The 115,063-nt window shown below is 70.6% G+C and carries 94 protein-coding genes (1 of these 94 cut by a window edge); 43 read left to right on the top strand and 51 right to left on the bottom strand.

The window, feature by feature from the left end; translation table 11 throughout:
• Positions 1-1,424, top strand: the 3' portion of a protein-coding gene (locus tag ACWDOP_RS19415) for a nitroreductase family deazaflavin-dependent oxidoreductase (RefSeq protein ID WP_456346211.1). 337 nt of this gene lie to the left of the window's left edge; the window shows 1,424 of its 1,761 coding nt (coding positions 338-1,761); the start codon falls outside the window, past its left edge; the stop codon is at positions 1,422-1,424.
• 60 nt (positions 1,425-1,484) lie between these two features.
• Here the strand turns inward: ACWDOP_RS19415 and ACWDOP_RS19410 are convergent, their stop codons facing one another.
• The 6 genes from ACWDOP_RS19410 to ACWDOP_RS19385 all read right to left on the bottom strand — a co-directional run bounded on the left by ACWDOP_RS19410 (position 1,485) and on the right by ACWDOP_RS19385 (position 6,737).
• Positions 1,485-2,516, bottom strand: a complete 1,032-nt coding sequence (locus ACWDOP_RS19410; protein ID WP_456346210.1) for a zinc-binding dehydrogenase — start codon at positions 2,514-2,516, stop codon at positions 1,485-1,487.
• A gap of 33 nt (positions 2,517-2,549) precedes the next feature.
• Positions 2,550-3,428: a VOC family protein gene (locus ACWDOP_RS19405; RefSeq protein WP_454203230.1), complete on the bottom strand. Its 879-nt coding sequence runs from the start codon at positions 3,426-3,428 to the stop codon at positions 2,550-2,552.
• 18 nt (positions 3,429-3,446) lie between these two features.
• Entirely contained in the window at positions 3,447-4,559 is a 1,113-nt protein-coding gene (locus ACWDOP_RS19400) for a 2Fe-2S iron-sulfur cluster-binding protein (protein WP_456346209.1), read from the bottom strand.
• A gap of 161 nt (positions 4,560-4,720) precedes the next feature.
• Positions 4,721-4,966 (bottom strand): hypothetical protein, encoded by a 246-nt coding sequence (locus tag ACWDOP_RS19395; protein WP_454203228.1) that lies wholly within the window; start codon positions 4,964-4,966, stop codon positions 4,721-4,723.
• A gap of 11 nt (positions 4,967-4,977) precedes the next feature.
• Positions 4,978-6,138 carry a Rieske 2Fe-2S domain-containing protein gene (locus ACWDOP_RS19390; protein WP_454203227.1) on the bottom strand — a complete coding sequence of 387 codons (1,161 nt, stop codon included), beginning with the start codon at positions 6,136-6,138 and terminating at the stop codon, positions 4,978-4,980.
• Positions 6,139-6,224: 86 nt separating this feature from the next.
• Positions 6,225-6,737 carry a flavin reductase family protein gene (locus tag ACWDOP_RS19385; protein WP_456346208.1) on the bottom strand — a complete coding sequence of 171 codons (513 nt, stop codon included), beginning with the start codon at positions 6,735-6,737 and terminating at the stop codon, positions 6,225-6,227.
• Positions 6,738-6,983: 246 nt separating this feature from the next.
• Here ACWDOP_RS19385 and ACWDOP_RS19380 point away from each other — a divergent pair, with 246 nt between their 5' ends.
• The 5 genes from ACWDOP_RS19380 (at position 6,984) to ACWDOP_RS19360 (ending at position 12,875) form a co-directional block, all read left to right on the top strand.
• Positions 6,984-7,820, top strand: a complete 837-nt coding sequence (locus ACWDOP_RS19380; RefSeq protein WP_454203225.1) for an IclR family transcriptional regulator — start codon at positions 6,984-6,986, stop codon at positions 7,818-7,820.
• A gap of 63 nt (positions 7,821-7,883) precedes the next feature.
• On the top strand, positions 7,884-8,558 hold the full coding sequence (locus ACWDOP_RS19375; RefSeq protein ID WP_456346207.1) for a PadR family transcriptional regulator: 675 nt from the start codon (positions 7,884-7,886) through the stop codon (positions 8,556-8,558).
• Between the two features lie 81 nt (positions 8,559-8,639).
• Complete coding sequence (locus tag ACWDOP_RS19370; RefSeq protein WP_456346206.1) at positions 8,640-10,355, top strand: MFS transporter; 1,716 nt, start codon at positions 8,640-8,642, stop codon at positions 10,353-10,355.
• Positions 10,356-10,548: 193 nt separating this feature from the next.
• Positions 10,549-11,778 carry a bifunctional 3,4-dihydroxy-2-butanone-4-phosphate synthase/GTP cyclohydrolase II gene (locus tag ACWDOP_RS19365; protein WP_456346205.1) on the top strand — a complete coding sequence of 410 codons (1,230 nt, stop codon included), beginning with the start codon at positions 10,549-10,551 and terminating at the stop codon, positions 11,776-11,778.
• 155 nt (positions 11,779-11,933) lie between these two features.
• Entirely contained in the window at positions 11,934-12,875 is a 942-nt protein-coding gene (locus ACWDOP_RS19360; protein ID WP_456346204.1) for an alpha/beta hydrolase fold domain-containing protein, read from the top strand.
• A 19-nt stretch (positions 12,876-12,894) separates the two neighbouring features.
• On the opposite strand, the gene ACWDOP_RS19355 is transcribed toward ACWDOP_RS19360, so the two are convergent.
• The gene (locus ACWDOP_RS19355) at positions 12,895-13,266 is read right to left on the bottom strand and encodes a hypothetical protein (protein WP_454203407.1); all 372 of its coding nucleotides are present in this window, start codon (positions 13,264-13,266) and stop codon (positions 12,895-12,897) included.
• Between the two features lie 270 nt (positions 13,267-13,536).
• Between ACWDOP_RS19355 and ACWDOP_RS19350 the strand changes: the two genes are divergently transcribed.
• On the top strand, positions 13,537-15,855 hold the full coding sequence (locus tag ACWDOP_RS19350) for a LuxR C-terminal-related transcriptional regulator (protein WP_456346203.1): 2,319 nt from the start codon (positions 13,537-13,539) through the stop codon (positions 15,853-15,855).
• A gap of 39 nt (positions 15,856-15,894) precedes the next feature.
• On the opposite strand, the gene ACWDOP_RS19345 is transcribed toward ACWDOP_RS19350, so the two are convergent.
• The 4 genes from ACWDOP_RS19345 to ACWDOP_RS19330 form a co-directional block, all read right to left on the bottom strand.
• The gene (locus ACWDOP_RS19345; RefSeq protein WP_456346202.1) at positions 15,895-16,749 is read right to left on the bottom strand and encodes an alpha/beta fold hydrolase; all 855 of its coding nucleotides are present in this window, start codon (positions 16,747-16,749) and stop codon (positions 15,895-15,897) included.
• Positions 16,750-17,910 carry a 3-hydroxy-9,10-secoandrosta-1,3,5(10)-triene-9,17-dione monooxygenase oxygenase subunit gene (hsaA, locus tag ACWDOP_RS19340; protein WP_454203218.1) on the bottom strand — a complete coding sequence of 387 codons (1,161 nt, stop codon included), beginning with the start codon at positions 17,908-17,910 and terminating at the stop codon, positions 16,750-16,752.
• 129 nt (positions 17,911-18,039) lie between these two features.
• On the bottom strand, positions 18,040-19,797 hold the full coding sequence (locus tag ACWDOP_RS19335; protein WP_456346201.1) for an alpha/beta hydrolase: 1,758 nt from the start codon (positions 19,795-19,797) through the stop codon (positions 18,040-18,042).
• A 94-nt stretch (positions 19,798-19,891) separates the two neighbouring features.
• Positions 19,892-21,400 carry an FAD-dependent oxidoreductase gene (locus ACWDOP_RS19330; protein ID WP_456346200.1) on the bottom strand — a complete coding sequence of 503 codons (1,509 nt, stop codon included), beginning with the start codon at positions 21,398-21,400 and terminating at the stop codon, positions 19,892-19,894.
• 165 nt (positions 21,401-21,565) lie between these two features.
• Between ACWDOP_RS19330 and ACWDOP_RS19325 the strand changes: the two genes are divergently transcribed.
• The 3 genes from ACWDOP_RS19325 (at position 21,566) to xylB (ending at position 26,695) form a co-directional block, all read left to right on the top strand.
• Positions 21,566-23,959: a PEP-utilizing enzyme gene (locus ACWDOP_RS19325; protein ID WP_456346199.1), complete on the top strand. Its 2,394-nt coding sequence runs from the start codon at positions 21,566-21,568 to the stop codon at positions 23,957-23,959.
• Between the two features lie 320 nt (positions 23,960-24,279).
• Positions 24,280-25,290: a zinc-dependent alcohol dehydrogenase family protein gene (locus ACWDOP_RS19320; protein ID WP_456346198.1), complete on the top strand. Its 1,011-nt coding sequence runs from the start codon at positions 24,280-24,282 to the stop codon at positions 25,288-25,290.
• A 16-nt stretch (positions 25,291-25,306) separates the two neighbouring features.
• Entirely contained in the window at positions 25,307-26,695 is a 1,389-nt protein-coding gene (gene xylB / locus ACWDOP_RS19315) for a xylulokinase (protein ID WP_456346197.1), read from the top strand.
• A gap of 22 nt (positions 26,696-26,717) precedes the next feature.
• Here xylB and ACWDOP_RS19310 read toward each other — a convergent pair whose 3' ends face one another.
• Both ACWDOP_RS19310 and ACWDOP_RS19305 read right to left on the bottom strand, forming a co-directional pair.
• The gene (locus tag ACWDOP_RS19310) at positions 26,718-26,888 is read right to left on the bottom strand and encodes a hypothetical protein (protein ID WP_454203212.1); all 171 of its coding nucleotides are present in this window, start codon (positions 26,886-26,888) and stop codon (positions 26,718-26,720) included.
• Between the two features lie 112 nt (positions 26,889-27,000).
• Positions 27,001-28,467 carry an FGGY-family carbohydrate kinase gene (locus ACWDOP_RS19305; RefSeq protein WP_456346254.1) on the bottom strand — a complete coding sequence of 489 codons (1,467 nt, stop codon included), beginning with the start codon at positions 28,465-28,467 and terminating at the stop codon, positions 27,001-27,003.
• A gap of 254 nt (positions 28,468-28,721) precedes the next feature.
• Here ACWDOP_RS19305 and ACWDOP_RS19300 point away from each other — a divergent pair, with 254 nt between their 5' ends.
• The gene (locus ACWDOP_RS19300) at positions 28,722-29,813 is read left to right on the top strand and encodes a winged helix DNA-binding domain-containing protein (protein WP_456346196.1); all 1,092 of its coding nucleotides are present in this window, start codon (positions 28,722-28,724) and stop codon (positions 29,811-29,813) included.
• Between the two features lie 18 nt (positions 29,814-29,831).
• On the opposite strand, the gene ACWDOP_RS19295 is transcribed toward ACWDOP_RS19300, so the two are convergent.
• Complete coding sequence (locus tag ACWDOP_RS19295; RefSeq protein WP_456346195.1) at positions 29,832-30,680, bottom strand: tyrosine-protein phosphatase; 849 nt, start codon at positions 30,678-30,680, stop codon at positions 29,832-29,834.
• Positions 30,670-32,865, bottom strand: coding sequence for a pyruvate, phosphate dikinase (locus ACWDOP_RS19290; protein ID WP_456346194.1), 2,196 nt, complete (start codon positions 32,863-32,865; stop codon positions 30,670-30,672). The genes ACWDOP_RS19295 and ACWDOP_RS19290 overlap by 11 nt, the downstream gene beginning before the upstream one ends.
• A 240-nt stretch (positions 32,866-33,105) precedes the next feature.
• Here ACWDOP_RS19290 and ACWDOP_RS19285 point away from each other — a divergent pair, with 240 nt between their 5' ends.
• Positions 33,106-34,722 (top strand): AMP-binding protein, encoded by a 1,617-nt coding sequence (locus ACWDOP_RS19285; protein ID WP_456346193.1) that lies wholly within the window; start codon positions 33,106-33,108, stop codon positions 34,720-34,722.
• Positions 34,723-34,742: 20 nt separating this feature from the next.
• On the opposite strand, the gene ACWDOP_RS19280 is transcribed toward ACWDOP_RS19285, so the two are convergent.
• The 7 genes from ACWDOP_RS19280 to ACWDOP_RS19250 all read right to left on the bottom strand — a co-directional run bounded on the left by ACWDOP_RS19280 (position 34,743) and on the right by ACWDOP_RS19250 (position 40,906).
• Positions 34,743-35,330, bottom strand: coding sequence for a Dabb family protein (locus tag ACWDOP_RS19280; protein WP_456346192.1), 588 nt, complete (start codon positions 35,328-35,330; stop codon positions 34,743-34,745).
• The gene (locus ACWDOP_RS19275; protein WP_456346191.1) at positions 35,327-35,671 is read right to left on the bottom strand and encodes a hypothetical protein; all 345 of its coding nucleotides are present in this window, start codon (positions 35,669-35,671) and stop codon (positions 35,327-35,329) included. The genes ACWDOP_RS19280 and ACWDOP_RS19275 overlap by 4 nt, the downstream gene beginning before the upstream one ends.
• On the bottom strand, positions 35,668-36,570 hold the full coding sequence (locus ACWDOP_RS19270) for an LLM class F420-dependent oxidoreductase (protein ID WP_456346190.1): 903 nt from the start codon (positions 36,568-36,570) through the stop codon (positions 35,668-35,670). The genes ACWDOP_RS19275 and ACWDOP_RS19270 overlap by 4 nt, the downstream gene beginning before the upstream one ends.
• A 219-nt stretch (positions 36,571-36,789) precedes the next feature.
• A complete protein-coding gene (locus ACWDOP_RS19265) occupies positions 36,790-37,605 on the bottom strand; it encodes an SDR family NAD(P)-dependent oxidoreductase (protein ID WP_454203204.1) in 816 nt (271 codons plus the stop codon).
• A 10-nt stretch (positions 37,606-37,615) separates the two neighbouring features.
• On the bottom strand, positions 37,616-38,347 hold the full coding sequence (locus ACWDOP_RS19260; RefSeq protein WP_456346189.1) for a glucose 1-dehydrogenase: 732 nt from the start codon (positions 38,345-38,347) through the stop codon (positions 37,616-37,618).
• Between the two features lie 11 nt (positions 38,348-38,358).
• Positions 38,359-40,134, bottom strand: coding sequence for a 3-oxosteroid 1-dehydrogenase (gene kstD, locus ACWDOP_RS19255; RefSeq protein WP_456346188.1), 1,776 nt, complete (start codon positions 40,132-40,134; stop codon positions 38,359-38,361).
• Positions 40,135-40,150: 16 nt separating this feature from the next.
• Positions 40,151-40,906: a glucose 1-dehydrogenase gene (locus tag ACWDOP_RS19250; protein ID WP_456346187.1), complete on the bottom strand. Its 756-nt coding sequence runs from the start codon at positions 40,904-40,906 to the stop codon at positions 40,151-40,153.
• Positions 40,907-41,100: 194 nt separating this feature from the next.
• On the opposite strand from ACWDOP_RS19250, the gene ACWDOP_RS19245 reads away from it, so the two are divergent.
• The 4 genes from ACWDOP_RS19245 to ACWDOP_RS19230 all read left to right on the top strand — a co-directional run bounded on the left by ACWDOP_RS19245 (position 41,101) and on the right by ACWDOP_RS19230 (position 44,628).
• Positions 41,101-42,222 (top strand): LLM class flavin-dependent oxidoreductase, encoded by a 1,122-nt coding sequence (locus ACWDOP_RS19245; protein ID WP_456346186.1) that lies wholly within the window; start codon positions 41,101-41,103, stop codon positions 42,220-42,222.
• Positions 42,223-42,272: 50 nt separating this feature from the next.
• Complete coding sequence (locus ACWDOP_RS19240) at positions 42,273-43,031, top strand: glucose 1-dehydrogenase (protein ID WP_454203199.1); 759 nt, start codon at positions 42,273-42,275, stop codon at positions 43,029-43,031.
• Positions 43,032-43,085: 54 nt separating this feature from the next.
• Positions 43,086-44,045, top strand: a complete 960-nt coding sequence (locus tag ACWDOP_RS19235) for an alpha/beta hydrolase (RefSeq protein ID WP_456346185.1) — start codon at positions 43,086-43,088, stop codon at positions 44,043-44,045.
• Positions 44,046-44,208: 163 nt separating this feature from the next.
• Positions 44,209-44,628 (top strand): DUF4189 domain-containing protein, encoded by a 420-nt coding sequence (locus ACWDOP_RS19230; protein ID WP_456346184.1) that lies wholly within the window; start codon positions 44,209-44,211, stop codon positions 44,626-44,628.
• Here the strand turns inward: ACWDOP_RS19230 and ACWDOP_RS19225 are convergent.
• Together ACWDOP_RS19225 and ACWDOP_RS19220 are read right to left on the bottom strand one after the other, a co-directional pair.
• Complete coding sequence (locus tag ACWDOP_RS19225; RefSeq protein ID WP_456346183.1) at positions 44,625-44,999, bottom strand: DUF5313 family protein; 375 nt, start codon at positions 44,997-44,999, stop codon at positions 44,625-44,627. The genes ACWDOP_RS19230 and ACWDOP_RS19225 overlap by 4 nt on opposite strands.
• Positions 44,999-45,451 (bottom strand): MarR family winged helix-turn-helix transcriptional regulator, encoded by a 453-nt coding sequence (locus ACWDOP_RS19220; protein WP_456346182.1) that lies wholly within the window; start codon positions 45,449-45,451, stop codon positions 44,999-45,001. The genes ACWDOP_RS19225 and ACWDOP_RS19220 overlap by 1 nt, the downstream gene beginning before the upstream one ends.
• Before the next feature lie 331 nt (positions 45,452-45,782).
• Between ACWDOP_RS19220 and ACWDOP_RS19215 the strand changes: the two genes are divergently transcribed.
• From ACWDOP_RS19215 to ACWDOP_RS19205, 3 genes are all read left to right on the top strand, one after another.
• On the top strand, positions 45,783-47,006 hold the full coding sequence (locus ACWDOP_RS19215) for a glutamate ABC transporter substrate-binding protein (RefSeq protein WP_456346181.1): 1,224 nt from the start codon (positions 45,783-45,785) through the stop codon (positions 47,004-47,006).
• Positions 47,007-47,123: 117 nt separating this feature from the next.
• Entirely contained in the window at positions 47,124-47,912 is a 789-nt protein-coding gene (locus ACWDOP_RS19210) for a hypothetical protein (RefSeq protein ID WP_456346180.1), read from the top strand.
• 62 nt (positions 47,913-47,974) lie between these two features.
• The gene (locus ACWDOP_RS19205) at positions 47,975-49,195 is read left to right on the top strand and encodes an RtcB family protein (protein ID WP_456346179.1); all 1,221 of its coding nucleotides are present in this window, start codon (positions 47,975-47,977) and stop codon (positions 49,193-49,195) included.
• A 120-nt stretch (positions 49,196-49,315) separates the two neighbouring features.
• Here ACWDOP_RS19205 and ACWDOP_RS19200 read toward each other — a convergent pair whose 3' ends face one another.
• Both ACWDOP_RS19200 and ACWDOP_RS19195 read right to left on the bottom strand, forming a co-directional pair.
• On the bottom strand, positions 49,316-49,795 hold the full coding sequence (locus tag ACWDOP_RS19200; protein WP_456346178.1) for a hypothetical protein: 480 nt from the start codon (positions 49,793-49,795) through the stop codon (positions 49,316-49,318).
• Positions 49,796-49,895: 100 nt separating this feature from the next.
• Positions 49,896-50,642, bottom strand: a complete 747-nt coding sequence (locus ACWDOP_RS19195; RefSeq protein WP_456346177.1) for an MBL fold metallo-hydrolase — start codon at positions 50,640-50,642, stop codon at positions 49,896-49,898.
• Between the two features lie 69 nt (positions 50,643-50,711).
• On the opposite strand from ACWDOP_RS19195, the gene ACWDOP_RS19190 reads away from it, so the two are divergent.
• Positions 50,712-51,314 (top strand): TetR/AcrR family transcriptional regulator, encoded by a 603-nt coding sequence (locus ACWDOP_RS19190; RefSeq protein ID WP_456346176.1) that lies wholly within the window; start codon positions 50,712-50,714, stop codon positions 51,312-51,314.
• Between the two features lie 56 nt (positions 51,315-51,370).
• Complete coding sequence (locus ACWDOP_RS19185) at positions 51,371-53,488, top strand: RecQ family ATP-dependent DNA helicase (RefSeq protein WP_456346175.1); 2,118 nt, start codon at positions 51,371-51,373, stop codon at positions 53,486-53,488.
• Between the two features lie 207 nt (positions 53,489-53,695).
• Here ACWDOP_RS19185 and ACWDOP_RS19180 read toward each other — a convergent pair whose 3' ends face one another.
• Positions 53,696-54,184 carry a MarR family winged helix-turn-helix transcriptional regulator gene (locus tag ACWDOP_RS19180; RefSeq protein ID WP_456346174.1) on the bottom strand — a complete coding sequence of 163 codons (489 nt, stop codon included), beginning with the start codon at positions 54,182-54,184 and terminating at the stop codon, positions 53,696-53,698.
• A 138-nt stretch (positions 54,185-54,322) separates the two neighbouring features.
• Between ACWDOP_RS19180 and ACWDOP_RS19175 the strand changes: the two genes are divergently transcribed.
• Complete coding sequence (locus ACWDOP_RS19175) at positions 54,323-54,742, top strand: hypothetical protein (RefSeq protein ID WP_456346173.1); 420 nt, start codon at positions 54,323-54,325, stop codon at positions 54,740-54,742.
• Positions 54,743-54,921: 179 nt separating this feature from the next.
• On the opposite strand, the gene aztD is transcribed toward ACWDOP_RS19175, so the two are convergent.
• The 3 genes from aztD to aztB are packed head-to-tail and all read right to left on the bottom strand — an operon-like array spanning position 54,922 to position 59,019.
• Complete coding sequence (aztD, locus tag ACWDOP_RS19170; RefSeq protein WP_456346172.1) at positions 54,922-56,082, bottom strand: zinc metallochaperone AztD; 1,161 nt, start codon at positions 56,080-56,082, stop codon at positions 54,922-54,924.
• A 40-nt stretch (positions 56,083-56,122) separates the two neighbouring features.
• Entirely contained in the window at positions 56,123-57,025 is a 903-nt protein-coding gene (locus ACWDOP_RS19165) for a metal ABC transporter solute-binding protein, Zn/Mn family (protein WP_454203185.1), read from the bottom strand.
• On the bottom strand, positions 57,022-59,019 hold the full coding sequence (gene aztB / locus ACWDOP_RS19160; protein WP_456346171.1) for a zinc ABC transporter permease AztB: 1,998 nt from the start codon (positions 59,017-59,019) through the stop codon (positions 57,022-57,024). Before aztB ends, ACWDOP_RS19165 begins: the two co-directional genes overlap by 4 nt.
• A 57-nt stretch (positions 59,020-59,076) precedes the next feature.
• Between aztB and aztA the strand changes: the two genes are divergently transcribed.
• Positions 59,077-59,760 (top strand): zinc ABC transporter ATP-binding protein AztA, encoded by a 684-nt coding sequence (gene aztA, locus ACWDOP_RS19155; protein WP_456346170.1) that lies wholly within the window; start codon positions 59,077-59,079, stop codon positions 59,758-59,760.
• 275 nt (positions 59,761-60,035) lie between these two features.
• On the opposite strand, the gene ACWDOP_RS19150 is transcribed toward aztA, so the two are convergent.
• The 10 genes from ACWDOP_RS19150 to ACWDOP_RS19105 all read right to left on the bottom strand — a co-directional run bounded on the left by ACWDOP_RS19150 (position 60,036) and on the right by ACWDOP_RS19105 (position 73,546).
• On the bottom strand, positions 60,036-60,545 hold the full coding sequence (locus ACWDOP_RS19150) for a DUF4254 domain-containing protein (RefSeq protein WP_456346169.1): 510 nt from the start codon (positions 60,543-60,545) through the stop codon (positions 60,036-60,038).
• Between the two features lie 327 nt (positions 60,546-60,872).
• Positions 60,873-62,012 (bottom strand): glutamate 5-kinase, encoded by a 1,140-nt coding sequence (gene proB / locus ACWDOP_RS19145; protein WP_456346168.1) that lies wholly within the window; start codon positions 62,010-62,012, stop codon positions 60,873-60,875.
• 98 nt (positions 62,013-62,110) lie between these two features.
• The gene (gene obgE, locus ACWDOP_RS19140; protein WP_456346167.1) at positions 62,111-63,565 is read right to left on the bottom strand and encodes a GTPase ObgE; all 1,455 of its coding nucleotides are present in this window, start codon (positions 63,563-63,565) and stop codon (positions 62,111-62,113) included.
• 158 nt (positions 63,566-63,723) lie between these two features.
• Positions 63,724-63,990, bottom strand: coding sequence for a 50S ribosomal protein L27 (gene rpmA, locus ACWDOP_RS19135; protein ID WP_456346166.1), 267 nt, complete (start codon positions 63,988-63,990; stop codon positions 63,724-63,726).
• A gap of 51 nt (positions 63,991-64,041) precedes the next feature.
• Positions 64,042-64,353 (bottom strand): 50S ribosomal protein L21, encoded by a 312-nt coding sequence (rplU, locus tag ACWDOP_RS19130; protein ID WP_354986255.1) that lies wholly within the window; start codon positions 64,351-64,353, stop codon positions 64,042-64,044.
• Between the two features lie 417 nt (positions 64,354-64,770).
• A complete protein-coding gene (locus tag ACWDOP_RS19125; protein ID WP_456346165.1) occupies positions 64,771-68,049 on the bottom strand; it encodes a translation initiation factor IF-2 N-terminal domain-containing protein in 3,279 nt (1,092 codons plus the stop codon).
• Between the two features lie 471 nt (positions 68,050-68,520).
• Positions 68,521-68,937 carry a nucleoside-diphosphate kinase gene (gene ndk / locus ACWDOP_RS19120; protein WP_456346164.1) on the bottom strand — a complete coding sequence of 139 codons (417 nt, stop codon included), beginning with the start codon at positions 68,935-68,937 and terminating at the stop codon, positions 68,521-68,523.
• A gap of 36 nt (positions 68,938-68,973) precedes the next feature.
• A complete protein-coding gene (locus ACWDOP_RS19115) occupies positions 68,974-69,318 on the bottom strand; it encodes a DUF4233 domain-containing protein (RefSeq protein WP_454203405.1) in 345 nt (114 codons plus the stop codon).
• Between the two features lie 71 nt (positions 69,319-69,389).
• A complete protein-coding gene (gene folC, locus ACWDOP_RS19110; protein ID WP_456346163.1) occupies positions 69,390-70,856 on the bottom strand; it encodes a bifunctional tetrahydrofolate synthase/dihydrofolate synthase in 1,467 nt (488 codons plus the stop codon).
• A complete protein-coding gene (locus tag ACWDOP_RS19105) occupies positions 70,853-73,546 on the bottom strand; it encodes a valine--tRNA ligase (RefSeq protein ID WP_456346162.1) in 2,694 nt (897 codons plus the stop codon). Before ACWDOP_RS19105 ends, folC begins: the two co-directional genes overlap by 4 nt.
• A gap of 445 nt (positions 73,547-73,991) precedes the next feature.
• Here ACWDOP_RS19105 and ACWDOP_RS19100 point away from each other — a divergent pair, with 445 nt between their 5' ends.
• A complete protein-coding gene (locus ACWDOP_RS19100) occupies positions 73,992-74,783 on the top strand; it encodes an alpha/beta fold hydrolase (RefSeq protein WP_456346161.1) in 792 nt (263 codons plus the stop codon).
• On the opposite strand, the gene ACWDOP_RS19095 is transcribed toward ACWDOP_RS19100, so the two are convergent.
• Entirely contained in the window at positions 74,740-75,600 is an 861-nt protein-coding gene (locus ACWDOP_RS19095; protein WP_456346160.1) for an MmyB family transcriptional regulator, read from the bottom strand. The two genes, ACWDOP_RS19100 and ACWDOP_RS19095, sit on opposite strands and share 44 nt — an antisense overlap.
• Before the next feature lie 208 nt (positions 75,601-75,808).
• Here ACWDOP_RS19095 and ACWDOP_RS19090 point away from each other — a divergent pair, with 208 nt between their 5' ends.
• The 6 genes from ACWDOP_RS19090 to ACWDOP_RS19065 all read left to right on the top strand — a co-directional run bounded on the left by ACWDOP_RS19090 (position 75,809) and on the right by ACWDOP_RS19065 (position 82,301).
• The gene (locus ACWDOP_RS19090) at positions 75,809-76,966 is read left to right on the top strand and encodes a 3-dehydroquinate synthase family protein (RefSeq protein WP_456346159.1); all 1,158 of its coding nucleotides are present in this window, start codon (positions 75,809-75,811) and stop codon (positions 76,964-76,966) included.
• Positions 76,966-78,255 carry a DegT/DnrJ/EryC1/StrS family aminotransferase gene (locus ACWDOP_RS19085; protein WP_456346158.1) on the top strand — a complete coding sequence of 430 codons (1,290 nt, stop codon included), beginning with the start codon at positions 76,966-76,968 and terminating at the stop codon, positions 78,253-78,255. The genes ACWDOP_RS19090 and ACWDOP_RS19085 overlap by 1 nt, the downstream gene beginning before the upstream one ends.
• Positions 78,252-79,460: a GNAT family N-acetyltransferase gene (locus ACWDOP_RS19080; RefSeq protein WP_456346157.1), complete on the top strand. Its 1,209-nt coding sequence runs from the start codon at positions 78,252-78,254 to the stop codon at positions 79,458-79,460. Before ACWDOP_RS19085 ends, ACWDOP_RS19080 begins: the two co-directional genes overlap by 4 nt.
• Before the next feature lie 342 nt (positions 79,461-79,802).
• Positions 79,803-80,939 carry a cytochrome P450 gene (locus tag ACWDOP_RS19075; protein WP_456346156.1) on the top strand — a complete coding sequence of 379 codons (1,137 nt, stop codon included), beginning with the start codon at positions 79,803-79,805 and terminating at the stop codon, positions 80,937-80,939.
• A 124-nt stretch (positions 80,940-81,063) separates the two neighbouring features.
• Positions 81,064-81,735 carry an AAA family ATPase gene (locus ACWDOP_RS19070; RefSeq protein ID WP_454203169.1) on the top strand — a complete coding sequence of 224 codons (672 nt, stop codon included), beginning with the start codon at positions 81,064-81,066 and terminating at the stop codon, positions 81,733-81,735.
• A gap of 194 nt (positions 81,736-81,929) precedes the next feature.
• The gene (locus ACWDOP_RS19065) at positions 81,930-82,301 is read left to right on the top strand and encodes a hypothetical protein (RefSeq protein ID WP_456346155.1); all 372 of its coding nucleotides are present in this window, start codon (positions 81,930-81,932) and stop codon (positions 82,299-82,301) included.
• A gap of 122 nt (positions 82,302-82,423) precedes the next feature.
• Here ACWDOP_RS19065 and ACWDOP_RS19060 read toward each other — a convergent pair whose 3' ends face one another.
• Together ACWDOP_RS19060 and ACWDOP_RS19055 are read right to left on the bottom strand one after the other, a co-directional pair.
• Positions 82,424-83,350, bottom strand: a complete 927-nt coding sequence (locus ACWDOP_RS19060) for a YegS/Rv2252/BmrU family lipid kinase (protein WP_456346154.1) — start codon at positions 83,348-83,350, stop codon at positions 82,424-82,426.
• Positions 83,347-84,924: an FAD-binding oxidoreductase gene (locus ACWDOP_RS19055; RefSeq protein ID WP_456346253.1), complete on the bottom strand. Its 1,578-nt coding sequence runs from the start codon at positions 84,922-84,924 to the stop codon at positions 83,347-83,349. The genes ACWDOP_RS19060 and ACWDOP_RS19055 overlap by 4 nt, the downstream gene beginning before the upstream one ends.
• Before the next feature lie 141 nt (positions 84,925-85,065).
• On the opposite strand from ACWDOP_RS19055, the gene ACWDOP_RS19050 reads away from it, so the two are divergent.
• Positions 85,066-85,683 carry a TetR/AcrR family transcriptional regulator gene (locus ACWDOP_RS19050; protein ID WP_456346153.1) on the top strand — a complete coding sequence of 206 codons (618 nt, stop codon included), beginning with the start codon at positions 85,066-85,068 and terminating at the stop codon, positions 85,681-85,683.
• Between the two features lie 66 nt (positions 85,684-85,749).
• Positions 85,750-87,294 carry a glycerol-3-phosphate dehydrogenase/oxidase gene (locus tag ACWDOP_RS19045; RefSeq protein ID WP_456346152.1) on the top strand — a complete coding sequence of 515 codons (1,545 nt, stop codon included), beginning with the start codon at positions 85,750-85,752 and terminating at the stop codon, positions 87,292-87,294.
• 74 nt (positions 87,295-87,368) lie between these two features.
• Here the strand turns inward: ACWDOP_RS19045 and ACWDOP_RS19040 are convergent, their stop codons facing one another.
• Entirely contained in the window at positions 87,369-87,782 is a 414-nt protein-coding gene (locus tag ACWDOP_RS19040; RefSeq protein WP_456346151.1) for a hypothetical protein, read from the bottom strand.
• A 181-nt stretch (positions 87,783-87,963) separates the two neighbouring features.
• Here ACWDOP_RS19040 and ACWDOP_RS19035 point away from each other — a divergent pair, with 181 nt between their 5' ends.
• A complete protein-coding gene (locus ACWDOP_RS19035) occupies positions 87,964-90,063 on the top strand; it encodes an FHA domain-containing protein (protein ID WP_456346150.1) in 2,100 nt (699 codons plus the stop codon).
• 171 nt (positions 90,064-90,234) lie between these two features.
• Here the strand turns inward: ACWDOP_RS19035 and ACWDOP_RS19030 are convergent, their stop codons facing one another.
• The 4 genes from ACWDOP_RS19030 to ACWDOP_RS19015 all read right to left on the bottom strand — a co-directional run bounded on the left by ACWDOP_RS19030 (position 90,235) and on the right by ACWDOP_RS19015 (position 98,879).
• The gene (locus tag ACWDOP_RS19030) at positions 90,235-93,297 is read right to left on the bottom strand and encodes an FAD-dependent oxidoreductase (RefSeq protein WP_456346149.1); all 3,063 of its coding nucleotides are present in this window, start codon (positions 93,295-93,297) and stop codon (positions 90,235-90,237) included.
• A 448-nt stretch (positions 93,298-93,745) separates the two neighbouring features.
• Positions 93,746-97,075 (bottom strand): protein kinase domain-containing protein, encoded by a 3,330-nt coding sequence (locus ACWDOP_RS19025; protein ID WP_456346148.1) that lies wholly within the window; start codon positions 97,073-97,075, stop codon positions 93,746-93,748.
• Positions 97,072-98,343 carry a hypothetical protein gene (locus tag ACWDOP_RS19020; protein WP_456346147.1) on the bottom strand — a complete coding sequence of 424 codons (1,272 nt, stop codon included), beginning with the start codon at positions 98,341-98,343 and terminating at the stop codon, positions 97,072-97,074. Before ACWDOP_RS19020 ends, ACWDOP_RS19025 begins: the two co-directional genes overlap by 4 nt.
• Positions 98,340-98,879, bottom strand: a complete 540-nt coding sequence (locus tag ACWDOP_RS19015; protein WP_456346146.1) for a hypothetical protein — start codon at positions 98,877-98,879, stop codon at positions 98,340-98,342. The genes ACWDOP_RS19020 and ACWDOP_RS19015 overlap by 4 nt, the downstream gene beginning before the upstream one ends.
• Before the next feature lie 508 nt (positions 98,880-99,387).
• Between ACWDOP_RS19015 and ACWDOP_RS19010 the strand changes: the two genes are divergently transcribed.
• Complete coding sequence (locus ACWDOP_RS19010) at positions 99,388-99,660, top strand: hypothetical protein (RefSeq protein WP_456346145.1); 273 nt, start codon at positions 99,388-99,390, stop codon at positions 99,658-99,660.
• 624 nt (positions 99,661-100,284) lie between these two features.
• Here the strand turns inward: ACWDOP_RS19010 and ACWDOP_RS19005 are convergent.
• Entirely contained in the window at positions 100,285-101,958 is a 1,674-nt protein-coding gene (locus ACWDOP_RS19005) for a DHA2 family efflux MFS transporter permease subunit (RefSeq protein ID WP_456346144.1), read from the bottom strand.
• Between the two features lie 199 nt (positions 101,959-102,157).
• On the opposite strand from ACWDOP_RS19005, the gene ACWDOP_RS19000 reads away from it, so the two are divergent.
• From ACWDOP_RS19000 to ACWDOP_RS18965, 8 genes are all read left to right on the top strand, one after another.
• On the top strand, positions 102,158-102,727 hold the full coding sequence (locus ACWDOP_RS19000; RefSeq protein WP_456346143.1) for an NADPH-dependent FMN reductase: 570 nt from the start codon (positions 102,158-102,160) through the stop codon (positions 102,725-102,727).
• 41 nt (positions 102,728-102,768) lie between these two features.
• Positions 102,769-105,495, top strand: coding sequence for an ATP-binding protein (locus tag ACWDOP_RS18995; protein ID WP_456346142.1), 2,727 nt, complete (start codon positions 102,769-102,771; stop codon positions 105,493-105,495).
• Positions 105,496-105,583: 88 nt separating this feature from the next.
• Complete coding sequence (locus ACWDOP_RS18990; protein WP_456346141.1) at positions 105,584-107,887, top strand: FdhF/YdeP family oxidoreductase; 2,304 nt, start codon at positions 105,584-105,586, stop codon at positions 107,885-107,887.
• Positions 107,884-108,705, top strand: a complete 822-nt coding sequence (fdhD, locus tag ACWDOP_RS18985; RefSeq protein ID WP_456346140.1) for a formate dehydrogenase accessory sulfurtransferase FdhD — start codon at positions 107,884-107,886, stop codon at positions 108,703-108,705. Before ACWDOP_RS18990 ends, fdhD begins: the two co-directional genes overlap by 4 nt.
• 114 nt (positions 108,706-108,819) lie before the next feature.
• A complete protein-coding gene (locus ACWDOP_RS18980; RefSeq protein WP_454203152.1) occupies positions 108,820-109,194 on the top strand; it encodes a nuclear transport factor 2 family protein in 375 nt (124 codons plus the stop codon).
• Positions 109,195-109,273: 79 nt separating this feature from the next.
• Entirely contained in the window at positions 109,274-109,837 is a 564-nt protein-coding gene (locus ACWDOP_RS18975) for a hypothetical protein (RefSeq protein WP_456346139.1), read from the top strand.
• 330 nt (positions 109,838-110,167) lie between these two features.
• Entirely contained in the window at positions 110,168-110,731 is a 564-nt protein-coding gene (locus ACWDOP_RS18970; protein WP_456346252.1) for a carboxymuconolactone decarboxylase family protein, read from the top strand.
• 57 nt (positions 110,732-110,788) lie between these two features.
• The gene (locus ACWDOP_RS18965) at positions 110,789-112,177 is read left to right on the top strand and encodes an ATP-binding protein (protein ID WP_456346138.1); all 1,389 of its coding nucleotides are present in this window, start codon (positions 110,789-110,791) and stop codon (positions 112,175-112,177) included.
• Here ACWDOP_RS18965 and ACWDOP_RS18960 read toward each other — a convergent pair.
• Together ACWDOP_RS18960 and ACWDOP_RS18955 are read right to left on the bottom strand one after the other, a co-directional pair.
• Positions 112,174-113,085, bottom strand: a complete 912-nt coding sequence (locus ACWDOP_RS18960) for a DUF389 domain-containing protein (RefSeq protein ID WP_456346137.1) — start codon at positions 113,083-113,085, stop codon at positions 112,174-112,176. The genes ACWDOP_RS18965 and ACWDOP_RS18960 overlap by 4 nt on opposite strands.
• A 118-nt stretch (positions 113,086-113,203) precedes the next feature.
• Positions 113,204-114,424: a cation:proton antiporter gene (locus tag ACWDOP_RS18955; protein ID WP_456346251.1), complete on the bottom strand. Its 1,221-nt coding sequence runs from the start codon at positions 114,422-114,424 to the stop codon at positions 113,204-113,206.
• A gap of 143 nt (positions 114,425-114,567) precedes the next feature.
• On the opposite strand from ACWDOP_RS18955, the gene ACWDOP_RS18950 reads away from it, so the two are divergent.
• Entirely contained in the window at positions 114,568-114,942 is a 375-nt protein-coding gene (locus ACWDOP_RS18950; RefSeq protein ID WP_454203148.1) for a PLD nuclease N-terminal domain-containing protein, read from the top strand.
• Positions 114,943-115,063: the final 121 nt, after the last annotated feature.

Raw genomic sequence — 115,063 nt, 5'->3', positions numbered from 1 at the left:
AGGCCGGCGGCAGCAAGGTCTGGATGCAGATCAATCATCCCGGCCGCCAGGCCAATCCGCTGGTGACGCGGAACCGCACCGTCGCGCCGTCGGCCATCGCCATGGGCATCCCGGGCGCCCCGGCCCCGCGCGCGCTGACCGAAGCCGAGATCCTGGAGATCATCGAACGTTTCGGCGTGGCGGCGAGCATCGCCGAGACCGCGGGCTTCGACGGCGTCCAGATTCACGGCGCGCACGGCTACCTGGTATCGCAGTTCCTGTCGCCGCTGTCGAATCAGCGCACCGACGCCTGGGGCGGAGATCCCGAGCGGCGCAGGCGATTCGTGCTCGAGGTCGCGCGCAGTATCCGCGCGGCCGTCAGCCCGGGATTCGGGCTCGGCATCAAACTCAACTCCGCCGACTTCCAGCGCGGTGGTTTCACCGAGGACGAATCACGCGCGGTCGTCGAGGCGCTGGCGAGCGAGGGCCTGGACCTCATCGAGATCAGCGGCGGCACCTACGATTCCCCGGCCATGCTGAATCGCCCGCAGACCGCCGCGGCCAGCACCCGGGCCCGGGAGGCGTACTTCCTGGAGTACGCCGAATCGGTGCGGCAGGCGGCCGGCGCGGTGCCGATCGCGGTGACCGGCGGCTTCCGTTCCCGCGCGGCCATGTCCGAGGCGCTGGCCGAGGGCAAGTGCGACCTCATCGGCCTGGGGCGTCCCGCCATCCTGTTCCCGAACGCGGCAGCCGATCTGCTCACCAACGGCACCGAAGTGCTGAATCCCCCGGCGATTTCCCTCGGCCTGCCCGCCCGGCTGCGGGCCAACCCCATGCTGAAGTCCCTGGACGGCGCGCTGGATCTGCAGTGGCACACCGACCAATTGCATCTGCTCGGCGCGGGCAGCGAGCCGGACCCGGAGCGCTCGCCCTGGAGGACCGCCGTTCTCATCGTGCGGCGCAACGGTTTCGACGCCTTCCGCAGCAAGCGGTCGGCCGCGCCGCGGCCCGCCGTGAACGCCGCGGCCCGCAAGTTCCGCCGGGAGCGGACCCTGGGCCGCTACGTCATGAACCCCGCGGTGCGGGCCCTGGACCGGATCGGCGTGCGCACCGCGCTGGCCGCGGAGATCGAGACCATCGGCCGCAAATCCGGTGAGCCGCGCCGGGTTCCGATCTCCATACTGTTCGACGCCGACGGCGCGTGGGCCATCTGCCAGCACGGCATGCGCTCGGGTTGGGGCCTCAACATCTCGGCGAACCCCGAAGTCCGGGTCCGCCAGGGCGATCGCTGGCGCACCGGCACCGCCGTCCTGCTCCCGGACGACGACGTGGTGGCCCGCTCGCGCACCTTCGCCCCGCATCCGCTGCTGGCGCCGGCCGCGCGCGGCATGTTCGCCGCGCTGGAGACCGATCCGGTGACGGTGCGAATCACCTTCACCGACTGACGATTTCGCGCGTCCCGCCGGATCCCGGTCCCGGTGCTTCCGGCGGGGCCACGAGCATCCTCAGAGGTTGGGGCGCACCAGGATCTGGATGTGATCCTCCGGATTGCGCAGGGACTCGATGGCCCCGGCCACCCCGTCCAGCCCGACCTCGTCGGTGATGAGCGAGGCCGCGTCCACCGTGCCCTCGGCGATGCGGCGCAGGGTCTTGGCGTATTCCTCGTGCGGGTACACCATGCACATCTCGAGCGAGATGTCCTTGTATATCCCGACGATGGGCCGGATGACGTCGTCGGTCATGACCGCGCCGATCTGCAGGATCCTGGTCTCGCGCGGCACCCTGTCCATGAGTTCCATCAGCAGCCCGCGCACCGCGGCGCACACCCAGACGTGCAGTTTCTGGCCGGGCGCGGCCAGGTCCCGCCACACCTCCACCGGGTCCTCCACCGCCGGATCCACGACCCGGTGCGCGCCCAGGCGCAGGGCGGCCTCGCGGCGCAGCCCCGACGGATCCGAGGCGACGATGGGCGCGACCCCGCGTTCGGCCAGCGCCGCGACCGCGCCCAATCCGACGGGGCCGCAACCGATCACGATGCCGCTGCCGTCGGGCCCGATCCCGGTGCGCGCCACGTTGCCGAAGCCGACGGCCAGGGGTTCGGTCATGGCCGCCACGTGCGCGGGCACGTGATCGGGAATCGGCTCCAGTGCCATGGCCTGCAACACCATGCGCTCCCCGTAGCCGCCGGGGAAATCGTTGGAGAAGCCGAGGCCGTGGATGCCGCCGGCCGCGTCCAGCGCCCACGGCAGGGCGACCACGTTCTGTCCCTCGACGAACGGGGTATCCGGTCCCGCGCCGATGACCCGGGCAGCGAGCTCGTGGCCCATGACCAGGTCCCGGTGCGGGTCGAACAGGAAGGTCGGCACGCCGCTGTCCCGCGAGGCCCGCAGGAACTCGTCGGTGTGGTCCAGGGCCTGTTTGTCCGAGCCGCAGATCCCGCACGCGATGGTCTCGACCAGCACCTGCCCGGGACCGGGCACCGGCTCCGGGACCTCGTCGACGACGAGCCTGCGATTGCGCATGACGACCGCGCGCATGTCAGTTCCCTTCCGGCGCCGGGGTCGGGTCGCTCAGCCGCGGGCCCACTCGTGGCCCCAGTAGCTGTCCGCGGTCATCTCCTCCGCGACGTAGTCGTCGCCGACCAGCATGCCCTCGCAACCGAATTCGATGTCCCAGTTGCCGGGGGTGCGCACGTAGAAGGAGATCATCTTGTCGTTGGTGTGCCTGCCCAGCGTCGAGGACAGGTGGTAGCCCGCCTTGGTGACGCGGTCCAGGGCCCGGCCGACATCGTCGAGCGAGTCCACCTCGACCATGATGTGCACGATGCCGGGGCCGTCCGGGCGGCTGCCCGGGATGAGCGCGAGGCTGTGGTGCCGGGGGTTGACGCCCATGAAGCGGATCCAGATGGGATGCGCAGGCGGTCCGACGCGGAACGAGCCGCGCGAGCTGAAATCCAGTACCTCGGTGTAGAACTGCCGCGCGGCCTCGATGTCGGGCACCGGCAGCACCACGTGCCCCAGGCCCAGGTCGCCGTTGACGAACCGGGCGCCGTAGCGGGTCAGCACGGGGCTGTGGTCGAGCAGCGGTCCGTGGAACACCTCGATGGTGAACCCGGCCGGATCGACGAAGCTGATCGCCTCCTCGACATGACGATTCGCCGATTCCTCGAGGCTCAGCGCGGTCACCGCGACGCCCGCCTTCTCCAGGATCTCGCGCACCAGGTGCAGCGAGCGGCGGTCCGCGACCTGCCAGCCGACGGCGATGACCTCGTCGCGCTCACCCGGCACCAGTTCCAGGCGGTAGGTGTGCTCGTCGGTGCGCAGGTAGACCGAGTCCGGATTGGGGCCCGAGCCCTCGGCGAAACCGAGGGTGTCGAAGGCGAATTCGCGCCACGCCGCGACATCGGCGATGCGGACGCGGACGTAGCCGAGGGAGCTGAAGGCAGCCATGGTGAACTCCTAGCGATTTCAGGAATAGGTGATCGAGACGTCGTCGGTCACCGGAACGGCCTGGCAGGCCAGCACATAGCCCTCTTCCAGGTCGGCGTCTTCGAGAACTTCGTTGCGCCGCATGGACACCTCGCCGGAGACGACACGGCAGACGCAGGCGCTGCACGCGCCCTCGCGGCACGAGTACGGCGCCTCCAGGCCCTTGGCGAGCAGCACGTCCAGCAGGGTCTGCTGCCGCGGCCAGGTGACCTCGTGGTTCTCCCCGTCGAGTTCGACCCGCGCGACGGCGTTGTCACCGGCGGCGGCCGCGGCGTCCATATCGACCGCGGCGGTATCGGTCTCGAACGGATTGCCCGCCAGCGACACGAACTTCTCCGCGTGCACACGCTTGCGATCCGCGCCGAGCGCGGTCATGGCCGCGGCGACCGCGTCCATGAACGGGCCGGGGCCGCAGACGAACACCTCGCGGCCGGCCCACGGCGCGGCCAGCGCGGTGAGCTGGGCGACGCTCGGCAGGCCCTGGACCGACTGCAGCCAGTGCAGCACCAGCAGCCGATCCGGGTGCGCGGCGGCCAGTTCCGCGAGTTCGGCCGCGAAGATGACCGAGTTCTCGTGCTGGTTGGCGTAGATCAGCGTGATGTGACCCGAACCCCGCGCCAGCGCGGACTTCAGGATGGACAGCACCGGGGTGATGCCGCTGCCGCCGCCGAACAGCAGCAGATCGGTGTCCAGCGACGCGGGGGTGAAGAGCCCGGCCGGCGGCAGCACGTCCAGGCTCATGCCCTCGACGGCGTTGTCGCACAACCAGTTCGAGCCGTAGCCGTCGACCGTGCGTTTCACCGTCACCTTGAGCGGGCCGCCCTCGTGCGGCGCGCTGGACAGGGAGTAGCAGCGACTCACCGACCCGGTGCGCTCGCTCGGAATGCGCAGGGTCAGGAACTGGCCGGGGCGGTAGTCGAAGCGATCGGCGCAGTCCGCGTCCGGGGTCAGTTCCAGCGATACCGCGTCGGCGGTCTCGCGCACCACCCGGGTGATGCGCACCGCGGCGCTGCCGCCCGCGCGCCGCACGGTCTCCAACGCGGCGTCGGCGTCGAGCTGCGCCGTATCCGGTTCGAGGTCTGCCACCGTCATCGCTCCACCAGTTCCATTCCTGTGCGTGTGTTTCGTTCCCGATCCGATCGGGTAGACCATTCGAGGGTCGACCGCCGACGCTGCCGGGCGGCCTGTTTCTCAGGCTTGGCGGCGGACCGTCGCTGACGCTCGGCGGCGGCCCGTCGCCAAGACGCCGCGCCCTAGGCCAGGGTGCGCCCGCGCGTGCGCACATCCGCGTCGCGGGTGCTAGCGCCCAGCGCGCCCGAGGCCACCGCCGCGTCGATGCTGTCGCGCAGCGCGTGGCAGGTGTGCGCCTTCAGGCCCGTCGCGGCCAGTTCCGTGCAGGCGGCCTCGGCGGCCCGGTTCCATTGCACGCTGGTGTGCTGGGGGCTGAACTTCTCCACCAGCACGCAGGTCCCGCAGGACCCGCACGAAACCCGATCCATCTCGGCGCCTCTCAGCCCTGTGCCGCGGCGGCTTCGGCGCGCTTGGCCAGGTTGTCGGCCACCTCGGCCTCCCAGGCGGTGACCGCGCGGGTGGTGTCCACCTCGAACTCGAAGCGCGCGGTCATCTCGTCGCTGACCGCGGCGGCGTCGGTGTAGAACTGCTCGTACCAGCGACGCAGCTGGTAGACCGGCCCGTCCTCCTCGCACAGCAGCGGATTGTTGATGCGCGACTTGCGCTTCCAGATGTTGGCGTCCTGCTCGAAGCCCTTGCCGAGTCCGCCGACGAACTTCTGCGCGATCTCCGCGGCCTGCTCGGCCGGAACGCCGTCGGGCCTGCGCGCGATGGCCCCGTACATGAGCATGAACTGGTTCTCGTTGATCGGGTAGTGACAGTTGATCAGGTACCCCTCGACGACCAGGCCGTTCGCGCTCTCGGACTTCAGGTAGTCGATCATGTAGGACGGGCCGTAATAGGAAGCCTCGGACTGCAGGACGTTCTTGCCGCCCAGCGCCTTGGCGGTCTCGCCCATCATGTCCTCGCGCGAGACCGAGGTCATGTACTGGCTGGCGGTGTGCCCCTCGAAGACGTTCTTGAAGAAGGTCGGGAAGCCGTAGTGCACGTAGAAGAAGTGCGCCATGTCCACCACGTTGTCCACGACCTCGCGGCAGTTGGCGTCCACGATCATGGTGTTCCAGGTCCAGTCGGTCCACTCGTCGCTGAACGCGGCGTCGATGCGCGGGATCGCGACCTCGGCGGGCGGCTGCTTGTTCTCCGGGTCGTGCCAGACGAACAGCTGGTGGTTCTCGACCATGGTCGGCCACGCCTTGGTGCGGGCCAGCGGCGGCACCCGGCGCGCGTACGGGATGCCCGTGCACTTGCCCTTGCCGTTCCAGCGCCAGTCGTGGAACGGGCAGGCCAGCGAATCACCCTTGACGGTGCCGTCGGCCAGATTGCCGCCCATGTGCGGGCAGTAGGCGTTGAGCACGTTGAGCGTGCCGTCCTCGGCCGCGAAGACCACGATCTCGGTGCCGAAAGCCTTGACGGTGTGCGGCTTTCCGTCGCGGAAGGTCTCGGCCAAGCCCAAGCAGTGCCAGCCGCGCGCGAACCGGGCGGGCGGGGCGCCCGCGTCGATGACTCGCACTTCGGTCGCCACGGCACCATCGGTGGTCATGTGAATTCCTCTCCCTTGCCTTACTTCGAATGGTTCCCGCCCATGTGACGCCGATGACAACGGGTGTCCCACTGGCCGGGAGGTTGCTACTGGTGTGCGAGACGCCCGAAGGCCGCGCGGTAGAACAGCAGCGGCGTCGCCTCGGAGTGTTCGTTCAGGCCGGTCACACTCGCGATGACGACGGTGTGATCACCGCCGTCGACCTCGTCGCGCATGGTGCAGTCGATGGTTGCCAGCGCACCGGTGAGCAGCGGAGAACCGTTCGCCGACGGGGTCCAGTCGATCCCGGCGAACTTGTCCGCGCCGGGCCGCCCGAGCTGACGGCACAGCTCGTCCTGGTGGTCGGCCAGGATGTTCACGCAGAACGCCCCGGCCCGGCGGATACGCGGCCAGGTGCTCGAGGTGCGCGCCGGGAAGAAGCTCACCAGCGGCGGGTCGATGGACAGCGACGCGAACGACTGGCACGCGAACCCGACCGGTTCGCCGGCGTCCATGGCGGTGATCACGGTGACGCCCGAGGCGAAGCGCCCGAGCACGGCCTTGAAGGCGGCGGGATCGATCCGCGCGGTCACGAGATCTACCTCCAGCACCGGTTCCACGGTGACTCCTCTATTTCGGTTCGACATATAGCTGTCAGTCATGACAGCAGGTCGGGCCACGGAGGCGTCAACATCCGGGTTCGGTGACCGAGACATGAATCCGTAGAACGGGACGAAACCTACGTAGTTCTCCCGATTCGTCCGGGTGTGGTCCAGGGCACTGTGATGGGTAGCACAAGGTCCGAAACCGGCACATGCCTATTCGGAATATCCCTAGACTGGATGTCGGATCCAACGGAGGCTCATATGTCCGTCGCCACGCTCGCCTCGGCGGAAGCTCGAATCGCTCACAACCCCATGCGTGCCAAGGAATCTCGTAACACCAGCGCCGAAGTGCCGGTTTCGATGATCGAACGGATGACGCTGATCCTGGACGCGTTCGACGCCTCCACCCCCACCCTCACCCTGCTCGGCCTGGTCGAGCGCACCGGGCTGCCGCGGTCGACCGTGCACCGGATCCTCGATCAGATGATCAAGCTGCGCTGGCTGGCGCACACCTCGGGCGGCTACCGCCTGGGCATGCGCGCGCTCGAACTCGGCGGACTCACCGCCGACCACAACGAGATTCGCGACGCGGTCAGCCCGCTGCTGCACGAGTTGAGCCAGCGCACCGGCATGGTCGGGCACCTCGCGGTGCTGGACGGGCGCGACGTGGTCTACCTGGACAAGGCCGGCGGCCGCTTCGCCGCGAGCCTGCCCACCCGCCTGGGCGGCCGGATGCCCGCGCACGCGACGGGTGTCGGCAAGGCCATGCTCGCCTGTCTCGAACCCAACATCGCCGAGGCCGCGCTGCGCACCCGCCTGCCGCGCCTGACCCCGCGCACCATCTGCGAGCCCGAGGCCCTGGCCCGCGAACTCGCCCAGATCCGCCTGCGCCAGGGCATCGCCATCGACCGTGAAGAGGCCGTGGTCGGAATCGCCTGTGTCGCAGCGCCGCTGCGCGGCCGGGGCACCGCGCCCGCCGCCCTCTCGCTCTCGGGCCGGGCCGACGGCATGAGCTACGACCGGCTGGCCCGCGTCGTGCTCGAGGTCGCGCACGAGGCCGGTCGCGCCCTGTTCCCGCGCCGCGCGCACTGGCGCTGACACAACCGATCCGGTTGCCCGAACTTTGACGAAGGCGGACACATGCGGGGGCGATACAGTTCCATGACGACCGACGGCGCCACGCGCCCCGACGAACAGCCGGTGATTCCGGAACTGCCGACCACGGCGTGGGCGGTACTCGGAATGCTTTCGCACGCAGAGGAACTCTCCGGGTACGACCTGAAGAAATGGGCGGACTGGAGTCTGCAGTTCTTCTATTGGAGCCCGTCGTTCAGCCAGATCTACGCCGAACTCAAACGGCTGGAGAAGCACGGCTTCGCCACCTCGCGCACCGTGGTGTCCGAGGACGGGATGCGCGGCAAGCGGATGTACGCCATTACCGAGAGCGGCCGGGAAGCGGCCTCGCACTGGGTGAATCACTCCCCTGTCGAGGCGCCGGTGCTCAAACACAGTGTGATGCTGCGGGCCTGGCTGGGGCATCTGGCCGAGCCGGATCGCATGCGCGAGATCCTGGGCAGGCACATCGATTACGCGGAAACCCAGCGCCGGCGCGCGCAGGCCGACGCCGACGGCTCGGACGCCAATCCGGAGTGGGCGTATCCCAGCGCCGTATTGCGCTGGTGCGTCAAGCATTACGAGGCGGAAAAGGAATTCGCCGAGGACCTGCTGCGCGATCTCGACAAATTGGCCAGAAAGCGTAGCCGCCGAAAGGCCGCGGCGAAGCCGAACGGCGAAGATTCCCGGTCAACGGACCGGGAAACAACTGATTCCCACTGAACGGACTTCTTCATAGTCGGCGCGTACCCGGCGTGACACGGTTCACATCAAACGTGTTACCTACTCACCTGGAGTGCGCCAATGTCCACCACTGTCGATACCGCGACGCCCGACGGCGTCGTCGACGACACCGGCCGCCTCGATGGTGCATCGAAGCTCCGGATCTTCTCCGTCCTCGCGGTGATCGTGCTGTTCACCGAGGTCGCCCCCATGCAGTACGTCATGGTCTCGGCCGCCCTGCGCCAGATCGCGCCCACCTTCCCCAGCCAGGGCGCGAACATCAACTGGGCCATCATCGTTTTCGGCGTCGTGGGCGCCGCGACCTCGCCGCTCATCGGCAAGCTGAGCGACATCGTCGGCAAGAAGCGGATGTTCCTCACCTGCGGCATCCTGTTCATGATCGGCTGCATCATCTGCGCGATCACGAGCAACTGGCTGCTGTTCCTGGTGGGCCGCGGCCTGCAGGCCACCGCCATCGCCACCGCGGTCATCTCCTACGGTCTCATTCGAGATCTCATGCCGCGCAAGCTGGTTCCGGTCGGCCTGGGCATCGCCTCCACCGGTCTGGGCGTCGCGGCCCTGGCGGGCCCGCTGCTGGGCGGCTTCATCGTCGACAACTACAGCTGGCGCGCGATCTTCTGGTTCCTGTTCGCCTTCACCGTCGTGATGATCCCGCTGGTGTGGGTGATCGTTCCGGAGTCCAAGCTGCGCACCCCGCAGAAGCTCGACCTGCTCGGCGCGTCGCTGCTGGGCGCGGGCCTGGTGCTGACCCTGATCTACCTGGACAACGGCCAGCACTGGGGCTGGTCCAAGCCCTCCACCCTGGCCTGGCTCATCGGCGGTCTGGTGCTGCTGGCGCTGTTCCCCATCGTGGAGATGAAGGTCAAGCAGCCCATCATGGACATGAAGCTGCTGATGAACCCGCGCGTGAGCGTGGTGCTGTTCATCGCGCTGCTGGCCTCGTTCACCATCGGATACCAGTCGTACGCGGTGGGTTACATGACCCAGTCGCCGCCGGCGGCCGAGGTCGTCGAACAGGTCAAGGCCGCCACCTGGGAGCAGGTCAAGGCCGGTGCGCTGGAGCAGGCGCAGCAGGGTGCCGAGGCCCAGGCCAAGGCCGCGCTGCCGCCGGGCGTGGAACTGCCGCCGGGCTCGGTCGTGGTGCCGCCCGAGGCCGTGTACTCCCAGCTGCCCCCGGACATGGTCCAGGTCGATCTCGATCCCGGCTACACCTACGGTGACGGCCTCAGCCTGCTCGGCTTCGCGACACATATCGCGCTGGCACAGGCGGTGATCTCGATGATCCTCGGCTTCGTCGGCGGTCTGTGGATCCGCCGCTCCGGAGCGCGGGCGCCACTCATCCTGGCCCTGACGATCTTCATCGGCTCCTCCATCGCCTACGCCCTGATGTCGCACACCTGGGGTGCGCTCGCCCTGGTCAGTGCGGTCTTCGGCATCGCGTTCGGCCTGTACTACGCGGCCATGCCGAACCTCATAGTCGAGGGCGTGCCCGCCGAGCAACAGGGCATCAGCGCCGGCATGCTCGGTGTCATGCAGGCCATGGGCGTGGCCATCGGGCTCGCGGTGGCCACCGCGTTCCTCAACGCCAACCCGGTGCAGGCCGTGGTGACGGTGGCGGGGGCGGAACCGGTCACCCAGGACATTCCGCTGCTGTACGCGGATTCCGGCTACGAGATCAGCTTCTACTTCATCGCGGGCGCGGCGGTCATCGCACTGCTCGGCGCGATCGCGATGAAGCACGGCCGCACTCCCGCCACCGGCGGCACCGCGCACTGATCCTCCCCTCGATACCCCAACGGCCCGAAGGCATCTGCCTTCGGGCCGTTGCGGCGTACTGGAAACAACTCCGCGCCCATGATGACCCGATCGCGATCCGGGGCGCACATCGGCGACCACTGAGCGGGATCCTGCCTCGTTGTTCCGCGCCGGGCATATTTCTATTAGAAATACCCGAAGGAGGTGGTCGACGATGACCGGTGAGCTCGACAGCATCACCACCGCCGTGGCGGCGATCGCGGCAGGCGGCATGGTGCTCGTGGTGGACGACGAGGACCGCGAGAACGAGGGTGATCTCGTGCTCGCCGCGGAACACGCGACCCCCGAGAACATCGGCTTCCTGGTGCGCCACACCAGCGGCGTGGTCTGCGTGCCCATGGCGGGCGAGGATCTGGACCGGCTGCTGCTGCCGCCCATGACGGCGATCAACGAGGATCCCAAGGGCACGGCCTACACGGTGTCGGTGGACGCGATATTCGGTGTGAGCACCGGCATCTCGGCCGCCGACCGGGCGCACACCATGCGCCTGCTCGCCGATCCGCGCACCCGCGCCGGCGAGTTGTCCCGCCCCGGGCACGTCTTCCCGTTGCGCGCGAATCCCCGTGGCGTGCTGGGCCGGCCGGGGCACACCGAGGCCGCCGTCGATCTCGCGCGGCTGGCCGGCCTGCGCCCGGCCGGGGTGATCGCCGAGGTCGTCAACGACGACGGATCCATGGCGCGCCTGCCCGAGCTGCTGATATTCGCTCGCGCCCACCGCATTCCGATCGTCTCGATCGCCGATCTCATCGAGTACCGCGGGGCCCTGGAGAACGGCGTGACCCGGGTGGTCGAGACCCGCCTGCCCACCCGGTTCGGCGATTTCCGCGTGGTCGGCTACGCGGACGCGCACTCCGGCGCCGAGCATCTGGCGCTGGTGTACGGCGATCCGGCCGGCGAGCACACCCTGACCCGCGTGCATTCGGAGTGCCTGACCGGCGACGCGTTCGGGTCCCGGCGCTGCGACTGCGGTGAACAGCTCGACGCGGCCCTGGCGGCGGTGGCCGAGTTGGGCCGCGGGGTGGTGGTGTACCTGCGCGGTCAGGAGGGCCGGGGCATCGGACTGCTGAACAAATTGCGCGCCTACGAATTACAGGACGAGGGCGCGGACACCGTCGACGCGAATGTGCGGCTCGGGCTGCCGATCGACGCCAGGGATTACGGCGCGGCCGCGCGCATTCTCGCCGATCTGGGCGTGCTGTCGGTCCGGCTGCTGAGCAACAATCCCGCGAAACGAGCCGGGCTGGAGGCGCACGGTATCGCGGTGACCGCGCAGGTGCCGTTGCAGACCGCGCTCACCGAGCACAATGTGCATTACCTGCGCACCAAAAGGGATCGCATGCGGCATCAACTGCCCGATATCGAGACCGCGGTCGGGTATCGCTGATCGTGTCCGGTCGTTTGCCGTGCACCCGGGGAATTACCGATTCGGGACCGCCCGGAAATCGATCGCGCCGCAGTTCGCCGAGTACCGGCCGATCGGGCGCGCATTCGGTAGGGTCGGGTCGCGCAACGTGACGCGGGCAGTCGCAGGAGGTCGAAGTGCCGAGTTTTCTCAGCCGCGTGGTGCTGCCGAACTACTTTCGGCTCATTCGCGCGAATCGGCCGTTCCTGGCTCCCGAGGGCGCGCGGAAGCATTTGCGCGAGCGCACCATTCGCCCCAAGACTTTCGGGCCGCCGCGCCGCCTGCGCACCGATGTCGCGGTGAGCGCGGATCACGTGGACGGCTGGCCGGTGTACACGATCACGCCGCGCGCCGGGCGGGTGCGCGGCAACGTCGTGTACCTGCACGGCGGCGCGTGGGTCAACGAGATCTCCCCGCAGCACTGGACGCTCGCCGCGGACATCGCCGTCGCGGCGCACGCGACGGTCACCGTGCCCATCTACCCGCTGGTGCCCTTCGGCACCGCCGACCAGGTGATCGCGGGCGTGTGCGCGCTGGTGCTGGCCAACCGCTCCCGGTACGGCGAGGTCTGCCTGGCCGGGGATTCGGCGGGTGGGCAGATCGCGCTGTCCACGGCCGCGGTGCTGCGCGACGAGCACGGGGTGCGGCTGCCGCGTACCGTGCTCATCTCCCCCGCGCTGGATCTGTCCCTGGCCAATCCCGAGATCGACGTCGTGCTGCCCACCGACCCGTGGCTGGGCAAGGAGGGCACCCGGGTCTTCATCGAGCTGTGGCGCGGCGTGCTGCCGCTCTCGGATCCGCGGGTCAGCCCGCTGCTGGCCGACATGAGCGGGCTCGGTCCCCTCACCGTGTTCAGCGGCACCCGGGACATCGTCTGGCCGGATGTGAAGCTGCTGGTGGCCAAGGCCCGCGCGGCGGGTGTGGAGGTCGACTATCACGAAGCGCCCGGGCTGGTGCACGTCCATCCGCTGATTCCGGTGCCCGAGGGCCGGGCGGCCCGCACGGTGCTGCTCGAATCCCTCGCCCGGGCGCTGGCCGGAACGCAGGAAAAGCCCTGTGCGCCAAGCGAACCCGGATAGGCCCCGGACCACACCGCCGTCAGTCGCCCGGACGCGGATGAGCGGCCAGCCAGGCGCGGGCGCGGGTCGCGGAGGCGCGGCTGAGCCAGGCGTCCTGGATGATCTCGGTCAGCTCCTGCAGGGTCAGTTCGGGCAGGCGCGCGGACCGCAGCAGGACCGAGGGATGACCCCGGAAATGCGGCGTGGTGAAGAAGGGCGAATCCGGATCCTGGACCAGGGCCTGTTTGTCGGACTCCCCCGGCACCCAGAAGACGATGACGTCCGGATAGCGGTCCCCGGTCTCCGGATCGACCGCGTCGGGGCGCGGGGTGCGGAAGAAGACGAACGATTTGGCGCCCACCTGATAGATGGGGTTCTCGGCGGGCCCGTATTCGACCGTCACGTGGGGCATCGCCACGGCGAGGTCGTGCACATCCGCCAGACGGGCGCAACGCGGCTTGGTCGGCACCCTTCGAGGGTAGCCGCCGGGCTCGGAGGTTATGCCCACTCCGCATCGCAAAACCCGACAAATCAGGCGACGACCCGGAAGGATGCCTGTTCGGAGCGTCATGGGATGTAAGCGGGGGCACAGTGCCCACGAGCATGCCCGGCGTGCGGCGGCGAACAGGGTTTCTGTGGCGCCGCTGGCAGGGAACCCGACAAATCACATAGGTTGGTGCGCATGGCACGGCGTGGCAATGGAAATCTGACTGCCGAGGTCACCAGTTTCGTCGGGCGCCGCGACGAACTGGCAACCGCGAAGCGGCTGCTGCCCACCACCCGGGTACTGACCCTGCTGGGTCCGGGCGGCATGGGTAAGACCCGGCTGTCCCGGCAGATCGGGCAACTGGTGGCCCGGGCGTTCCCGGACGGCGTCTGGATGGTCGAACTGGCCGATGTCCAGGACCCGGACCTGGTCACCCTCACCGTCGCCGAAGCCCTGGATCTGCGCGACGAGTCCACCGCGCCGCTGCCCCGGCTGACCGAGTTCCTGGCGAACAAGCGCCTGCTGCTGATCCTGGACAACTGCGAACACCTCATCGACGAATGCGCGCTGCTGGTCGGGCGCATCATCGCCACCACCCCGGACGTGCGGGTGCTCGCCACCAGTCGCGAGGTGCTCGGTATTCCCGGCGAGCAGGTGATGCCGGTGCCGCCGTTGACGGTGCCGGACAACGACTCCGGGTACGAGGGCGACGCGCTGACGCTGTTCATCGAACGCGCCAGCGCCGCCAATCCGGCCTTCGTGGTCACCGCCGCGAACCGGCCGGTGCTGGCCGAGATCTGCCGCAGGCTCGAAGGCATGCCGCTGGCGCTGGAGCTGGCGGCGCTGCGGCTGCGGATGTTCACCCCCGACCAGATCCTGGACCGCCTCGACGACACCATGGGCCTGCTGAGTGCCGGGCCGCGCACCGCCCCCGAGCGCCAGCAGACGATCGAGGGCGCGATCCGCTGGAGCTACGACCTGTGCACGCCGGCCGAACAGCTGCTGTGGGAACAGCTTTCGGTCTTCGCGGGTGGATTCGATCTGGAGGCGGCCGAGGCCGTGTGCGAACTCGGCGTCGCGCGCAAGGCCAAGGGCGCGCTGCTGGACGCGCTCACGGGGCTGGTCGACAAGTCGGTGGTGCTGCTGCGCCTGGAGGGTGCGACCGCGCGCTACTCCATGCTCGAACCCATTCGCCAGTTCGCCGTGGACCGGCTCGACGAACGCGGGGAACTGCCCGCCGTGCGGGCCCGGCATCGCGCGCACTACCGGCGGCTGGCCATGCGCGGGCAGACCGCGTACTGGACCGGCGAGGATGTGGACTGGTTCCGCGAATTGAGCCGCGAGCACGCGAATCTGCGTGCGGCCCTGCGCACCGGGCTCGAGGACGAACCGCTGGAGACCATGGCGACGGTGACGGTGCTGCGCCCGTTCTGGGAGCACAACCGCTTCCTGTCCGAGGGCTACCGCTGGCTGGTGGACGCGCTCTCGCGCAACCCGGAGCCGACCGCCGAGCGCGCCAAGGCGCTGTCCTCGGCGGCGTCACTGGCCGCGCTGCTGGGCGATCAGCATTCGGCCGCGAAACTGGTGGCCGACTGCCTGGATCTGGCTGCGACGCTGGAGGATTCCGACATCATGGCCGAGGCGTCGCTGGATCGTTCGCTGCTGGCCTTCGCCGAGGGCAATCAGACCTACGCGCTGGAACTGGGCCACGAGGCCATCGATCTGGCGGCCGCCCACGGGCAGGACGCCATCGAAATGGACAGCCACGCCTTCTCTTTCATGTGCGCCATGGTGCTGGACGCGCCGGGGCGCACCGAACTGGCCGAGGGCTTCCTGAAGCTGACCACCGCCAGCGGCTCCCATCTGCTGGGTGGGCTGGCGCTGTGGACGGTCGGCATAAACCATTGGCGGCTGGGCGATCTGGAAGCGTCGGCGCAGTACCACCGGCGCGCGATCGAGCAGCTCGCGCTCTTCGACCGGTGCATCTGGCTGTCCTCGGCCTTCGAGGGCCTGGCCTGGACGGTCTCGGCGGCGGGCGATCCCGAACGCGCCGCTCGCCTGCTCGGCGCCGCGGAGTCGCTGCAGCGCAGCACGATTCGGCTGGCGCACACCATCACCGTCGCGGTCGGCGACAAGGAGCGCTGCAAGATGCGGGCGGCGCTGGGCGAGGACGCGTTCCGCGCCGCCTTCGGCGCGGGCGCGAACATGCCGCTGGACGAGGCCATCGACTACGCCCTGGGCCGGACCCCGGCGCCCGCGCCGGCCGCGCCCGAACCCGTCGTCAAGCGCGCGCCGCGCGCGAAGTCCGCCGCCGTGTCGGAGACGAACGTACTGACCCGCCGGGAGAAGGACGTGGCGCGGCTGGTGGCGGCCGGGCACAGCAACAAGCGCATCGCCGCGGACCTGGTCATCTCCATCCGCACGGCCGAGACCCACGTCGAGCACATCCTGACCAAACTGGGTTTCACCTCGCGGACCCAGGTCGCGGCCTGGGCGCACGAACACGAGCTCTGAGTTCGCGCGACGGCCGCGACCGCGGTTCGATGCGGGTGACTACAGCCCGTGGGCGAGGAAGTCGATCACCGAACGCTCGAAGGCGTCCTTGCGCTCGATCTGCACCCAGTGCCCGCAGCGGGCGAAGGTCCGCAGGTCGGCGTTGGGCAGCTGGCGGGACGGGAACAGCGCGCCCTCCACCGGGGTCACCCGGTCGTCCCGGCCCCAGAGCATGAGGACCTCGTGGCGCAGGCTCTTCAGTCGAGCCCACAGCGGGAGCGGCTCGGCCATCTTCGGGTTGTAGAAGGTGGCGTAGGCGTCGCGCAGCGCGGCCTGGCCCCGGGGATCGGCCGCGGCCTGCAATCGCGTGGCGACGAGTTCCTCGGTGAGCGTGGCCTCGTCGCTGACCATGGCGCGCAGGAAGCCCATGGCCGTGGCGTCGGAGGGGTTGGCGTTGAACTCCATCAGACGCCGAATGCCCTCGGAGGGTTCGGGTCCCAGCACGTTGACCCCGACGCCGCCGGGCGCCATGAGCACCACCCGATCGACCCGGTTCGGATGCTCGAGCGCGGTCAGCGCCGCGACGCCGCCGCCCATGGAATTGCCCAGCAGGTGCGCCTTCTCGATGCCGAGCTCGTCCAGCAGCCCGATCACCGCGTCCGAGGCGATCCGAAGGTAGTTGCGGTCGTACACCTCCGGGCGGCCGCTCGCGCCGAAGCCGGGCTGATCCAGCACCAGGCACCGGAACCGCTCGGCCAGCACGGGCAGGTTGCCGCCGAAATTGGCCCAGCCCGAGACACCGGCGCCGGAGCCGTGCAGCAGCACCAGGGGCGCGCCGGAGCCCGCCTCGTGGTACCGCAGCTTGCTGCCGTCGACGGTGACCCAGCGCTCGGTGTTCTCCACCGTGAGAGTCATCTACAGCATCCGATCCGTGACCTCGAGGCCCATGGCGCCCTTGCCGAACATGGCCAGTGCGCGCTCCACGTCGTTGATCGCGTGCACGCTGCCCGCGTGCGCGTCGCGCCAGTGCCGCTCGATCGGGTTGGGGCGGCGGATGGAATGCCCGCCGGAATTCTTGAACAGCAGATCGATGGCCTCGAGCGCGCGTTCGGTGCCGCGCACCTGATCGCGGCGGGCGCGCAGGCGCAGCTCGAACGGGATCTCCTCGCCCGCTTCGGCATAGCGCAGCTGCTCGGAGGTATTGCGCTCCATCTGCAGGATGGCGGCGTCGATCTCGCTGGCGGCGCGCGCGATACGCACCTGGGCGAACGGATCGTCGGAGACCTTCTGGCCGCCGTAGGACAGGCGCACCCGCTCCTGCTGGCGCGCGATGTGCGCCTCGTACGCGCCCTCGGCCGCGCCGATGATGGGGGCGGTGATGGTGTTGGAGAAGACGCTGCCGAACGAAATCTTGTACAGCGGAGCGGTATTCACCTCCTGCCCGGGGCCGATCAGGTTGGCCTGGTCGGTGGCGGAGTACAGCCGGTAGGCGGGCACGAACGCCTTGTCGATGACGATGTCGTTGGAGCCGGTGCCGGACAGGCCGGACACGTGCCACACGTCCTCGATGCGATAGTCGGTGCGCGGCACCAGGACCGTGTAGTAGTCCATACCGGTCTCCGAGGGCAGCAGCGCGCCCAGGAACACCCACTGCGCGTGATCGCAGCCCGAGGAGAAGCTCCAGCGGCCGGACATCTCGAAGCCGCCCTCGACCCTGCTGAGCTTGCCGGTCGGCGCGTAGGAGGACGACACCAGCGTGTCCGGGTTCTGCGACCACACGTCCTGCTGGGCGCGATCGTCGAACAGCGCCAGCTGCCAGGGGTGCGCGCCGAGCACCGAGGTCACCCACGCGGTGGACGGGCACGCGGACGCGACCGCGCGCACCACCCGGTAGAAGTCGACCGGCGAGTCCTCCGCGCCGCCGAAACGCTTGGGCTGCAACATGCGGAACGCACCGGCCTCGGTCAGCTCCGCGATACTGGCATCGGGCACCCGCCGCTGCTCTTCGGCTTCCACCGCCCGTTCGCGGATCGAGGGCAGCAGATCCCGAACCTGATCGAGCACCTTGTTGGTCATGCGGGTGATTCCTCCTCGTGCAGTGGTTCCTGCACTCGACGCTATGGCGTCCGGACCCCGCCGACCGGAAAAGTCCCGGTGGGCGGAATCGGACGCGGCGCGCTCGGAAGGCTGTCAGCGATCGCCCGGCTACTTGTGCTCGATCTCCCAGTCGGAGTCCTCGTTCAGGGCCTGGCGGATGCGGGCCTCGAGCTCGGGATTCCAGTTCTCGGGCTGGGTCACCGCGGTCCAGCCGTCCAGCACCAGGGTGCCGTAGCGGTGACCGTGCCCGGACGGCACCTTCTGCGCGTGCGCCAGATCCGCGCTGACCTGCCAGAAGGTCACCACCGGCCACCACCGGATGGATTTGGAGACATCCGAGCCGCGCGGCTCCTTCAGCCAATCCGGTTGCTCGAACAGCAGATCCGGCGACCACCAGACGATGGGATCCGACGCGTGCTGCAGGTAGGCGATGCGGGGATCGACCCACGGCCCGCCCGGGCGATTCAGATTCGCGGCGTCGGCGGCGAAGCGCACGATGAGTCCGTCGGCGTAGATGGGCAGGATCTCGGGGGTGCCGGGATCGCGGCGGGTGGTGAGCTGACTCCAGATGCGGTTGGAGTTCGGCGGGCCCACCCACAGCACGCCGTCCACCAGGGTGCGGATGTCGTCGAGTCCGGTGAAGGCGGCCTCGGAACCCTGCGAGCCCAGGCTCTCGCCGTAGACCAGCAGTTTCGGCCGGGCGTCCGGCGGCAGCTGCGCCCAGCGCTCGTGGACCGCGTGCACGAGCAGGCGGCCGGCCTCGGCGGCCTTGGACTTGTCCGACAGGAACGACAGCACGCTGGGCAGGTACGAGTACTGGGTGGCGGCGATGGCGGAGTCGCCGCCGTACATGTACTCGATGGATTCGGCGGTGGTGGAGTCCACCCAGCCGGTGCCGGTGGTGGTCACCATGACCAGCACCTTGCGCTCCCACGCTCGGGTCCGGTCCAGCTCCTTGACCACGAGGTCGGCGATGGCCTCGGGATCCTCGGCGGATTCGAGTCCGGCGTAGACGCGAATGGGCTCGCGCGCGGGCGCACCGGTGACCTGGGCGATGCGCTCGGCGGTCGGGACGAAGGAGACGAACCAGCGCCCCTCCGAGCCGAGGGTGTCCCACGGCGCGAGCGAGCCCGGGCTGCCCGAGCGTTCGGGCTGCGTGGGCTGCACCGCGGCCGGTGAGGTGTTGCTGTTGCGCACGCTGAACGCCGAATTCGCCACGGAGAAGAAGCCTTTGGCCAGCACGCCCTGGAACAGCAGCACGCTGAGGACGACCACGACCACGACGCCGGCGGGCAGCGCGATCGCGCGCGGGATGTGCCAGTCGATGTTCAGCACCCGCACGATGGTGCGAATCAGCCAGCGCACCAGGCGAAACAGCGCGATGACGAACGCGACGGTCGCCGCGGCCACCAGTTCCGTGCGCAGATAGCTGGAGGTCTCGGTCGGTTCCATGCCCATGAGGACTTCCAGATCCCGCTGCCAGCGCGCCGACCGCGCCAGGATCGCGGCCGCGCCCAGGGCCGCGCCGAGCACGATCACCAGTTTGACGATCTGGCGGATCCGGTCGCCGGGCTGGGCCAGTCGCACCCGGGCGCGGGTGCGGGCGGGGATGCGCGGCCAGGCCCATTTGCGGAACGCCCACTCGAGCACGCAGCCGACCCCGTAACCGATCACCGCGCTGATACCGCTGACCAGGCCCTGGAAGATCCAGCTGCGCGGCAGCAGCGAGGGCGAGACCGACCAGGCGAAGAAGATCGCGCCGATCACCACCCCGGTGTAGTTCGGCCTGATGGCGTGCTCGGCCGCGCTGAGCACGCCCAGCAGGCGCTGCGGCAGCGACGGACTCGACTGAGGCACGGTCGTCATGACCCGAGTCTTCCCGCCGCCCGCACGAATTCGGCCCCGCGACACGCAACCGATCAGCTACTGCCGGACATACGTCCGACTCGACCCGTCGGGTTCAGGCCCGGGCGGCGGCCGCCACTCCCGCGCGACGGCCGAAGAAGGTGCCGTCGCCCAGGGAGGTGCCGGAGATGTAGCCGAACCCGTGCAGGCCGTTGGCGGCGCGGCCGGCGGCGTACAGGCCCGGGATCGGCGTGCCGTCCAGGTTCAGGACGTGGCCGTCGAGGTCGGTGTGCAGACCGCCGAGGGTGAAGACCGACGCGCCGGTGCCCCTGCGGTTTCCGGACTCGGACGGCGGGCGCACGCCCGCCTTGACGTCGATGGCGGCGAACGGCGGGGTGAGCGGGCGGAGCCAGCGGGCCGCCTTGTGGTGGTCGAGATCCGTTCCGCGCTCGGCGAATTCGTTGTAGCGGCGGATGGTGTCGGTCAGCGAGCCGACCGGCAGGCCGGTGAGTTCCGCCAGCTCCTCGGGGGTTTCGGCGACCTGGTGCGGTCGCACGCCCCAGCGCTGGGATTCGGGAACGGCCTCGAAGCCTTCCTCGTCGACGATGACCCACACCGCGGTGTCACCGCCCGCCCACGCGCCGCCCATGTTCTGGCGGTACAGCGCGGCCTGGCCGATGCGGCCCGGATAGGTGTCCTCGTTCATGAAGCGCTGCCCGCGCGCGTTGACGACCATGCCGCGCGCGGCCAGTCCCGGGATCAGCGACATGCCGACCTGGCCCGCCGACATGTGCCGCACGGCCGCGCCCAGGGCCTGCGCCATGCGGATGCCGCTGCCGTCGTCGGTGCCCGCGCTGACCCTGGTGTGCCCGAGCAGTTGCGGGGCGTGCGCGGCGAGCATGTCGTCGTTGTCGACGAAGCCGCCGGTGGTGAGCACGACCCCGCGGTGGGCGCGGATTCGCAGTTCCCGACCGTAGCGGCGCGCGACGACACCGACCACGGCGCCGGTGTCTTCGACGATGAGCGCGTCGGCGTGCACGTCGAACAGCGCTGTGGCGCCGGCGGTTTCGGCCGCCTCGGTCAGGCAGTCCATGAGCAGCCTGCCGCCGAAGTCGTTGGCGGTGGGCCGGTGCCCGCGCGGGGCCGGGGTCGCGAGTTCGGTGAAGGGCCAGCTGTTCTCGCCCAGCCACATGAGCCCGTCGTCGGTGGGCGGCACCCAGGTCGGGGCGTCCCACAGGGTCGGCTTGAACGGCACGCCGCGATCGACGAGCCAGCCGAAATGCTCGACGCTGCCCGCGCAGTACGCCTCGATCTTGGCCGCGTCCGCGCCCGCGCCCAGGGCCGCGGTCAGGAAGGCCGCCATCGCCTCGGGGGTGTCCTCGAAGCCGCACGCGCGCTGGATCGGCGTGCCGCCGCCGAGATAGATCTCGCCGCCGGACATGGCCGAGGCCCCGCCCGGCCCGCCGGCGCGATCGAGCACCAGGACCCGCGCACCCGCCCGCGCGGCCTCGAACGCCGCCGACGCGCCCGCCGCGCCGTAGCCGACGACCAGCACCTCGGTCTCGACGTCGTACTCGCCAACCTCGCTCGCGGCCAGCGGCCGCACCGAATCACGCACTGTCATGTCTCGACGGTGCCCGCTCGCACCCCCGGGATATAGCGCGGCATCTTGCTGACCGATTCCGGTATCCCGTTGAACGGGACTGCGAGCCTGTCCCGGGCCTGGCAGCAGGGACGGTGTGTGAACGGCGTCACGTTGGTTGGGGACGCCTCACGAGGAGGAGAGTCAATGCGGATTCTGGTCACCGGAGTCACCGAGCCGAGCGGTCGTTCCGTAGCGCGCATGCTGCTGGCGGCCGGGCACGAGGTCATCGGCCTGGACCGGCAGCGCAATCGCTACGTGGACCCGCGCGTGGAGCAGATCGCCGGTGATCCGGCCGACGCGCAACTCGCCGCGCGCGCCGTCGCCGGGACCGACGCGGTGCTCCACCTGGCGCAGGCCCCGGTCGGCGCGATCGCCACCGCGGCGCGTGACGCCGGCGTCCGGCTCGTGGTTCCGGTTGTGGCGGAATCGAATTCGACGGTCGAGCGGGCCGTGGCCGCCAGCGGCGCGGACGCGCTGATCGTGCGTACCGCGCTGATCGCCGGGCGCCGTATCGACGGCGGCAGCTGGCGGGTACTGGAAAGCCTCGCGGGTGCGCGCGGCGCGGGGGCCATGCAGGTTCTGCACTACGACGACTTCGAACGCTTCCTGGTGCTGGCCGCGCTGTCCCAGCGCGGCGGCACGGTCGGATTGGCCGCGCCCGGTGAGGTGTCCGGCGACGACGTGCGCCGCACGCTGAAGGACGCGGGCGTGAAATACACCGCGTGGCTGGGCCGTTCGGCCGCGGGCCGCGCGGTCGTGGACACCGCTGCCGCCCGGGACGACTGGGGCTTCCGCTACGGCTGGACCGCCCGCGAGACCGTCGAGGACGTGGCGCGCGGTCTGCACGGGCGGGTGTCGAGCAGTTCGGGCATGAAGAACCGGCGCGGCGCGATCCCGCTGCCCGCGCACGTGGTGCCGCAGAACGCCCCCACCTCGGACGGGTATCAGCTCCGGGCCTCCGCGCCGGCGGGCCTGCAGGGCGAGTTCGACGATCTGCTCGACGATCGCATCCCGGTGTTCACCGCCACCAACACTTCCGAGGCGCTGCCCGGCCCGCTGACCCCGCTCACCATCGATCTGCAGGCGGGCGCGATCCGGCTCGGCAACGAGGCCATGGGCCACATGATCGCCATCGAGGGCGTCGCGCTCGAGCACTGGGTTTCCCGGGTCACCGGCGTCATGGGCCACCACATGTACATCAACGCCTCGATCGGCGTCTTCTCCGCGGAGAACATGCCGGGCTGGGACGAGGAGAGCGTGCGCCGCGACGTGTACGGCGCGATCGGCGACGTGGAGCTGCATCCCAAGGGCCGCCCGGCCATGTCGAGCGGTCTCGGCGCCCGGCTGGGCACCTTCAAGGCGCTGGGCCGCGTGGCCTCGACCGCGCTGAGCTACAGCAAGACCGCCGAGCTCATCAACGCCGCCGCGCGCACGGAGGCCCTGGACCGGGACGCGATCTCCGAGCTCACCGACGAGCAGCTGCACGCCCGCGCGCTGCTGTGGCGGGACCGCCTGAACCAGGGCTGGATGGCCGCCTCCATCGGCGTCATGATGACCGGCGCGGCCACCGCCGCGCACAAGGGCGAGGTGAAGATCAACCTCGAGCGCCTCGAGTCCGCCCGGACCATGCTGGCCGTGGAACGCCTGGCGGCGCTGTGCCGCAAGGATTCCGGGCTGCAGGGTGTGGCCAAGAGCGGTGACGTGGCCGCCGCCCGGGAGAAGTCGGCGGAGTTCGCCCGCGCCCTGGACGAGGAACTCGCCCGCATCGGCCATCGCGGCCCGGGTGAGTGCGAGCTGATCAACGCCACCTTCGGCGATCGCCCCGAACTCCTGGTGACCGCGGCCGGTCGCGCCGCGGAAATGCCCGCGCCGCAGCGGGAACCGGTCGCCGAGCCGACGAGCCGCACCGCCAAGATGGCGGTCGGCGCGACGGTCTACCGCGAGCGCGCCCGCGACGCGGTGGTCCGGGTGACCCACTGCCTGCGCCTGGTCACCCAGGAACGCGCGGCCCGGCTGGTCAAGGCGGGCAGGCTGACCGAGATCGAGGACTCCGCGTTCCTGACCCTCGACGAAATCCTCTGGGCCCCGGCGGATATGGCCGAGCGCGTGGCCCGCCGGCGCGCCGAGCGCATTCGCTACCAGGGCGTGCGCATGCCCGACGTGATCAACGGCGACTGGGAGCCGGAGGAGATCTCGGGCGCGCTGCCGGTCGGCGAGAGCCTGTCCGGGCTCGGCGTGAGCCCCGGCGTGGTCGAGGGCACGGTCAAGCTCGTCCTCTCGATCGACGACGACATCGAGCCCGGCGACATTCTGGTCGCCTCGGTCACCGATACCGGGCACACCGCGATGTTCGGCTACGCGGGCGCGGTGGTCACCGACATCGGCGGCGCCGCTTCGCATGCCGCGATCGTGGCGCGCGAGTTCGGCGTTCCGTGCGTCGTGGACACCAAGACCGCGAGCACCGCGCTGCGGGACGGCCAGCGCGTCCGGGTGGACGGCGCGGCCGGCACCATCACCCTGCTCGCCGACGCCGAGTAGCGACCGCTCGCCCGGCGCGGGCTCGTGCCGGGCGTTCGCCGATCGTGCGCCGCGGCCGGTTCCCCCGGGACCGGCCGGGCGCGCGGGTGGTGCCACCGAATGCCGGCGTCGTCCTCCCGGAACGGCGCCGGCATTCGCGTGCCCGGCGCATTTTCCGGCGGCACTCGACATTTCGGCGTCGCTGTCCACCGGTATCGAACACACCCCGCGACACCCATTCACCTCCGCCCGCTCGTAATCGCGTCGAAACCCAGTCACGAATACGATTGCTATTGCGTAAAACGCGTCGAACTCACGGTGATCGGGTGCATGGTATTGCTATGCGCGCGTTGCTGGTCGAGAAGCCCGGACAGTTCTCGGTCGAAACGGTGCCGGATCCCACGCCCGGCGCGGGGGAAGCGGTCGTGCGGGTGGACGCGGTCGGGATATGCGGAACCGATATCCATATCGTGGCGGGCGAATTCCCGCCGACGCCCTATCCCATCATCCCCGGGCACGAATTCGCCGGGGAGGTAGTGGCACTCGGTGCCGATACCGTCGGGGTCCGGATCGGTGATCGGGTCGCGGTCGATCCCTCGCTGTTCTGCGGGCGTTGTCATTACTGCGCGATCGGTCGCGGAAATCTCTGCGAAAACTGGGGCGCGATCGGCGATACCGTCGACGGCGCCATGGCCGAGTACGTGAAAGTGCCCGCCGCCAACTGTTATCGGCTACCCGGGCACATCTCCGCCGTGCAGGGCGCACTGGCGGAACCGCTCTCGTGCGCGGTGCACGGATTCGACGTGTTGCCGAGGCGGCTCGGCGCGCACTATCTGATCTACGGCGCGGGCACCATGGGCCTGCTCATGCTGCAGTTGGCCGGCGCGGCGGGCGCGGGGTCGGTGTCGATGGTCGACACCAACGTCGACCGGCTCGCGGTGGCCCGCCGGCTCGGCGCGGACGCGGCGACCACGGACGCGGACGACATGGACCGGCCCGAGGGCTGGGAGGTCGTCATCGAGTGCAGCGGAACGGTTTCCGCCATGGAGGATGGCTTGTCCCGGGTGCGGCGTGGCGGCACCTATCAGCAATTCGGGGTTGCACCTGCGGACGCGCGAGCGAGTGTCTCGCCCTTTCGCATCTACAACGACGAGATCACCATCGTCGGTTCGATGGCGGTCCTGCACAGTTTCGGGCGGGCCGTGGATCTCATGGGCGAAGGCGTCATCGACGCCGACACCATGATCACCCACGATTTCGCGCTCGACGAATTCGGTGACGCGCTGCGCGCTTTCCGCGCCGGCACGGGCCGTAAGATCCAGCTGCGTCCCGGACGGGGCCCGGCGCGATAGAGACGGGTAGGGACCAATGACGGTCGTTGCCGGAGTGGACTCTTCGACGCAATCCTGCACAATCGTGGTGTGCGACGCCGATACCGGAACGGTATTGCGGCAGCGGCAGATCGCGCATCCCGACGGCACCGAGGTCGCGCCCGCGCTGTGGTGGGAGGCGCTCAGATCCGCCTGCGATCGCATGATGCGCGACGTGGAGGCGATCGCCGTCGCGGGCCAGCAGCACGGGCTGGTCGTCCTGGACGCCGCCGGGCATCCGGTGCGGGACGCCCTGCTGTGGAACGACACTCGCTCGGCCGAGGCCGCGGGTCAGCTGGTCCGCGAACTCGGCGGGCCGCAGGCCTGGGCCGACGCGGTGGGCAGCGTACCGCTGGCCGCGCACACCGTCGCCAAACTGCGCTGGTTCGCCGACAACGAGCCCGACCTCGCCGATCGGACCGTGCGCGTACTGCTGCCGCACGACTATCTGACCTGGCGACTGCGCGGCGGTGATCCCGCGCACGCGCCGACCACCGATCGCGGCGACGCCTCCGGAACGGGCTACTGGTCCCCGGGCGCGGGCAGCTACCGGCCCGATCTGCTGTCGCTGGCATTCCGGGGGCGCACCCCCGAGGTGCCGCGTGTACTGGAACCCGCCGGGGTCGCCGGGCACACGCCCGGCGGGCGCGTGGTGGCGGCGGGCACCGGCGACAATGCCGCCGCCGCACTGGGTTTGGGCATCGCGGACGGGGACGTGGTGGTCTCGCTCGGCACCAGCGGCACGGTGTTCACCCGGTCCGCCGCGCCGAGCATCGACCCGTCGGGGGCGGTCAACGGCTTCGCCGACGCCACCGGCGCGTTCCTGCCGCTGGTCTGCACGCTCAACGCGGCCCGGGTGCTGGACGCCACCGCGACGCTGCTGGGCACCGACATCTCCGGGCTGGAGGTGCTGGCGGCGCAATCACCCGCGGGCGCCGACGGTCTCACGCTGCTGCCGTATCTGGCCGGGGAGCGGACGCCGAATCTGCCGCACGCCACCGCGAGTCTGCACGGGCTGCGCCCGGCCACCATGCGCCCGCACCATCTGGCGCGCGCGGCCATCGAGGGCATGCTGTGCAACATCGCCGAGGCCTTCGACCGGCTACCCACCACGCCGCGGCGCGTTCTGCTGATCGGCGGCGCGGCGCGCTCGCGGCTGATCGCGCACGCGGCCGCGACGATCTTCGGCCGCACCGTGACGGTCCCGCACGCCAACGAGTACGTGGCCCTGGGTGCCGCCCGGCAGGCGGCCTGGGCGCTGCGCGGTGGTCCGCGACCGCCGCGGTGGCCCGCACCGCAGGCGACCGAGTTCCACGCTCCCGCCGCGGGGCTGGGGGCGGCCGTGCGCGAGCGCTACGCCGAGATACGCAATCAGTACTACCCGTGAGCCGGGCCGGATCACACCGTGCTCAGCCGAAGACCACCGGGTCGTCGGAGAGGAATTCGTCCCAGGTGCCATGCCGTTCCAGGTAGGTGCGCACGGCATCCCGGGCGATCTCCTGTTTCGACCGCCCTTCGACTACCGCCTGCGCGCTCAGCGCAGCTTCTTGATCAGCGTTGAGCCGCAACGTCCATGCCACGGCGCAAGTTGTATCACCTCCGGGTCCCGCTGTCCTGCGTTCCGCGATCGCGGAGCAACCCACCGCGCACCATGCCGAAAAGGAATAAATCGGACACGTCTCGCGGCGGCGGTCAGGACGCGCGGTGCTGTTCGGCGGCCAGGAAATGAGCGGTGGCGCGGGTGGTTTCGTAGAGGGTGCGGTAGTGCCGGTAGTACCTGTCGTACTGCGCGGTGTGCGCCGGGTCGGGATCGACGGTGGCGACGATCGGGTTCCAGTCGGCGGTGGGCAGGCCCAGGGCCTCGGCCGCGAGCAGAGCGTCGCCCAGCGCCGCGCCGATGGTCTCGGCCGGCAATTGCTGAGGCAGACCGGTGATATCGGAGACGATGCGGGTCCACAGCCCGCCCCGGGTGCCGCCGCCCACCGCGATCAATCGGGTCGCCCGACCGCCCGCGTCGGTCATGGCCTCGAGGTTGTGGCGGACGCCGTAGCCGATGCCCTCCAGCACCGCGCGATAGAGCTCGGCGCGACCGTGGCTCAGGGTGAGCCCGGCGATCACCCCGCGCGCGCTGGGATCGAACAGCGGCGTGCGCTCGCCGGCGAAGTAGGGCAGCACCAGCAGCCCGCGGCTACCGGGTGGCACCGCGGCCGCGTCGGCGGTGAGTTCGCCGAACACCCCGCCGACGAGGGTGCGCAACCAGTCGGTGACCGCGCCGGAGGTCGCCATGCCCGCGGCGGAAGTGTATGTGCCGGGGCGGGTTCCGCAGGTGGTCCACAGTCCGGGATGCGGTCGCGGCGCGGTCAGCACCTGGGTCAGGAACAGCGTGGTGCCGTACATGATCATGGTGTCGCCGGGATCGCGGGCGCCGATGCCCGCCGCCTCGGCCCAGGCGTCGATGGTGCCGGTGGTGACCGGCAGTCCGGCGGGCAGACCGGTTTCGGCCGCGGCCCGCGCGGTGAGGTGGCCGACGATCTCGGTGGGCCAGGCCAATTCGGGCAGCGGCAGGCCGGGAGCGACCGAATCGGCCCAGTCCCGGGCCCAGTCGCGGGCCGCCAGGTCGTACATGGGCACGCACTGGCTCGCCGACTGGTGATCCAGGACATAGCGGCCGGTGAGCCGGTGCACCAGAAAGGAACTCGCCATCAGCAGCATGCGCGTGTCTTTCCAGACCTGCGGTTCGTGCCGGGCCAGCCAGCGCAGTTTGGGCCCGACGGCCTGGCTGGTCAGCGGCGAGCCGGAGCGCTCGAGCACGGTGTCCGCGCCCAGTTCGTCGGTCAGCTCGGCTATTTCGATGCCGGCGCGGGTGTCGACGCCGTACAGGATGGCCGGGCGCAGCGGCAGCCCGTGCTCGTCGGCGGGCAGCAGGCAGGGCCCGATACCGCTCACCGCGAGGGCGTCGACGGGCGGGCCGTCCTCGGTCAGCTCGCGCGCGATCGACCGGAAGTCCGCCCACCACACGGCCTCGGCGTCGTGCTCGACCCAGCCGGGCCGGGGCATGGACACCGCGTGCGAACGCTCGGAGCGCCGCACGACGCGGCCGCGATGGTCGGCCAGGACGCCCTTCGACGCCGAGGTGCCGATGTCTATGCCGAGCAGCATGATCGCCACGGGCGGGTCGGACGACGACCGCTGTCCGGGATCTCGCCCGGGCGGCTGTCCGCCGCCGGGCGGGGATGATCGGTGACGAGGGTGGTGCCGATTCGGGCCAATGCCTTGCCTCCCCGCGGTGGGTGGACTCTCGACTCCCCCTCAGAATCCCAGCTCCGTCCCCGTGACATGCCCGAATCCGGAAGATCGGTCTGCTCCGCCGAGATAGGACACACCCTGTCCTAATCCCCGGAGACACTGATCCCATGACGGAAATCTCGCTCCGCACACTGAACCGGACCCTGCTGCTGCGCCAGTCGCTCGTCGAGCGCGCCGACATGTCCGCCGCCGACCTCGTCCGCCGGCTGGTCGCGGTGCAGGGCCAGGAACCGAACTGGCCGTACGTCGGACTGTGGTCCCGGCTCACCGACTTCCGCAACGACGAGCTGGAGGGGTTGCTGCGCGATCGAACCGTGGTGCGCTCCACCATGATCCGGCGCACGGTGCATCTCGCCGACGCGGCGGACTACCGGTGGCTGTACCCGACGGTGCGCCCGGCCGTCGAACAGCTGTACACCGCCGCGTACTTCCAGGAGGCGCTGGGCGCGACGGACCGCGACGAATTCCGTTCCGTGGGAGCGCGATTGCTCGCCGGGCGCACGCTCTCGCGCCGCGAGCTGGGGCGCGAACTCGCCGAGCACTTCCCGAGCCCGCATCCCGGACGGCTCGCCCAGGCACTGGGGCTGGTCCTGCCGCTCGTCCACGACCACACCGCCGGGGTGTGGGGCGCGTGGCGCAACCGGTACGTCTCGGTCACGCTCGCACAGGACTGGACCGGCGAGCCCGTGCACGACGCGCCGGATCCGGAGACCCTGATCCGGCGCTACCTGGCCGCCTTCGGACCCGCGAGCGTCGCCGACATGCAGGCGTGGTCGGGGGTGACCCGCCTCGCGGCGGTCGTCGCCCGTCTGCGGCCGGGCCTGCGGGTGTACCGCGACGACACCGGCCGCGAACTCTTCGATCTGCCGGACGCGCCGCTGGCCGACGCGGACCTGCCGGTTCCGGTCCGGCTGCTGCCCGCGTTCGACAACGCCGCCCTCGGGCACAAGGATCGCCGCCGGATCATCAGCGACGCGGACCGCGCCCGGATCAACCGGATCGCCTCGGCGGGCGTGCCGATGTACCTGGTGGACGGTTTCGTGCACGGCTCGTGGGCGGTGGAGGGCTCGACCGTTCGCATCACGCCGTGGCACCCCTTCGCCCCCGGCGCCCGCGAACAGGTGGAGGCCGAGGCCCACGCCCTGCTGCCGACGATCGCCTTGGGGGAAGAAGGCAAGGTCGTCGTCGAACCGCGATAGGCCGCTACCCGCCGCAGGTCAGTTCGGTTGCACCACAAGGGTTTCGCGCAGGCTCGCGAGTTCCTCCGTCGTCAGGCCGTTGGCCAGCAGCCAGGCCGCGGCGCCGCCGTGGTCGGCGTGCAGATTGCGCAGGAAACCGAGCATAACCTCGGGGGTGATGGCCAGGATCCCGGTATTGGCCGGGGGCAGGCCGGTGTAGGAGGGCAGCGCGTTCAGGCGGTCCCGCACCCGCTGCATCCGCTCGTTGGTCAGGACGTAGTCGTGTGCGATGGCCTCGTGGTCCACGCCGACGGCGTCCAGCAGCACCGCGGCCAGCACGCCCGTGCGGTCCTTGCCCGCGGCGCAGTGGAACAGCACCGAGCGGCGCTCGGGATCGATGATGAGGCGGACCGCTTCGACGATGTGCTCGGCGCTGCCCGCCAGCAGCTGACCGTACAGGTCGGTCAGATCGACGCGCGTCTTGTCGGGCACCAGATCCCGTGCCGCCAGCGAGGATTGCGGCGACTTGCGGATGGGCAGTCCCGCGATGCGGATCTCGGTGCCCGCGATCGGGCCGTAGCCCTCGCGGTCGACCTCGTCGGGCAGGCGCAGGTCGATGACCGTGCGCAGCCCCAGCGGGCCGAGCAGGCGCGCCAGGTCCGACTCGGTGGCCTGCTGCAGGGTGCTGGAGCGGAAGACCATGCCGAAACGGGTTGTCCCGCCCCCGGTTACGGGGAGTCCGCCCAGATCGCGCACGTTGTCGATCTGGGCGAACTCCACCCATCGCCGGTCCGCCGCGGCAGGGGACGCTGGGGAATGGCGGGCGGCGGAGTCGGTGGGCACGGGGTCGGTGGATACCGACGGCGCGAGTACGGGATCAGTGGGCACGGCCGGCCGCCGCTTCCTCGGCGCGGGTCAGACCGCACAGGCCGATCAGATCCTCGTGCAATTCGAACCACACGGTGTGATAGCTGTCCATGATGGGCCGGGCGACGTAGGTGAGGTCGCCCTCGGCGATGCGCTCGACGGCCCGGTCCAGGCGATCGGTGTAGCGGACCAGGCGCGGCGCCAGGCCACCGAGCCGGTGCACCAGCGGGCGCAGGGCCCGGTGGGTGGCGGCCAGGCGCGCCAGCACCGCCGCGTCGTAGTCGGCGTCGGCGTGATCGTTGACCGTCGCCGGATCCTTCATCTGCCAGTCGGTGATGACCACCTTGAGATCGGCGTTGTAGCCGCAGAATTCGTCGTAGGCGGCGGTGAGCGCGGCGTGGTCGACGCTCGCGCGCTCGGCCTCGAGCAGCTCCGCCAGCCGGGGACGCCCCTCGGGGGTGAGCCGGAAACCGGCCGGGGTGGTCGCGCACAGTCCGGCGGCGACCAGGCCCTCGCAGTGCGCGATGATGTCGGCGGCGTCCGCGCCCAGGCTCGCGGCCAGGTTCTCCGCGCTCACCCGGCCCTTGATGCCGACGAGCCGCAGCAGTGCCAGCTCGGTGACGGGCACGTCCACCGGAGCCGCGCCCGGCGCGCCGTCGGTGCCGATGTCTTCCGTTGCGCCGGAACGCTGTTCGAGCCGGTCGGCCAGCGCCGCAGGCTCCACGCCCGCCCACTCGGCCAGCCGCGCCACGTCGTCGAGCACGCTCTGCTCGACGGGCTTGGCGGTGATCTGACCCGAAAGCACCAGTCCCGCACCGCCGTCGACGGTGACGGTCCGGCCGGCCAGCGCGGCCACGACGCCCGGACCGCAGCCGACCACGCAGGGCCGTCCCAGTTCCCGGCTCACCAGCGCGGCGTGCGAGGTGGTCCCGCCCAGCTCGGTGACGATCGCGCGCGCGGCGATCATGCCGTGCAGATCGTCCGGGCTGGTGGTGGGGCGCACCAGGATGACGTCCTCGCCGGCCTCGGCGCGCGCCTCGGCCTCGTCGGGATCGACCACGACCACACCCGAAGCCAGTCCGGGACAGGCGGATTCACCGCGCGCGAGCGGCTCGTGCCCGGCGGTGTCACCCGTGGCCGGGCGCAGCACCTCGCGCACCTGGTCGGCGGTGACCCGATCCAGGGCCTCCCCGGCATCGATCAGGCCCTCCGCGACCATGGCCACGGCCGCACGCGTGGCGGCCCGCGCGGTCCGCTTGGCCGGGCGCGACTGCAGCATCCACAGCGTGCCCGATTCCACGGTGAACTCGATGTCCTGCATATCGCGGCCGTCGCGTTCGAGCAGTTCGGTGGCGGCGATCAGGCGCGCGTGCACCGCGGGCTGGGTCGCGGCCAGGTCGGCGAGCGGGCGCGGGGTCAGGCGGCCCGAGACCACGTCCTCACCCTGTCCGCCCACCAGCCACTCGCCGTAGACCGGGCCGTCGCCGGTGTTGGGGTTGCGGCTGAACAGCACGCCGGTGCCGGAGCGCTCGTCGAGGTTGCCGAACACCATGGCCTGCACCGTGACCGCGGTGCCGAGCGCGTCGGGCACCCCGCGATTGCGGCGATAGGTCTTGGCGCGCGCGGAATCCCACGACCGGAACACCGCCTCGATGGCGCCGCGCAGCTGCTGCCACGGGTCCGCGGGCACGACGCCGTCCGCCGCGCCGAGTACGGTCTCGCGGTACTGGTGCACGAAGCGATCGCGGGTGTCGTTGGCGTACACCGGATTCGAGGTCTCGGCTGCGAGCGCGGCCTGCACCTCGTCGGTCATGCCGAGGTTGAGCACCGTGTCCATCATGCCGGGCATGGACACGGCCGAACCCGAGCGCACCGACACCAGCAGCGGCCGCCGCGCGCCGCCGAAGGAGCGCCCGGTCCCGCGCTCGATCATGGCGATGCCGGCGCGCACCCGCTCCCAGATCTCGTCGGCGATGACCCCGCGCCGGGTGTAGTCCGCCCAGGCGTCGGTGGTGATGACGAAGGCGGGCGGGACCGGCAAGCCGAGGGCCCGCATGTGGTCGATGCTCCACGCCTTGCCGCCGATGCGCTCGCGGGACAACCCGCAGGCGCCGTCGAGTTCGGCGACGGTCACGGCGGCACCGGCCGGGCCGGCGATCGGCTCGGCCACGTCGGGTCGCTGCTCGAGCTCGGCTCCCGCGGTCATGTCACTCCTTCGATGTTCGGAATTCATCAGCACTCCAGCGCTCACCGCTCGAACGCGGCCTATCGGGCATATGCCGACCGGAAATATCCCTGTCATCGAGCGTGCCGGGTGATCGCCCTCACCCCCAACCCGCATCCCGATCAGCGGAATCCCGCGACGCGGGCCGATGGCACGCCCGGTCACCGGGATGGCACGCGAAAAACGGGCATTCGGGTGGGGGCGGTGCGGCAGGATGGGCGAATGGATCGGCGGCATGCGGCATCCATCGGCGGAAGCTCGGCGTCCGGCCCGATCAGCACCATTCCGGCCCTCGTGGCGGACCGTGCCCGGCGGTATCCGGACGCCGTCGCGATAGCCGGGCCCACGGGGCGAGTGACCTACGCGGAATTGGCCGAACAGGCGGCGGCGGTCACGCGCGCGGCCATCGCCTCGGGGCTCGAGACCGGCGACCGCGTCGGGATGTGGGCGCCCAACACCGACCGCTGGATCGTCGCCGCGCTCGGGCTGCTCGGGGCCGGGGCCACGCTGGTGCCGATCAGCACCCGGTTCAAGGGTCCCGAGGCCGCCGACATCCTGGCCCGCGCCCGGGCCAAGGCCGTCTGCACGGTGCAGGAGTTCCTGGGCAACGACTACCCGGGCATGCTCGCCGCGGCCGGGCCGCTGCCCGACCTCGAACACCTCATCCTGCTCGACGACGCTCCGGGCGACACCGCCGCGGACTGGGACACCAGCTCGTGGGCCGGTTTCCTGGCCCCGGGCCAGGTGATCCCCGCCTCGGCCGCGAAGGACCGGGTGGCGGAGGTGACCCCGGATTCGATCTCGGACATCCTGTTCACCTCCGGCACCACCGGCGCACCCAAGGGCGTCCTGGCCACCCACGGGCAGACCCTGGCGGTGTTCACCGCGTGGGCCGAGGCGGTGACGCTGCGGCCGCGCGATCGCTACCTGCTGGTGAATCCGTTCTCGCACACCTTCGGCTACAAGGCCGGGATCATCGCCTGTCTGCTGTGCACCGCCACCATGGTGCCGCTGGCCCGGTTCGAACCGGAGCCGGCGCTGCGCCTCATCGAGAGCGAGCGCATCAGCGTGCTCGCCGGTCCACCGACGCTTTTCACCGATCTGCTGAACAGCGATCACGGTGACTATCTGCTGGGTTCGGTGCGCCTGGCCGGCACCGGGGGCGCGACGATCCCCGCCGAACTCGTCGAGCGCGTCCGCACCGAACTCGGGGTGCCGTCGGTGTTCACCGCCTACGGCCTCACCGAATCGGTGGGCGTGGTCTCGGTCTGCCCGCCCGGTGCGCCGATCGAATTGCTGACCGAGACGGTGGGAAAGCCGTTGTCCGGCACCCACGTTCGCATCGTGAACCCCGACGGCGGCAACACCGCGCCGGGTGAGCCCGGGGAGATCCTGGTCAAGGGTCCCAACGTGATGCTCGGCTACCTCGACGATCCCGCGGCGACCGCGGCGGTCATCGACGTCAACGGGTACCTGCACACCGGCGACGCCGGGTACCTCGGCGCCGACGGGTACCTGCGCATCACCGATCGCCTCAAGGACATGTTCATCGTCGGCGGTTTCAACGCCTATCCGGCCGAGATAGAGCGGGTCCTGCTCGGGCACCCGCAGATTCGCGACGTAGCCGTCGTCGGCATCCCCGACAGCAGGCTCGGCGAGGTGGGCCGGGCCGTGGTGGTGCCCGCCGATCCCGCGGCCGCCGACGCGGCGGCGATCGTCGAGTGGTCCCGGAAACGCTTGGCCGGGTACAAGGTTCCGCGCGAGGTGGTGTTCACCGGCGCCCTGCCCCGCAACACCGGCGGCAAGGTCCTCAAGGAGCAGTTGCGCGGCCCCCGCTGAGCGGCGGCGGCCGCGGGCGCTCACTGCCCCAGCACCGCCCCGTCCGCCCGGCGATACAGGTGCGCGATCTCCGGGGTCACGATCGAGCCCGGGATCTCGCTGTCGAACCAGCGATCGACGTGCGTCCAGTGGTACGGGTGCAGCAGATAGTCGCCGTTGAGCCCGTCGGCGTCGGCGAACTCCTGCTCCCAGGCGTGCGTCCAGCGCGGGTGGCCCGACACCCGGCTCAGCGACCAGGATTTGATGGCGGCGATATGACCGGGCATCGCCGTGAGATCGGCTTCGAAGCGCGCGATCACCGCGGCGGGCGTGCCCGCGCGCACCGTGAGCAGCAGGGTGCGCTTGATCCGGCCCGGCGCACCGAGTGGAACCGTCAGCGCGCGAAGCGGTTCCAGCCGCACCGCGTCGCCGTCCAGACCGGGCAGGGCTTGCTCGGGCGTGCGGTCGGCGTGCAGATCCCATACCGCGCCGCGGCCACCGGCGCTGCCGGGCAGGTCCACCCCGCCCGAGCAGTGCCGCACCCCGGGCAGCGCGGCGGCCGCCGCCGCACGCTCTGTGATGTCGCGTTCGGTAGTCGGCGCGTCGCTCAGAATTATCCAGCGGCTCATGCCGTTTCCCTTCCGGAGACCGATTCCGCGCCCGCGGCCAGCACGTGCCGCTGCCGTTCCAGCGCCAGCGCGTCGGTCCGCGCCCAGAACTCGGCGACCGCCGGATCCGCCCCGGCCGCCGCGCGCATGCCGTAGAAGTCGTAGATGCCGGGCAGTTCCCAGACGATGTGCAGGGCGACCGCGTCGGCGCCCAGGTGTGCGCGCCAGACGTGCGGTGCGCGCAGCCCCCGGGTGAAGGCGCCCGGCACGTAGTCCGCGCGCCAGCCGGCGAGCCAGTCCTCGACCCGGTCGGCGGGCAGGACGACCCGGTCCAGTACCCGGACCCCGGCCTCGGCGCTCACAGCGCCGCCACCACGTCGTTGCGGTAGCGATCCACGTATCCGGCAAGCGATTCCACGCCGTTCAGCAGCGATTCCGGGCCGAACATGGGCGGGGTGAGCACGAGGCGGCTCGCCCCCGCCGCGACATAGGGCCGCGCGTAGTCGGCGTCGAACTCCCGGGTGAAGTCGAACGACCCGGGCCAGATCGTCATCTCCACCGCGTCCTCGGAACGTCCGGCGGCGGTGGCGATCTCGCGAATCCGGTCGGCGCCGCGCGCGAAGTCGTCCGCGCCGATGGTGTACGGGAACCAGCCGTCGCCGACCTGGGCCGCGCGCCGCACGGCCGGAAGACTGTTGCCGCCCAGCACGATCGGGATGGACCGCTCGGGCCGGGGCAGGCAGAACTGCCGTTCGAAGGACACGTGCTTGCCGGAATAGGTGGCCGGATGCTGGGTCCACAGCGCCCGCATCGCGCCGATGCACTCGTCGAGGCGGCCGCCCCGATCGGCGAAGGGCACGCCGACCGCCGCGTATTCCTCTTTCTGCCAGCCGGTTCCGAGCCCGAGCAGCAACCGGCCGTCCGACAACCGGTCCAGGATGGCGGCGCGTTTGGCCAGCACCACGGGACTGTGCAGGGGCGCGACCACCATGGCGGTGCCGAGCCGCAGGGTCGTCGAGGCCGCGGCCACGAACGCCAGGGTCTCGAGCGGATCGGTCATCGGCGTTCCGAGATCGCCGCCGGGCATCCGGCCGTCCGGGGAGTACGGGTAGAGCGGCTCGTAATCCTGGGCCACCACCACGTGTTCCACGGTCCAGATCGATTCCAGCCCGCATTCCTCTGCGGCCGAAGCGAATTCGCGCAGGAATCCGCCCGAGGTCACCAGGCCGTCGAGATAGGGCATGAGCATGCCGATGCGCATCAGCCGCCTCCGTTGTTCGAGAATCCGGCCTCCCAGCGGGGCCGTTCTTCGAGGCTCCCGTGTTACCGGCGTCACAACACAGGACCGGTCTCGATCAGCGAGACCGGCGATATGCGCAGGTCAGGGCTGCCCAAACGGCACAACGACCGTTAGCCGCACACCGAAAGGGCGTGCGGCCAACGGTCGTCCGGCCGCGCGGGCGCGGTCGTGCGGCGGAGGTCAGATCTCCTTGCGCATCTGCGCGGTGAGCGGCTTCATGTAGCCCGAGCCGAGCAGGCGCTGCATCCAGTTCATCGCCTTGGCGTCGGTGCCGATCAGGATGAGCGGGTCGTTCTTCCGGATGCCCTTGAGAATGGTCTGCGCGCACTGCTCGGGCGTGGTCTTGGCCAGGCCGTCGAAGTTCTTGGCCAGTGCGTCCCGATCGCGGTTGGCCGAAGCCCGTGCCTTCCAGGCGATCTCGGTCTTGATCATGCCGGGGTGCACGCTGGAGACGCCGACGTTGTTGCCCGCGATGATCATTTCCTGGCGCAGCGCGTCGGTGAAGGCGCGCATGGCGAACTTCGACGAGCTGTAGCCGCTCTGGCTCGGGCAGGCCACCAGGCCGAACATGCTGGACACGTTGGCGATGTGGCCGTCACCGGAGGCGACGACGTGCGGCAGGAACGCCTTCGTGCCGTGCGCGGTGCCCCAGAAATTGATGTTGAAGATCCATTCGAAGTCTTCCCAGGTCACGTCCTCGACGTTGGCGGTCAGCGAGACGCCGGCGTTGTTGATGACGATATTGACCTTGCCGAAGTCCGAGACCACCTCGTCCGCGTGCTCGTACACCGCCGCGCGATCGGTGACGTCGAGCTTGTACGCGCGGGCCTTGACGCCCTCCTTCTCGCACAGCGCCGCCGTCTCGGCGACACTCTCGAGATTGCGGCCCGACAGTGCCAGGTGCGCACCGTTCTTGGCCAGCTCGACCGCCAGCGCGCGGCCGATGCCCGCGCCCGCACCGGTGATGACGGCGACCTTGCCGTGGAAGTCCTTCATGATCTTTCCCTTACTGCGTGGTGAAGCCACCGTCGGCGATGAATTCCGACCCGGTGCTGTAGGAGGACTCGTCGGAGATGAGGAACAGCACCAGATTGGCGAGCTCCCCCGGGGTTCCCGGACGGGCGATGGGCTGATTTGCCGCGATGGACGCCGAACGATCGGAGGTGGCGACCATCTCGGTGGCGACGATCCCGGGGTGCACGGAGTTGACGCGAATGTTGTCCGGCGCGAACTCCTGAGCGGCGGTCTTGGACATCCCGCGCACCGCCCACTTGGAGGCCACGTACCCGAGGATGTTCGAGTAGCCGATGAGCCCGCCGGTCGAGGAGATGTTCACGATCGAGCCGGCGCCCGCGGCGCGCATGGAGCCGACCACGGCCTTCATACCCAGGAAGACACCGACCTGGTTCACGTCGATGACCCGGCGGTAGTCGGCCTCGGACAGCTTCTCGATGGGGTCCACGTGCACGATGCCCGCGTTGTTGACCAGGCCCGAGACCGGGCCGAACGCCGCCTCGGCCCGCGCGACCACGGCGTTCCAGGCCGCCTCGTCGGTGACGTCCAGCGGCAGGAACAGAGCCCGCTCGCCGAGTTCGGCGGCCAGGCCGGCGCCCTCCCGCTCGAGGACGTCGGTGATGACGACGCTCGCGCCCTCCTCGACGAGCCTGCGCGCGAAGGCCGCGCCCATGCCGCGCGCGCCGCCGGTGACGATGACGTTCTTGGTGCTTACCCGTCCCATGTCGCCGCTCCTCAGTTCCGGGCCGCGCCGGCCGGGGCCGCGCCGCGCTTGGCGTTCCGCTTGGGCTGTGCGGGCTCGGACCGCTCGGACGCGGCCGAATCGGCCTGCGCCGCATCCGCTTCCGCGTCGTCCCGGTCGGCCATGTGGTTGGCGGCGATGTAGCCGAACACCATGGCGGGGCCGATCGTCGCGCCCGCGCCGGCGTAGTCGTTGCCCATGACCGCCGCGGAGTTGTTGCCCGCCGAGTACAGGCCCGCGATGACCTCGCCGCGCTCGTCCAGCACGCGCGCGTGCTCGTCGGTGACCAGGCCGCCCTTGGTGCCCAGGTCGCCGGGGACCATTTCCACCGCGTAGAACGGGCCGCGCTCGATCGGCGCGAGGTTCGGGTTCGGCTTCACGGTCGGGTCACCGTAGTAGCGGTCGTAGGCCGAATCGCCGCGCTGGAAGTCCTCGTCGCGGCCCGCCCTGGCGAAGCCGTTGAAACGCTCCACCGTGGCGGCGAGCTTGGCGGCCGGGATGTCCAGCTGCGCGGCCAACTCGGCCAGGGTATCGGCCTGCTTGATGATGCCCTTGTCGAAATACGCCTGGGGCAGTGGACGTTTGGGGAAGTTGCCCAGGAACAGGTAGTGGTCGCGGAAGTTCTGATCGAAGATGAAGTGCGACGGCCCGCTGCTGCGCCCGGCCGCGGCCTCCTCGTACATCTTGTGCACGACGTTGACGTACGGCGCCGATTCGTTGACGAAACGCTCGCCCTCGTCGTTGACCATGATCGCGCCGGGCTGCGCGCGCTCGGCCAGGCAGAAGAACGGCGGGCGGTCGCCGCCGCTGCGCACCGACGGACCCCACCACGCGTCGTCCATGAGATCGGTTGCCGCGCCGACGTTCTGGCCCGCGACGATGCCGTCGCCGACATTCTCGACGGCGCCGACGGTCCACGCGGTGGACTGCGGGCCGGAGATGTACTTCTCACGCATTTCCAGGTTGTGCTCGAACCCGCCGGCCGCCAGCACCACGCCGTACTTGGCCTTGATGACCACCGGGGCGCCCTCGTGCTCGGCGCGCACGCCGACCACGACGCCGTCCTGCACGATCAGCTCGGACAGCGGGGTGTTCAGCCACACCGGCACGCCCGCGTCGCGCAGCGACAGCCACAGCCGCGCGGCCAGCGCCTTGCCCAGGCTCAGCGGCTTGGCGCCCTTGACCAGGGCCAGCGCGGTGCGCGCGCCGACCTTGACCGCGGTCTTCTTGGCGGTCCAGGTGCGCGCGATCATGTTCAGGTCGTGGAAATCGCTGACCGTGATGGCCAGCCCGCCCGGCGCGGACATGGTCGGCTGGTTGATCTTGTGCAGATCACCGCCGAGCAGCCGGCCGTCGATCACCTTGGGCTCGATGGACCGGCCCTGTGCCAGACCGCCCGGGTACTCCGGGTGGTAGTCGGAATAGCCGCGGTCGTAATCGAATTCCCAGTAGCGCGAGCGCGCGCCGAGGTAGTCGAACATCTTCGGGCCCTCGTCCAGGAAGGCCCGCTGCTTGGCATCGGGAACACGGTCGCCGACAACGGCTTTCAGGTACGTCCGCGCCATGGTCGGGCTGTCCGGCACGCCCGCGGCCTTAAGCACCGGGTTGTTCGGCACCCAGATGCCGCCGCCCGAGCGCGCGGTGGAACCGCCGAACAGGCGCGATTTCTCGATCAGGGTGACCGACAGGCCGCGATAGGCGGCGGTCAGGGCGGCGGTCATACCGGCCGCTCCGGAACCTACGACGACGACGTCGAATTCGAATTCCATGGGTGGTGTCTGTCCTCTAGTAGCCGCAACTGGTGAGCATGCCGCCGTCGACGACGAACTCGCCGCCGGTGCAATAGCTCGAGGCCTCGGACGCCAGGAACAGCGCCACCTCGGAGACCTCGACCGGCTGACCCCAGCGCGGGATGGGCAGTTCGGAGAAGAAACTCTTGCCGTCCACACCGCTCGCGCCCGCCACGGACGCGGTCATGGGCGTGGCGATACCGCCGGGGTGCACCGAGTTCACCCGGATACCCGAATGACCCAGCTCCCGGGCGGCGGACTTGGTGAGTCCGCGCAGCGCGAACTTGCTCGCGCTGTAGGCGGACAACCCGGCAGCGCCGACGAAACCCTCCACCGAGGACACGTTGACGATGGAACCGCCACCGGCGTCGATCATGGCGGGCGCGGCGGCTCTGATGCCGAGGAAACTGCCCGTCACGTTGATCGCCTGCATGGTGTTCCACTCGTCCAGGCTCATGTCGAGCAACCGCTTGAATCGCAGGATGCCCGCATTGTTGACCAGCGTGGTGAGCCGGCCGAAACGCTCGACGGTCTCGGAAACCGCTGCCTGCCAGTCACTTTCACTGGTGACATCGTGGTGTACGTAGTGGACGTCCGCACCGAGCTCGGCGGCCAGCGCCTTACCCTCGTCGTCGAGCACATCGCCGAACACCACGCGCGCGCCCTCGGCGGCGAAACGGCGCACGTGCTCCGCTCCCATACCGCGCGCACCGCCGGTGATCAGCGCGACTTTCCCGTCCAACTGTCCCACAGGTTCCCGTCCTTCCTCAGCGTTGAAACCGACGCTAAGGCGGTCCCGCGGGACCGGGCAGGTGTGGTCCCGGCCACTGAGACAACCGAATGACCTGATGGTTTGAGTACTGAACTATTTCGGTTAGGCATAGCGGCCGGACCTTGCCCGAACAGGCCGCCTCGGGTAAGCCGGCGAGCTGAGGAGCACCCCGAATGAAGTTCTCGATGATCTTCGAAGCACAGATGGCGGATCCCACCGCCGCGCACGAGGCCCGGGTGCTGCACGACTGCGTCGAACAGGCGGTGCTGGCCGATCGGGTCGGCTTCGACACCGTGTGGGCGGTCGAGCACCACGGGCTCAAGTGGTACGCGCACATGAGCGCGCCGGAGATCTTCCTGACCTGGGTGGCGGCCCGGACCGAGCGCATCCGCATCGGGCACGGCGTGGTGTGCATGCCGTTCAACTTCAATCACCCGGTGCGCGTCGCCGAACGCGCCGCCATGCTGGACGTGCTCTCGAACGGGCGGCTGAACCTGGGCGGCGGCCGCGGCGCGACCGCCGTGGAGACCTCGATGTGCGGGGTCGACCCCGCGCGCACCACCGCCGAGGTCGAGGAGTCGCTGCGCGTGATCGCCGCCGCCTGGCAGGACCCGGACGGCGAATTCTCCTATCGCGGTGAACTTCTGACCATAGAGCCGCACCATCTGCTGCCCCGGCCGGTGCAGCGCCCGCATCCCCCGCTGTTCATGGCGTGCACGCGCAAGGACACCCTGCGGCAGGCCGCCGACTACGGCGTCGGGGCGCTCGTCCTGGGCTTCGCCGGGATCGAGGAGATCGCCGAACTGCGCGGCATCTACGACCGCGCCATCGCCGAACGCAGCGGCGAGCGACTCGTCTCCACCGTGGTCAACGACCATTTCGCGGCGCTGTGCCCGACCATCGTCCTGGACGATCGCGAACGCGCCCGGCAGATCGGCGCGCGCGGGCAGCGCTTCTTCGCCCAGGCGATCAAGCACTACTACGGCATGGGGCCCGCGCCCGACGAAGCCGTGGATCCCGCCGCCGACGAGATGGCCCGGATCGGGGCGGCCGGCGCCGAGCACATCGCCTATCTGCACGAGGCCAAGATCCCGGTGAAGTCCGGGTCGGCCGCGATCTTCAACGCCGAACACGCCTACGGCACCGCCGACGACGCCATCGCCTACGTCGAACGCCTCGCCGCCGCGGGAGCCGACGAGATCCTGTGCCTCATCCAGATGGGCACCGTCCCGCAGGAGGCGTGCCTGGAGACCATCCGGCAGTGGGGCGAGAAGGTCATCCCCCACTTCCGCTGACCACGCGAACCATCGACATCCCCACCGTCACACACAGTTAGGACACAGCAATGACCGACCTGAACGGCAAAGTCGCCATCATCACCGGAGCCGCTCGCGGGCAGGGCGCGGCCGAGGCGCGGCTGTTCGCCGAGCGCGGCGCGAAGGTCGTCATCACCGACGTGCTCGAGACCGAAGGCAAGGAACTCGCCGAATCCCTCGGTGACGCAGCGCGATTCGTCCGGCACGACGTGACCGACGAGGACAGCTGGGCCGCCGCGGTCGAGGTCGCCGTGTCCACCTTCGGCAGGCTCGACGTGCTGGTCAACAACGCCGCCATCTACATCATGAAGCCGCTGGTGGAGACCAGTTCGCAAGAGCTGGAACGCATTCTGCGGGTCAACCTCATCGGCGCGTTCAACGGGATCAAGGCCGTCATCCCGGCCATGACCGCGGCGGGGGGCGGTTCCATCGTGAACATCTCCTCGCAGGCCGGGCTCGAGGGCCTGATGAACCACTCCGCCTACGGTTCGTCCAAGTGGGGCCTGCGCGGGCTGTCCAAGATCTCCGCCCTCGAACTCGGCCCGGCGCAGATCCGCGTCAACTCCGTGCACCCCGGACCCATTGCCACGCCGATGGTTCCGTACCTGACCACCGGCCCCGGCAGCTTCCCCACCCTGCCGCTCGAGCGCACCGGGCACCCCGAGGAGGTCGCCGAACTCGTCGCCTTCCTGGCCTCGGACGCCTCGGCCTACATCACGGGCGCGGAGATCACCGTCGACGGCGGGCTGGCGGCGGGCAAGTTCATCCCGCGCGGCATGCAGATGTAATCCGTTCCACGCGAATCCGTTCCGAGATCACCCCGACCACCGCAGGAGTCCGCGATGTCCCTGTCGCCCGAATGGCAAGTCTTCGTCGACGCGGCCGCCGCCGCCTTCCCCGCCCTGGGCACCGAGGTGACGGACGCCCACGCGGCGCGCGCCTTCCTGGCCGCCCGGCCCGCGCCCGCGGCGCCGCCGATTCCGGTTGCGGCGGTGGAGGAATGGCTCGTGCCGGGACCGATCGACGCCCCCGAGGTACCGGTGCGCCTGTACCGGCCGCTCGCGGCCGAGGCCGTCCCCGGCGTCGTGGTGTTCTATCACGGTGGCGGTTTCGTGCTGTGCGGCCTGGACAGTCACGACCGCTTCTGCCGGACCATGGCCAACGAGGCCGGCGTCATCGTGATCTCGGTCGACTACCGCCGTGCCCCGGACGACCGGTTCCCCGCCGCGGCCGACGACGCGTACGCGGTACTGCGCTGGGTCGCCGACAACGCCGAATCACTCGGCGGCGATCCGGCGCGGGTCGCGGTCGCCGGGGACAGCGCCGGCGGCAACCTCGCCACCGTCGCCGCGCTGCGAGCCCGGGACAACGGCGGACCGGACATCGCCTTCCAGCTGCTGCTGTACCCGATGCTCGACCCTGCCACCGACAGCGAGTCCTACACCGAGAACGCCACCGGCTACTTCACCACCGCGGCCCATTTGCGCTGGTACTGGCGGCAATACCTGCGCACGGACGCCGACGCCGAACAGCCGGACGCCGCCCCGCTGCGCGCCGACCTCACCGGCCTGCCGCCCGCGTACATCGCCACCGCGGAGTTCGATCCGCTGCGCGACGAGGGCGAAACCTACGGTAGGCTGCTGCACGAGGCGGGGGTGCGGGTGCAGGTGCAGCGCTGGGACGGCACCGTGCACGGGTTCATGTCCATGGCCTTCCACCTGCCCGAGACCCAGCGGGCCAACGCCGCCGCCTTCGACGCGCTGCGGACCGCGCTGGCGCGCCCGCTGCAGGCCTCGCGGTAGCCGGCGCGGAAATCCCGTCGGCCGCAGCCGGATCGGCGGTCGGTGATGTTGCGATCGGTTCACCGGTGAGTAAAGAACCGGTAATTCCAAGGCGGCCCGCGCGGCGGTGCCGATCGTCTAGCATCGGCCTCGTTCGTCCGCTTCTGAAATATCGGGGATTCTCTTGTCGGTTGCACGCCTCACCGCGGTCACCGCGGCCATGACGGTCTCCTGCGCCCTGGCGGGCGCCGGAAACGCCTCCGCCGCAGCGCAGTACTACGGCACGATCGCACTGTCGCGGCTGAAGAACGCCGCGGTGATCTCGACCGACGCGCCCGGAAAGGTCTCCGCGGACGCGGCCGCCATCCGCGACTGCGCCAACTACGACTGCGAGATCGTGCTGCGCTTCAGCGACGGCTGCGGCGCCGTCGCCCGCGGCGCGGACGGGCGCTGGGGCTGGGCGGCGGCGGGCAATCGCGCCGAAGCCGAGGCCATCGCGGTCGGCTCGCTCGGGGAGAGCAACCCGCCCTTCCCGGACCTCGGCAGCGCGTCACCGCGCCCGGCCCAGGTGATCACCTCGGCCTGCACCAGAAACGCGGGCTAGCGCAGACCGCCGTAGCGCGCCTCGTACGCGGCGCGCTCGGCGGCGCGGCGATCGCGGCGGGCCGGATTCTCCAGATCCTCCGGCAGGCCGTGCTTGCGCAGCCGATGCGCGCGATTCATCGGCATGTAGGCCACGATGTAGAACATCGCGAGCAGCAGCGCCAGCAGAATCATCGAGGCGCGCAGCCACAGCTCACCCGGAAAGAGCAGGAACAGCGCGAAGACCGGAATCATCGGTACCAGGCCGCGCACCAGATGCCGGGGGCCCGCCCACCTGCCGGTGAGGTCGTTGCGAACCCAGTCCAGCATGGAGTCGGGCAGGCGGCGGCCGCAGGCGTAGCCGAGCCACTGTATCGGGTTGGGGCGCTTCATCATCGGACTCCCTTGTCGGCCGCGCGCGCGGCCGCGTTGACGCGGTTGAGCACATCGCGCAGTTCCTCCAGATCGGACAGGCCCACCCCGAGCCGTTCCACCACCGCCGGCGGTATCAACTCGGCCCGCGCGCGCAGCGCCCGGCCGGACTCGGTCAGATCGACCACCAGGGTGCGCTCGTCGCGATCGTCGCGGCGGCGGGTGATCAGGCCCGCGGCCTCGAGTCTCTTGAGCAGCGGGGACAGCGTGGGCGAATCGAGCTGAATGGCGTCGCCGATGTCCTTGACCGACATCGGGGCCTCACCCCAGAGCGCGAGCATCACCAGGTACTGCGGGTGAGTCAGGCCCATGGGTTCCAGGAGCGGGCGGTACACCGCGAGCACCGCGCGATTGGCGACCGCCAGCGCGAAGCACACCTGCCGGTCCAGCCGCAGCGGGTCGTCGGCTTCCATCGTTCCGCCCTCCTCGATCGTCCTATCGTTAGTGTCAGAATAGTTAACGCACTAACTATTGGCACGCGATCGGTGCGTATTCCACGTCACACCCACCCGGCGAGCGGCCGGGAAGCCGAGCGGGCACCGCTGTCGAGAATTCTATTTGCTAACAATTTGCCATTCTTGGCGTTTCCCGGGTACTCCGAAAATGACAGAGATTATTCCCCGCCGAATATTCTGACGAATCGCAATTTCAGACGGTTGATATCCGCGACTTTTGGTCACACCAATGCTTGGATGCTCGATAAGCTGAATGGTTGCTAGCCTGTGAAAAGGAGATAAGTCACCGATGAAGCGCGTGTTCTACACCGGTTCGATTGCGACCGTTCTCGTCCTCGCCGCATGCGCGCTGCAAGCCGCCCCGAAGCCGGAAGCGCCCCGGCCGCCCGCGCGCACCCTCACCATCGGCATCTCCGACGACCAGCCCGGACTATCGACCCGAGGTCCGGACGGAAGACCCCGGGGCTTCGACGTGGACACCGCCGTCTACATCGCCGGGCAACTCGGGGTGGAACCCGAGCACATCACCTGGCGCGAAGCGAGACCCGACCAGCGCGAAGCGCTGCTGAACTCCGGCAGCGTCGATTTCATCGCCGCCTCGTATTCCATCACCGCCGCACGGCAGCAACAGGTCTCGTTCGCCGGGCCCTACCTGATCGCCGGACAGGACCTGCTGGTCCGCCACGGCGAAAAGCACATCGACCGCCCCGAGGACCTGCACGACCGATCGATCTGCACCACCGCGGGATCCACCGCCGCGGACCGCATCCGGCGCGGCTTCGCCCGCACGGTCGAACTCACCACCCGCGACACCTACGCCGAATGCGCGGCCGATCTCATCTCCGGCGTCGTGGACGCCGTGACCGCCGATGACGTCATCCTGGCCGGATTCGCCAAGAAATACGACGGCACCCTGCGCGTGGTCGGGCACCAGTTCACCCGCGAGCGCTACGGCATCGGCGTCCGCAAGGGCGACGTCACCCTGCAGACCCGCATCACCGACGCCATTCGCAGCATGATCGACGACGGCTCCTGGCGCCGCGCCATGGAAACCCACCTCACCGCCAACGGTTTCCGCCCGCAGGCCGCGCCCGTCGTCTTCAACGCCCCCGACCGCCCCGTGCCCCCCGCCGACCCCGCGACCCTGGACCCCGACCTGGTCCGCGTCACCAACGCCGTGGCCGCCACCTCGAACGCCCGCGACTGGGAAGGCTTCCGCACCCTGGTCTGCCCCGAGACCGCCAACGACATAGACGAGATAGTCACCCACTACACCCCCCGCTACGACACCCACCTCGGCCCCGAGCTGACGACCGCCGGCTACACCCACACGGTGACCGCGGTAACCCAGCCCGACCCCGACACCGCCACGTTCGTCCTGCACGAGACCTTCACCGACGTCCCCGACAAGTACCGCAACTACTTCAAGGACATCAACTACACCGGCACCCTCATCCGCCGCGAGGGCGCCTGGAAGCTCTGCACGTTGAACGCCGACTTCGTGGAACCGTAGGAATCAGCCCTGGCGCGCCGAGCGTCGGCGCGCCAGCAAGGCTCGATGAAATGCCATGAATCAGACAGGTTTTCGCACTTTCTCGAACTTATGTTCGAGAACTCGTAGTCTATCTTCATGATGGATCTCAGTTCCCCTGAGCTGTCCTACATGGTTGGTCTTCTGCAAACGGACGGCACACACTCCGGCAGCACCACGGGCAAGGGCAAGATCTCGATCGAACTGGCCGAACGGGATGCCGACATCCTTCTCCAGCTACAACGCCTACTCCCCTGCCACTCGCTGATTTCGACCAGAATCAGAGACACGAACTTCAAGCAGGGTTATGCCAGCAGGGTGTTGGAGTTCTGCGCCCAAGACGTTCGCAAAGAGTTCGAACGCTTCGGCGTCCCGACCGGTAAGAAGTCGAAAATCATCGGACCGCCTACCGAGACGTTCAGTCGATCGGACTATCTTCGGGGCGTCCTCGACGGGGACGGTTCAATCGGTTTCACCGCCAAAGGTTTTCCGTTCATCAGCCTCGTGACGGCGAGTCCCGCAATGGCGAAGCACTTCTGCGACGAGATAGCGGGAGTGAGCGGAGTCCGACGCTCAGCAAAGCCGAACAAGCGGGACAGCGTTCCCAACATCATGGTGGCCAACCTCGCGGCAGTGCGCCTCGCCGACTGGTGTTACCCGGTGGGCGCGTTATCCATAGCGCGTAAGTACGCGGCGGCGCGTGCGGTCTCCGAATGGCTGGCACCCCACCAGAGATTCGGACACACAATGCGGCACTGGACCCCGGAGGAGGATGAGCTTCTCGGTCACCACACCATCAAAGAAGCGGCTGCGCTGCTGGGGAGGACCGAACAAAGCGTCAACCTTCGCCGTTGGCGACTGAGACGCCGCACACCTCCGCCCGAATAATCCGGTGCGCGACCGCAGGTTCGACGCCTACCGTGAAGCGCAATCCAAAGGAAGGACATCGGATGTTTCCCGTCGAGCTGCGCGGTACCCGAGCGCAGACGCTCATGTGGGCCCACGAGCACGAGATCGAGTCGGCCGCGCTCCAACAGCTGCGCAATATCGCCGAACTGGAATGGGTGCACGGGGTTCGGGTTATGCCCGATGTACACCTCGGCAAAGGCGCCACCGTGGGCTCCGTGATCGCCATGCGGGACGCCGTCGCGCCCGCGGCGGTCGGGGTGGATATCGGTTGCGGCATGGAGGCGGTCCGAACCTCGCTCACCGCATCGCATCTGCCGGACGACCTGCGAGGATTGCGGGCTCGAATCGAGGCTGCGGTGCCGGTCGGCTTTGCCGCGCACAGCGATCCGGTGAACGTGAACCGGCTGAACAACGAAGTGTCCGGGCATCGTGCGGGCGTGGTCCTTCGGTCGGGCTGGGAGAAGTTCTGGAAAGCCTTCGGATCGCTGGATTCGGGTGTTCAGTCGCTCGAATCGAAGGCGCACAAACAGATCGGAACGCTAGGCAGTGGCAACCACTTCTGCGAACTTTGTCTGGATTCTGAAGGTCGGGTGTGGATTCTGCTGCACTCCGGGAGCCGGAACATCGGTAAGGAACTCGCCGAGCGGCACATGGCGGTCGCACGGAAGCTGAGCCACAACGAGGGGCTGCCGGACCGGGACCTCGCGGTATTTTTGGCGGGGACCGCCGAAATGGACGCCTACCGGCGGGATTTGAGCTGGGCGCAGGAATACGCGGCGCGGAACCGGGCCGTCATGCTGGCGCTCGTGTGCCGGGCCGTGCGGGAGGAATTCGCGGGGAAGGACGTCGTTTTCGACGACACCATCTCCTGCCACCACAACTACGTGTCCGAGGAGATCATCGACGGGATGCCGATGCTCGTGACGCGCAAGGGCGCGGTGCGGGCGGGGGCCGGGGAGCTGGCGCTCATCCCGGGATCCATGGGCACGCGCTCGTACGTGGTGCGCGGCAGGGGAAATCCCGCGTCGTTCCAGTCGGCCTCGCACGGGGCCGGGCGGCGGATGAGCCGCAACGCGGCCAAGCGGCAGTTCACGGTCAAGGACCTGATCGCCCAGACCGAGGGCGTCGAGTCCCGCAAGGACGCCGGTGTCGTGGACGAGATCCCGGCCGCCTACAAGGACATCGACCAGGTGATCGCGCCGCAGCGCGACCTTGTCGATATCGTTGCCACCCTACGGCAGGTGCTCTGCGTCAAGGGGTGAGCTGCCGTGGCCGAGGCGTCGTACCTGTTGGGGGTACGGCGCCTCGGTGTATGAGCGGCCACCGGAACCGCTGGGCCGCAACGCTGTTCACACCCGTACGACAGGGCGGTTCGCGCCCGCTCACCGCCGCCCGAGGGTGACCGCGAGTCCCGCGCCCATGAGCAGTATCCCGACGATGAGCGGGAACCCGGACCGCAGCCATTCGTACAACGCGACGTGCATCTCGTCCGAGAACGGCAGCTCACCGATGAGCCGGAAGGTGTCGTCCGGAAAGATCAGGTGCAGGATCCCCGGCAGCACGCCCCAGACTGCCCCCGCCACAACGGTTCCCAGCGGCGAATAGGCCGCCGACACGACCACGACCAACAGCAGCAGCGCCCCCAGCAGAATCTGCAGCGTCGACCCGAGCCGGTCCGCCAGATCCCCCAGAATCACCCAGCGCCTGGTGTCGGCAGCCCCGCGCGCGGCGAACACCGTCCCGATCGGGGTGAGGATCAACCCGACCCCCACGCCGGTCAGCGTCCGCGAAATCGTTCCGCCGCTGCGGAACTGCGCGCCCGGCGGCGTCCATCCCGTGGGCGGCGGGAACTTCTCGGGCATGGGCGCCTCCCCTGTTCCCCGGAAACCGCACGGTCCCGGTATCCCATTGTCCGCCCGGCCCGCCGTTTCGCGCCCCCTCGATGCGCGATCGATCCCGCCGCTATATCCGCAGCGGCCGACCAGGTTCCAGGATGTGCACGGTCGTGTCCGCCGCCAGGTCCGCCACGGCGTCGCGATACAGATCCGGCCGATTGCGCTCGGCCTTGGTCATGACGCGGTCGCCGATCGGCCCGCTGGAGAACGCGTAGTGGATGGGAACGGCGATGCGGGCGCGCAGCACCCGAGTGAGATCGGCGGCCTCGGCGGCGTCCATGACCACCTGCCGATTCAGCGCGGGCCGGATGCGCAGCCCGTTGATGGGCAGCAGCGCTAGATCGATGTCAGGGAACCGCCGCGCGACCTCGTCGAGTTCGGGCACCCGCAGGGTGTCGGCCCCGAAGTAGACGGTGTGCCCGTCCGCGCGCAGGACGAAGGTGACTTCCGGGACAGCGTGGCTGGCCGGGGCCGCGATGACCTCGACCGGTCCCAGCTGGGTGCGCTGCCACGGCGCGAGTTCGACCACGCTGCCGAATCCGGCCGCGCGCACCTTCGCCGCCAAGCCGGGGACGACCGCGAAGGGCACGGTCCGGTCCGGGTAGTCCAGCAGGGCGTCCAGGTCGCAGTGGTCGTAGTGGTCGTGGCTGATGACGATGCCCGCGAGCGGGGGCAGGTCGGCGGCGGTGGCGACGCTGCGTGGTTCGCCCTGCCGGTAGAAGCGGCGTTCGGAGAGCCAGGGATCGGTGAGGATGCGGGCGCCGCCGAAGTCGAGCAGGACGCTGGCGTGGACTACGCGGGTCACGGTGAGCATGGGATTCCTTAACAAGACAGCCGTCTGCTTACGGATGTAAGTAGACGGCTGTCTTGGTATGGTGTCAAGGTGACGGACAAACCAGCGCGCAGCCGAAACCGCCGCGGCGAGGGCGCGCTGCTGCGTGCGGAACTCATCGATGCCGCCTCCACCCTGCTCGAGCAGCTCGACGGCCAGGAGGCGCTGTCGCTGCGCGCGGTCGCCCGCGCGGCCGGTATCGCGCCGCAGAGCGTGTACCTGCACTTCGCCGATCGGCGCGACCTGCTCACCGCCGTCTACGCGGTCCGGTTCGACGAGCTACGGCGGGTCCTGACGGACGCGCGCGACGCGGTCCCGAATACCCTTCCCGCCGAACGACTTTCCGCGATCTGCCACGCCTATGTGGCGTACGGCCTCGCGCATCCGGGCCACTACCGGGTGCTGTTCGGCACCGCGGGCGAGCCGGGATGGGAGCCGACCGCGGAGCAGCTACCCGGGCTGCCCACCTTCGCGATGCTCGTCGACGCGGCCGCGGCCTGCGCCGCCGCCGATCCGCGGGACACCGCCGTATGCCTGTGGGCGGGCATGCACGGGCTCATCACCCTGCGCCAGGATCGGCCGAGTTTCCCGTGGCCGCCGGTGGACACGCTGGTTCGCACGTTGGTCACGGCCCACCTCGCCGCGGCGGGCTGACCGCCGGGGGTGCGAGGTTGCCGCCGGGGTGCACCGTGTCGGTGCGGTGCGGCACCATGGACCGGGTGACCTCGACCGACGCGACCCAGACCCAGAACTCCGGCGCACTGCGGGAGGATGCCGAACGGCTGTTGCGAGAGCTGGCCGGGCCCGCGGCCCGGTTGCGGGAAGACCAGTGGGTCGCGATCGAGGCGCTGGTCGTGGGCAGGCGGCGGGCACTGGTGGTGCAGCGCACGGGCTGGGGCAAGTCGGCGGTGTACTTCATCTCCGCCAAGCTGCTGCGTGCGGCCGGGCGCGGGCCGACGGTGATCGTGTCCCCGCTGCTGGCGCTCATGCGCAACCAGGTCGCGGCGGCCGAGCGCGCCGGGGTCGTGGCGGACACCATCAACTCGGGCAACGTCACCGAGTGGGACGAGATCCACGCCCGGGTCGCCGAGGGCGTGGTCGACGTCCTGCTGGTCAGCCCGGAACGGCTGAACAATCCGGACTTCCGCGACGCCGTGCTGCCCAAGCTCGCCGCCGACGCCGGCCTGGTGGTGATCGACGAGGCACACTGCGTCTCGGACTGGGGTCACGACTTCCGGCCCGACTACCGCCGAATCCGCACGCTCATCGCCGATCTCGGCTCCGACGTGCCCGTGCTGGCCACCACCGCCACCGCCAACGACCGCGTCGTCACCGACGTGGCCACCCAGATCGGCACGGACACCCTGGTGCTGCGCGGCGGGCTCGACCGCGAGTCGCTGCACCTGTCGGTGGTGCGCATCCCGGACGCGGTGGCGCGCACGGCCTGGCTCAGCAGGCGCCTGCACGAACTGCCCGGCTCCGGCATCGTCTACGCCCTCACGGTGGCCGCGGCCCAGGATCTGGCCGATGTGCTCAATTCGCACGGCCACCACGTCGCCGCCTACACCGGGCAGACCGATCCGGCCGAGCGCGAAGCCCTCGAGGCCGCGCTGCTGAACAACGAGGTGAAGGCGCTCATCGCCACCTCGGCGCTGGGCATGGGTTTCGACAAGCCCGATCTGGGTTTCGTCGTGCACGTGGGCGCGCCGTCCTCGCCCATCTCCTACTACCAGCAGGTCGGCCGTGCCGGGCGCGGCACCGAGCGCGCCGAGGTCGTTCTGCTGCCCGGCCCGGAAGACCGCGCCATCTGGAGTTACTTCGCCTCGGTGGCGTTCCCGCGCGAGCACATCGTGCGCTCGGTGCTGGCCGCGCTCGACACCGATCGGGCCCTGTCCACCGCCGCGCTGGAACCCCTGGTCGAGTTGAACCGCTCGCGACTGGAGATGGTGCTCAAGGTGCTGGACGTGGACGGCGCGGTACAGCGGGTGCGCGGCGGCTGGATCGGCACCGGGCAGCCCTGGGTGTACGACACCGAACGCTACGAGCGCCTGAACATCGCGCGCGAGGCCGAACAGCAGGCCATGATCGACTATCAGGCCACCGACGCCTGCCGGATGAATTTCCTGCGCGGCCAGCTCGACGATCCGGGCCTGCTGCCGGATTCGCCCGGCTGCGGTCGCTGCGACAACTGCACCGGCACGCGCCAGGACATCGCGGTGGACGCCGGCGACGTGGCCGCGATCCGGGCCCGGCTGGATCGTCCCGGCATCGACCTCGCACCCCGCAAGCAGTGGCCGACGGGCATGGCCAAACTCGGAATCTCGCTGTCCGGCAAGATCTCCCAGGGCGCGGAGACCGGCCGGGTGCTGGGCAGGCTCAGCGACCTCGGGTGGGGTCAGCGCCTGCGCGCCCTGCTGGACGCGCCCGACGCGCCGGTCCCGGACGACGTGTTCAAGGCCTGCACGGTCGTACTGCGCGAATGGAATTGGACCGAGCGCCCGGTCGCGGTCCTGGCCATGGACACCCCGCGGCACCGCCTGCTCACCACCTCGCTGGCCGCCCGCCTGGCCGAGGTGGGCCGCCTGCGCGATCTCGGCACCCTGCACCTGCGCCCCGATCTGCCCCCGGTGTCGGCCGCCAACTCCGCGCACCGCGTGGCCGCCCTCGACAACGCCTGGGACACAACGGATCTCAGCGAGGTGGACGGCCCGATCCTGCTGGTCGACACCCTCACCGATTCCGGCTGGACCTTCACGATGGCGACCCGGGCGCTGCGCGCGGCCGGCGCCGACGCGGTCCTCCCGTTCGCCCTGGCGACCCCGTCCTGACGGGCCGTCGCGCACGAACCGGCTCCCGCGGCACGTTCGTTCGCGGAGGATGCCGCCGCCGGGCGGCATCGCGACCTTCCCGTCGTTCACCGCAGCAGCCACACCGCCGCACGCGACGCGCTCGACGAACGGCAGGGCGATTCCACGACCCGCACGTCCGAGTGTCGCCGGAGCGGCCGCCGTTCGGACGGTGCGCCGGACGAACGGTCAGGAATCGTCCGCGGGGTCGCGATCGCGCAGGGCTTCGAGGGAATCCACATAGCGCAGCATCAACCGCGCGAAGGTCAGCCGGTCGGATTCGGGCCACTCGGCGGTGACGCGATCGAAGGCTTCGCGCTGATGCCTGCGGAACCGGGCCATGAGCTCGTCGCCCGCCGCCGTCACTCGCAGGACGGTGCGACGGCCGTCCAATTGGGACGCGGCCCGGATCAGATACCCCGCCTCGATGTTGTCCGCGACCATGCGGCTCGCCACCGAGGGATCGGCGCCGAGCAGTTCGGCGATCCGGCCGACGGTCACCTCCGCGCCCGGCTCCCGGCTGTGTTCGAGCACCTGGTTGAGCACCAGGGTCCGGCTGAAGTCCTTGGCCGAGAGCGGATTCCGGACCTGGAGCGCGGCGGTGCGGCGCAGCTTCGCGAAGGCCGGGCCCACCGCGTCGAGCAGTTCGTCGGCGGTCCGGGGGTCCTGCGCTGTCATGCGCCCATCGTATATCCGTGACCGGGTGAATATGCATGTTGACGATCAATTATATGACTGACAGCATGTATATGTTCGATGACATGGATCCGACCGCGATGTCGCGCCGGGTCCGCTAGCACCGCAGGAGACCATCCCGTGAAACCCATCGGCTTCTGGCTCAATCGCGCGGACCGCGCCATCACCGCCTATTTCGACGAACGCCTGGCCGCGTTCGGCCTCACCCGACTGGCCTGGCAGGCCCTCAATGTCATCCGCGCCGAACCCGAGATCGCCGAGGGCCGGGTCCACACCGAACTCGAGGCAAACGCCGACCTCGAAACCCGGCTGGCCGCACTGGATCTCGTTCTCACCACCGGCTGGGCCGTGCGCACCGGCGCCGGACTCGCTCTCACCGCTCTCGGGCGCGACCGGCACGACGAGGTCGCCGCGGCCGTAGCCGGCTTCCGCGAGGACTCGATGATCGGCATCACCGCGGATGAATACCGCACCGCCGTCACCGTCCTCGAACGGATGACGCTCAATCTGGAACCCCTGACAGGCGACCACGCCCGCTGAATCATCGGCTCGCACCGGCACCGATGCGACCGGCCCCGCACCGCCCTCGAACGCGGAAATCAGCGCAAACCACCCCGCGCACCACCGAATTCCACAACCATCGTGCGCCACTGCCGAATTCGGCAACCGACGCGACCGGGCCCCGGCGCGACCGCCGGGGCCCGGGGAGAACCGCAGACTCAGTGCGCGAGAACGCCGCTGATCTCGTTCGGGACCGATTCCAGCGTCACCGAATTCACGATCTTGCCCGCGGCCAGATCGACCCGGTGAATCTGCTTGGTGGCGGGATCGCTCACGAACACGTCGGCGCCGCGCACGAAGATCGCCGGTCGCGGCTGCTGCCACTCGAGCGGCTCCTCCCACGCGCCGATGACCGGGACGCTGCGGGTCACCTTGCCCGCCACCGGATCGATGACGTGGATGCGGCCGTCGGTGCCGAGCACCAGGCCGTCACCCTGTGCGGTGCGCGCCAGGGAACGGAAGGTGTAGCTCGTGCCGAGCGGGACCAGGCGCAGCGAGTTGTCCCGGGTGTCGATCAGCGAAACCTGCTGCGGCCGCTCCAGTTCGGCGTTCTTGTCCTGCTTGTAGTCGCCCAGCGCGATCGGGGAGGCGTCGCTGCCGGCCTGGTTGCCGATGCGCCCGTACGGGGTCGGGCTGGTGACCTTGGTGATCACGCCGTCGCGGTAGACCAGCGCGCCGGTCTGGCAGCCGATGACCACCGCTTCCCCGGCCACGGTGGACTCACCGTGCACGCCGGGGCAATCCTCGTTGCGCGCGATCTCCTTGCGGTCCTTGTCCAGCACGACGATGCCGGTGCGCTTCTCCTCGGTGCCGAGGGTGAGAACCAGCTGACCGTTGGACAGCTCGACGGCCACGCCGTGGTGCGGCGCGGCGGCCCTGTAGTTCCGGGTCTTCGGGCTGCCGTGTTCGAGATCGTGCGGATCGAAGATGGTGACCTCGCCGGTGCCGTCGGTGAACAGCACGGTGCGATCGGCGTGCCGGACCACGTGGCCGGGCTTGGCGCCGGGGAAGGTGACGCCGGTGAACTCGCCGTGCACGGCGTCCAGCACCTGGAAGCCCTCCTTGGTCGACACCATCAGGTGGGTGTCGTTCCCGGAGGGGTTGAGCCGGTTGAAGCCCGCCAGCTCCAGCTTCTTCGCGACCGTGAGGTTCTGTCCGTCCAGCAGGTAGATGCCGCCGTCATAGGTGACAGCGAGCGGTTCGGCGATCTCGGCGTGCGTATCCGTCTTGTCCTCGGCGCCGCAGCCGCTCAGGGCCAGCGTCGCGGCCAGCAGGCCGGTGAGCGCGACGCTCGAGCGCGCTCTGGTGCGAATTGACATGGTTGTGCTCCTCATCTCGGTGTTGCGCGAAGCCGTCGACTCAGCGCGCGCCCAGACCGCTCACGATCGAGTCGGTGTTCGCGCGCATCATTTCCAAATAGGTGGCCGCTCCCCCGCCCGGCTCGGTGAGCGACTCGGTGTGCAGGGCAATGACTTTCACGTTCACACCGGCCTGCTCGGCGAGAACGCGGGCCAGCCGATCGGGCTGGGACGAATCGGCGAAGATCGCGGGCACCCCGGCGGTCCGCACCGCACCGGCCAGCTCCGCGATGTCCGAGGCGCTCGGAGAGGCCAGGGCCGCGCCGCCGGGAATGATGGCGCCGATCACCTCGAATCCGAAACGCGCTGCCAGATAGCCGAAGACGTGATGGTTGGTGACCAGTCGCCGCTGCCCGGCATCGAGCGTGCCGAAGCGGGTCGTCATCCACGAGTCGAGCCGGTCCAGTTCGGCCAGGTAGCCCTCGAGGTTGGCGCGGATCACGCCGGTGTCGATGCCCGGTACGTCGAGCAGGCGCGCGCCGATCACCTCGACGGCTCGCCGCGCGCGGGCCGGGTCCGTCCAGAAGTGCGGGTCGGGCCGGTCGCTGTCGCGATACGGCAGGGGGTTCACCTGCTCGCCCACCGACAGCGCGGGCACACCGCTCTCCTCGGCGGCCTCGACGTGGCGCTGCACGCCCTCTTCCAGTCCGAGGCCGTTGTGGACGAGCAGTCCCGCGCGGTCGATGCGCGCCGCCTGCTGGGCGGAGATGGCGAACCGATGGGGGTCGGCGCCGTGCGGCATCAGCACCAGGACGTTCGCGGCGTCGCCCACCAGGACCCGGGTCATGTCGCCGAGGATGTTGGTGGTCACCACGATGTCGACGCGACCGGAATCGGAAGCGCCGCACCCGGGCAGCAGCAGTACGAACAGGGCGGCCAGGGCCGCGCCGAGCATCTTCTTCATCGACCTGTCTCCACCATTCGCGCGGGGGCGATATCGAGCGGGAACGTGCGTGCGCGGCGCAGATCGTCGCGGTAGTCGATCTCGTGGATCACCCGTCCGCCCGCGTCGTTGACGTACGCGCGGTTGGTGTCGATCTCGATCACCGGCGGCGCGTCACCGGGTGTGATCGCCGAGAGCAGGTGTACCCGTGCGCTTTCCGCGCCGGTCACGACGTCGTAGGCGTGCAGCACGCCGTCGCCGGTCAGCGTCAGCAGCGCGCTGCCCTCGCCGGCGGTGTTGGCGGCAACGACCGAGCCGGTCGGGACCAGCCGCCAGGTGTGCGCCCGGCTGTCGAGCACCCAGGTCCCGCGATCCCCGGCGCGGGCGGCGAGGACCGTGCTGCCCGCGCGGTGGGAGAACTCGACCGCGCGCTCGGCGAGTGTGATCGGTTGCGGGTAAGGGACTTTCACCCCGGCGAAGCTGCCCTCCTCGTTCGAGACCACCAAAGCCCCGTCCGCGCAGCCGAATACCACGCCGCGCCGGGTGATCGCCGACCCACGCGGTTCCCGGCAGGAGTCCGCGAGCGCGGTCACCACCGCACCGGCGCGATCACGGATCTCCGCACGCCCGGAAGCGGTTACGACGACCAGATGTTCGGCGTAGGGCAGTGCAATACCGTCGATGAGCCCCTTTTCGGTGACAGCGCCGCCCTCCAGAGCCGGGCGGTCGAGCAGCACGGTCCGGGGCGCCGGGTCCTCGACGACCAGCGCGGTGAGCACGGTGTCGCTGTGGGCGGCGGTCACCGGGCCGTACGGCACGGTCCCCGCGTCGCGGGGTTCGGCCCGGTAGTAGTGCATGTGATCGCCGTGATCGACGGTCCAGGTCCCGCCGTCCAACGCACGGGTGCCATCGGCCGTGCCGGGGTAGGCGAAGCGCCCGTCACCCGCCATGCGCGCCGGGCTCGGGATCCGGCCGTGCTCGGTGATGCCGCCGGTGATCAGATCGACGATCCGGACCGCACCGGCGGAATCCGTTGCCACCAAACGGGATTGCGGACCGTCGGCCTCTTCCGCGCCCTCCACGTACCCGTGCGGCACCGGTTCGGGCTCCGCTTCCTCGGTCGACGTGGCACAGCTGGCCAGCGGCAGCACCGCGCCGAGCGCGAGCAGCGACATCAGCACCTGCCCGCCCGAACCGGACCAGCGCGCCCGCAACCGTGCCGCGGCGGCGGAGGCGAAGAACAGCCCGACCGCGACCGCCGCGATGGTGGCTCCCGCCGCCGTCCCGGCGTGCCAGGAGACCAGCAGCCCCGCCACGGTGGCGAATCCACCCAGCGCGGCGGCCAGCGCCATGATCACCGGTATGCGGTGCGACCAATAGGTCGCGGCGGCGGGCGGCGCGATGAGCAGCCCGAAGACGAGCAGCGTCCCGACGATGTGGAACGAGGCGATGATCGCCAGCGTCAGCAGGCCCAGCAGCGCGCCCTGTGCCCAGCGCGGGCGCAGCCCGAGGGTGTGCGCGGTGCGGGGATCGAAGGCGAGGGCCACGAACGCGCGATGCCCGAGTATCGCGATGATCAGCGAAATGCCCAGCGCCACGGCGAGATAGCGCACGTCCGCGGACCGGATCGCGAGGATGTCACCGAACAGCAGACCGGTGACGTCGACCGCGAACGATTGCGAACGCGACACGATGATCACACCCAGCGCGAGCATCCCGGCGAAGAGCAGTCCGATCGCGGTGTCGGCGGCGAAGCGCGGGCTGCGGCCCAGCGCGGTGACCCCGGCCGCCATGGCGCCCGCGCTCACCGCCGCGCCCACGACCGGATTCCAGCCGAGCAGCGCGGCCACCGCCACCCCGGGCAGCAGGCCCTGCGCCATGGCCTCGCCCAGAAAAGCCATGCCGCGCACCACGACCCAGGTCCCCGCCAGGGCGCAGATACCGGAGACGAGCAGCCCGCCCCACAGCGCACGCTGCACGAATGTCACCTCGAACGGGGCGATCAGCCAATCCATGAGAGCGGACTATATTATGAAAATGATTATCAATACAATCTAGGTGGCAGGGTGGACATGGAGCGAACACCCGCGGTGCGCATCGAGGGACTCACGGCCGGATACCGCGCCGGGGACGTACTCCGGCAGGTCACCGCGGATATTCCGGCCGCGATGGCGACGGCGATCATCGGGCACAACGGGTCCGGGAAATCGACCCTGCTCGGGGCGATAGCGGGTGTGATCACACCCACGTCCGGACGCGTGGTGCGCACGGGCGCGCGGCGACCCGCGTTCGTGGTGCAGCAGAGCGCGGTTCCCGCGACGCTGCCGATCACGGTCCGCGAGACCGTGGCCATGGGCCGCTGGGCGCACCGGGGACCGTGGCGCAGACTCACCCGCTCGGATCGGGCGACGGTCACCGAATGCCTGGAACGCCTGGGGATCACCGACCTCGCGCATCGACGGCTCAGCGCCCTGTCCGGCGGCCAGCGCCAGCGCGCGCTGCTGGCGCGAGCCCTGGCACAGGAATCGGATCTGCTGCTACTCGACGAGCCGACCGCCGGCCTGGATATCGAAGCGCAGCAGGAAATCTCACGCATTCTGCGCGAGTTCGTCACCGCGGGCACCACCGTCGTGATCGCCACCCACGACCGCACCGAGGCCCTGGACGCGGAACACTGCCTGCTGCTGCGCGCGGGCGAGCTGGCCGGCGCGGGCCGCCCGGAGGAGATCCTTCGCGAGCGCGGTGCCGAACGATGAACGCCAGGCGCTGACACCGACCCCCGTGCGGTGATCGGCCCCCGTGCACCGATCACCACGTGCGGGGTCAGGGGTAATGCCCGGGCCCGCCGGCGCCGCGCGCGCCACCGAACCCGGGCTCCCTACCCCGCACCCCAGCACCCCTACCGGATCGCCCCAACCTCGAGCGCCCGACTCGGCGCGCTCCAACCCCGGAGCGCCCCGGGCGAGGCGCTCCGGGCGAAGCGCCTCCTTCCGGCGGCGGCGGTGGATCGCACCGCCGCGGCCGGAATTCCCTACGCGGACCGTCGAATTCCCGGGCCGGTGACACCGGCGGCGCGATCGGTCCAGCCGTCGGCGAGCTGGGCGAGGAGGTACCAAGCCGCGTGTACCTCCTCGTCCGAGACCCGCTCGGCGGTCTTGAGCAGGTGCACCGCGTGCACGTGCGCGCCCGCCATAGCGTCCACGGCCGCGCCGAGGGACTCGGCGCGCGCTCCCCTCCTGCGCGCGCGGTTCGCCACCCAGTCGTCGATGCGAACGACGGTCCGGGCGCGCAGCTCGTCGATGCGGCCGGTCTCGCCGGGCTCCACCCGGCACTCGAGCCGCAGTTCCAAACGCTCCAGGTGCAATTCGGCCAGTGCCCGGGCCAATTTGGTGACCGGGTGATCCTCGGAGCGGTCCCCGATGTGCCCGCAGAACGCGGCCAGCAGTTCGTGCCAATCCGGCAGGAGTGCGTGCAACTCGAAGTCGGTGTGCCGGAAACTGGTCGGCCACGGGTGTGTGCTGTCCGGTTGCCGTATGTACATGGCTGCCTCCACGGCGATGGGGGTGCACCCGACGCCGCGGGCGGTCACCGGACCGCGAGCCCGGCGCGGCAAGGGCGGACCGCGCCGGATCCTGGCAACCGCTATCGGCGAAGGGCACATCTCACGATGCGGCGCCGAGTGCACTACCAGGATGCCCGCTGCGAGCGGTCCTCCCACTGCCCTTTCTCTGGCCCTTCGGTGCCCCTGGGGCGAGATGGCACGCGAAAACCGCTCACCGAGATGAGTTACGCGCGTTGCTATTTCACTCTGCGCGACCGACCGGTTCTTGACATGTGAAGTACCGACCGATCGGATTCGAGAGCCGCGCTAGACCTTGACGAGATCGTCCGCGTGCACCACGGACCGCTGATTGCTTTCCGAGAGTTCGCTGGAGGAGCGACCCTTCATGGCTTCGAGCTCGTCGCTGTCGTAGGCCACGACCCCGCGCGCCACGACCTGACCCTCCGGCGAGATCAGATCGATGACGTCGCCACCGTGGAAACGCCCGTCCACCTTCGTGATTCCGGCCGCCAGCAGCGACCGGCGGCGTTCGGCCACCGCCGCCACCGCGCCGGCGTCGATGTGCACCGCGCCCCGGCTGTCCGCGGCGTGCCGCACCCAGAACTTGCGCGCCGAGAGCCGCACCGGCCGGGCGGCGAAAGCCGTGCCCACGCTCGCGCCGTCCAGCGCCGCCGCCGCATCCGAGGCCGCGGCCAGCAGCACCGGCACCCCGGCATCGGCGGCCAGGCGCGCGGCGGACAGCTTCGAGGCCATCCCACCGGTCCCCAGCGCACCACCGCTGCCGGCGATCACACCGTCCAGATCGGCGCTGCTGCGCACCTCGGGAATGAAATTCGCGGCGCCCTTGCGCGGGTCACCGTCGTACAGGCCGTCCACATCGGACAGCAGCACCAGGGCATCGGCCCCGACCAGGTGCGCCACCAGCGCCGCCAGCCGGTCGTTGTCGCCGAAGCGGATCTCCTCGGTGGCGACGGTGTCGTTCTCGTTGACCACCGCGATCGCGTGCAGCGACCGCAGCCGGTCCAGGGTGCGCTGGGCGTTGCGATGATGCTCGCGGCGGCCGAAGTCCCCGGCGCTCAACAGCACCTGCCCGACCACCCGGCCGTACCGGGAGAACGAAGTGCCCCACGCGTGCGCGAGCGCGAGCTGCCCCACGCTGGCCGCGGCCTGTTTGGTCGCCAGATCCGTGGGCCGCTTGGACAATCCGAGCGGCGCGATGCCCGCGCCGATGGCGCCCGAGGACACCACGATCACGTCCGAGCCTGCGCGCATCCGCGCCTCGACCGCGTCGGCCAGCCGATCCAGTCGCTCGGTCTCCAGACCGCCCTCGAGACTGGTCAGCGCCGACGAACCGATCTTGACGACCACACTGCGCGCCGTCGCGATCGCCTGCCGCGCCGGACTCGGCTCCGCACCCGTCTCCACCCGCGTGATACTCGAACTCACCCGCACCACACCTCACTTCGTCCGCGATACACCGTATCGCCGCTTCGAACTCGCACCGCGACCGATTCCACCGCGGTGGAATCGGTTGCGGGCGTTGCCTACTGGTCCTCGTCGCCGACCAGACCACGGCGCGCACGCGAAGCGTGCTTGCGCTCGGCCGCACCGATGCGGTCGGTCTGGTCCAGTCGCGGGTCCACGCCACGACGGGTGAGCAGGGTCTCCACACCGGCGGAGATCTGCGGCTCCCAGTCGAAGCAGTAATCGCCGATGGTCACCGAGCAGCCCGGCTCGGCGCCCAGCTTGACCAGCTCGTCCTCGACCCCGAGGCGAGCCAGCCGGTCGGCCAGGTAACCGATGGCCTCCGGGTTGTCGAACGGGGTCTGCGCGACCCAGCGCTCGGGCCGTTCGCCGATGACCACGAAGCCGCCCGGCTCGTCCGGGTCCTTGATGATGCGGAATCCGCTGTCGCCCTTGACCACCGGACGGATGACCGGGCGCTTGACCTCGACCACCGGCCGCGACTCGCGGTACTCCTTGACCATGGCCGCCAGGGCGAAGGTCAAGGGGCGCAAGCCTTCCCGGCTCACCGCGGAGATCGTGAACACCGGCCAGCCGCGCTTGGTGAACTCCGGGGTGACCATCTCGGCCAGCTCGGCGGCGTCGGGCACATCGGCCTTGTTGAGGATGACCACGCGCGGGCGATCGGCCAGATCACCCAGGCTCGCATCGCCCTTGAGGGCGGGCTGGTACGCGGCCAGCTCGGCCTCGAGTGCGTCCACGTCGGAAATCGGATCGCGACCCGGATCCAGGGTGGCGCAGTCGACCACGTGGGCCAGCACGGCGCAGCGCTCGAGATGACGCAGGAAGTCCAGGCCGAGCCCGCGACCTTCGCTCGCGCCCGGAATCAGACCCGGCACATCGGCCACGGTGAAGGTCGTCTCACCCGAGAGCACCACACCGAGATTGGGCACCAGGGTGGTGAACGGGTAGTCGGCGATCTTCGGCTTCGCCGCGGACAGCACCGACACCAGCGAGGACTTACCGGCCGAGGGGAAACCCACCAGCCCGACATCGGCGACCGACTTGAGCTCGAGCACCAGCTCGCGCTCCTGCCCGTCCTCACCGAGCAGCGCGAAACCGGGAGCCTTGCGCGCCTTGGACACCAGCGCCGCGTTGCCCAGCCCGCCGCGACCGCCCAGCGCGGCCACGAACCGGGTGCCGACGCCGACCAGGTCGGCCAGCACATCGCCCTCGGGGGTCATCACGACCGTGCCGTCCGGCACCTTCAGCAGCAGCCCCTCGCCCTGCTTGCCGTTGCGGTTGCCGCCCTCACCGGGCTTGCCGTTGCCGCCCTTGGCATGCGGGTGGAAGTGGAAGTCGAGCAGCGTGTGCACGTTGGCGTCGACCTCGAGGACCACGTCCCCGCCGTGCCCGCCGTTACCGCCGTCGGGTCCACCCAGGGGCATGAACTTCTCACGCCGCACCGACGAACACCCGTGCCCACCCTTGCCCGCACGCACGTGCAACACGACACGGTCGATGAATTTGGACATATCGGTGATCATCCTCCTTCAGGACAGTCGAATCGCTACCGCACGCCGCAGCGGGCGCGGATATCGGAAACCAGTGATGAAAACAGCGACGCGGGCCAGGGCTATTACAACCCTGACCCGCGTCGCGTAAGTGCTTGTGGATTAGCTCCGAGACGGCGTCAGGCCGACACCGGCTCCGCAACCACGATGTTGACGGTCTTGCGGCCACGCTTGGTGCCGAACTCGACCGAACCCGCCGCGAGGGCGAACAGCGTGTCGTCGCCGCCACGGCCGACGTTGACGCCGGGGTGGAAGTGCGTGCCACGCTGGCGAACCAGGATCTCGCCGGACTTGACGACCTGACCGCCGAAGCGCTTCACGCCGAGCCGCTGGGCATTCGAATCGCGACCATTGCGCGAGCTGGATGCACCCTTCTTATGTGCCATTTCAGAACTCCTCGTGCCGGGGAACGAACCAGCGATCCCCTGGTCGGAAACTTAGTTGATGCCGGTGACCTTCAGGACCGTCAGCTTCTGACGGTGGCCCTGACGCTTGTGGTAGCCGGTCTTGTTCTTGAACTTGTGGATGCGGATCTTCGGGCCCTTGGTCTGTTCGACGACCTCGGCGGACACGGAAACCTTCGCCAGCTTGTCAGCATCGGTGGTCAGCTCGGCGCCGTCAACGACCAGCACCGGCGCCAGGGACACGGCAGTGCCCGGCAGACCCTCGATCTTCTCGACCTTCACCAGGTCACCAACCGCGACCTTGTACTGCTTTCCGCCGGTCTTGACGATTGCGTACGTTGCCATCGGTCGGCTGCCCTTCTTCCTGTACTAGTGCTGGTGTCAACACTTTGCTCACACGACTGATCCTCCGGTTCACACCGGAAACCGCCGTACGACTGGTCTGGTATTGCACGCCGCCTGGGGCCGGTCGGTCCGCTCGGGAACCTGGCCCTCGTTCTCACAGCATCTGCTCGAATCAAGCAGCACAGCAGAGTGCTGTCGCCGGGGGCAGCGACTGTCCAAGAGTACAGGACCGGCCGAACCCATCCAAACCGGGGTCGTGCCATCGCGATCGGGCCCGAAGCCACAGCTCAGCGGGCCGTAACGGGCCTCGTCGACGCCGCTGTCGCGCACGTCACGCCCGCCCGATCCGGTCCGTGGAAACGGTCCGGCCCCGGCGCGATGACGCCGGGGCCGGACCGCGAAACAGCTTCGGCCGGACTAGTTCCCGCCGTCCGGCGCCCCGGCGGGGCGACCGGCGGCACGACGCCGCTGACGGGTGCGCGGGGGCAGTTCCGCCGGCGCCAGGTCCTGCAGGGACAGGGCCGGGGTGGCGGGCTGGTCCGTGCTCGAGAGCACGAACACCGCGGCCTCGCCGGTGGACGCCGGGGTGGAGACCGACCGTGCGACACGGCGCCGGCGGCGACCGGGCTCCGCGCTCACCCGCTCGGTGACCTCCGGTGCGGCGACCGCGAGCTTCGGTTCGGACTTCGGTTCCGCGGGCGCGGTCTGCGCCTCGGTCACGGCCTGGGCATCCGCCACCGTGACGACGGCCTCCGCGGCGGCGACCACCGCGTCCTCGGCGACCACCGCGTCGGCGGCGGCCTCGGCGGCGGGCGTGTGCCGTCCGGTGCCGTTGGTCGCGGCGCGGGCGGCGGGCTCGGGATCCCGGACCGCGGCCTCGGACACCGCTTCGGCGCCCGCAGCCTCGGCCGCGGCCACCGCCTCGGTGGCGAAGGCCACCTCGTCGGCCACGTCGACATCGTCGTCGTGATGCGCCGCCATCGCCAGGGCGACCGGGTGGGCGCGCTTGGCGGCGGCCTTCTCCTTGGTCTCCTTGACCTCTTCCTCCGGCGCCGGGGCGGCCTCGACCACACCGGTCAGCGGCGCGGACTCGGCCGCGGCGTTGCCGCGATCCTTGCGCCGGCGACGCGAACCCTCGCGGCGGCCCACACCCTCGTCCCCGGCCGGAGCGGACTCCACCGGGTAGTTGTGCACGATGAGACCGCGGCCGTGGCAGGTGTCGCAGGTGGTCGAGAACGCTTCGACCAGACCGGTTCCCAGCTTCTTGCGGGTCATCTGAACCAGGCCCAGCGAGGTCACCTCGGACACCTGATGGCGCGTGCGGTCGCGGCCCAGGGCCTCGGTCAGTCTGCGCAGCACCAGATCCCGGTTCGACTCGAGGACCATGTCGATGAAGTCGACCACGATCATGCCGCCGATGTCGCGCAGCCGCATCTGGCGCACGATCTCCTCGGCCGCCTCGAGGTTGTTGCGCGTGACGGTCTCTTCCAGGTTCGAGCCGCCCGCACCGGTGAACTTGCCGGTGTTGACGTCGACGACCGTCATGGCCTCGGTGCGGTCGATCACCAGGGTGCCGCCCGAGGGCAGCCACACCTTGCGATCGAGGGCCTTGGCCAGCTGCTCGTCGATACGCAGGCTGCCGAAGACGTCGACGCTGCCGTTGGCCTCGTACTTCTCCACGCGGACAAGCAGATCCGGGGCCACGGTGCGCACGTAGTTCTCGACCGTGCTCCAGGCGCGCTCGCCCTCGATGACGAGCTTGGAGAAGTCCTCGTTGAACAGATCGCGCACGACCTTGACCAGCAGGTCGGGCTCTTCGTAGAGGGTCTTGGGCGCGTTCGAGCCGTTCTTGGACTGATCCTCGATCGACCGCCACGTCTGCTGCAGGCGCTCGACGTCGCGGGCCAGCTCGGATTCCTCCACGCCCTCGGACGCGGTGCGGATGATGACCCCGGCGTCCTGGGGCACGATGTCGCGCAGGATCTCCTTGAGGCGCTTGCGCTCGGTGTCGGGCAGCTTGCGGCTGATACCGGTGGAGGTGCCGCCGGGCACGTACACCAGGAAGCGGCCGGCCAGGCTGATCTGCGTGGTCAGGCGGGCGCCCTTGTGGCCGACCGGGTCCTTGGAGACCTGGACCAGCACGGTGTCACCGGGCTTGAGCGCCTGCTCGATCTTGCGCTCGCGGCCGCCGAGACCGGCCGCCTCCCAGTTCACCTCGCCCGCGTAGAGCACGCCGTTGCGGCCGCGGCCGATGTCGACGAAGGCGGCCTCCATGGACGGCAGCACGTTCTGGACCTTGCCCAGGTAGACGTTGCCCACCATGGATGCCGAGCCGGTGCTGGTCACGAAGTGCTCGACCAGGATGTTGTCCTCGAGCACCGCCACCTGCGTGGTGGAACTCGGGTGATCGGGGAAGTGCTTGTCGCGCACCACCATTACCCGGTCCACCGACTCGCGGCGGGCCAGGAACTCCGATTCGGTCAGGATCGGCGGGCGGCGGCGACCGGCCTCGCGGCCGTCCCGGCGGCGCTGGCGCTTGGCCTCGAGGCGGGTGGAACCGCTGATGCCCTGGACCTCGTCGACGTCCTTGGCCGCAGCGGCAGCGGCGGCGCGGCGCTTGCTGCGCGGTTCCCGCTCGTGCACGACCGTGTTCGGCGGATCATCCTCGGTGTTCTCGGGCTCGTTGTCCTCGCCGCCCTTGCGACGGCGACGGCGACGGCGGCGACGGCTGCTCGAGCCCTCGGGCACGATCTCGTCGTCGGCGTCGTCCTCGTTCTCGGCCTCTTCCTCGGCGTCGGCCCGGAGCTGATCCTCGATCTCGGGATCGATCTCGCCCGACTCGTCACCGTCGGCGGCCTGCTCGCCCCGGCCCCGGCCCCGGCCGCGACGGCCGCGGCGACGCCGGCGCGAGGCGGTGTCGCCGCGCTCGGAACGCGAGTCGTCGCCGTCCCAATCCTGGTCGTCCTCGGCGTCGTCGGCGCTGTCCTCGACGGCCTTGTCCTCGGCCGCGGCGACCTCGACCTTGGCCTTGGACTCGGCGCGCGACCTGTCCTCGGCGCGGGTGTCGGCCTTGGCCTGGTCGTCGTTGCGGCCGGCCTCGGCGTCGGGCGCGGTCTTGGCGGGCTCGTTCTTGGGCTTGCGCTCGGCCCGCTGCTTGCGGCGGGTCTCCTCGACGGCGGCCATGTCCGGGGACAGGAACAGCGGCGCGGCGACGGGCGCGGACGGCTGGTAGACGATGGGCTCGCCGACGGGCAGCTCCGGCTGCTGGAACGGGCTGGCGAAAAGTTTGGGGGCGCGTTTGCGCGCGGGGCGGGCCTCGGGCTCGGCGAGGGCGACGGCCTCGGCGGCCTCGACCTCTTCGGCCGCGAATTCGTCGGCGGCGAGCACGTCACCGGCCGCGATGGCCTCGTCCACCGTGGCGGGGGCGGCCGGTTCGGCGGCGGTCTCGGCCGCGGCGGGGCCGAAGGCGTCGCGCACGGTTTCCGCGACGGTGCGGTCCAGGCTGGATTGCGGGCTGCGCGCCTGCGCGCCCATTTCGGTCAGGTGGGCCAGGATTCGTTTGCTGGTGACTCCCAGCAGCTTCGCCAGGGCGTGCACCCGGATGCGTTCGGGCAACTGTTCGGCAGCCGAGCCGGCCGCCGTGCCCTGTTCTCCGGCGTTCACCTGCGATGCGTCCTGCGGCTCTTGATCGGCCACGAAATCTCCTCGGGACCCCCGGGCGCGTCCCTCAGATGTGAGTGACGCGGCCGACGCGGGGGCGCTGTCTCGTCTCGCACCCCATCGGGCGCGAGAGCGTATGGTCTGCGCGCCGCGTGCCCGCTATCACCTATGTTGTCGTCGTTCGGGCGAATGTGGTCACGTGGCGCCTGGCTGTTTGGCTCGACTCCACGGCACGAGCGTTCATCCAGCGGGCCGCCCGACAGCCGAGTCTCGGTAGCCGTCGGCGGCAGCGATGATCGTCCGTCGTGCCGTGATGTCAGTCGGAGGTGGCCCTCACCTGCCGCTAATGGCGGGCAGCGGTCACTTCCGATGCCAGTATCCCACACCACCTCGGGGCGTCGCGCCCACGAACCCCCGACACCCCGTCGCCGGGGATGCCGGAGGTTCGAGCGGACTCACCCGGTGAGGCCGATGTTCGGCCCACACGATGCGGAGCCCGGAAGCGGATCAGAGGGTGAATTCGGGGAACCAGAGCGCGATTTCACGCTTGGCGGAGTCGGGCGAGTCGGAGCCGTGCACCAGGTTGAACTGGGTCTCGAGGGCGAAGTCGCCGCGGATGCTTCCGGTGGCGGCCTTCTCGACCGGATCGGTGCCGCCCGCGATCTGACGGAAGGCCGGGATCGCCCGGTTACCTTCGAGCACGGCCGCGACGACCGGGCCGGAGGTGATGAATTCGATCAGCGAACCGAAGAACGACCGCTCGCGGTGCTCGGCGTAGTGCTCGACCGCGATCTCTTCGGAAACGTTCACCAGCTTCAGCGCCGCGATCTTCAGGCCCTTGCGCTCGATACGGGTGATGATCTCCCCGACCAGGCCCCGGGCCACGCCGTCGGGCTTGATGAGTACCAACGTCTGCTCAGTCACGAGCAAAGCCTAACGGGCAGGTTGCCAGGGAAAAAACTAGGAAGTCCCGGACATCCGCTGGCTGGGGAGCAGCCCGGCCGCGATCCGCTTGCGGACGTCGGCGCGCAGGAACAGGATGAACGCCCAGACGATGGCGAAGACCACGCCGATCACCAGGATCGACAGCTGCATGAAGGCGCCGCCGGCGATGAGCAGGACCTGCAGCGCCAGGTTGAAGTTCATCGCCCAGGGCTTGCCCTGCACGCCCGCGCCCAGGAACATCGCCACGGCCAGGCCGACCAGGAAGGTGATGGACCACCACTCCAGGCCGCCGCCCACGGCCGCGACCACCGGCAGCGCGAGCAGCACGGTGATGGCCTCGAGGATGAGCGTCCCGGCCATCACCCCGCGGAAGCCCTTCCACGGGTCGGTGGCGGGTTCGGGCACCGGGTTCGGCGCGGCGTCTGATCCGGTCACGCGGGATCCTTTCCGAACAGCGAGCGGGCCCCACCGGCGGTGGCGACCGATCCGGTCACCACAATGCCCGCACCGGAGACCATTTCGCCATGTTCGCCCTCTTCGGCCAGGGCGATGGCGGTTTCGATGGCGTCGGCCAGATCGTTGGCCACCGCGACCCGCTCGTCGCCGAACCGCTGCACGGCCAGGTTGGCGAGATCGTCGACGGGCAGCGCGCGCGGGGACCCGTTCTCGGTGACCACGACCGCGTCGACGATGGGTTCGAGGGCGTCGAGGATGCCCCCGGCGTCCTTGTCGCCGAGCACGGCGACCACCGCGATCAGTTTGCGGAAGTCGAATTCGCCGGTGAGGGTCGCGGCCAGGGCCTGCGCGCCCTGCGGGTTGTGGGCCGCGTCCAGGAAGATGGTCGGCGCGCTGCGCATGCGTTCCATGCGGCCGGGACTCACCGCGCTCGCGAACCCGGCTCGGATGGCGTCGACGTCGAGCTGGCGGGAGGCGCCCGCTCCGAAGAACGCCTCGACCGCGGCCAGGGCGAGCACGGCGTTGCGCGCCTGGTGCTCGCCGTGCAGCGGCAGGAAGATGTCGTCGTAGACGCCGCCGAGGCCCTGCAGCGAGAGCACTTGGCCGCCGACCGCGACCGCGCGGGTCAGGACCCGGAACTCCGAGCCCTCGCGCGCCACGGCGGAGTCCATCTCCACGGCCCGGCGCAGCAGCACGTCCATGACCTCGGGTTCCTGCTGCGCGATGACCGTGACGGTGTCGCGCGGAACCAGGCCGTCGTCGGGGGCCTTCTTGATGATTCCGGCCTTCTCCCCCGCGATGGACTCGAGGTCGGGGCCGAGGTATTCGGTGTGGTCCAGGCCGATCGGGGTGATGACCGCGACCTGCGCGTCGATCACGTTGGTGGCGTCCCAGCGCCCGCCCATCCCGGTTTCCACGACGGCGACGTCGACCGGTGCCTCGGCGAAGGCCGCGTAGGCCATGCCGGTGAGCACCTCGAACTTGCTCATGGCCGGGCCGCCCGCGGCGTCGGACTGCTTGTCGATCATCTCCAGGAAGGGCAGCAGTTCGTGGTACAGCTCGACGTACCGCCCGGGCGTGATGGGCGCGTTGTCGATGGCGATGCGCTCGGTCGCCAGCTGCAGGTGCGGGCTGGTGATGCGGCCGGTGCGCCGGTGCAGCGCGGTGAGCAGCGCGTCGATCATGCGGGTGACCGAGGTCTTGCCGTTGGTGCCCGCGATGTGGATGGCCGGGTAGCCCTGCTGGGGTGAGCCGAGCAGGTCCATCAGGGTCGCGATGCGGGTCAGCGACGGTTCGATCTTGGTTTCCGGCCAGCGCTTGTCGAGTTCGGCTTCCACCAGCGCCATTTCGGCCAGGTCGACCGGGGAGGTTCCGGTGAGCGGCCCGGGCGCGTACTGCGCCCGGGGCTCCTCGTCGTACTCGTGATCGGGCTCGTCGGTCATGCGCGGTCCGCCAGTTTCGCGATCTCGGCCAGGCGCGCGCCGATGCGCTCGACCTCGGAGGCGGCGATCTCCTGCCGTCCCCGGATCTTGGCGACCACGTCGTCGGGCGCCTTGGCCAGGAACCCCTCGTTGCCGAGTTTGCCGGTGGTGCCCGCCAATTCCTTCTGCGCGGCGGCGAGGTCCTTCTCCAGGCGACGGGCCTCGGCGACGAGGTCGACGGTGCCGGAGGTGTCGATCTCGACGGTCACGGTGGCGGTGCTCAGGCGCACCTCGAGCGAGGCGGTGGCGGCGAAGTCGTCGCCGGGCGCGGTGAGCCGGCCCTGGTTGGCGATCTCGGTCTGCTGGGCGAGCACGTCGGCGGCGTCCAGGCCGATGAGCTTGGCGGCGACCTTCTGGCTGTCGGCCAGGCCCTGATCGCTGCGGAAGCGGCGGATCTCGGTGATCAGGCGCTGGGTGTCGGCGATGCGGCGGGCCGAAACCTCGTCGGCGGGAACGCCACTGGCCTGCGGCCACGCCGCGATCACCACCGATTCGCCGCCGGTGAGCGCGCGCCAGAGCTGTTCGGTGACGAACGGGATGGCCGGATGCAGCAGGCGCAGCACCGAATCCAGGACGTTGCCGAGCACGACGCGGGTGCTCGCGGCGCGCTGCTCGGACTCGGCGAACTGCACCTTGGCCAATTCCAGGTACCAGGAACAGAATTCGTCCCACGCGAAGTGGTAGAGCTGCTCGCAGGCCTTGCCGAAGTCGTAGCGGTCGAAGTTGGCGTCCACCTCGGCGCGCACCTGGTCCAGGCGATCCAGGATCCAGCGATCGGAGTCGGTGAGGGTGTCGCGGGCCGGAAGCTCGCCGGGCTGCGCGCCGTTCATGAGCGCGAACTTGGTGGCGTTGAACAGCTTGGTGATGAAGCTGCGCGAGGCGGTGACGTGCGAGGTGCCGATGGACAGGTCGCTGCCGGGCTGGGCGCCGCGCGCGAGGGTGAATCGCGTGGCGTCCGCGCCGTATTCGTCGATCCAGTCCAGCGGGTCGATGCCGTTGCCGCGCGACTTGGACATCTTCTTGCCGTGTTCGTCGCGAATCAGGCCGTGCAGGAACACATCCTGGAACGGGACCTGCTCGGTCTCGGCGTCCTTGCCCGCGGTGATGGCCGGGTCGTCGGAGACGAACATGCCGAACATCATCATGCGCGCCACCCAGAAGAACAGGATGTCGTAGCCGGTGACGAGAACGCTGGTGGGATAGAACTTCTCGAGTTCGGCGGTGGTGTCGGGCCAGCCCATGGTGGAGAAGGGCCACAGGCCCGAGGAGAACCAGGTGTCCAGGACGTCGGGGTCCTGCACGTAGCCCTCGGGCGCCTGCTCGTCCGGTCCGACGCAGACGATCTCGCCCGCGGGGCCGTACCAGATCGGGATGCGGTGGCCCCACCAGAGCTGGCGGGAGATGTTCCAGTCGTGCATGTTGTCGACCCACTCGAACCAGCGGGGTTCCTGGCTGGCGGGGTGGATCTTGACCTCGCCGTTGCGCACGGCGTCACCGGCGGCCTTGGCGATGCCCTCGACCTTGACCCACCACTGCATGGACAGGCGCGGTTCGATGGGCTCGCCCGAGCGCTCGGAGTGCCCGACCTGGTGCTTGTACGGGTAGACGCGCCCGACGATGCGGCCCTCGGATTCGAGCCGCTCGCGGATCTTCACGCGGGCCTCGAAGCGGTCCATGCCGTCGAATTCGGTTCCGCTGTCGGCGATCTTGCCGGTCTTGTCCATGATCGTGGGCATGGGCAGGTTGTGGCGCAGGCCGAGCTCGAAGTCGTTGGGGTCGTGCGCGGGGGTGATCTTCACTGCGCCGGAGCCGAATTCGGGGTCGACGTAGTCGTCGGCGACGATCGGGATCTGGCGGCCGGTGATGGGGTGGTAGACGGTGGTGCCGATGAGGGCCTTGTAGCGCTCGTCCTCGGGGTGCACCGCGACGGCGGTGTCGCCGAGCATGGTCTCCACGCGGGTGGTGGCGACGATCACGTGCGGTTCGTCGTCGTTCAGCGACCCGAAGCGCATGGACACGAGCTCGCCGTCGACCTCCTTGTGGTCGACCTCGAGGTCGGAGATGCCGGTCTGCAGCACGGGCGACCAGTTGACCAGGCGCTCGGCCCGGTAGATCAGGCCCGCCTCGTAGAGGCGCTTGAAGATGGTCTGCACGGCGCGCGACAGCCCGTCGTCCATGGTGAAGCGGTCGCGGCTCCAGTCGACGCCGTCGCCGAGGCGGCGCATCTGGCCCTGGATCGCGCCGCCGGACTCGCGCTTCCAGTCCCAGACCTTGTCGATGAACAGCTCGCGGCCGAAGTCTTCCTTGGTCTTGCCGTCGACGGCGAGCTGCTTCTCCACCACGTTCTGGGTGGCGATGCCGGCGTGGTCCATGCCGGGCAGCCACAGCACCTCGAAGCCCTGCATCCGCTTGCGGCGGGTGAGCAGGTCCATGAGGGTGTGGTCCAGGGCGTGGCCCATGTGCAGGCTGCCGGTGACGTTCGGCGGCGGCAGCACGATCGAGTAGGCGGGCTTGTCGCTGCTCGCGTCGGCGGTGAAGTAACCAGCGCGTACCCAGCCCTCGTACAGGTCGCTCTCTACGTCGCTGGGGTTCCAGCTCTTGGGGAGGGCGTCGGCACGATTACGCGGGTTCTCAGAGGCTGTGCTGGTCACCTGGCGATTCTAATGGAGGCCCGCGCAGGGCTTGACAGGGCCGCCGACCGAGCTTTGCAGCCTCACCACCGGACACTCTCGACAACTCCAACTCGCAGTTCGCGGACCGCCCGGTTCTGGACTGAGTGGAGCGGGGGAGCGAAGCGGAGGAGCGGAGGGAGGGAAGAACCGGGCCCGAAGGGCCGCGAACCCGCCGGAGCGAAGCGGAGGCCAAAAGATGCGGGCGGGACTTGCGGCGGATGAGGGACACCGGAAGCCCCGCCCTCACGAATCAGACTACCGGCGGATTCGGTCGGACTGCCGAATCCATAAGCAATTCTCAGGATTCGGCCAAATCGCCCAGGCTAGACCGTCTTTCGTTGCATTCACGTTGCGTCGGGCGCACCAACTGCCCGCCACGCAGGATCCGGCTCCCGCCGCGAAACCCTGTCGTAGAGTCCGAAATATGCCGTTCGTCGCTCGCGGGGGAACGAAGATTCACTACACCGATACGGGAGGTGCCGGTCAGGCCATAGTTCTGGGGCACTCGATGCTCATGGACAACGAGATGTTCGAACCGCAGCGATCCGCTTTGGGGCAGGAGTACCGGATCGTCGCCATCGACTCTCGGGGTCACGGGCCCAGCTCGGACGACGGAACACCGTTCAGCTATTGGGATCTGGCCCGCGACGCCTGGGCCGTGGTCGATCACCTCGGCATCGACCGGGTGGTCGTGGGCGGCGTCGAGGACGGCGCGTCCACCGCGCTGCGCATGGCGCTGCTGGCGCCGCCGCGGGTGCGCGGGGTGGTGGTGATCGGCTGCACGGCCAAGGCCATGCCGCCCGATCGCCGGGTGGGCTACCGCGAGGTGCTGGACTACTGGGCCGGCGACGGACCGCTCACCCCGACCATCAAGATGGTGTCCGCGCTGACCATCGGCGGCACCCTCGAGGACAAGCTGCCGTGGTGGGACAAATGGATGACCGGCGATCGCGGCCGGGTCCGGCCGACCACCGAGTGCCTGATCAACAGGGATTCGGTGTTCGAACTGCTCGGCGACATCGACTGTCCCGCACTGGTTCTGCGCGGGTCCAGCGATCAGACCTCGACCCCGCAGGACGCGCTGGACATCGCGGCGGCCTTCGGCGGGCGGGCCGCGGCGCACACCATCGCGGGCGCCTCCATGGTGCCGAACCTCACCCATCCCGATCGGGTCAACGCGATCCTGCGGGACTTCCTGACGGGACTTCCCGGGTAGGGGCGGCCCCGACGAGTCCGATGAACAGCTGGTGCGCGGTGTCCGGCGCGGTGCTGCGGTAGCGCTGCACGACCACGTCGAAGACGGTGGCCGTCTTGGGGTTCCGCAGCCGGAAGGTCGAGTCGGGCCGGCCGATGCCGACGTGCGCGTCCTCCCAGAGCCTGCGGAAGTCCGCGTGCTCGCCCAGTTCGCGCAGCAGTTCGTCGATGTCCGCGCGGCCGTGCGCCTGGGCGGCGTACGCGCGGAAGCGCCCGACCATGAGCCGGGCCTCGTGCTCCCATTCCTCGATGACGATGCGGGCGCGCGGGTCGGTGAACAGCCAGCGCACCACGTGCCCGCCGCGCAGCAGACCCGGGAACGCCGCGTCGAAGGCGCTGTTGCAGGCCACCACCCGCCAGCCGTCGTCCAGGGCGGCGGCCAGGTGCGGGAGCAGGGCGTCCAGTGTGGTGCGCACCGTGTCGACGACGGGGTCGTCGCGGCGCAGTTGCCGGGGATTGCGCCGGGTGGGCTGCTGCTGGGCCAGGTGATAGAGGTGTACGCGTTCGGCGGCGTCCAGGCCCAGGACGGTGGCGAGCGAATCGAGGATGGCGGGACCGGGGTTGAGCGCGTCGCCCTGTTCGATCTTGGCGATGTAGCCGAGGCTGGCGTGGGTGGCCTCCGCCAGTTGTTTGCGGGTCAGCCCGGCGGGATGCCTGGCGGTGCCGCGCGAGCGGCGTTCGCGGACGAATTCGGCCAGCGACGGCGCGCGCAGTGCGGACGCGGTGGTCCCCCTGCCGTTCGGCGCCCCGATGTCATTGTCCGGCAAGAGTTCTCCCATTCACCCGGGCAGCCTTCGTGACCTGCCGGAATTGCACAGTACCGCGCGGGGAACCGGCCCTCGCGGCGAAGTCGCGGCGGGCGCTACCCCTGCCGGTGGTACCCCGGCCGCGCGGCGATCCGGGCAGTGGTACCGGCGCGCCGGGCAGGCTCTGACTGGGGCAGCTCACCGTTTGCCAAACGTTGTTGTGTCACTTGAAATTTCCCGCATGGCAATGACTTCACGCACCATTCGGATCGGCGATCAGTCCTTTCCGTATTCCTTCGGTGAGGACTGCCTCGACGAGATCGCCGCGGAGATCGCCGGTTTGGCCGCGGACACCCTGGTCTTCGTGACCGACGATCACGTGCTGGAGTTGCACGGCCGGGCGCCGGCGCGGCTGGCGGGCGCGACGCCCTCGATCACGCTCAGCCACCGTGCCGGCGAGTCCATGAAGACCCTGACCTGCCTGACCGCGCATCTCGAGACCGCGCTGCGCGCCGGGGTGACGCGGCGTTCGGTGGTGGTGGCCTTCGGCGGCGGGGTGCCCGGAAATCTGGCCGGGCTCATGGCGAATCTGCTGTTCCGCGGGGTGCGGCTGGTGCACATCCCGACCACGACGATCGCGGCCATGGACTCGGTTCTCTCGCTCAAGCAGGCCATCAACAGCCCGGTCGGCAAGAACCACATCGGCACCTATTACGCGCCCACGGCCGTCTACACCGATGTGCGGTTCTTCGGCACCCTCACCGCGCGGGAACTGCGATCCGGGCTGTGCGAGATGGCCAAGAACTGCCTGGCCATTCATCCGGCCGCGCTCGAACAGCTGCGCGCCGTCATCGATTCCGGCGCGTCGGCCACGCCCGCCGCGCTGCGCTGGCTCCTGGACGCCAGCATCGCGGCGAAATCGGCGGTCACCCGGGCCGACACCTTCGAACGGGGGTCGGGGCTGGTGCTGGAGTACGGGCACACCGCCGGGCACGCCATCGAGATCTGCGATCACCGGGCCCGGGGCGCGGCGGGGCTGTCGCACGGCGCGGCGGTCGCGGTGGGAATGCTGGTGGCGGCGCATGTTTCGCACGCGCGCGGCCGGCTCACCGAGCGAGAGCTGCGGGTGCACTACGAGATCGTGACCGGGCTCGGGGTGGAACCGCGACTGCCCGCCGCGGTGCGCATCGCCGATGTGCTGTCGGTGATCGGCGACGACAACAAGAAGGGCTATCTCGACTCCCGGTCGGACGCGGTGCCTTTCGTTCTGCTGGACGCTCTGGGCACACCGGCCCGCACCGGCGCGCTGCCGCTGGTGCACGTGTCGGTGGACGAGATCCGGGCGGCGCTCGAGGCGCTCGCGCTGCCCGCCGCCAGCGTCCGCGCCGTGGGCGTGTGATGCTGGCCGTCGACGGCGGCGCGCCGATTCGCGCCGGGCGAGCCTGGCCGGTATGGCCGCAGTACGACGCAGGCACCGAACGCGCGTTGCTCGCCGCGCTGCGCTCGTCGCGCTGGTCGGTGAGCTGGTACGCCCCGGACGGTGGCAAATCGCGGGAGCGGCGTTTCGCCGAGGAGTTCGCACGCTACACCGGGGCGGCGTACGGGGTCAGCGTCGATCACGGCTCCAGCGCCCTGGTGATCGCCCTGGAAGCACTGGGCGTCGGGCCCGGGGACGAGGTCATCGTGCCCGCGCTGACCTGGGTGGCCCCCGCGACCGCCGTCCTGCGGGTGGGCGCGCTGCCCGTCCTGGTGGACGTGGATCCCGGGACCGGCTGCCTGACAGCGGATCACGTGCGCGGCGCGCTGTCCGAGCGCACCCGCGCGGTCATCGCCGTACACCTGGCGTGCACCGCGGCGCCCGTCGACGAACTCGCGGCGCTGGCGGGCGAGACGGGCGTCGCGCTGATCGAGGACTGCTCGCAGGCGCACGGAACGCGGTGGAACGGCCGCGCCCTGGGCACTTTCGGCGATATCGGGGTCTTCAGCCTCGGCGCGGCCAAGACCCTGGCGGCCGGGGAGGCCGGGGCGGCCGTCACCGACGATCCGGCCCTGTACCGCCGCATGCTCATGCTGCGCGCGGATTCACGAGGCTACCTCGCGGACGCGCCGCGACCCGGCGAATACGAACTCGTCGAGGACTGCGAGATCATGGGCGGCAACTACTGCATGTCCGAGCTGACCGCGGGCGTGCTGCTGGATCAGCTCCCCCGGTTGGACGCCCAGCACGCCCACCGGGCGGTGCGCGCCGGCGAACTGGAGGCCGGCCTGGCGGCCCGCGCCGGGCTCGGCGCGATTCCCGTTCCGGCGCAGGTGGATCGGCGGGCCGTCTACGAGTTCGGCATTCGCTTCGAGCCCGGTGCGTTCGGCACGGCCCCGGTCGAGCGGGTCGCGGCCGCGCTCACCGCCGAACTCGGCACCAAGGTGTATCCCCCGCGTCCGCCCCTGCATCGCAGCGCCCTGCTGCGCCCGCGGACCAAGGCGCGCTTCGCCCGGATCTGGGACGGCGCGAGCACATCCGGGCGCACCTTCGCCGGGGCGGACCACTACCGCGAGCACACCCTGCTGCTGCATCACAGCGTGCTGCTGGGCGAACGCGGCGACATCGACGATCTGCTGGCCGCGCTGGACAAGGTGCGCGCGGCGTACTCCCCGCGCGATACGGCCCCGGAACAGAAAGTGGCGGTATGACTTCGGAGTTGCTGTCGGACTGGGACAGCCGGGTATTGGACGACATCGCGGTGCGCCGCGCCACCGAGGCCGATTGGGATGCGCTGCGGGACTGCTACTTCCGCGCCTTCGGCGGCGTGCACACCCGCGACTTCGACCTCTGGAAGCGGCAGTTCCGGTCGGCTGATGTGGCGGTGGCCGAGGATGTGTCCGATCCGGCCGCGCCGTTCATCGTGGGCACCGCCTCGGTGATCCGCATGCGGGTGACGGTACCCGGCGGCGGGCAACTGAGCGTCGCGGCGTGCGCGCAGGGCATGGTGGCCACCACACATCAGAAACGCGGTATCTACGCCAAGATTCAGAGCGAGCTGGCCGCCATCGCGCTGTCGGGCGGCTCGCAGGTGCTGGCCGCGATGCCGGGCCCGGGCGGGAACTACGGCTACGTCGGCGTCGGCGCGTACGCCCGCCGGCTGCGCGTGGATCGCAGGCGCTCGAAACTGCGTGCCGCGCCCGGTGATTCGGGACCGGCTCGCGAGCGCCGGTACTCCGAGTCGATCCCGCTGCTGCGCGAGATCTACGACCGCTGGCAGCGCGCGACGCCGGGTGCGCTGAGCCGCAACGAGTTCTGGTGGCCGAGCACCTTCGCCGACGACTCCTGCGTGATCACCCACCCGGACGGATACGTGATCTACGACCTGACCGGCCCGACGGTGCTGGTCCGCGATTTCTGCGCGGTCACCACCGCCGCCCATCGCGAGCTGCTGCGCTGTCTGCTCGGCCACGGCGAGTACGACACCGTCGAGATGACCACGGCCGTGGACGATCCCACCCCGCTGCTGCTCGAGGACCTGCGCACGGCCGCGGTGGCCGGCGTCGCCGCGAGCCTGTGGATGTGGATCCTGGACCTGCCGGCCGCGATCGCCGCGCGCACCTTCGCCGCCGACTTCCACGGCGTGATCGAGCTGGCCGACCCGTGGGGAATGAGCACGGGCACCAGCGTTCTCACCGTCCGCGACGGCGCGGGCACGTGGACCGATGCCGGACCCGTCGCCGCCCCGGATCTGCGCATCGGCCCGCTGGAGCTGACGAGCGTCTACTTCGGCACCCACTCGGTCACCGAACTGCACCGCGCCGGCCGCGTCGAGGAGTTCACCCCGGGCACGGTCGCGGCGCTGGACCGGGCGCTGGCCGTCGCGCGGCGGCCCTTCAACAACACGGCTTTCTGATCACGCCGATCCGCACGAAGGCGGCGCGAATTCGCCGGGCCGAGCACTGTACCGCCGCCGGAACACGGACCCTCCGAAACGGCGGAGCGCATCGGCCTCCGAGGTGGATTCCAGGCCCGCGCACGATCCGGCGCCGGCCGTGCTGCCTCGCCGACCGGACCGGGCTCCTGTGTCCCCGAGGCGAATCCGGCCCGTCCAGCTGCTTTCGTTCGACGCGACCTCGACTCGCGTGGCGTGCCGACCGACCCGCACAACCCAGAAAGGTGGAATCACCGTGATGTATCGGCTGTGGATCATCGAGGCGGTGCGCGCCCGCGTACCGGCGAGCAGCGAGGTGGCGGCATGACGCGCGCGGAGAGCGTGCCCGGCACCTGTCCCGTGACCGGCGGTGCGGGCCTGACCCGGATACTCACGCCCACCGGCGATTCCGCCTGGCTGGCCACCGGTTATCACCTGGTACGCGAATTGTTCGCCGACGTCCGGCTGGGACGCTCGCATCGCACGCCCGAGACCGCGGCGCGGATCGGCGAGTCCGCCTTCTTCGGCGGCCCGATCGGCAATTTCGACACCGAGCTCGACGACCACGCGCGCATGAAATCCATTCTGCAACCGCACTTCTCACCGGGTCGCATGCGCGCGTTCCGGCCGCGCGTCGAGGCGGTCACCGCCGAGTTGCTCGATGGCCTGGCGGCCCGCGGCGGGTCCGCGGACCTGCACGCGGAATTGGCGGTGCCGCTGCCGTTGCAGATCATCTGCGAGCTGCTCGGGGTGCCGTTCGAGGATCGGGACAGCTTCCGGGAATGGACGGCCGCCGCGGGTGACGTGGCCGATCGCGGCAAGGCCGAACAGGGCGCGGCCGACATCTTCGGCTACTGCCGGAAATCGGTGGAGCACAAGCGCGCTCACCCCGGCGACGACGTGACCTCGCGACTGTGTGCGGATCCCGAGCTGACCGACGACGATGTCGCCATGTTCGCCATGGTGCTGCTGTTCGCCGGCCACGAAACCTCGGTGGTGCAGATCGGGGTGGCCGCGCTGATGCTGCTGGCGGAGCCGGAGCTGTGGCGGACCCTGCACGAGCGCCCGGAGCTGGTGCCCGCCGCCGTCGACGAATTGCTGCGGGCCTGCGAGCCGACCAACCTGCCGCGCTACGCCCGCACCGACCTGGAGATTCGCGGGGAACAGGTCGCCGCGGGCGATCTCGTACTGCTCGGACTGACCTCGGCCAATCACGACGCGACCGTGTTCCCCGATCCCGCCCGCGTCGATTTCGCCCGCGCGCAGGGGCAGCACGTCACCTTCGGCTTCGGCGGTCACTACTGCATCGGCGCACCGCTGGCCCGCATCGAAATGCAGGCGGCGATCGGGCAATTGACCGCGCGCTTCCCCACCATGGCGCTGGACGCCGCCGCGGGGGCGCCGGTTCAGCGGGAGGAGGTCTTCACCCGCGGCCTGACCGCGCTCCCGGTCACGTGGTGACACCCGGCGGAAAGGTTCACAGCGGGTGTTCCCGTGCAGGCAGCCGGGGCCGTATCGCGAGTTCGGGGGTGATTTCAGGGATATCCCGGTTGCAGGAACCCTTTTCGCTGCCGATGCTGGAGATGTGAACCCCCCGCTGGACCCCGGCTCCACCCCGTTGTCTTCCGCACCGCGCGTGGTGACACCGCACCAGGTGCACGATCTGCGCGGTGTCGCGATCCACCAATTGCGTTATCCCGCAACGGCGGCGGTCATTTTCGCCGGGGTGCCGGGGGCGGGCAAGAGCACCGCCCTGCGCAAACTGTTCGGCAGCACCTCCGACGCGGTGCGCCCGGCGATGAGTCCCGACGGGGCCCTGCTGCTCGATTCCCAGCATTCGCGCAACTGGTGGCAGCCGCGCCTGGACGCGGTCCCGTACCCACTGTGGCTGCCGATCGTGCACGTCACCCACTACCTCCGCATCCGGATGGCGCTGTTCCGCGCGGCCGGACCGGTCGTCATCCACGACTGCGGCACCCGGAACTGGGTGCGCTGGCTGGTGGCGACGTGGGCGCGGGCGGCGGGCCGGACCGTGCACCTGATCATGATCGATGCCCCGGCGGAATTGGCCATGGCCGGGCAGATCTCGCGCGGGCGCGAAGTGGGCCGGATGAGTTTCCGCTGGCACTGCCTGCGCTGGCAGCGCCTGATCGGCCTGGCCGGCGCGGGCGTCAAACCGCGTCCCGCGCCCACGTCCGTGGTCATCCTGGATCGGGCGGCGGTCACCGCCCTGGGCGAGGTCACGTTCGCGGCCTGACGGCGGGGTTCCAAGCCCCGTGACCCACGTCACCGACATTCGAACCTGTGAGCCGGATCGCAAACTATTGCCCACATCAGCCGCGGTGATGTGTTCTTGCTATACGGCTGGCGCCAGTCGCTTCCATATCGGCATCACGCAGTACTCGACACATTTCCCCGGGCCCGAGCGCCCACGCCGGAAAGCGAGTCATCATGCGCGTCTCGAAGCGATTCACCCGGCTCGCCGTTCTCCTCGGCGCCGCGACCGTCACCGGTTTCGCAGTAGCCGGAACAGCCTCCGCCGCAACACCGTTCGTGATTCCCGACGTCGGCGCGGCCGGGGTGGAGTTCAGCCCCGGTGAAACGCGGTCGCTCGCCGACAGTCCGGTGCCCACGCTCGCCGATCGTTATGTGCCGCATACCGCGCTGAGCGTCGGCATCCAGCCCGACTCGACGCTCCCGCACGACGGTGACCGGGTGTTCGCCGGGATCAACGAGATCGTCCGCGAAGCGGCGTCCCGGCCGGGTGGGTCGGTCGATGTGCTCGTGGATTCGGAGGGCGTGGCCGTACTCCAGGTCTGGTAGCCCCGGACCGGCCACGGGTGACCGGGACTTCACCGCACCCTCCGGTAAAGACTGTGCCCCATGCCATTCCGGCGTGGGGCACAGTCTTGTCGGGCGCGCGGCACGGTCGTGCCGGTGCCCGCTCAGGGCACGAGCACCTCGAGCGCGCCGGGCCGGGACACGAAGGTGGCCGGGAGCATGCCCGCGGGATCGCCGTCGGCGGTCGCGGGCGCGTTCGGCGCCGACAGCACCACTTTCGCCGCCCGGTACTGCCCGGCCGCCGGATGATCGATGCGCTTGCCGGAGGACAGCGCGGGCAGCAGCCGCAGCAGGTCCAGCCGGGACATCTTGCCCACCACGGTCAGATCGAGCAGCCCGTCGTCGATGACGGCGTCGGGCGCGATGAGCATGCCGCCGCCGTAGGTCCTGGTGTTGCCGACCGCCACCATGACGGCGTCCAGTTCGATCACCGTGCCGTCCGGGTGGTCCGGCGAACCGTGCAACTCGATGCGATAGGGCACGGCCAGCTTCCCGGCCAGTTCGATGACCGCGGCCAGGGTGTAGCGCAGCGGGCCCTTGGGCCAGACCAGAGCGTTGGCACGCAAGGTGACTCGCGCGTCGAAGCCGGTGCCGGTGACCGTGGCGAACCACATGGGCCGGGCGGCGTCCTCGGCCTGGACCGTGCCCAGGTCGATGGTGCGGGTATTACCGGCCAGCACGACGTCCACGGCCGCGGCGGTGTCGTCGGGCACTCCCACCTCGCGGGCCAGGTCGTTGCCGGTCCCGCCGGGCACCAGGCCCAGCGGGACGCCGGTGCCGACCAGCGCCTGCAACACCACGCAGGTCAGGCCGTCGCCGCCGGCGGCGACGACGGCGTCCGGGCGGGCCGCGGGATCGGCCAGCGCCGCGCGCACCTGTTCCTCGGTATCGGCCGCGGACGCGCCGCGGATCTCGGTGACGGCCACGCCGCGCGCGGCGAAACGATCGGCGGCGGCTATGCCCACCTGCACGCCTTTGCCGTGACCCGACAGCGGATTGGTCACGAGCAGAATCGAGCGAATCTCTCTCACGGAATGAGCTTCCCAGGGTTGAGGATGCCTGCGGGGTCGACTTCCCGTTTCACCGCGCGCAGCACGCGCACGCCCAGGTCGCCGATCTCGGCGCCCATCCACGGCCGGTGGTCCGCGCCGACGGCGTGGTGGTGGGTGATGGTGCCCGCGGCGTCGACGATGGCGTCGCCGGCCGCGCGCTTGGCCACCGCCCACTGCGCCAGCGCGTCGTCGGCCTGTTTGGCGACGATGGTGAAGTACAGCGAGGCGCCGGTCGGGTACGTGTGCGAGATGTGGCACATGACCAGGGCCGGGGTGCCCTGCGCGGTGAGCGAATCGGTCAGGGCGGCGGTGACTTTCGCCTTGAGGTTGGCGAGATTGGACCAGGTGGTAGCGGTTTCGAGGGTCTCGCACAGAATTCCCGCGTCCAGCAGGGAGTCCCGCAGGTAGGGGGCCGAGAAACGGCCGTGCTCCCATTCGCGGGCGGGGGTCTCGCCCAGGGCGGTGCCGCCGGCGGCGCGCAACAGATCGATGGCCTCGGCGCTGCGGGCCGCGACGTGGGCCGCGGTGCCCTCGAAGGTGGTGACCGCGAGGCAGCCGCCGACCGCCGCGCCGCCGATGTCCCCGGCGCGCGCGAGATTCAGGCCGGTCTCGGCCTCGTCGGACAGGCGCATGACGGTGGGCGCCGCACCCGCCTGGATGACCGTGCGCAGCGCGGCCGCGCCGGTGGCGAAGTCGGGGAACGACCACGCCTGGTAGGCGGTGGTCTCGGGCACCGGATGCACGCGCAGGGTGACGGTGGTGATGATGCCGAGCGCGCCCTCGGAACCCGAGAACAGTTCGCGCAGATCGGGTCCCGCGGCCGAGGCCGGGGCGCGGCCCAGGTCGAGACTGCCCGCGGGGGTGGCCACGCGCAGGCGCTGGATCATGTCGTCGAAGCGGCCGTAGCCCGCCGAGGCCTGCCCCGAGGAACGGGTGGCGGCGAAACCGCCGATGGTCGCGTATTCGAAGCTCTGCGGGAAGTGCCCCAGCGAAAGACCGTGCCGGGCAAGCAGTTCCTCGGCCCGGGGACCGGAGAGGCCGGCGCCGAGGGTCGCGGTGCCGCTGACGGGATCGACCTCGGTGAGGGTGTCCAGGCGGGCCAGGTCGATCGCGATGACGGTGGCGAAGGCGCCGCGCGCGGGGTCGAGGCCGCCCACGACGCTGGTGCCGCCGCCGAAGGGCACCACGGCGATGCCCGCGCCGGAGCAGTACTCGAGCAGGGCCTGGACCTCGTCGTGCGAGGCCGGGAAGACGATGGCGTCGGGGGCGTCCTGCGGGCCGTCGGCGCGTCGGCGCAGCAGGTCGGGGGTGGATTTGCCGCCGGCGTGCAGCAGGCGATCGCGGTGGTCGACAGAGACGTGATCCGCACCGACCACCGCGACGAGCCCAGCCCGGTGTTCCGGCGTTAGGGTCGAGTCACGCAGCGGCACGTCGCCCTCATCGCGACGGGTCGCCGGTTCCGCGGACACTCCGAACACCTGCGTGAGCAAGCCCCGAATCTGCTCCGAGAGCGGTTTGTGTCCGGACGGGGAGCCCCAGGCGTCCCACACCATACTCGCGCGGACCTGCGGCTCGCCCGGGTTTCCCGGCGAAGCGAATGCTGCTTGTGTGTCGACCATGCGTTACAGTCTGACATAGAATGTCAAGCAGTAACGAGAACTGCCGATCGGACCGGTGATGGAAGGGTGGTACCCATGGCTTCGACCGAACCGTCCTCCCGCGATCTCGCCACCCCCGAGACCGTCTCCGCCGTCGATCGCGCGATCCTGGACGCCGCCCGCGCCTGCGTGGCCGAATTCGGGGTGCGGCGCACCACGCTCACCGAGGTGGCCCGGCGGGCGGGCGTGAGCCGGCCGACGGTGTACCGGCGCTGGCCCGACACCGGGTCGCTGGTGGCGGATCTGCTGGTGCGCGAACTGCGCGAGATCATCGCCGGGGCGGTGCCCGACACCGGAACGGCCCGCGACCGGCTGGTGGCCGCCATCGTCGGCGGCGGGTCGACGATCAGGCGGAATCCGCTGTTCGCCAAGATCTTCCGCACCGACGCCGACGTCATGCTCACCTACGTGTTCGAACGACTGGGCCGCAATCAGCGCGCGCTCATCGAGTTGTTCGCGGCGGCGGTGCGAGAAGGCCAGGGCGACGGGTCCATTCGGGACGGCGACCCCGAACGGCTCGGCACCATGCTGCTGCTCATGGCGCAGTCGGCGGTCCAGTCCGCGGGCACGGTCGCCGAACTGCTCGACTCCGCGCACCTCGACATCGAACTCGCACACGCCATCACCGGATATCTTGCGCCCCCGGCGCCGTAAGCGCCGCCCGACCGGGCGGCTTCCTTCGACCGCAGCACCCGCTGCACCGCATCGAAAGGTCCTGTCATGACCGGCACTTCGGCTCACCCCGGCTCCGCCCTCAACGCCGCGCGACGCGAGCGTGAACTGCTCGCGCTGGGCGCGGGCGAGACCATCGACATGCTGGTCATCGGCGGCGGGATCACCGGGGTGGGCATCGCCCTGGACGCGGCCGCGCGCGGTCTGCGCACGGTGCTGGTGGAGAAGCACGACCTGGCCTTCGGCACCAGCCGGTGGAGTTCCAAGCTCGTCCACGGTGGGCTGCGGTACCTGGCGAGCGGCGGGGTGGGCATCGCGCACGAGAGCGCGGTCGAGCGCGACATCCTGCTCACCCGCACCGCACCGCATCTGACCCGTGCCCTGCCGCAGGTGGTCCCGTTGCTGCCGACCATCGGCGCGGCGCAGAAGACCCTGGTCCGCGTCGGTTTCGCCGCCGGTGACGTGCTGCGCCGGACCGCGGGCACCTCGGCGGCGGTGCTGCCGCGCTCGCGGCGGGTGGCCGCGGCCGAGGCGCTGCGCTACGCACCGACCGTGCGCCGGGCCGGGCTGCGCGGCGGGCTCATCGCCTGGGACGGGCAGCTGGTGGACGACGCGCGCCTGGTGGTGGCGATCGCGCGCACGGCCGCCGCGCACGGGGCATCGGTGCTGACCCGGGTGGCGGCCACCGAGGTCACCGGCACGACGGCGACGCTGCGCGACGAGCTCACCGGCGAAACCCTGTCCGTGCGAGCGCGTTCGGTCGTCAACGCCACCGGCGTCTGGGCGGATCAGGTGGATCCGAGCATCGAGTTGCGGCCCTCGCGCGGTACGCACCTGGTGTTCGACGCGGCCGCCTTCGGCGGGCTCACGGCCTCGCTGACCGTGCCGATTCCGGGCAGCACCAGCCGTTTCGTGTTCGCCTTCCCCGCCGCGCACGGGCGCGTCTACCTCGGGCTGACCGACGAAGAGGCCCCCGGGCCGGTACCGGACGTGCCGCACGCGACCGAGGCCGAGATCGACTTCCTGCTCGACACCGTCAATACGGTGCTGCGGGAACCGTTGCGCCGGGAGGACATTCGCGGCACCTTCGCCGGGCTGCGGCCGCTGCTGCGCACCGGCGCGGACAGCACCGCCGACATCTCCCGCGAGCACGCGGTGCTCACCTCACCCACCGGACTGATCACGGTGGTCGGCGGCAAGCTCACCACCTACCGCCGGATGGCCGAGGACGCGGTGGATGCCGCTGTCGCGCACGCGAAGCTGACGGCCGGCCCCTGCCGCACCCGGCAGCTGCCGCTGGTCGGCGCGGTGACCGGGGTGGCCCGCGACCGCATCCAGGCCCCGACCCGGCTGGTCGAGCGGTACGGCAGCGAGGCGGCCGCGGTACTGGACCTCGTCCGCGCCGACGCCACGCTGGCCGAGCCGGTCGCGCCCGGGATCGACGTTCTCGCAGCCGAGTTCGCCTTCGCCGTCAGCCACGAGGGCGCCCTGGACGCCGACGATCTCCTGGACCGCCGCACCCGGATCGGCCTGGTCGACACCGACCGCAAGGCCGCCGCCCCCGCGGCGGAGGCGGCATTCGACGGGCGCTGAGCGGGTTCACCTGTCGGGGCATCGCACCGAGATCGAGCCGGCGGCGACTTCGCCGTGGACGGTCGTGGCCCGGGTCAGTGCAGGACGATGCAGCCCGAGCCGGTGAGCAGGCCGGTGCCGACGGTGATGTCGACGTACGGGACCACGTCCGCGCCGGGGACCGTGTGCTGCACGATCTGGAGGCGGTGGACGCCGGGGGTGGCGGGAGTCCAGTGGGCGATCGCGATCCGGCCCGAGGGGACGGCGGTGGCGAAGGCTGTGCCGTTGTCGTAGAACACGACCGGGGCCGAGGGATCGTCCACGTAGCCGTTCACCGGGTAGGTGCAGCCGGCGCCGTAGTTCGTCGCCCGTCCGTAACTGAGGCCGGGTTCCACGCCCACCCGGGTGGCGGTGGCCCCGGCGGGAGCGCACAGGACGGTGAGCGCCGCGGCGGCCGCGATGGCGGTTCCGGCGCCGCGTACGGCGCCGCTGGTGTCGATCGTGCCCATAGGTTCGGTCCTTCGGGTACGCCGGAGCCGGATGCACCGGCACGATTGTTCGATCCTCGCGCCCCGGGGGTCACTTCGGGCAGTATTGCCACGATCGGGCGGATTCCGTGTCGGGACCGCCGGCGTGTGAACGGTCCTATGCTTGGCAGCGATGTTGTGAGCGCCGGACAAGGAGGCGCGAATGGGGCGGATACCGACAACAGTCGGATTGCTGCGCGGTGAGGGGTTGATCGCGCGGTTCGGAAGCGTGGTCCTCTACCTCGCGGGGACGAGCAGGTCCACCGAACGGATACTCGGCGCGGCCGAGACGGCGGCGGGGTCCGCGGATCCGGGCGTGGCCATCGCGCAGCGGCTGGCCGCGACGGTTTTCAGTGGCGGGTCCGCGCAGCCGCCGTCGTTCGGGGTGGTCGCGCCCACCGCCGGCGGCATCCTGGTGCTACTGCGCGGGCCGGTGCGCGCGCTGGTCGAGGGGCCGGAGGGCGCGCGCGAATTCTCCGGTGTGCGCGCCATGACCTGGGCCGACGAGATCTTGCGCGATCCGGTGCGGCGCCTGACCATCGCCGCGGACAGCACCGAGGGCGGGGAGATCCCGTATACGAATCTGCGCGTCGGCGTGGTTCCCGGCGGTGGGTTCCTGATGCACGCACCGCCTTCGGGGTTGCCCGCGCAGCGCGGGAACACCGGGTCCACCCCGCGCCAGGGGGCGTCCGGTGCGGCGGCGACGCCGGTGCCCGGCGGGTCGGGTGAGTCCCGCTCCGACCCCGTGTTTGCCCGGCCGGGGCCGGTCGCTATCGGTTCGCCCGGGGCGGGCGGATCATCGGGCGCGAGTGGATCATCGGCTTCGAGCGGTGTGCCAGGCGCGAGCGGGTCACCGGGTGCGAGCGGGACGCCAGGCAGAGGCAGGCCACCGAGCGCGGGCGGATCGCCTGGCTCAGGCGGACAACAGGCCGCGGCGGGTTCCCCCGGGCCGGTGCCGGACCTCACGAATCGTGCTCCCCTCCCTACCCCCTCGCACACCCGCTTCGCGGCGCCCGGCTCCCCCGAGCGAGCGCCGGGCAACCGGGGCCCGGGACCGGATTCGGGTCCGCTGCCCACGCGGGCCGAGCCGGGCGCTTCCGCCGCCTCGACCCCCGCCGGCCTCGATGCATCGCCCACCGGATACGTGGGGCCCGGCACACCCGGCGAATCCGCCGGTGGCCGCCGATCCTCCGCCTCGGGGCCGAATCCACGGCCCGGGAGCGCGACGGGCAAGCGCCATCCGGAGCCGCCCGAGACGCAGGCGGCGGGGTCGTTCGGCCGCCCGGCCGAGCTGCCCGACGCACCGGCCTCCGGGCCCGTCGGCCGGGCCGGCAACCGCCCGGCCCCGCCGCCCGAACGCCGGGCCGACGGCGGGCGGCCCGCCGAGCCACCGCCGACGCGGGGCACCCCGCGCGCGGAGCCGCCACAGCCCGCGAGCGGTCCGCTCGGCCGCACGGAATCGCCTGCCCCGCAACCTGAGCGGCCTGCCGCACGGGAGCAGGCCCTGCCGGACCGGCCGCTGGACCCCAACGACCCGCAGGCGGCGATTCCCACCGAGACCCGTGTCGTCCCCAGAATCGACGACGAGGCGGACGGCAGCGCACCGGAGGGCCTGACCGTTCCGGATTCGGCTCCCGCGCAGGGTAATCAGCCGCACGCCGGTCCACGACTATCGAAAGACGCTGCGCCGGAACCCGGTTCGGGCGCAGCTGCGGAAACCGCGCGCCCGGGTGACGCCGGGTCGCCCGCGGGCGCCCGGCCCGGGCGGGCGGGCGGACCCGAGCCCACCCGCCCGGATCCCGCCGATCTGCCGCCGACCGCCGCGTTCGACGCCGAGGCGGCCGCCGCCGAGCCCGCGGCCACCGAACGCGCCGGCGGGCGCGGCCCGGTGCCCCCGGAGACCAGTGCCCTGGGCCCCGTCGGCGGCGCGCTCACCACCGCGGACGGCGCGATCTATCCCCTGGATCGCCCGTATGTGATCGGCCGCGATCCGCTCATCGACGAGTCCGTCCGCCGAGCCGCCTCCTCCCCCATCGTGATTCCCCGCGATCGCCACGTATCCCGGGTCCACGCCTACGTTTTCATCGAGAACGGCATGGTCCTGATCCGCGACGCCGCCACCCCCGGCGGCACGTTCGTCGCCGCCCCCGGCGCCCAGGACTGGATTCGCGTGGGCCAGCGCCCCCACGAGCTCAAACCCGGCTGGAGCCTCCGGATAGGCGCCCGCATCCTGACCTATCGCCCCGAACAACCCCGCCGCTGACCCCGGACCCTGGGGCGACGTCGCTACCAGCGCCCCGAACGGTGAACCGAAGTAACTGCCGCCCAGTTACTTTCGTGGGTCACGATCCGCCAAGCGGCTGCGGCCCGATCGCTGAGAGAACCGGGCCCCGAGTGCGCGGTCCGGTGGGCGACCGCGTAGCGGGTCGAGCGGTCAGGCGGGAGCGATCGTCGCCAAAGGGGTCCAGTCACCGGCGCGGAGGGAACCGTGGAGATGCGGCGGGAGGGCGGACCGGGACCGGACGGCGGACTGGGCAGCGGCCAGGTCGGCGGGGTGGTGACCGAGGACGGTCGCACCCACGCAGCGGCCCGCGGACAGGACCAGGGCGCGATAGGACGGGGCACCGGCGTTCTCGGTGACGATCACCTCGTCGCCGGGGGCGGGGACGGTGCGGCCGATCGCGAACAGTTCCAGGCCGACGCCCTTGAGGAGGGTGGCGGGGAGCTCGGCGGTCAGAATCCGGTTGCCGCCCAGGGCGTTCACGGCGGCGGCCTCGGCCTGTTCGGCGGCGACGGGCCACAGCCCGGGCACGCGATCGCGGTGTTCGGCGACGTCGCCGGCGGCGTAGACGTGCGGGGCGGCGGTGCGCATGCGGTCGTCCACCAGAATGCCGCGCGCCACCGGAAGACCCGCCCGCCGGGCGAGGTCCGCGTTCGGCGCGATGCCGGTGGCGGCGAGGAAGAGATCGCACGGCAGGGTGCGACCGTCTGTCAGGACGGCGGCCCGCACGGCGGGTTCGCCTACCAGGCAGGCGGTTTCGGCGCCGCGGCGCACCTCGATCCCGAGTCGGGTGAAGTGCGCGAGCACCAGCTCCGAGCAACGCGGGTCGAGCTGTTTGCTCAGCAGGCGGGGGCCGCGTTCGAGCACGGTGACCCGTAAACCGAGCTGGTGCAGCGCGTATGCCGCTTCGAGGCCGAGCAGGCCGCCGCCCGCGACCAGGGCGCGGGCGGATCCGTGCTGCTGGGCGTAGGCGCGAATGCGCAGGGCGTCCGCGGCTTCTCGCAGCACGAAGCTGCCGGGACGGTGCAGGCCCTCGATGGGCGGGGCGGCGGCGCTCGCGCCCATGGCGAGCACCAGGCGGTCGTAGGGCAGCACGTCGCCCGTGCCCAGGTGCACGCGCTGGGTGCGCGTATCGAGCCGGGTGGCAAGGGTATTGAGCCACGGCGTGATCTGGTGCTCGGCGTACCACTGTTCGGGCAGCAGGTGCAGGCCCTGCATGGCCGAGCGGCCGTACACCAGGCGGGAGATGCCCATGCGGTTGTAGAAGTCGTGGGATTCCCGTCCGACGAGATGGATCTCGCAGTCCGGATGCCCGCGCCGGACGAAGTCGGCGGCGGTGACCCCGGCGATGCCGTTGCCGATGATCACCACGCTCACGATGGAACGGTCGAAACGCACTGTGGTGCCGCCGTTTCCGGTGCCCGGCTGCGGGGTCAGCGACACCCGCACCGCGCCGCTGCCGAGGCGGGCGGCGCAGGCCATTCGGGTGTTCTCGGCGAAACCCAGCCGCCGCAGCGTGTTTCGCTCGTCGCTGCCGACCGGGCCGAGCAGCTCCGCGCCCGCGAGCACCGCCACCGGGTCGGCGCCGCACACGCCCATCCGGCAGCCCACCTCGAGCGGGAGGTGTGCGCGTTCGGCGCAATCGAGCAGGCTCATGCCGGGGTCGGCGGTTACCCGGGTGCCGCCCGGCTCGAACGTCACCGAAGCCGCTGCCGCCGTGGGACTCTCGGGCGCGGTGCGCGGCCGCGGGAAGGGCAGCAGGACCGGCGCCGTGCGCGCGCCGGTGGTGAGCGCGTACTGGAGTTCGCTCACTCGGGTGCGGGCGAGGAACGCGACGGTCGCGGCCAGCATCAGCAGGCTGATCGGCCAGCGCAGCCAGGCCGCCTGCAGTCCGGTCAGGGTGTGCAGGGAGGTGAGCAGGGCGGGCCCGGCGAACCAGTAGAAGATGTTCAGCGCGAGCGCGGCGTAGCCGGCGGCCAGCATCGGGGTGGAGATCCCGGTGGTGGATTCCAGGACGAAGAACACCCCGACCGCGGCCAACAGGAACAGTGCCAGCAGTTCGAACCGCTGCGGGGCGGCGATGCCGTCGCTGCCCGCGAGCACGAAGAAGCCGAGAACGAAACCCGGCAGGGCGGCGGCGAAGAGCTTGCGCGCCATACCCCAGCCGGGATCCGGATCGTCCAGATCGGCCTGGTACGCCGCGCGCGGGCTGAAGTCGAAGCAGTTCTTGGCGCAGCCGACGCAGGGCTCGCAGTGATTGTTGGGCACGGTCACGAACGGCGTCTGCCCGTAGGCGCGCTGCACCGGGAACAGCGGGCAGATGCTGCTGCACCAGCCGCTCTTGCCCTTGAACAGCACCCCGCCGGTCCCCGCCGCCACCGCGACCGCGAGCAGCACCCCGCCGGTCGCCACGCCGCTGCGGTCCAATCCGGCCAGCCGCGATCCGGCGATACCGAAGAACAGCGCCACGGCGATCAGGTATCCGCGCCGCTGCACCCAGCCCGGCAGGGTGGCCGCGCGGCTGAATCCGAACAGCCTGGGCACCTGGTTGATCGCCGCCAGCGGGCACACGTTGCGCCAGAGCCCCGGGGCAACGAGGAACAGGCCGGGCAGGACCGGAACGACCACGCCGAAGAACAGCGGCAGCCCGATATCGGGCCGGACGAACAGCGTGAGGATCACCGCGAGAAAGACGCCGACACTGACGGCTCGCAGCCCCCGCCACACCCGCACCGGAACACGCGCGGTCATGTCCATGAAGGTGGGGAACATGTTTCGCGTCCCGGTCGGGTCGATGTCGAGGAGGCGTTCGGCCAGGGCCGTCCCGGGCCCCGCCCGCCACTCGCCCGGCGGTGGCGGCGCGGGCCGCCCCGCCGGTTCGACATGGGTGTCCACCCCGATCTCGGGCGGCGCGTCCGGGCTCGGTGCGCGCAGGACGATGATCTCGGTCCGCCCGAGCCGCACCACATCCCCCACCGCGAGCACCTGCCGCCCCGCGAGCGCCACCCCGTTGACGGTGGTCCCGTTCCTGCTGCCCAGGTCGACCACCGACAAGCCCGTGGGCGTGGGCACCAGTCGCACGTGCCGGCGGGAAACCTCACTGTCGGAGAGGATCTCACCGCCCTCCCCGCGCCCGAAGATGACCGGCCCCGCCAGTCGCCGCCGCCGCGCCGCCCGCCCCCACTCCCTGATCTCGATGACCGGTTCCGCACCCATCGCCGCGTCCCCCTCCCGGCACACCCATCGGATGGTCACCCATATATCGACGAAAACTCCTCCGCCGCTACCGCTCTCCTCGGATCGGGCAACCGTTCCCCAGCCCGTGCACCGCCCGTAGCTTGACGGCGCGATGGCGCGCATCCCGCGCACAGGTCCGGTCGGTCGCCACGGCTCGCCTTCCAGCCGGACCGATCCCAGCCAGGCGCACGGTCCCGACGCGAAGCCCAGTCTCGGCACAGACTGCGCGAACTCGCCGCCGCACCCGACTCCGGCTGCGCGAATCCCGTGACCCGGGTCCGGTCGGTCGCCGCAGCACTCCTCCCGGAAGTTGACGCTCGGCGGGGCGCACGGTCCCGAGGCGAAGCCCGGTCTCCGTGCAGGCTGCGCGATCTCGCCGCAGCACCCCATCGCGCCGGGGCTCGGGGCACGGGCGCGGGTGGGCGGGTCAGGAACGTTCCCGTAGGCGCAGCACCCGGATGTAGCGGTAGCGCTTGCCCATGCGGCGCAGGCCGACCGACGCGGTCGCGCCGGTCGCGGCGGCCAGGGTGGCGGCGACCGCGAGGGCGGGGATCGTGGGCTCGTGGGCGAGCAGCAGCCAGGACGCGGCGGCGAGGGCGATGCCGAGGAGGGCGGCGCTGACGGTGAGGCCGATCGTGGCGGCCACGCGGGCGCTGCCGCGGCGCAGGGACCGGGCGTTGGACTCGGTGTAGGCGGCGGCGAACAGGGTCAGCAGGACGATGACGGCGGCGGTCGCGGTGGTGGTGCCGCGCTGGGCGGTGTGGACGCCGAAGCGGTAGGTCGCGACGTCGGAACCGTTGCGGGACAGCGCCAGTTCGCCGGTCAGATCACCGGCCAGGACGTAGGGGTTCACGGGCGCCGGGAGGTCGGCGGCACCGTCCCGCAGGGGTGTCGTGCTGCCGCCGATGGTCCTGCCCAGCAGATTCACCGACAGTTCGGCGCTGTCGGCGTCGATTCCGTCGAGCGTGAGCGGTATCGGCTTGGACAGGTCCAGTTCCACCGCCCGCGCCACGGCCGGATCCATACCGGCGATCCGCACCGTCCCGGGGGCGGGCAGGTCGCGGTCCGGCGCGCTGCCCAGCCCGAGCAGCGTCGCGCCGGTGACGAGCGCGGCCAGGACGCCGGCCGAGATCAATGGCACCCGAGGCGATGTCAGCCGCACCACCCGCTGCACCGGCACGAGGTCGTCGCGGTCGACATCGATCAACCGAACCCCGTCGTGCCGCATCGGCTCGAGCGGGCGCACCCGCAGCAGCCCGACCGCCATCCGGCCCGCGTGCTGCGGCTGGTTCGGCGGCAGGATCCGCTGCGGTGCGCTCGGCGTCGAAAACCGCTGCCCGGCAACGGGTCCGTCGGATCGCGAGCCGTCCGCGCCCACGTTCCCCGCGGCGCCGGGGTGCGCCGGATGCGGTCCGCCGCCGGCTCCGGGACGCTGCCCGCCGGAGTACCCGTCCCGCCGCACGGTCGGCACCCGCTGCTCCGGATCCGCGTCCCGCCGAGTCGGCCACAGCGGCGTCGCGGGCCGCACCACGGTTTCCGGAGCGGACGCCGGGGGACGAACCCGGCCCGCGTCCGGATTTCCGGGCCGGGGCGAGCTTCCACGCGAATCCTGCTGTGCACCGGATGCGTTCGCGCCGTCGGGAGGCCGGTTGCCGGCCCAGCCGGTCTGCGCGCCGCTGGGCTGCCCCGGCCGCCCCTGCCCGCCCGGACGACGTGGCCCGGCAGACGGTACACCCTGCCCGGGCGGCAGCACACGCGGATTGCCGCTGTTCTGCGGCCGCCCCGAAGGAGCTTGCGCCCCAGCGCCGCTGGCCCTCGCAGATACAGCAGGCCCGTACGGTGGCGTCGCCGGATTTACGAGAGTCTCGGCGGCACCGGCATTCTCGCCGGTTCCCCCCGCACCCGCTCCCCGGCCGAACACACCGGCTCCCGATCCCTGCCCCGGCATCGCTGCCCCCGGTACTCGGCCCGGTGCCCCCTGATCTGATCCCCGACCGGGAGCACCCGCGGTGGAGCCCACACCACCCGAGCCTCGGGGCGTCGCCGGATTGACGGTTGTTTCCGCGGCACCCGCCGGTTCCCCCGCCGCGCCGGATCCGGGCACTCGATTCGACTGTCCCGGCGATCCCGGATGATAGGAGCGTTGAGACACAGCGGGATTGACCGTTGTCTCCGCCGACGACGATGACTGCGGCCCGTACTGCCTCGCCTGCGTCGCGGCCGGAGTCGCGGGGTTCAGCACGGTCTCCGGCGCTGACGCCCGCTGTGCATCGCGTTGCCCGCCAAGAGCCCTCGGCTCGCTCGCGTCCGTCCACGGTCCGTGGGGTCCCGGCGGATTGGCGGGATGCGGCCCGGCCCCCATCGCTGACGCCTCGTGCGCACCGCGCTGCCCGCCAACGGCCCCGAACGCGTCCGCATCCACCGCCGCGTCAGGGGTTCCTAACTGATTCGTGGGATTCGGACCGGACCCCGCTGACTGCTGCTGTGGGACAGGGCTGTTCGGACCGGGGCGGGTCCGGCCGGGGCGATAGGCCGGGTCCGGGACCCGGCCTACCGGGTGCGGTGGGGTCGCTGGGTTGAGAACGGTTGGCGGCGACCCCGCATTCCGTTGCAATGCGGTGGTTTTCGGGTCGGGAACATCACGGGTGACCGGGTCGGACGGGGGCACCGGACCGTATGGGCGCGGGGGTGTCCCGGCGCCGTGTGGCCGCTGCGGGGTGTCGGCGACCACCGGGGTGTGCGGGCGCGGGGGTGTCGCGGGGTTGAGCAAGGTCGGTGGGGCCGACAGGGGGCGAGGCGGGGTGTGGGGGCGGGAGTGCGCGCCGCCGGTGGCCGCAGCGGCTATGGTGTCCGCGCCGATCAGCGGAATGCCCACGGGGGTCAGCCAATTGACGCCCCAGCAGTGGGCGGCGGGCTCCGCGAGGGCGATACCGAAGGACTCGGCGGTGGCGAAGCGGTCGGCGGGGTCCGAGGCCAGACCGCGCATGACGGTGTCGGCGATCGGCTGCGGGACGGCCGGCGCGACCCGGGCGAGCGGAATCGGCTCGCCGTAGGCGTGGGCGAAGAGCATGGCGACGGCATCGGTGCCGGGCGGAAAGGGCAGCGCGCCGGACAGCAGTTGATAGAGCATCGTCGCCAGGGCGTAGACGTCGGTCGAGGGCGAAAGCTCTTCACCGCGAACCTGTTCCGGCGCGATGTAGGAGGGCGTGCCGACTATGTCGCCGGCCCGCGTCACCAGGGTCTCGGCACCGCCGATGATCTTGGCGATGCCGAAGTCGGTGAGTTTCAGCGTGCCGTTGGCCGCGAACATCAGGTTGGACGGCTTCACGTCGCGGTGCAGGATGCCGTGCCGGTGCGCCGCCTCCAGTCCCGCCGCGCAGGCCAGCGCCACCGCGACCGCCGCCGTGGCCTCGAAACCCGCGGTGACGAAACGATTCTCGACCGTCCCGCCGGGCAGGAACTCCAGCACCAGCAGGCACAGATCCTCGTGCTCGATGTAGTCGTACACCGGCACCACGTGCGGATGGTCGAGCGCGGCCATCATGCGCGCCTCGTCCACGAACCGCCGCCGCACCTGCGCGTCGTCGGCGAACTGCGGCGGGATCTGCTTGATCGCCACCCGCCGCGCCAGCCCGCGGTGCGTGCCCGCCAGCACCACCCCGCACCCGCCCCGCCCGACCTGCCCGTCCACCTCGTATCCGGGCAGCGCCGCGCGCACCCGGGCGATGTCACCCTGCTTCAGATCCCGCACGCTCATCCGGTCACTCCACCGGGCCGGAACCGCTGAACACCGGGCGTGGTGCGAATGGTGGGTTCGTCGGCGCCGGGTTCGCTCGAATCCGACATCACCGCACCAGGTTTCCCCATCTCTGGCGGCAAGCTCACCGCCTGTGTCGGTTCCTCGCTCGGCGCCGGTTGCCAACCCCAGCGCCGGGGCGCGGCGGGGTCGGCGGGACCGTCACCGCCGCTGCCCGGCACCCCGGCGACCGAGGCGGGCGTGCTGGGCAAGCCCCCGTCGAATTCGTCGCGCGGTGCGGCGTCGGCGCGGGCGGGCGACGGTAATCCGGATCCCGGGCCCAGCCGCCCGGCGGCGAACGACGCCTCCGGCCCGCCGGACCAGGCTCCCTCCGGGTTGCCGCCCGTGCGAGCATCCGGCGTGAAACCCGCCCCCACCGCGGCGAATTGCCCGCCGTCGCCCGACGGCTCGGCTCCGGACGCGGCGGTGAAGCCCATCGCGTCGAGTTCGCGGGCGGCGGCCAGGTCCTCGGGGTCGAGGCCGAGGTAGTCGGGACGCGTGGGGGTCGGCGAGAAGTAGCCGGCGAGGAAGAACACGGTGGCGGTCACCCCGGCCAGCGCCAGCCACAGCGAGGTCGCCGGAACCCACCAGCGCGCGACCGAGGCGGTGAAACCGATCATCAGGCCGATGCCGATTCCGGGCGCGAGCACCCGCAGCCCGCGCTGCCAGCGATTGGCCGCGAGCCGGTGCCTGGCCACGCTCAGCGCCGCGTCGGCGATCGCCAGCAGGGTCAGCACCGCCATGATGATCCCGAACAGGCCGTACACCGACGCCAGCGAACCGCGCACGTCGATGACCGTGGGCACGGCGCCCACCGGTTCGCCGTCCGCCCCGATGACCGTCAGGTCCGAGCCGATGAGACCGGTCGCCTGCCCGTCCAGTCCCGCCGGATCGAGCCGATAGGTGAGCTTGCCCGTCGCGCCTGCGGCCACGGTCAGTTCGACCGAGGTCGAGTAGGAGAAGAAGTTCAGGCCGAGCACGTGGCCGGTGAGATCGACGCGCCGCACCGTCACCGGGTCGGCGGACCGATTCTCGAGCTCCACCGTCACCAGCGCCACGGTGGCGGGCTCGAGGCGCACCGGATCCCGCGCGCCGGCGCCCGCGATGTCCCGGCCGTCGACGGTGGCCGTGACGCGCACCGGCTCGGCCGCGGTGGCGGGCGTGATCGCGAAACAGGCGGCCAGGCACAGCAGGACGATCGCGAGGGGTGCGAGGCGAAGCCTGGTCATCGGGGCCTCCGAGCGGGCAGATGGGATACCAGGCGGTGGCCGTAGAACCAGCCGCCGACGAGCAGGAAGAACAGCAGGACGGTCGCGGTGGCCGCGCCGCCCCCGACCTCGCTGACCAGCACCACGTCCAGTGCGGCCGCCAGGGTGGGACCGCATTCGGCGGTCACGTCGTGATGGCCGATCTCGGTGGCGCCGGTGGCCAGGGTCGTGTCGAAGCCGCCGTCCGCCCGGGCGCGGGTATCGGCGACGGCGGTGCCGCCGATCGAAACCTGCACCCGCGCACCGGGATCGCAGCCGCGCCCCGCCACGGCAACCGGCGCACCCGGCGACACCGCGGGCGGGGTCAACTCCAAACCGGCGCCCGCCGGGAATACGTCATTCGATCCACCGGTGGTGCTCGGATTGCCCGCGCCCGGTTCCGGCGTGACAGGTTCGGGCGTCACATCGGGTTCGGTGGTCACCCCCGGCCCCGGATCGGGCTGCCCGCCACCGGATCCGGGGTTGCCGCCGCCCGGGTTGCCGCCACCGCCGTCCACCCGGCACTGCCCGTCCGCCGGGCGGGCCGAACCATCGGGGCACCGCTGCTCGGGGCATGCGCCGGTTGCCGGTTTGTCGGATCCGTCGGGACATTTTTCCGGAGGGCACTGCCCGTCGGCCGGCTTGGCGGACCCGTCCGGACACTTCGTGTCAGGGCACTGACCGCTCGACGGTTTCGCGGACCCGTCCGGACACTTGGGCACCGGGCATTCACCACTCGACGGCTTGGCCGATCCATCCGGGCACTTGGGCACCGGACATTCACCACTCGACGGCTTCACAGACCCGTCCGGACACTTCGTCACCGGACACTCACCACTCGACGGCTTCACGGACCCGTCTGGGCACTTGGGTACCGGACATTCACCACTCGACGGCTTCACGGACCCGTCCGGACACTTCGTCACCGGACACTCACCACTCGACGGCTTGGCCGATCCATCCGGACACTTCGGCTCCGGACACTCACCGTCGCTCGACCGGGTGACGCCTCCGGGGCAAGGCGGCGTGGGACATTCGCTCCCGTTCGGGACGGTCGAGCCGTCGGAACAGGTGACCGGCGGGCACTGGCTGCCGGCAGGCATCGTCGTGCCGTCGGGGCAGGTCCTGGTGGTCGGGCAGACCCCATCGGCGGGCTGCACCGATCCGTCGGGGCAGTACTTCGGGTCCGGTCTGGTCTCGGGGCAGCCGGTCGCCGGTTTCACCGTGCCGTCGGCGCAGTACTCGATCGGGGTGCCGCAGCCGCCGCTGTCGAAGCAGCGGTCGGCGCCACCGTCCTGATTGTCACCACCGTCCTGATTACCGCCGCCGTCCGGCGACCCGCCGTCTCCGGTACCTCCGCCGTCACAGCCCGTACCGCTGCAATCCCCGCCCGCGACGCCGGGCGGGGTGGCCGGGGCCGGATCAACCGTCTCGGTGACGGGCGTATCGCGTTGGGCGAGCGCGATTTCGGCGGAGAACACTTCCCGAGCCGGCAGCGTGTACGCCTCGACGGCGGGAGCCGAGGGCGTGTCGGAGGCCGAGAGTCCGCCTGTCACACCGATTACCAGCAGTGCCAGCACGATGGCGAGCCCCCGCTGTGCGAGGTTCGAAACGCGTATGCGGCGTGCGGCTTTCACGCACCGGAACAGTGCTCCGGCGGGCGGACCGAAATATGCGCGTGTGTCCATCCGGCGTAACCTCGCTGGTTCGATGGTAAGGCCCGGGAGCATGACCGCGATGTCTTCTCACCCAGGCGTTACACACCGGTGCCCGGGCCCGAACAGCCTGTGAACCCGGCTGCCGACCACTCGAGTCCACGCTGATGAATCGCGAAAGGCCCGGTGCGCGTTCACACACCGGGCGGGGGATCGCCGCCCCCACTATCGGGGGCACGCGGGCCACGTTCGTCGCTGGCCTGCGACCTCACTCCGACAGGTCGTGTGGCGAGCGCGCGGTGAACCGGGCAGCCGGTTCCGGGACGACCGGCCGGCTCGGTGCCCGCCCATCCGCCGCCACGGTGAGCGCTGGCTCCCCCGCGCCGGCGGTCGCCGGATCCGGTTCTCCCGCCCCCGCGACGACGCGGCGGCGGGGCAGCAGCAGCGCCGGAAGCACCGCCAGGGCGAGAACCAGCACCGCCCACCCGTAGGTGCCCCGGAAGGCGTCGGCCACGGCCTCCGCGAGCGCCGCCGAGCCGCCGGAAGCCCTGTGCGCCAGGGTTTCCAGACTCGCCCCGGGCACCTCCCGCACCAGGGCGTTGCTCAGCAGCACCGAGATCAGCGCCGCGCCGATCGACGCCGCGATCTGCTGGACGATGCCGAGGGCGGTGCTCGCGGCCGGAATCTGCGCGAGCGGCAGCGCCCGGGTCGCGGTGGTGATGGTCGGCATGATGGTCGCGCCGACCCCGACGCCCATGACCACCCCGGCCAGCGCGATGCGCCAGTACTCGGTGTCGGCGTGGATCTGCGTGGTCATGGTGCCGAATCCGGTGGCGGCCAGCGCGATTCCACCGAGCACGAGCCGCCCGGGCGGCATGCGGTCCACCAGCCGCCCGGCGATCTGCATGGTGATGCCGGTCGCCAGCACCTGCGGAATACCGAGGACTCCGGCCGCGGTCGCCCCGTGTCCGCGTACCACCTGCCAGTAGAGCGGGCCGAGCATCATCGAGCCGAAGTAGGCGGCGTTGAACAGCATGAGGGTGAGCGCGGCCGAACGGAACGGCCGGTGCCGGAACAGAGTCGGATCGATGAGCGGATGCCGCACCCGCCGCGAGCGCACCACGAATCCGGCGATGAGCGCGGTGCCCGCGACCGTGGGCAGCAGCGCGGAGAGCACGGTGAAGTCGCCGTGTTCACCCCCGGTGGCGACCCCGTAGATCAGCGCGGCCAGACCGGGCGACAACAGCAGCAGTCCGGGCAGATCCAGTGGCGTGGCCGGCGCGGGCGGATCGGCGACCAGCACCCGCCGCGCACCCAGCAGTGCGACCGTGGCCACCGGCAGATTGATCAGGAACAGCCACCGCCAGCTCGCCTGATCGACCAGCCAGCCGCCCAGCACCGGCCCGGCCAGCGGTCCGACCAGCACCGGAATTCCCATGAGTGCCATGGTCCGGCCCATGCGCGCCGGGTCCGCGGCCCGCATCATGATGGTCATGCCGATGGGGATGATCATCCCGCCGCCCAGCCCCTGTACCACCCGGAATCCGATGAGCGAGGGCACGTTCCACGCCAGTCCGGTCAGTAGCGAACCGAACGCGAACAGCGCGATGGCGGACATGTACAGCCGCTTGGCGCCGAATCTGCCGATGGCCCAAGCGGTTACCGGGATCACCGTGGCGAGGGCGAGGGTGTAGGCGGTCGCCACCCAGGCGATGGTGGCCAGCGAGGTCTCGAACGTGCTCGCCAGATTGTTCAGCGCGACGTTCACGATGGTCATGTCCAGGACCGTCATGATCGAGGCCGAGATCACCACGGCGGCGGTGGCGGCCAGGCTCACGGTCCCGGGCTCGGCGGTCGCGGGAACAGCGGAGCCGGCCGGGGCGGTGCGGGTGCCGGCGGGCGCCGGGGCCGAGCGGCCGCCGGTCCGGAAGGTCGTGTTCATGCCTTCGACGGTAGAAAAGCGCAGGTCCGGGCCGCCTCTGTCGAATGACCGGGGTGTACCGGGGCCGGGCGACCAGGTACCACCCCGGGCACGAACCAGGTACATCGACGGAGGCGAGGGCGGGACCGTCGCCCCTAGCGTTCAGGGCAGCAACGACGCCGGTCCCGAACCGGCGCTCCCCCACTCCCCGGAGGTCGACATGCCCACCACCCCGCTGCGCCTGGCCGTCATCATCGGCAGCACCCGCGAAGGCCGCTTCGGCCCCACCGCCGCGCACTGGTTCGCCGGTGAATCCACCGCCCACGGCGATTTCGAGGTCGACGTGATCGACCTGGCCGAGCACCCGCTGGACGCGGTACTGCGCGACACCCCCGATCCGGCCATGCAGCCGCTCACCGATCGGATAGACGCCGCGGACGCCTTCGTCATCGTCACCCCCGAGTACAACCACAGCTACCCGGCCTCGCTCAAGGTCCTCATCGACTGGCACTACACCCAGTGGCAGGCCAAGCCGGTCGGCTTCGTGTCCTACGGCGGTCTGGCGGGCGGCCTGCGCTCGGTCGAGCACCTGCGCCCGGTCTTCGCCGAACTGCACGCGGTGACGGTGCGCGACACCGTCAGCTTCCATGGCGCGTGGGAGCGCTTCGGACCGGATGGTTCGCCGCTGGACCCGGCGGCCGCCGCGGCCGCCAAGGCCATGCTCGACCAGATCGCCTGGTGGGCACTGGCATTGCGGGAGGCGCGCGCGATCCGGCCGTACGGCGCGTGATGTGGCGCGGGTCACAGCGCCGAATTCGATAGTGTCGCGGAGTGTTCTACGGCCGTACCACCGAGCTCACCGCCCTGGCCGGACAACTGGCCGGGGCGGAGCGCGGCCGCGCGGGCGTGACGGTGCTGCGCGGCGAGGCGGGCGTCGGCAAGTCCGAACTGCTCGCCCGCACAGCCGAACTCGCCACCGGCTACCGCGTCCTGCGCGTCACGGGCACCGAAACCGAGACCGAGCTGGCCTATGCCGGACTGCACCTGCTGCTCGCGCGGGCGCGCGCCGGGCTCGACCGGCTGCCCGAGGCGCAGGCCGGCGCGCTGCGGGCGGCGCTGGACTCGGGTGAATCCGTTGCACCGCAACGATTCCTGGTCGGGGTGGCGACCCTCACCCTGCTCGCCGAACTGGCCGAGGACGCGCCCCTGCTGTGCCTGATCGACGATGCACAGTGGCTGGATCGCGCCACGCTGCGCACCCTCGAGTTCGTGGCCCGCCGCCTCGACGCCGAACGGGTGCTGCTGGTGTTCGCGGTCCGCGACGATCTACTTCCCGAACTCGACGAATTACCCGCCACCACGGTAACTCTCACCGGACTGGACGCGCCCGCCGCATTGGAGCTGCTCACCGCCACGCACGGCACGCTGCCACCCGCCGCAACCGAGTGGCTGCTGCGCGAAGCCCACGGCAACCCGCTCGCCCTGCACGTGCTACCGACCATCCAGCGCGCCGAGAGCCGCTACGCCTCCCCGTTCCAGCACACCGCGCCCATCCCCACCCGTATCCAGCGCGCCTTCACCGACCGGATCGCCCAGCTCCCCAGCCCCACCCGAACGCTGCTGCTGGTGGCAGCGATCGACAGCTCCGGCGACACCACCGTCATCCTGACCGCCGCCCACCGCCTCAACGCCGCCGAACCGGACCCGGCACGAACCGAAGCGGACCTGGCGCGGGCCGAGGCCGCCGGGCTGCTGCGGTTGCGCGACGGTCGAATCACTTTCGCGCATCCGCTGATTCGGGCCGCGGCGCTGGATTCGGCACAGCCCGCGCGGGTGCGCGAGGCGCATCGGGCGCTGGCGGCGGAGTTCGCCGCGCCCGGGTGCGAGGATCGGTGGGCCTGGCACAGCGCGGCCGCGGCAACCGGGCCGGACGAGACCGTGGCGCTCGCCCTGGAAGGGGCTGCCGAGCGGGCCGGGCGGCGCGGCGGGTTGAGCGAGGTCGCCGGGGCGGCCCGGCGCGCGGCCGAGCTGAGCGCGGACCCCGGAGCCCGCGGGCGGCGCCTGACCATCGCGGCCGAAGCACTGGTGGAAGCCGGACTGCTCACCGAGGCCGCCGCGACGGCCGACGAGGCCACGGCGCTGACCACCGATCCGGGCGCGCTCGGCGCGCTCACCGTCCTGCGCTCGGAGATCGCCCTGGAGCAGGATCAGCCGCGCGCGGCGTACCAATCCTCCGGCACCGCGGCCGGATTCGTCGTCGACCGCGATCCGGCCCTGGCCGGGCACCTGCTCTTCCAGGCCGCGCGCGCGGCCTGGGGCGCGGGCGATCTGGCGGCGGTGGCGCACACGGCCGAACGCGCCGAGGCCCTCGCGGTGCCGAACGCGACCCGGGTGCGCGCGCTCGCCGACCTGGTCGCCGTGCTCAATCCGGGCGCCGAGCGCGCCGAAGGCATTGCCGCGCTGCGTTTCCTGCTCGACACCGTCGATCCCGACCAGCTCGCCGAGCGCGTGCAGATGGCGCACTGGCACGTGCTGTTCGCCGATCCGGTGACCGCCCGCGACATCGCCGCCGCACTGGCCGCCGACTGTCGGCGGCGCGGCGCGATCGGCGTGCTCACGCACGCGCTGCGCTGGCAAGCCCGCACCGAACTCATCCTGGGTCATCCCACCGCCGCCACCGCCGCCGCCACCGAGGGCCTGCGCCTGGCCGCCGAGACCGGACAGCGCGTCATCGAGATCTACCAGTCCGCCACCCTGGCCCTGCTGGCCGCGACCCGCGGTGACGAACCCGCCTGCCACGAGTACGCCGCCGCCCCGATCGCCCGCGACATCGCGCCGAGCAGCGTGCACGCGGGCGCCGCGCTCGCCCTGCTGGACCTGGGCCTGGGCCGGCCGGACGCGGCCGTGGACCGGCTCACCGCGCTGCTGGCGGGCGCGAACCGGCACGGGGCCATCGCGAGCATCCCCGACCTGGTCGAGGCCGCGCACCGCACGGGCCGCCTCGACCGGGCCCGCACCGCCTTCTCCTGGTATCGCGAATGGTCCGATCACATCGAACAGCCCTGGATACAGGCGATCTCGCTGCGCTGCGCGGCCCTGCTCGCCCCGGACGCCGAGGCCGAACCGCACTTCACCGCGGCCCTGGACGCGCACCGGCGCGACACCGATTTCGCCTTCGATCGCGCCCGCACCGAACTCCTGTACGGCGAATGGCTGCGCCGCAGGCAGCGCCGCACCGAGGCGCGCGCCCCGCTGCGCGCCGCCGCCGAGACCTTCCGCAGGCTCGGAGCCGTCCCGTGGGCCGAGCGCGCCGACGCCGAATTGCGCGCCACCGGCGAGACCCGGTCCGCCGAACCCGGCGCGGACCTGATCACCCGCCTCACCCCGCAGGAGTTGCAGACCGCGCAGCTGGCCGCGACCGGCCTGTCCAACAAGGACATCGCCGCGCAACTGTTCCTGAGTCCGCGCACCGTCGGCTACCACCTGTCCAACGCCTATCCCAAACTCGGGCTCACCTCCCGGCACGAACTCGCGGCCGTCTTCGCCGGACACACCTGATCTCCGCCCGAATCGTCCGATCCGACACGGCTTACGATGCGTAGGACCCGACCGGTCCACCGCCGTGCCGCAGAGGAGAATGGTCGCCATGCATCGTGCCGCGCCGAAGAAGGACATCGATGAGGCCGCGCTGACCGTCACACCGCCGAAAACCGAGGCCGCGGGCTTCCCCGCGGTGGCGATCGCGCTCGAGCACGCGGTCGAGGAGATGGGCGTGGTGCGCACCGCCCGCACCCTGGCCCGGGTCAACCAGCGGCACGGCTTCGACTGCCCCGGCTGCGCCTGGCCGGAGCCGACGGGCCGCCGCCGCCCCGCGGAGTTCTGCGAGAACGGGGCCAAGGCCGTCGCCGAGGAGGCGACGCTGCGGACGGTCACCCCGGAGTTCTTCGCCGCGCACTCGATCGAGGAGCTGGCGGGCAAGTCCGGCTACTGGCTCGGCCAGCAGGGCAGGCTCACCCATCCGATGGTGTTGCGCCCCGGCGATACCCACTACTCGCCGATCGCCTGGGACGCGGCGTACCGCATCGTCGCCGACGCGCTGAACGGCCTCGACTCCCCCGACGAGGCCGTCTTCTACACCTCCGGCCGGACCGCCAACGAGACCGCGTTCCTGTACCAGCTGCTGGTGCGCTCCTTCGGCACCAACAACCTGCCCGACTGCTCGAACATGTGCCACGAGTCCTCGGGCACCGCGCTGACCGCGTCGATCGGCATCGGCAAGGGCTCGGTCACCATCGACGACTTCTCGAAGGCCGACCTCATCATCGTGGCGGGCCAGAATCCCGGCACGAACCACCCGCGCATGCTGTCCGCGCTCGGTGAGGCGAAAGCGCACGGCGCCAAGGTGATCGCGGTCAACCCGCTGCCCGAGACCGGGCTCATCGGCTTCCGCGATCCGCAGACGCTCAAAGGACTGGCCGGCGGCATCACCATCGCCGACGACTTCCTGCAGATCCGGCTCGGCGGCGACATGGCGCTGTTCCAGGGCCTGGGCAAACTGCTGTTCGAGGCCGAGGATCGCGCGCCGGGCACGGTGGTCGACCAGGCCTTCGTCGACGCGCACACCGCCGGGTTCGCCGAGTACGAAAAGCACATGCGCGCCGTCGATCTCGGCGTGGTCGAGGAGGCCACCGGGCTGACCCGCACCGAACTCGACCGCACCGCCGAGCTGCTGGCCGAGTCGAAGGCCGTCATCATCTGCTGGGCGATGGGGCTGACCCAGCAGGTGCACGGCGTGGCCACCATCGAGGAGGCCACCAACCTGCTGCTGATGCGCGGCATGATCGGCAAACCCGGCGCGGGCGTGTGCCCGGTGCGCGGGCACTCCAACGTGCAGGGCGACCGCACCATGGGCATCTGGGAGAAGATGCCCGACGCGTTCCTGGACGCCCTGGACGCGCGCTTCGGCATCACCAGCCCGCGCGAACACGGCTGGGACACCGTCAACGCCATTCGCGCCATGCGGGACGGGCGCGGCCGGGTCTTCTTCGGCATGGGCGGCAATTTCGTCTCCGCAACCCCCGACACCGAGGTCACCGAGGCCGCGCTGCGCAATTGCGAACTCATCGTGCAGGTCTCGACCAAGCTCAATCGCAGCCACGTCGTGCACGGGCGGACCGCGCTCATCCTGCCCACCCTCGGCCGCACCGACGAGGACGTGCAGGCCGGTGGGCGACAGCAGGTCTCGGTCGAGGACTCGATGTCGATGGTGCATCTGTCGACCGGGCGCCTCAGCCCGGTCAGCGCCGAACTGCGCAGCGAGGTCGCCATCGTCTGCGAGCTCGCGGGCGCGCTGTTCGGTCCCGGACACCCGGTGCCGTGGGCCGAATTCCAGCGCGACTACGACACGATTCGCGACGCCATCGCCGCGGTGGTGCCCGGCTGCGCCGACTACAACGCGAAGGTGCGGGGCCGCAACGGGTTCCAGCTGCCGCATCCGCCGCGCGACGCCCGGGAATTCCGGACCGCCACCGGCAAGGCCAATTTCGCGGCCAACGAACTGCACTGGCTGCCGGTCCCCGAGGGCAGGCTGATCCTGCAGACCCTGCGCAGCCACGACCAGTACAACACCACCATCTACGGTCTGGACGACCGCTACCGCGGCATTCACAACGGCCGCCGCGTCGTGCTCGTCCACCCGGAGGACATCGCCCGATTCGGTTTCGCCGAAGACGATCTCGTCGACGTGATCTCCGAATGGAACGACGGCACCGAGCGCCGCGTCGAGGGCTTCCGGCTCGTCGGGTACGCCACCCCGCGCGGCAACGCCGCCGCCTACTACCCCGAGACCAACCCGCTGGTCCCCCTCGACCACGTGGCGCGGCGCTCCAACACCCCGGTCTCCAAGGGCGTCACCGTCCGCCTCGAACGCCACACCCACAGGACATCGTGAGCCGAGTAACCGCACGCCGCCGCACCCTGCGCATCTCCCCCACCGGAACCGTCGACCGCCCGGACACCCTCGCGGTCGAGGAACCCCTGGAGATCCGCACCGGCGGCCAGGCCCTGACCGTCACCATGCGCACCCCCGGCGCGGACATCGACCTGATCCACGGATTCCTGTTCGGCGAGGGCATCATCGACTCGGCGCAGGACATCCGGACCGCCCGCTACTGCGCCGGCACCGACGAGAACGGGCAGAACACCTACAACGTTCTGGACGTGCAGTTCAGCGACACGCGACCGGCCGCGGCGATCAAGCCCCGCAACTTCCTGACCAACAGCGCGTGCGGGCTGTGCGGCAAGACCGCGCTCGACGAGGTTCGCACCCGGACCCGGTTCCCGCTGCCCGAGCACGGGCCCGTGGTCGATATCGCCACGCTGGCTTCCCTGCCCACCCAACTGCGTTCCGGCCAAGCGCTTTTCGACGCCACGGGCGGGCTGCACGGGGCGGCCCTGTTCACCTCGGACGGCACGCTGCTCGCGCTGCGCGAGGACATCGGACGGCACAACGCGGTGGACAAACTCATCGGCTGGGCGCTGCGCGAATCCCGCATCCCCGGGCACGACCTGCTGCTCATGGTCAGCGGGCGGGCCTCCTTCGAACTCGTCCAGAAGGCCGTCATGGCCGGGATCCCGCTGCTGGGAGCGGTGTCGGCGCCCAGCTCGCTCGCGGTGGACCTGGCCGCGGAGGCCGGTCTCACCCTGGTCGGGTTCCTGCGCGGGGAGTCGATGAACATCTACACGGGCGCGCAGCGCGTCCGGTACTGAGCCGCATCCCGGTTGCCGGGACCATCCCGGAGAGTGAATCTCGCGGGTCCGATCGGGGCCGGCGACTGCTACTCTCCGAAGTGGAACACGTTTCACTTTTACCCGGGAGAATCCATGGCGGCGCAGCCTCGCGATGTTATCGAGCAGTATGTGAAATTGGTGGCCGCTGGCGCCACCGATGAAATCGTGGCGCTCTACGCCGAGGACGCCACGGTCGAGGACCCGATCGGGACCCCGACCCGGGTCGGGCACGCCGCGATTCGCGAGCTGTACGCCGCGCTCGAGCACGCCCAGAACAAGGAGACCGAACTGCACGCGGTGAAGGTCAACGGCAATCACGCCTCGGCCTACTTCACCCTGGTGAGCTACTTCGGCGACCAGCGCATGACGCTGACCCCGATCGACATCATGGAGTTCGACGACGCGGGCAAGATCACGAAGATGCGGGCCTACTGGGGTCCCGAGGACATGGTCATGGAGAAGATCTGACCGCGTGACCCTTGCTCCCCGCCGACCGCCGAATTACCGTTGCACCACCGGGTGATTCGGCGGCGGAGGGGAATGGTCGATGCGAATCTCGTTGCACGGCACGGGCGACGGACTCCGGGTGCGCATGCGCCTGGACGTGAACCGCCGGCGCTGGCTCGCGGTGCAGATCATGCTCGGGGTGCTGCTCGCCATCGCCCTGTTCACGGGCCTGTGGGCCACCTTCGCACCGCACTCGTTCTACACCAGCTTCCCGGGCTTCGGCATGCGCTGGGTACAGCCGGACGGGCCGTACAACCACCATCTGACCGGCGACGTCGGCGCCTTCTTCCTCGCGCTCGGCGCGGTCACCGCCGCGGCCCTGTGGTTCCTGGACAGCCTGCTGGCCCGGGTCGCGGGCCTGGCCTGGCTGGTCTTCGGCGTCCCGCACCTGATCTACCACGCCTTCCACCGGCCCGAGGACATGGGCGGGGCCAGCTTCACCCTGAGCCTGATCAGCGTCTTCGTGCTGCCCGCCCTGGGCCTGGCGCTGATGCTCGTCGCGCCCCGCGAGCGCACCCGCGTGCCCGAGCCGAACGACCTCACCTTCCGCTTCCCCCGGCGCGGGAAGTCCGCGCGCGGCCTGGGAAATCGCCCGCCGCGATGAATTCCGGCCCCGCGCGCCGTCGTAACAGGTGTGGAGAACACACCGATTTCCGGGTAACGGAGTAAAGGTTCAACGGCGAACCACGGGGAGTCAACGGCGATTCCCGATCAGGGCGCGAACGGCCCCGGCCGATCGTCACCGGCTCCCGATTGCGACATAGCCGAATATCGACGAGTTCGCGTTACCCCGGCCCGCCAGGACCGGGCTAGCGCCCACACCGCACCGAAACATCCTGTGACGCAGGGCATACCGATACACCGTCACGTCTCGCGGGGCTGTCTCGTCCAAGGGGTAGCAGTATCCTCGGATTCGCAGGAGACCCCCATGAGCATGACCCGCCTCCCCGCCGTCGGCCCGAAGCAGGCCGGACCGCTGACCCGAATTCTGTACTGGTACATGAAGCGCCGCTTCGGCGCGGTGCCCGAGCCCTTCGCCGTCACAGCGAATCATCCCCGGCTCTTCCTGGCTTCCGCGGTGCACGAGGGCCTGGTCGAACGCGCGTCCACGGTGCTGCCGCACAATATTCGCGAGATCGCGGTCTATTACGTCGCCCGCACCGTGGGCTGCTCGTGGTGCGTGGACTTCGGCACGATGCTCATGCGCCTGTCCGACCTGGACGTCGACAAGCTCCGCCACATCGACGACTACGAGACCTCGCCCGCGTACGACGCCGACGAGCGGGCCACCATCGCGTACGCGGCGGCCATGACGGCGACGCCGCCGACCGTCACCGACGAGCAGGTCACCGACCTGAAGCGGCGCTTCGGCGCCGAAGGGCTCATGGAGCTGACCTATCAGATCGGTCTGGAGAACTCCCGGGCCCGGAGCTACTTCGCCCTGGGCATCACCGATCAGGGCTTCAGCGCGGACGCCTGCCGGGTGCCCTGGGCCTAGACCCGGGCACCGAGAACCGGTAGCCAGTAGTTCGCTGATCTGTGCGAGTATCGGATGATGCCCGCCGATGATCTCGCCCCCGCCACCCTGTCCGCACGCTCCGACGACGGCCGATCCTTCATCGTCGGAGACGCGGCCGACAGCGCCTTCGTGGCCGGATCGCTGGTGGTGATAGTCAGCGCCGGCCACCGGCAGCTGGCGCTCATCGAGGAACGCTCGGAAACCACCCCGGTACGGCTGCGCGGTCGGCTCGTCGGCGAACTCACCGGCGACGGCATCGACACCCGCGCCAGCCACTCTTTCGCTACCGCAAGCGTGGAGGGCGCGGACACCGCGACCGTGCAGGCGCTGCACGACACCACCGGCGCGATGCTCGAGGTCGGGGTGAATCTCACCCAGCCGGGCGGACCGGCACGGCTGCTGCCGCAGCGGTTCAACCGGCACACCTTCTGGTGCGGGCAGAGCGGGTCGGGCAAGACCTACGCCCTGGGCGTGGTGCTGGAGCAGCTCATCGCGCACACCGCGCTGCCGGTCGTCATCTTCGATCCGAACTCGGACTTCGTCCACCTGGGCGACGTCGACCCCGCGGCGACGGAGCCGACCGCGAATGCCCTGCGCGAGCGCGATATTCGCGTCCTGCGCCCCAACGCCGAACCCGGTTCGCGGCTGCGCGCCCGGTTCATCGATCTGCCGCTGGACTCCAAAGCCGCCGTCCTGCAGATAGATCCGATCGCCGATCGCGAGGAGTTCAACGAGCTCCTGCACCTGCGTTCGATCATGGACTCCGGCGAACTGTTCGAGGTGCGGCCGCGCCTGCTGTCCTCGGAGAATCCCGCGCAGCGCCGCCTGGGGCAGCGGGTGGAGAACCTCGGCCTGCTGGACTGGGAGGTGTGGGCGCTGGGCGACGCGGCGGTCACCGACGTGGTGGCCGGGCGCCCCGACGTCTCGGTCCTGGATCTGGGCGGATTCTCCACGCCCGAACAGCAATTGGTCATCGCTCTGGCCCTGCTCGACGACCTCTGGGCACGTCGCGAGGAACGCCGCCCGGTGCTGCTGGTCATCGACGAGGCCCACAACCTCGCCTCACCCCGCCTGGACTCCCCCATCGCGGTCGCGGTGCGCGAACGCCTCATCCAAATCGCCGCCGAGGGGCGCAAATTCGGTCTCTGGCTACTGCTGTCCACCCAGCGCCCGTCGAAGGTGCACCCCGGAATCCTGTCCCAGTGCGACAACCTGGCCCTGATGAAGATGACCTCGCCCACCGACCTGGCCGAACTCGCCACCTATTTCGGCTACGCGCCCACCGCCCTGCTCGACCGCTCACCCTGGTTCCGCCAGGGCGAGGCCCTGTTCGCGGGCGGGTTCGTTCCGGCGCCGTCACTGGTCAAGGTCCGCGCGCGCCTGACCCGCGAGGGCGGCAGCGATGTCGGGGTCCCGATGCGCTAACCGGCTGCGCGCGGCCGCAGCAGGAGCACCGCCACGCCCGCGAGCACGATGCCGATCATGTTCACCGCCAGCTGCGCCAGCGATTCGGCGGCGACGGTCCACTTGCCGGCGATGGCGGCGACCACCGCGAGCCCGGCCGCGGGCACGGTGGTGACCGAGATGAAGACGCCGACCAGCACCGCCGAACTGGAGGTGACCATGGCCAGCATGCCCGCCGCTCCCGCGAGCAGCGCCACCACCAGGGAGAACGGGCCGACCTCGTAGATGAAGTCGAAGCCGCGAGCGTCGTCCACGCTCCCGTCGCCGAGCCAGCCCAGGCGAACCCAGAGCAGGGTCGCCAGGGCGGTGACGGCCATGGCGGCCGGGAACGAGACCGCCAGGGTCGTGAGCGCGCCGCGGATGAGCCGCCGGTCGTGCCGCACCAGCCCCACCGAAAGGGCTGCGAGCGGCCGGAATTCGGGCCCGACCACCATCGCGCCGACCAGGGTGAGGGGTGAGGCGGTGGTGACGCCGACGGCGGACAGCAGGAAGGCGATGCTCAGAAAGGCCAGGAAGGTCGGGGTCAGGCGTGAGCCCTCGCGCACCTGGCTCAGCAACTGCTCCCACACCACGACCTGATCGGGCCGCCCGGGCGCGCCGGCGTTCGCCCGCTCCCCCGCCGTCGACAGCATGGTCCCGGCGGGCGCGAAGGTGATGCTCCCGGTCCGGTCCACGCCCAGCGCGCGCAGCGCGACGAGTATCTCGTTGGCCGAGGCCCGCGCCACGTCGGCCTGGATCAGATCGCCGCAGGGTTCGACCGCCGTCCCGCGATCGAGGGTGAGGTGGGTGGTCCCGGGGTCCTCGGCCAGCAGCGCCATGGCGCGTTCGGTCACCTCGCCTCCCGGACAGATCACGCGCAGATGCAGCACCCGAACTCCTCTCCGCCCGGCGGTGCGGCCGGGACCGGCCTCCGATTCGACGCGATATGTGCCCCGGGTGACGAGGTCGCGGGCCGCGGATGCCACCGCCACCACGCGCCCGAACGGCTCACGCGCCCTGCGCTTTCGGCGCGCCGGTCGCGCGGCCCAGCAGCCGGGCCAGCAGCGGAAAGAGCAGGACGGTGGTGGCGCCCGCCGCCACCAGGGTGGATGCCAGATCCTGCGGCATCAAACCGCTGCTCGTCGCGACATTGGTGACCGCGACGATGATGGGGAGGCCGGTGGCGGCGTACAGCGCCAGCTGCACACGCTCGCGGCGGTCGGCCAGGTTCGCGCCGTGCGGGATGAAACGCTCGCTCAGCAGGACCGGGACACCGCGCGCCACCGCGATGGAGAGCACGAACAGCAGCCACAGCAGCGGCTCCCCGGCGACCGCGCCGATATCGATGCCCATGCCCGAGACCACGAAGAAGACGGGAATCAGAATCCCGTATCCGATGGTCTCCAGCGAGGATTCGACCTCCGGATGACCCGCCGCGATCAGCCTGCGCAGGATCAGGCCCGCCGCGAAGGCGCCGAGCACCACGTCCAGATCCGAGACCTCGGCGATGGTCATCAGCACGATCAGCAGCAGGAAGACCCCGCGCACGGGTAGCTGTTCGGTGCTGTTCGAGTCGCCGAGCACGCGAGCGAAGCCCGGTACCCGGTCCAGCATGCGCTGCGGAACCAGTCCGATGATCGCCGCCGCCAGCAGGAAGAACACGAGTGTCACCAGGGCCGCGCCCACGCTGCGACTGGTGAGCAGCACCGACATCGCCAGCACCGGGGCCAGCTCGCCCACGGCCCCGTGCGCCAGCACCGCGCGCCCCAGCGGTTTGTCCAGCAGCCCATCCTGTTTCACGATCGGCAGCAGCGTGCCCAGCGCGGTGGAGGTCATGGCGATGGCGACCGCGATCCGCGCGGTGATGTCGGCGTCCGCCGCCCACGCGGTCACCAGCGCGATGGCCACGACGGCGCTGACGCACCAGGTCAGCCACGCGGTGCGGCCCGAGCGCCCGCCCAGCAGCTTCGGATCGAGTTCGTACCCGGCCAGCAGGAACAGCATCCCGAGCCCGAGTTCGCTGAGCAGATCGACCCCGCCCGCGGTGCCCGCCCAGCCCAGCGCGAACGGCCCGACCGTCACCCCGGCCAGCAGCAGGAGCACCACGGCCGGCACCACCCCGCGCAGCAGCCGCGACACCAGCGGCGCGAGCACGGCGGCCAGGGCGATCCAGAACAGCGACACCATGGGCTCGGGCTGCACAGTTGGCAACTCATCAGCAAGCACCATCACCCGGCAATCGTGTCACGTGAAACCGGTCCGGCGAAGCTCAAACTCGCAGCGAAGACCCCTTACATCGACCCGTCACACGTGTTTCAATCAAACGACCAGTCACGTAGCCATGAATTAACCAACTAGATAGGGACCACGTCATGGATTTCTGGGACGTCTTCTGGCTCATCATCACCACGTTCGCCTTCGTGGCCTACCTGATCCTGCTGTTCATGATCATCACCGACCTCTTCCGGGATCACGAGACCTCCGGCTGGGTCAAGGCGGTATGGGTGATCTTCCTGTTCTTCCTCCCCCTGATCACCGCGCTCGTCTACCTGATCGCGCGCGGGAACGGGATGGCCGCCCGCTCGGCCGCCGCGGCCAAACAGCTCCAGGACGCGGAGACCCGCTACATCCGGGACACGGCGGGCACGAACCCCGCCTCCCAGATCGCCGACGCGAAGAAGCTCCTCGACGAGGGTACGATCTCGGCCGCCGAGTTCGAGGCCCTGAAGACCAAAGCCCTGTCCTGACAATCCCTTTCACACGCGAACGCCCGCACCAGCTGGTGCGGGCCCGCGAAATCGGGGAAGTCGGCCTTGGCCGCCTCCCGGTTCGCGGGCAGGTTCCACGACATCAGGTTGGGCTGCACGC

The sequence above is a fragment of the Nocardia sp. NPDC003693 genome (genome assembly GCF_053981095.1).
Note: the sequence above shows the minus strand (reverse complement) of the source record. Positions and strands in the feature narration are given on the sequence as shown.

What these genes read in the sequence shown, in the direction of transcription:
- ACWDOP_RS19165 (WP_454203185.1), bottom strand. Translation starts at nt 57,025, where the DNA reads ATGAAGAAGATGCTCGGCGCGGCCCTGGCCGCCCTGTTCGTACTGCTG.
- ACWDOP_RS19365 (WP_456346205.1), top strand. Translation starts at nt 10,549, where the DNA reads ATGACCGGTGAGCTCGACAGCATCACCACCGCCGTGGCGGCGATCGCG.
- aztB (WP_456346171.1), bottom strand. Translation starts at nt 59,019, where the DNA reads ATGGATTGGCTGATCGCCCCGTTCGAGGTGACATTCGTGCAGCGTGCG.
- ACWDOP_RS18955 (WP_456346251.1), bottom strand. Translation starts at nt 114,424, where the DNA reads ATGGTGCTTGCTGATGAGTTGCCAACTGTGCAGCCCGAGCCCATGGTG.
- rpmA (WP_456346166.1), bottom strand. Translation starts at nt 63,990, where the DNA reads ATGGCACATAAGAAGGGTGCATCCAGCTCGCGCAATGGTCGCGATTCG.
- ACWDOP_RS19020 (WP_456346147.1), bottom strand. Translation starts at nt 98,343, where the DNA reads ATGACCAGGCTTCGCCTCGCACCCCTCGCGATCGTCCTGCTGTGCCTG.
- ACWDOP_RS18980 (WP_454203152.1), top strand. Translation starts at nt 108,820, where the DNA reads ATGGCGGCGCAGCCTCGCGATGTTATCGAGCAGTATGTGAAATTGGTG.
- ACWDOP_RS19055 (WP_456346253.1), bottom strand. Translation starts at nt 84,924, where the DNA reads ATGGTGTGGGACGCCTGGGGCTCCCCGTCCGGACACAAACCGCTCTCG.
- aztA (WP_456346170.1), top strand. Translation starts at nt 59,077, where the DNA reads ATGGAGCGAACACCCGCGGTGCGCATCGAGGGACTCACGGCCGGATAC.
- ACWDOP_RS19290 (WP_456346194.1), bottom strand. Translation starts at nt 32,865, where the DNA reads ATGACCGCGGGAGCCGAGCTCGAGCAGCGACCCGACGTGGCCGAGCCG.
- ACWDOP_RS19080 (WP_456346157.1), top strand. Translation starts at nt 78,252, where the DNA reads ATGACTTCGGAGTTGCTGTCGGACTGGGACAGCCGGGTATTGGACGAC.
- ACWDOP_RS19115 (WP_454203405.1), bottom strand. Translation starts at nt 69,318, where the DNA reads ATGGCCGGGACGCTCATCCTCGAGGCCATCACCGTGCTGCTCGCGCTG.
- ACWDOP_RS19045 (WP_456346152.1), top strand. Translation starts at nt 85,750, where the DNA reads ATGACCGGCACTTCGGCTCACCCCGGCTCCGCCCTCAACGCCGCGCGA.
- ACWDOP_RS19000 (WP_456346143.1), top strand. Translation starts at nt 102,158, where the DNA reads ATGCCCACCACCCCGCTGCGCCTGGCCGTCATCATCGGCAGCACCCGC.
- ACWDOP_RS19180 (WP_456346174.1), bottom strand. Translation starts at nt 54,184, where the DNA reads ATGACAGCGCAGGACCCCCGGACCGCCGACGAACTGCTCGACGCGGTG.
- ACWDOP_RS19185 (WP_456346175.1), top strand. Translation starts at nt 51,371, where the DNA reads ATGGACCGGGTGACCTCGACCGACGCGACCCAGACCCAGAACTCCGGC.
- rplU (WP_354986255.1), bottom strand. Translation starts at nt 64,353, where the DNA reads ATGGCAACGTACGCAATCGTCAAGACCGGCGGAAAGCAGTACAAGGTC.
- ACWDOP_RS19375 (WP_456346207.1), top strand. Translation starts at nt 7,884, where the DNA reads ATGACGACCGACGGCGCCACGCGCCCCGACGAACAGCCGGTGATTCCG.
- ACWDOP_RS19235 (WP_456346185.1), top strand. Translation starts at nt 43,086, where the DNA reads ATGTCCCTGTCGCCCGAATGGCAAGTCTTCGTCGACGCGGCCGCCGCC.
- ACWDOP_RS19075 (WP_456346156.1), top strand. Translation starts at nt 79,803, where the DNA reads ATGACGCGCGCGGAGAGCGTGCCCGGCACCTGTCCCGTGACCGGCGGT.
- ACWDOP_RS19050 (WP_456346153.1), top strand. Translation starts at nt 85,066, where the DNA reads ATGGCTTCGACCGAACCGTCCTCCCGCGATCTCGCCACCCCCGAGACC.
- ACWDOP_RS19345 (WP_456346202.1), bottom strand. Translation starts at nt 16,749, where the DNA reads ATGACTCTCACGGTGGAGAACACCGAGCGCTGGGTCACCGTCGACGGC.
- ACWDOP_RS19320 (WP_456346198.1), top strand. Translation starts at nt 24,280, where the DNA reads ATGCGCGCGTTGCTGGTCGAGAAGCCCGGACAGTTCTCGGTCGAAACG.
- ACWDOP_RS19005 (WP_456346144.1), bottom strand. Translation starts at nt 101,958, where the DNA reads ATGAACACGACCTTCCGGACCGGCGGCCGCTCGGCCCCGGCGCCCGCC.
- ACWDOP_RS19325 (WP_456346199.1), top strand. Translation starts at nt 21,566, where the DNA reads ATGCGGATTCTGGTCACCGGAGTCACCGAGCCGAGCGGTCGTTCCGTA.
- ACWDOP_RS19265 (WP_454203204.1), bottom strand. Translation starts at nt 37,605, where the DNA reads ATGAAGGACTTCCACGGCAAGGTCGCCGTCATCACCGGTGCGGGCGCG.
- ACWDOP_RS19280 (WP_456346192.1), bottom strand. Translation starts at nt 35,330, where the DNA reads ATGAGCCGCTGGATAATTCTGAGCGACGCGCCGACTACCGAACGCGAC.
- ACWDOP_RS19350 (WP_456346203.1), top strand. Translation starts at nt 13,537, where the DNA reads ATGGCACGGCGTGGCAATGGAAATCTGACTGCCGAGGTCACCAGTTTC.
- ACWDOP_RS19220 (WP_456346182.1), bottom strand. Translation starts at nt 45,451, where the DNA reads ATGGAAGCCGACGACCCGCTGCGGCTGGACCGGCAGGTGTGCTTCGCG.
- ACWDOP_RS19260 (WP_456346189.1), bottom strand. Translation starts at nt 38,347, where the DNA reads ATGGGACGGGTAAGCACCAAGAACGTCATCGTCACCGGCGGCGCGCGC.
- ACWDOP_RS19100 (WP_456346161.1), top strand. Translation starts at nt 73,992, where the DNA reads ATGCCGTTCGTCGCTCGCGGGGGAACGAAGATTCACTACACCGATACG.
- aztD (WP_456346172.1), bottom strand. Translation starts at nt 56,082, where the DNA reads ATGTCAATTCGCACCAGAGCGCGCTCGAGCGTCGCGCTCACCGGCCTG.
- ACWDOP_RS18965 (WP_456346138.1), top strand. Translation starts at nt 110,789, where the DNA reads ATGCCCGCCGATGATCTCGCCCCCGCCACCCTGTCCGCACGCTCCGAC.
- ACWDOP_RS19215 (WP_456346181.1), top strand. Translation starts at nt 45,783, where the DNA reads ATGAAGCGCGTGTTCTACACCGGTTCGATTGCGACCGTTCTCGTCCTC.
- ACWDOP_RS19065 (WP_456346155.1), top strand. Translation starts at nt 81,930, where the DNA reads ATGCGCGTCTCGAAGCGATTCACCCGGCTCGCCGTTCTCCTCGGCGCC.
- ACWDOP_RS19150 (WP_456346169.1), bottom strand. Translation starts at nt 60,545, where the DNA reads ATGTACATACGGCAACCGGACAGCACACACCCGTGGCCGACCAGTTTC.
- ACWDOP_RS19025 (WP_456346148.1), bottom strand. Translation starts at nt 97,075, where the DNA reads ATGAGCGTGCGGGATCTGAAGCAGGGTGACATCGCCCGGGTGCGCGCG.
- ACWDOP_RS19400 (WP_456346209.1), bottom strand. Translation starts at nt 4,559, where the DNA reads ATGACGGTGGCAGACCTCGAACCGGATACGGCGCAGCTCGACGCCGAC.
- ACWDOP_RS19240 (WP_454203199.1), top strand. Translation starts at nt 42,273, where the DNA reads ATGACCGACCTGAACGGCAAAGTCGCCATCATCACCGGAGCCGCTCGC.
- ACWDOP_RS18990 (WP_456346141.1), top strand. Translation starts at nt 105,584, where the DNA reads ATGCATCGTGCCGCGCCGAAGAAGGACATCGATGAGGCCGCGCTGACC.
- ACWDOP_RS19335 (WP_456346201.1), bottom strand. Translation starts at nt 19,797, where the DNA reads ATGACGACCGTGCCTCAGTCGAGTCCGTCGCTGCCGCAGCGCCTGCTG.
- ACWDOP_RS19305 (WP_456346254.1), bottom strand. Translation starts at nt 28,467, where the DNA reads ATGCTGCTCGGCATAGACATCGGCACCTCGGCGTCGAAGGGCGTCCTG.
- ACWDOP_RS19225 (WP_456346183.1), bottom strand. Translation starts at nt 44,999, where the DNA reads ATGAAGCGCCCCAACCCGATACAGTGGCTCGGCTACGCCTGCGGCCGC.
- ACWDOP_RS19355 (WP_454203407.1), bottom strand. Translation starts at nt 13,266, where the DNA reads ATGCCCCACGTGACGGTCGAATACGGGCCCGCCGAGAACCCCATCTAT.
- ACWDOP_RS19410 (WP_456346210.1), bottom strand. Translation starts at nt 2,516, where the DNA reads ATGCGCGCGGTCGTCATGCGCAATCGCAGGCTCGTCGTCGACGAGGTC.
- ACWDOP_RS18975 (WP_456346139.1), top strand. Translation starts at nt 109,274, where the DNA reads ATGCGAATCTCGTTGCACGGCACGGGCGACGGACTCCGGGTGCGCATG.
- xylB (WP_456346197.1), top strand. Translation starts at nt 25,307, where the DNA reads ATGACGGTCGTTGCCGGAGTGGACTCTTCGACGCAATCCTGCACAATC.
- ACWDOP_RS19030 (WP_456346149.1), bottom strand. Translation starts at nt 93,297, where the DNA reads ATGGGTGCGGAACCGGTCATCGAGATCAGGGAGTGGGGGCGGGCGGCG.
- ACWDOP_RS19035 (WP_456346150.1), top strand. Translation starts at nt 87,964, where the DNA reads ATGGGGCGGATACCGACAACAGTCGGATTGCTGCGCGGTGAGGGGTTG.
- ACWDOP_RS19095 (WP_456346160.1), bottom strand. Translation starts at nt 75,600, where the DNA reads ATGGGAGAACTCTTGCCGGACAATGACATCGGGGCGCCGAACGGCAGG.
- ACWDOP_RS19245 (WP_456346186.1), top strand. Translation starts at nt 41,101, where the DNA reads ATGAAGTTCTCGATGATCTTCGAAGCACAGATGGCGGATCCCACCGCC.
- obgE (WP_456346167.1), bottom strand. Translation starts at nt 63,565, where the DNA reads ATGTCCAAATTCATCGACCGTGTCGTGTTGCACGTGCGTGCGGGCAAG.
- ACWDOP_RS19390 (WP_454203227.1), bottom strand. Translation starts at nt 6,138, where the DNA reads ATGACCACCGATGGTGCCGTGGCGACCGAAGTGCGAGTCATCGACGCG.
- ACWDOP_RS19210 (WP_456346180.1), top strand. Translation starts at nt 47,124, where the DNA reads ATGATGGATCTCAGTTCCCCTGAGCTGTCCTACATGGTTGGTCTTCTG.
- ACWDOP_RS19040 (WP_456346151.1), bottom strand. Translation starts at nt 87,782, where the DNA reads ATGGGCACGATCGACACCAGCGGCGCCGTACGCGGCGCCGGAACCGCC.
- ACWDOP_RS18950 (WP_454203148.1), top strand. Translation starts at nt 114,568, where the DNA reads ATGGATTTCTGGGACGTCTTCTGGCTCATCATCACCACGTTCGCCTTC.
- ACWDOP_RS19370 (WP_456346206.1), top strand. Translation starts at nt 8,640, where the DNA reads ATGTCCACCACTGTCGATACCGCGACGCCCGACGGCGTCGTCGACGAC.
- ACWDOP_RS19395 (WP_454203228.1), bottom strand. Translation starts at nt 4,966, where the DNA reads ATGGATCGGGTTTCGTGCGGGTCCTGCGGGACCTGCGTGCTGGTGGAG.
- ACWDOP_RS19380 (WP_454203225.1), top strand. Translation starts at nt 6,984, where the DNA reads ATGTCCGTCGCCACGCTCGCCTCGGCGGAAGCTCGAATCGCTCACAAC.
- ACWDOP_RS19270 (WP_456346190.1), bottom strand. Translation starts at nt 36,570, where the DNA reads ATGCGCATCGGCATGCTCATGCCCTATCTCGACGGCCTGGTGACCTCG.
- ACWDOP_RS19090 (WP_456346159.1), top strand. Translation starts at nt 75,809, where the DNA reads ATGGCAATGACTTCACGCACCATTCGGATCGGCGATCAGTCCTTTCCG.
- ACWDOP_RS19085 (WP_456346158.1), top strand. Translation starts at nt 76,966, where the DNA reads ATGCTGGCCGTCGACGGCGGCGCGCCGATTCGCGCCGGGCGAGCCTGG.
- ACWDOP_RS19285 (WP_456346193.1), top strand. Translation starts at nt 33,106, where the DNA reads ATGGATCGGCGGCATGCGGCATCCATCGGCGGAAGCTCGGCGTCCGGC.
- ACWDOP_RS19205 (WP_456346179.1), top strand. Translation starts at nt 47,975, where the DNA reads ATGTTTCCCGTCGAGCTGCGCGGTACCCGAGCGCAGACGCTCATGTGG.
- ACWDOP_RS18970 (WP_456346252.1), top strand. Translation starts at nt 110,168, where the DNA reads ATGACCCGCCTCCCCGCCGTCGGCCCGAAGCAGGCCGGACCGCTGACC.
- ACWDOP_RS19330 (WP_456346200.1), bottom strand. Translation starts at nt 21,400, where the DNA reads ATGACAGTGCGTGATTCGGTGCGGCCGCTGGCCGCGAGCGAGGTTGGC.
- ACWDOP_RS19195 (WP_456346177.1), bottom strand. Translation starts at nt 50,642, where the DNA reads ATGCTCACCGTGACCCGCGTAGTCCACGCCAGCGTCCTGCTCGACTTC.
- ACWDOP_RS19300 (WP_456346196.1), top strand. Translation starts at nt 28,722, where the DNA reads ATGACGGAAATCTCGCTCCGCACACTGAACCGGACCCTGCTGCTGCGC.
- ACWDOP_RS19200 (WP_456346178.1), bottom strand. Translation starts at nt 49,795, where the DNA reads ATGCCCGAGAAGTTCCCGCCGCCCACGGGATGGACGCCGCCGGGCGCG.
- hsaA (WP_454203218.1), bottom strand. Translation starts at nt 17,910, where the DNA reads ATGACCAACAAGGTGCTCGATCAGGTTCGGGATCTGCTGCCCTCGATC.
- ACWDOP_RS19405 (WP_454203230.1), bottom strand. Translation starts at nt 3,428, where the DNA reads ATGGCTGCCTTCAGCTCCCTCGGCTACGTCCGCGTCCGCATCGCCGAT.
- folC (WP_456346163.1), bottom strand. Translation starts at nt 70,856, where the DNA reads ATGACCGACGAGCCCGATCACGAGTACGACGAGGAGCCCCGGGCGCAG.
- kstD (WP_456346188.1), bottom strand. Translation starts at nt 40,134, where the DNA reads ATGGAATTCGAATTCGACGTCGTCGTCGTAGGTTCCGGAGCGGCCGGT.